This window comes from Arthrobacter sp. Y3221160 (genome assembly GCF_059092585.1).
The window spans coordinates 1,087,832-1,201,294 of sequence record NZ_JBNHHU010000001.1; the positions used below are offsets into that span (position 1 = coordinate 1,087,832).

The following is a 113,463-nucleotide window of genomic DNA, read 5'->3' on the forward strand; positions in this document are numbered from 1 at the left end:
GGTGCACGGCAGCCGTGACCGCCGTTGCCGGACCGCTGCGGATCGTGCCGGGCCTCGAATTCGGAAGCGGCCATGAGCGCCGCGGCCTCGTGGATCATCGCTGTGGCCCAGTCTTCGCCATCGGCCAGGCTCTCCTGCTGCTGGACTTTGACCGATTTCAGGTCCTGTCCCAGTTGGACCAGGGAAGCGCCGCCCGGGGCTGACGCATGTTCGGGGAATCCTCCGGCCTGGACCGCCGCCTGGTAGCTGCCCAGCTGCGGGTGCCGCTCCAGTTCTGCCTTGGTCGGGGCAGCGCGTCCCGTTTTCAGGTCCACGATGTGGAGCCGCCCGTCGGCGTCCAGTTCCAACCGGTCCACCTGTCCACGCAGCCTGGCCACGCGTTCCGGACCCGGCAGGTCAACCGAGAAGTCCTGTTCCACGCCGACCAGGCTCCGGCCCTCCGCACGCATCTGGATCACATACTGGGCCAGTCTCCGGACCATTCCTTCGGCACGGTTGAAGTCAAGCCGTCCCTCCCAGTTCTCCTTCATCCCCAACTGCGGCCAGCGTCGGACCAGTTCGGCCACGTATTCCGTTCCCGTGCCCGCGGGGATGTCTTGCGCAATTCCGTGGACCAGGGTGCCCAGGCTGCGGGCGAAGTCGGTGGCCGCTTCGCCCCCTGCCGCTTGGATGAACCAGTCGAGCGGGGATTTCTGGACGGCTTCCACCTTTGAGGGGGAAACCGGGACGGGTTCCCCCTCCGGAACGACCGGTGCCGTGCTGCTCAGCGGCAGCAGTCCCCACCAGTCGCGCGGGTGAGCGCCGGGCACCGGCACCGGGCTGGCCGCCAGCAGGGCGAGCACGGCGGCCGCATCCGCCGCCTCTCCCGGACGGGTCGAGGCTTGCTGGGCGGCCTGCCGGAGTTCCGCTGCCAAGGCACGCACGGTTCGCGGGCGGAGGACTTCGGTCGCCGGACGGGGGGTTTCCGGATCCAGCCATGGCTCAACCAGATCGAGGAACTGGGACGGCTGGGCGTCTTCGGACTGCACCGCCGTGCAGATCAGCCGGCGTTCGGCGCGCGAAATGGCCGTGGAGAAACTGCGCAATTCGTCGTACCGGATTTCCCGCAGCCGGGTCACCGCGTCGATCCGCCGGGCCTCCTCGACGCCGCGCTCCAAAACCTCCACGAACTCCGTGCTGCCCAGCAGTTCGCCACGCAGCCTGGTGTTCGGCCACACCCCCTCCTGGACGCCCGCCACGATGACCAGCGGCCAGCCCCGGCCCGCCGCCGAGGCGGGCGTGAGCAGTTCCACGGCTTCCCGCACCTGGGCGCGCGGCGCGAGGTTGTCCATCGGCAGTTCCTGGTTCAACAGGTATTCCAGGAACTGCCGCGGGCTCGAGCCGGGGAGTTGGTCCACATACCGCTCGGCGGTCTGGAACAGCGCCATCATGGCGTCGAGGTCCCGGTCGGCCCGCACGCCGACCGGGCCGCCTTGCAGTGCCTGTGCCGCCCAGCGATCGGAGAGCCCGGTGGCGGACCACAGTGCCCACAGCACCGTCTCGGCGTTGGCCCCCGGCTCGGCCGCCGCGTCCCGACCGGCCTTGAGCATCCGCGCGATCCTCCTGGCGGATCCGCCTTCCCTTCCGAGCGTGCCGAGGAACACGGGGTCGCCGATCGCTTCCACGAGCAGGGAATCGCTGGACCGGCCCCCGCCGCCGAGCAGCTCTTCGCGCCTTAGTGCCTGGCGCAGGCGGCGCAGGTCGATCGCCGTCGCGCCGCCGATCCTGGAGGTCAGGAGGGCGACGGCAGCGTCGGGGGTGAGTAGTTCCGGCTCCAGGGCCACGGCCAACGCGTCCAGCAGCGGCCGGACCGCGGCCTCGTCGCGCACCGCGCTTTCGGCAACCGGGACCTTGACCGCGATGTCCTGGCCGGTGAGGTAGCGGGCGAGGGCCGAGAGCTGGCCGCCGGTGCGGACGATCACGGCCATCTCGCTGAGCCGGTAGCCCTCGAACAGCCTGGCTTCCAGGATCCGCTGCGCCACATAGCGGTGCTCGTGGACCGGCGACGCGACCACGTGCGAACTGGCGGCGGGCGCGTCGTTCCGGTCCGCGCCGCCGTGGGCGGTTCCGCTCCCGGTTTCTGCTTCCGCACCGGGATGGACGAGGTCGCGGGCGCGGTGCGCCCCGGCGACCTGCGAGATCCGGGCGGCAGCTGACTGCCAGGCGGTTGCGACTCCGGGAGCCATCCGGTGCGAACTGGTGAGGACCAGCGTGTGCAGCGGCCTGTCCGGTGTGCCAACCAGCCCGGGCAACTTGCCGAGGACATCCGGACGGGCGCCGCGGAACCCTTGGACGACGGTGTCCGGCGAGGCCGCGAAGACGGCATCCTGTCCCTCCGCAAGCAAGGCCAGGAGCTCGAAGACCGCGGGGTTGGCTTCCTGGAGGTCGTCCGCCAGGATCAGCCGGAGGCGGCTGCGCTCCCGCTCCAGCAGGCCGGGATGCTCCAGCAGCAGCTGGCGTGCCGAAGTGATGATTCCGGCCGGGTCGAAGGCCTCGGGCATCCGGAGGTCGATCACGTCACGGTACTCGCGATACAGCCGGGCCGCCGCCATCCAGTCCGCCCGGCCATACTCTGCGCCCAACTGTTCCAGTTGCCCTGCGGTGCTGCCGTACTCGGTCAGCCGGTCGAAGAGCTGGCGGACCTCCTGCCGGAAGCCGCGGGTCGCCAGAGCCTGCTGCAGGTCTTCCGGCCAGCCGGCCCCCGGGCCGTAGCCGGCACGATGGCCGGCCAGCAGTTCGGCGATGATCTGGTCCTGCTCGGGTCCGGACAGCAGCCGGGGCGCGCGCTCCACCAGCGGCAGCAGTCCTTCCACCCGTGCCCGTCGGATCAGGTCGAAGGCATAGGCCGACCAGGTCCTGGTCGGGGTGGTGCCCAGGCTGCGGTTGAGGCGCCCGGTCAGCGCGTCGCGCAGGCGCGCGGCCGCCAGCCGGTTCGGGGCCAGGAACAGCAGGTTCGCCGGGTCAAGTCCGGTTTCCTCCACGCGGTGCACCGCGAGTTCCACCAGAGCGGTCGATTTTCCCGTACCCGGGCCGCCGAGGACCAGCACCGGACCGCAGCCGGCGGGCAGGTCGATGACCTGCGCCTGGTCCGGACTCGGAAGCGGGGCACCGGCGGATCCGGTTTCGGGCCGGACCAGTTGCAGCCCGGCCGACGGCTTGGTCTCGATCATGGCCCCATCCCATCAGCCGGTTCGGACACTTTGCGCCGGAGCTCCTCGATCGCTGCGTATGCTTCAGGCCCGGGCACCCAACGGGCTTCCGCCATGCGCACCCTGGCCGGCCACGCCGCCGGCTCCGTCAGGGGCGTGCCTTCCCGGCGGTAGTGCGCCACAGCCTGTTCCATCAGCTCACCGGGCAGGGAACCGTTGGCACGAATAACGCGCCACCACGGAACCGCCGCGCCGTGCAGGGACAGGATCCTGCCGACCAGCCGGGCGCCTCCGGCGTCGAGCAGCTCGGCGACATCGCCATAGGAGAGCACCCGGCCCCGCGGAATGATCGCGGCAAGGTCGAGGACCGCCTCTACTATCGCCTCGCGCATTACACCAGTGTAATTTAGCGGCCCCGCGAGGCCTGCACCGGCGGGCTGCGGGAGCCGCTTCCACACACCGCGCGGCGCCTCCCCGGGATTGTCCGATCCGCCGGATAGCGTTGCGGACATGAACAGCTGGCATACCGGTCCCCGCGCCGCCTTCGATCTCGAAACCACGGGCCGTGATCCCCACACCGCGCGGATCGTGACGGCGTCCATCGTCCTGGTCGACGCGGCGGGACAGCCGCTGCAGGAGCGGGAGTGGCTGGTGGACCCCGGAGTGGAGATCCCTGTGGAAGCCGCCGCAATCCACGGGGTCAGCACCGAACGGGCCCGCAGCGAGGGCCTGCCCGCGGCAATTGCCACCGCCGGTATCGCCGAGGCACTGACCGGCTACTTCGACGCGGGCATCCCGGTCATGGCCTTCAACGCCGCCTACGATTTCACCGTGCTGGCACTCGAATGCTCGCGGTACGGCCTGCCGGCCCCGGCGGCGGCTCCGGTGATCGATCCGTATGTCCTGGACAAGCAGGTGGACCGCTACCGGCGGGGGAAGCGCACCTTGGGGGCGCTGTGCGAACTTTACGGCGTCCGTCTCGACGCGGCGCACACGTCGGCGGCGGACGCCCTGGCCACCATCGGCGTCGCGGATGCCCTCGCCCGCCGCTACGCCGGATTGTGCATCGGCGCGGCCGAGCTGCATGCCCTGCAGGTCGACTGGTGCGCACAGCAGGCGGCAAATTTCGAGGCCTGGCTGCGGCGCAAGGATCCGGAAGCCGTCGTGGACGGGGTCTGGCCGGTGCGCCTGACGCCCGCCGCTGTCTGACCCTGCCCCGGCCGGCACGAGCGCACGCGCCCGGCCCCTGAGTCAGCGCGGCGCTGTCAACTTCGGGTCGCCGTATGACGCAACGTCCCGTCGAATTCTGGCGTGTTGTCGCGGCTGTCATAATTAATCCTTGATGGCGGCACATGCTATGGCGGCTGTCGCCGCTTCAGACATCGATTCCCCGAGGTTCCATGATCACCGTTACCGACCTGCGCAAGGTCTACCGCCAAGGCGGCCGCGAAGTGGTGGCCCTGGACGGCGTCAGCCTGTCCGTCCCCAGGGGCACCGTCCACGGCATCGTCGGCCATTCCGGTGCCGGCAAATCCACGTTGGTGCGTTGCCTGACCCTCCTGGACAGCCCGACGTCCGGATCGGTATCGATCAACGGGGCCGAGCTCAGTGCCGCCCGCGACGCCGACCTGAGGTCGGCCCGGCGCCGCATCGGGATGATCTTCCAGCACGCCAACCTGATGGACTCCCGCACCACCGCCCAGAATGTGGCGCATCCCCTGGAGATCGTCAAGACGCCCAAGGCGTCCATCCGCGCCAAGGTTTCGGAGCTGATCAGGCTCGTCGGCCTGGAGGGGTTTGAGGACGCCTACCCGTCCCAGCTCTCCGGCGGCCAGCGGCAGCGGGTCGGCATCGCCCGCGCCTTGGCTTCGGACCCGGACGTGCTGCTCTGCGACGAGCCCACGTCGGCCCTGGACCCGAAGACCACCGACGAAATCCTGACCCTGATCCGTGACCTGACCGAGCGGCTCCAACTGACCGTGCTGGTGATCACGCACGAGATGCAGGTCATCAAGCGCATCTGTGATTCGGTGTCGCTGCTGGAGGCCGGCCGGATCGTCGAACACGGCCCGTTGCGCGAGGTCGCCGCCGACCTGGGCGGCCGCCTCTCGAGCACGCTGCTGCCGCTGCCTTCGGCCGAGGCGACCGGCGGGGGCACGATGCTGGAAATCCTCTATTCCGGCGAACGCGCGTCGGAGCCTGTGCTGACCGGGGCTGCCCGGGCCTTCGGCCTGGACCTGAACGTCCTGGCCGGCAGCGTGGAGTCGCTGGCCGGCACCCAGTTCGGCCACCTGCGCATCGAACTGCCGGCCGGGGCGGACACGGCTGCCCTCACCGAGCACCTGGTCGGCCAGGGCGTTGCCGTCCGCGTCCTGCAGGAGGAAGCGGCATGAACTTCATCGACGAACTGACAACCAACCCGGGCATCACCAATGCCCTGCCGGAAGCGATCGGCGAAACGTTGCTGATGGTCGGGGTCTCGGGGGCTTTCACCCTGCTGATCGGCCTGCCGCTGGGCATCTTCCTCTACACCAGTGCGCCCGCCGGGCTGCGGCCCATGCCGGTGACGAACCGGATCGTGTCGGACATCATCGTGAACATCACCCGGTCCATTCCGTTCGCCATCCTGATGATCTCGCTGATCCCGCTGGCCCGGGTCATCACCGGCACCTCGATCGGTGCCTTGGCCGCCTGCGTCTCGCTGACCATCGGCACGGTGCCGTTCTTCGCCCGCCTGGTGGAAACCGCGCTGCGGGATGTGAGCTCCGGCAAAATCGACGCGGCCCTCGTCATGGGTTCCACCCGCCTGCAGGTCGTGGCCAAGGTCCTCGTTCCCGAGGCTTTGCCCGGGCTGGTCGCCGCCTTGACGACGACGTTGGTCACGCTCGTGGGATACTCCGCCATGGCGGGCCTCACCGGCGGCGGCGGCCTCGGCCAGCTCGCCTACAACTATGGCTTCCAGCGGTTCGACACCACCGTCATGGTGGTCACCATCGTGATCATGGTGGTCCTTGTCCAGCTGATTCAATGGATCGGCGACGCCGTGGCCCGGCGGGTGGACCACCGCAGCGCTTCCACCGCAGGCTCGAAGCGCCGGCGGCATGAGCCGGTAACCGCTGTCTGAGCGCAACGTCCGCGACCGTGTCGGGACACCGCCGTCCCGCCCCCACGCTTCCCGCCCGCCTCAAGGGCAGCGGAAGAATGCAGCCAGTAGCCGCTAGCTGCACCACATCCGGGACGAGCCGACTTCGGCCGGCCCGGTCATTCGAAAGGAACGCACGCAGATGCGTAAAGCACTAACGCTCATTGGTACCGGCCTGGCTGCGGCCTTGGCGCTGACGGCTTGCGGTGGATCCGAATCCACCCCCAGCGCCGAGACCACGCTGGATCCGGCCAATCCCGTCACCGTCACGGTCGGTGCCACTCCCGTGCCGCAGGGCCGGATCCTGGAATTCGTGGATGAGAACCTGGCCCAGGAAGCCGGGATCGATCTGGAGATCAAGGAATTCACCGATTACCAGACCCCGAACATCGCCCTGAGCGACGGCTCGCTGGATGCCAACTACTTCCAACATCTGGCCTTCTTTGAGCAGCAGGTGGCTGACAAGGGCTACGACTTCGAACATGGCGAAGGCATCCACATCGAGCCGTACGCCGGGTTCTCGTCGAAGCACCAGAGCGTCGACGACCTTGGCGAGGGCGCAACCATTGCGATCACCAACGACCCGGGGAACCAGCCGCGCGCACTCAAGATGCTCGAAACGGCCGGGCTGCTGACCGGGATCGAGGACGATTCGGCGGCGCTGACGCTGACCGCGGAGCAGAACCCCAAGGGCCTGAAATTCGAGGAGAACCAGCCGGAAATCCTGGTCCAGTTGATCGAGGATCCGAAGATCGACCTGGCCATCATCAATGGCAACTTCATCCTGGATGCGGGGCTGAACACCGACGATGCAGTGGTCGTCGAGTCCTCGGAGAACAACCCGTATGCCAACTTCCTGGTCTGGAACGCCGGTGACGATAATCCTGCCGTGGCGAAGCTCGAAGAGCTGCTCCACTCGCCGGACGTGAAGAAGTTCATCGAGGAAACGTGGCCCAACGGCGACGTCTTCCCCGCTTTCTAGTCAGTCCCGAACCGCTGGCGTGAGCGGCAACGGCCGACGCCAGGAAGGTCCCCGGAAGCTTGGGCTTCCGGGGACCTTCTGTGTCCGGCCGATATCTGGCCGGCGGCGTGCCTGGTCAGCGGCCTCGCCGGACCGGCGCGGGTTCCTCCGCGGAGGTCCTTCCCGACATCACCTGGATCACCACCCAGCCCACGGCGGTGACCGGAACGGCCAGGACGGCGCCGATGATGCCGCCCAAGATGGTTCCCGCGGTCAGGGCCAACAGGATCACCAGCGAGTGCAGGCTCACCGAGCGGCCCATCACCACCGGCTGCAGGAAGTTGCCCTCCAGCTGCTGCACGATGATCACGACGGCGACCACTACCAGCGCGGCCACCGGCCCGTTGGCCACCAGCGCCACCAGGGTCGCCAGCACGCCGGCGATGGTGGCTCCGACGATCGGGATGAAGCCGCCGATGAAAATCAGCACCGAGAGCGGCAGCGCCAGCGGTACCTGCAGGATGAACAGGGCGAGTCCGATGAAGAAGGCGTCGACGGCCGCGACGGTGGCGGTGCCCCGCACGTAGCTGCCCAGCACGTCCATGGCGCGCGACCCGGCCAGCTCAAGCTGCGGCCGCTTGGCCGCCGGGAACCAGCTGAGCAGGAAACGCCAGATGCGCGGCCCGTCCTTGAGGAAGAAGAAGAGGATCACGGCCATCAGGACGGCCCCGGTGACGACTTCGGCCGCGGTCGACAATCCGCTCAGCGCGCTGCGTCCCACCGTGGCGCTGGTCAGGAAGTCGACCACCCCGGCGAGCGCCTCGTCGATCTGCTGCTGGCTGACCGGCAGCGGGAAGGTGGCCAGGAACTCCTGCAGCTGCATCCAGCCCTCGCGGGCGGAGCTGACCAGCTCGTCCGCTTCGCTGCGGACCGCGAAGACGATCCCGGTGATCACGCCGCCGAGCACCACGAGGATCCCGAGGAACGCCGTCGCCGTGGCCAGCGCCGCGGACCAGCCCCAGCCGCGCAGCAGCCGCACCACCGGGCCCACGGCCGCCGCCAGGATCAGGGCGATCAGGACGGGAATGACGAGGAGCCGCAGCTGCAACAGCCCGTAGATCACCACGCCGGCCAGCAGCAGCGTGAGCAGCAGCTGTGCGGAACGGGTGGCCGTTCGTCCGAGTCCGTCGGACCAGATCGCGCGGGGCGGCATGGGCGCCGGGGCCGGATCCAGCCGTGACTGCACCGGGGCGGGGGCCGGCTCGGTCCCGGACCGCACCGGCGGCGGCACGGCCTCCGCCAGGGGCGTCGCGGCGTCCGCCAGGGGCGGGGCGGCGTCGTCCGCGGCCTCCGGGCGGAGCGTCTCGGCGTCGTAGTCTTCCGGTGTTTGCCTGCGCCTGGAGAACAGGCCCATCTGCACGCTCCTGGGTTCGCGCGGCGGTTCCGTGTACCGCCGTCAGCATCAGTCTGCCATGCCGCTGTCCCCGGGACCGGGCGGCAGGCGGACGGCACCCTTCGCCCCCGGCACCGGAGTTGCGGTCAGGCCGGCGGCGTGGCTGCCGCGGCAGCCCGCGCGGCCGCCGGCAATGCGGCGAAGATTTTCTCCATCGCGGCGTCGTCGTGCGCCGCCGAAAGGAACCACGCTTCGAACACCGACGGCGGCAGGTAGACGCCGGCGTCGAGCATGGCATGGAAGAAGGGGGCGTAGCGGAAGACTTCCTGGCCCTGGGCGTCGGCGTAGTTGTGGACGCCGTTGGCCGAGGTGCCGAAGGCCACGCTGAACAGGTTCCCCGCGGTCTGGATGCTGTGGTCCACGCCGGCCTTGGACAGGGCGGCGGTCAGCGCGGCCTGCAGTTCGAGCGAGCGGGCGTCGATCGCCGCGTAGACCGCGGGCGTCGCGGCGGTCAGGGTCGCGACGCCGGCCGCCATGGCGATCGGGTTGCCGGAGAGCGTGCCGGCCTGGTAGACGGGACCGGACGGCGCCAGGTAATCCATCACGTCGGCGCGGCCGCCCAGGGCCGCCACCGGCATGCCGCCGCCGATGACCTTGCCGAAGGTCAACAGGTCGGGCACGAACGGATCGGCTGCCCCGTCGGCTCCCCCGGTCAGGCCCCAGTAGCCGGCGTAGCCGGTGCGGAAGCCGGTCAGCACCTCGTCCAGGATCAGCAGCGCCCCGTGCTCCCGGGTGATGCGGGACAGGGCCGCGTTGAAGCCGTCGGCGGGGGTGACCACGCCCATGTTCGCGGGGGCCGCTTCGGTGATGACGGCGGCGATCTGGCTGCCGCGGGCGGCGAACACTTCCTCGACGGCGGCGATGTCGTTGTACGGCAGCACCAGGGTCTCCGCGGCCGTCGCCTCGGTGACGCCCGCAGAACCCGGCAGGGCCAGGGTGGCCACGCCCGAGCCCGCGGCGGCCAGCAGCCCGTCCAGGTGCCCGTGGTAGCAGCCGGCGAACTTCACGACCAGGTTGCGGCCGGTGTAGCCGCGGGCCAGGCGCACGGCGGTCATCGTGGCCTCGGTGCCGGTGGAGACCATGCGGAGGCGCTCGACGGCGGAGACCCTGCCGACGACCAGGGCCGCCAGTTCGGATTCGGCGGGCGTGGAGGCGCCGAAGGACAGTCCCCGGTCCACGGCCGTGTGCACGGCCTCGAGGACGGCCGGATGGGCGTGGCCCAGCAGGGCCGGGCCCCAGGAGCACACGAGGTCTACGTACTCGCACCCGTCGGCGTCGGTGAGGTAGGCCCCCTTGGCACCGACCATCATGCGCGGCGTCCCGCCGACGGAGCCGAAGGCCCGGACCGGTGAGTTCACCCCGCCGGGCATCAGCTGGCGGGCGCGTTCGAAGAGTTCCTCGGAGCGGATGGCTTCAATCATGGTCTTGGGTCCTTTCGGGACAGCGGAATCCGCTGCGGACGGGTCGTGGGGCGCGGCAACCGGCGGCCGACGGTGAACGGTTACTTCAGCCAGCGGGCGATTTCCGGGGCCCAGTAGGTCAGCACCATGTCGGCGCCGGCGCGGCGGATGCCCAGGACAGATTCCAGGATGGCCGCCTTCCGGTCGATCCAGCCATTGGCGGCGGCTGCCTCGATCATCGCGTACTCGCCGGAGATCTGGTACGCGGCCACCGGCACCGGAGACATCTCCGCCACGTCGGAGAGGATGTCCAGGTAGCTCATCGCGGGTTTGACCATGACCATGTCCGCGCCTTCGGCCAGGTCCAGTTCCACTTCCCGGATGGCTTCGCGCCGGTTGGCGGCGTCCATCTGGTAGGTCCGCCGGTCCCCGGTCAGCTGCGAGTCGACCGCTTCGCGGAACGGCCCGTAGAAGGCCGAGGCATACTTTGCGGCGTACGCCAGGATGGAGACGTCCTGGTAGCCGGCCTCGTCGAGTGCCTGCCGGATCACCGCCACCTGTCCGTCCATCATGCCGGAGGGACCGAGCACGTCCGCGCCGGCAGCCGCCTGGGCGACGGCCATTTCCGCGTAGATCGACAGCGTGGCGTCGTTGTCGACGGTGCCGTCGGGGGCCAGCACGCCGCAGTGGCCGTGGTCGGTGAACTCGTCCAGGCAGACGTCGCCCATCACCACCAGGTCGTTCCCGACCTCCGCTTTCACGTCGGCGATGGCGCGGTTCAGCACGCCGTCGGGATCCACTCCGGCGCTGCCCGTGGCGTCGCGCACCTGGGGAACTCCGAAGAGCATGATGCCGCCGAGGCCCAGCTCCACGGCCTCGGCAGCCGCGCGCTTGAGCGTGTCGGTGGTGTGCTGGACCACGCCCGGCATGGACTGCAGCGGCACCGGTTCGCTGAGGCCTTCGCGGATGAAGGCGGGCAGGATCAGCTGGTTCGGGTGGGTCCGGACCTCCGCCGTCATCCGGCGGATCGCCTCGGTGGCCCGCAGCCGGCGCGGCCGGTGGGAGGGGAAGCTCATGGCGTTCCTTCTGGTTCGGTGGGATGGTTTTCAAGCGACCGCGCCAGGGCGTCGGCGATTCCGGGCGGCGTCGGTTCGGCAGCGGTGGCGGCGATCTCCAAGCCCAGTTCGGCGGCCTGCCGAGCGGAACTGGTGCCGATCGCGATCAGCCGCATTCCGGCCGGCCACGGGTCAAGGAGTCCCGCCAGCCGCCTGGTGACGCTGGGCGAGGTCAGGACGACGGCGTCGATGGCGCCGTTGCCGGCGCGGCTGCGGAAATCCGCGGCCGTGATGAGTTCCAGGTCGTCGGCGGGCTCGCGGGCGGCGATCTCCAATTCCGCGGTCAGGCGGAGCTCGGGACGGGCGGGGTAGTCCACCGTGCGGTAGGCGGTCACGGGCAGCACCTGCCAGCCCTTCGCCATCAGGCCTTCGAACACCGTGGGCGCCGCGATGTCGGCCTGCGGCAGCAGGACCAGCATCCGCTCGGCCGGGCCGCCGGCGGTTTCCGGCGGCAGCGGCCACGCATCGACCAAGCCGACGGCGTCCATGCTGCCGGGTGGCACCAGGTCGACGGTGAGGCCCTCGGCCTCCAGCGCCCTGGCGCTCGGGCTTCCGACGGCCGCAATCTTCGTGTCCCCTGCCAGCGCGGCGAGGCTGGTGCCACGCTCCAGGGCGCACGCCTTCAGCGCCCGCACCGTCGTGATGCTGGTAATGACCAGCCAGACGGCCTTGTTCTGCGCCAGCAGGGTCAGGGCCTGGTCCAGTTCGTCCGGCTTGTCCGTCCGTTCGAAGTCGATCAGCGGCAGGACGCTGGGGGACGCGCCGCGGCGGACCAGTTCGGCGGCCATGCCAGCCGCCCGGTCAGGGCTGCGCGGCAGCACCACCCGCAGGCCCTGTAGCTGGTTGTCCGGCGCGCCGCGCTGCCACAGCAACGCCATCGTCAGCGCCCGGCCAGGCTCATTAGGTCGCCGGCACCCTGCCCGAGCAGCTCTTCAGCCAGTCGTGCGCCCAGGGCCACGGCATCCTCGGAACCGGCCGCCTGCACCGTCCGCTCGCCGTGCAGCAGCCGGCTGCCGTCGGGGCTGCAGACCACGGCCCGCAGAACCAGGGAGCCGGCGTCGACCGATGCCAGCGCCCCGACCGGGGCGCTGCAGCCGGCTTCCAGCCGCGCCAGCAGCGACCGTTCGGCCGTCACCGCCAGGCGGGTGTCCGCGTCGTCGTAGTCGGCCAGCGCGCCGGCCAGCGCCGTCCCGGAAGCTGCGTCGGCAACCCGGCATTCAACGGCCAGCGCGCCCTGGCCGGGGGCCGGCAGCATGACCGACGGATCCAGCAGCTCCGTGACGTGCTCGGTGCGTCCCAGCCGTGCCAGCCCGGCCGCGGCGAGCACCACGGCGTCGAGATCTGCGTGCTTTCCCTCTTGCCTTTCTTCGCCCGTGAGCCCCTTGACCCGTCCCAGGCGGGTGTCCACGTTGCCGCGGATATCCACCACGTCCAGGTCGGGGCGGGCGGCACGCAGCTGGGCTGCCCGGCGCGGGGAGCCGGTGCCGACCTTGGCGCCAGCCGGCAGCCCGGCCAGGGTCAGCCCGTCCCGGGCGCAGAGGGCGTCGCGGACGTCGACGCGGGCGGGAATGGCGGCGATCTGCAGCCCGTCGGCCACGCCGGTGGGCAGGTCCTTCAGCGAATGCACGGCCACGTCGCAGCGGTCATCCAGCAGGGCCTCGCGCAGCGCGGCGGTGAAGACTCCGGTTCCGCCGATCTGGGCCAGCGGCCCCCGCAGCACGTCGCCCTCGGTCTTGATCCGGACCAGTTCATACTCCAAGGCCCCGCCGGCGGCCAGCGCCTCGGCCACGGTGGTGGTCTGGGTGACCGCCAGGGCGCTGCCGCGGGTGCCGATGCGGACTGTGACGGTCATGGCTGCGGCACCCCCACGGTCGAATCCATGCCGGCCACCGTCGGTTTCTCGCCGCGGCGGTTGGCGCAGCAGCCGGGCATGCACACGTCCATCCAGGGTCCCAGGCCGGTCAGCGCCGGGCGGTCCGCGCGGTGCTGTTCCACCGTCCGCTCACAGACCAGGTCCACGAGGCCCTCGACGAACTTCCGGTGCACGCCCGGGGTGGGCACGCGGGCGGCGGCCAGCCCGAGGCCGCGGCAGGTCTCCAGTGCCTCCGTGTCCAGGTCCCACATCACCTCCATGTGGTCGCTGACAAAGCCCAGCGGCACGATGACCACGCCCTTCACCCCCTGCGCGGGCAGCTCTTCGAGCGCGTCGTTGATGTCCGGCTCCAGCCACGGCACATGCGGCGCGCCGGAGCGGGACTGGTAGACGAGGGACCATTCGACGCCGGCTGCTCCCGGCACGCGGTCCAGGACGGCCCGGGCGGTGGCCAGGTGCTGCGCCACGTAGGCGCTGCCGCCCTCGTAGTCCACCCCGCGGGGCCCGGCGTTTTCGGCGTCCCCGAGGGGAATGGAGTGGGTCGCGAACATCACGTGGACCGGCGCGTCCGCGGCGCCCTGCGCGGACAAGTCGGCGCGTACCCGGTCCAGGCCCTCGGCCAGGCCCTCGGCGAACGGTTCCACGAAGCCCGGGTGGTCGAAGTACTGGCGCACCTTGTCCACTTCCAGCTTGCCGGCGAGCCCGGTCTCGACCAGGGCCATGCCGAAGTCCTCGCGGTACTGGCGGCAGCTTGAGTAGCCGGCGTAGGCGCTGGTGGTCACGGCCAACACGCGGCGGTGGCCGGCGTCGTACGCTTCCTTGAAAACATCGGTGATGTAAGGATCCCAGTTTCGGTTTCCCCAGAGCACCGGCAGCTCGATCCCGCGGCGGGCCAGCTCGGCCTCGAGCGCCGCCTTCAGTGCCCGGTTCTGCGCGTTGATGGGGCTGACGCCGCCGTTGGCGCGGTAGTGCGTGGCGACTTCTTCCAGCCGTTCATCGGGGATCCCGCGGCCGCTGGTGACGTTGCGGAGGAAGGGGATGACATCGTCCTGGCCCTCGGGGCCGCCGAAGGAGGCCAGCAGCAGGGCGTCGTACTTCTTCGGCTGCATGGTCCCGTCGGCGGCGACGCCGGCACGCGGGTCAAAGGACGGTTCGGCGGACTGGTTCACCGCAGCACCTCGGCGATTTCGGCGGTGCTGATGCGCTTGCCGGTGTAGAACGGGATCTCTTCGCGCACGTGGTTGCGCGCGTCGGTGTAGCGCAGGTGGCGCATCAGGTCCACCAGGTCGATCAGTTCGGGGGCTTCCAGGGCCAGGATCCATTCCCAGTCCCCCAGCGCGAACGAGGCGACCGTGTTGGACAGCACCTGCGGGAAGTCGCGGCCGAGCAGTCCGTGGTCGCGCAGCATCTTGCCGCGCTCCTCGGCCGGCAGCAGGTACCACTCGTAGGAGCGCACGAAGGGGTAGACGCAGAGCCAGGCCTCCGGGTCCTTGCCCAGGGAGAAGGCCGGGGCGTGGTTCTTGCTGAATTCGGCATCGCGGTGGACGCCCATCGCGGACCAGACCATTTCGGCGGGGGCGAACAGCGGGGTCCTGCGGATGTCGCGGACCGCCGCCTGGAGTTCGTCCGGCTGCGGTCCGTGCAGCCAGATCATCACGTCGGCATCCTCGCGCATGGCGGAAACGTCGTACGCGCCGCGCAGGGTGACGTTGCGGCCGGCGAGTTCGGCAACCGTCTCATCGAACGCCGTGGCGGCGGACGAATCCACCGGTGCGCCGGTGCGCTTAAAGACCGTCCAGAGGGTGTAGAACAGTTCCTCGTCGGTGCCGCCGGCGGCGGGGATTGCTGACTCTGACCTTGCCGATTCGCTCATGCTTACCAGTCTGCCTTCTGCATCGTAATTAATCGAAAACCACTTCTACATATTGTAGAAGATCAGTGCGCCGCCGGCTGCAGCCGTGCGGCGAGATCGCGTGCGCGGCGCCGCGCGTCCCCCACCACGGCTACCAGCCCGGTCCCTGCCAGCCATGCCCCGGTGCTGCCCAGCCCGGGATGCGCAACCAGTTCGCGGCGCACCGCTGCCACCCGCTCGCGGTGCCCCACGGTGGCGGACGGAAGCGCGTTGGTCCAGCGCACCACCTTCGAGCCCACCACGTCGTCGTCGCCCACGGCCACCCCCAGCAGGAAGCTGGCATCGGCCAGCGCCTGGCGGTAGAGCCTGTCGTCGGCCCAGCCGGTGAAGTCCTCGGCGCCCCGCTGCCCCACCGCGCGCCCGTAGGACAGCCGCAGCACGTGGCTTCCCGGGCCGGCTTCATCCGCCAGCCACGGCCATTTGGCGGTGGCATGGGTGAGTGCCTTGGCCTTGACGTTGCGCACCGACGGCGCCACCAGCATGCCGGTGCCCCGCGGCATGGCGTCGAGGTCGGGCAGGTCCACCACCAGGGTCACCAGCGAGACGGCGGGTCCGGTTTCGGGTTCCAGTCCGGCCAGCCCGGGGACGGCGCCGGAGAGCAGCCGGACGGCGGCAGCGCCATCGGCCGCCAGCATCACGGCGTCCGCGCGGAACGTCCCGGCCGCCGACTCGACCTGCCACCCGCCGCCGTGCCGGGTGACGGCTGTGGCTTCCGCCCCGGTGTGCAGGGCCACGTGACGGGCTTTCAGGTCGGCCAGCAGGGCCTCGGTCAGCCGCCCCATGCCGCCGGCGATGCCGGCCACGTTGGAACCGGCCGGGGCGGCCTTCCGGATGGCGCCCACCGCGGCGGCCAGGGACCCGTGGGCGGCCACCGAGGCGCGCAGGCCCGGCATCACCGAGTCCACGTCCAGCACATCCGGATCCGCCGAGTACACCCCGCCTGCCACCGGCGCGACCAGTTTCTGCAGCACGGCATCACCCATCCGGGCGCGCACCAGCTGGCCCAGGCTGAGCTGCTCGCGGCGCAGCAGCGAACCCAGCGGCATGACCTTGTCGCCCGAGGCGCGCAACGCCGCCCGGCGGCCGATGGCGCGCACCACGTCCGGGTCGGAAGGGTCTGCCGGGATGCCGAGCACGCCCGTCTTCGGGAGCCGTTGCGCACCGTCCGGCAGCTGGATCCAGGCGCCGGCCGGGTTCGGCTGGACAATGTCGTTGCCCAGGCCCAATTCGCCGATCAGGTCCGGGACCACACTGGAGCGCGTCGCGAAAGATTCGGCGCCGGCGTCGAGCATCAGCCCGCCCACCTCGTGCCGGACCACGCAGCCGCCGAACAAGGGACCGCGCTCCAGGACCGTCACCTCGACGCCGGCCAGCGCCAGCTCGCGCGCAGCGACCAGGCCGCCGATCCCGCCGCCGACGACGACGGCGGTGCCCGGCTTGGGCTTGCGCCCGCCCTGCCGTTCAGGACGGCGGGCGGGCTGCGGATGCGGGTGCTGCATGGCTACGGGGCCACGGAATGAATCAGCTTGACCACCCGGGTCAGGACCTCCGGGTCCGTCTCCGGCGGCACGCCGTGGCCCAGGTTGACCACGTGGCCCGGGGCGCTGCTGCCAGCGGCCAGCACGTCGCGCACATGGGCCTCCAGCACCTCCCACGGCGCCGACAACAGCGCCGGATCGATGTTGCCCTGCAGCGGCGTGCGTCCGCCCAGCCGGCGGTTCGCCTCGTCCAGCGGCAGCCGGTAGTCGACGCCGATCACGTCCGCCCCGACGTCGCGCATGGCCACGAGCAGTTCGGACGTGCCGGTGCCGAAGTGGACCAGCGGCGCGCCCAGGTGGCGGACGTGGTCCAGGGCGCGCGACGACGCCGGTGCCACGCGGCGGCGGTAGTCAGCCAGGGACAGCGAACCCGCCCAGGAATCGAACAGCTGTCCCGCACTGGCGCCCGCTTCCAGCTGCGCCCGCAGGAACTTGCCCGAAGCGTCCGCGGCCCAGCCGGCCAAGGCATCCCAGGTCTCCGGGTCGGCATGCATCATGGTGCGCGGCCCCAGGTGGTCGCGCGACGGCCGGCCCTCCACCATGTACGCGGCGAGCGTGAACGGGGCGCCGGCGAAGCCGATCAGCGGCTTGGCACCGAGCTCGGCCACCGTCAGCCGGACCGCCTCGCGGATGGGCTCCAGCGATTCGTCGGTGAGTTCCGGCAGGGCGGCGACGTCGGCGGCGGTGCGGACGGGTGCGCCCAGGACCGGGCCGACGCCGGGGACGATGTCAACATCGACCCCGGCCAGCTTCAACGGGATAACGATGTCGGAGAAGAAGATGCCGGCGTCCACATCGTGGCGGCGCACCGGCTGCAGGGTGATTTCCGCCGCCAGTTCCGGTTTCAGGCAGGCATCCAGCATCGCGATGCCCTGCCGCGCTTCCTTGTATTCGGGCAATGAGCGCCCGGCCTGCCGCATGAACCAGACAGGACGGCGGCCCGGCTTCCCTCCGCGGTAGGCGGTGATCAGGTCCGAGTCGGCGGTACGCCCATCCACCAGGGGATGGGAAGCATTGAGTGTCATGACATAGATTCTGGTCCAGCGGCCCTGCTTCTGGCCAACCGCGGGCGGCGCCGGGAGCGCGGGATGGCGGCGGCCACCGGCCCGAGTGGCCAATATCACCGGCGCCGGCGGCGCCCGGAACCAGGTTAACGCCGGGTTAATGGGCCAAGCTTGGAGGAGCCGACGCTGGCTTCCCGCTAAGATAGAGGCGCTGTGGTCTTACTTTCACTTGTTGCAACCCATTCCAAGGTCGATCTGGAAACGGTGGCCCGCCTGAGTGCCGGCACCTCCCGGATCGATACCGACGTGCTCGCAGACGGGTCCCCGGTCACCGGCGCCGTGGTCCTGGCTACCTGCAACCGGGTGGAAGTTTACTGCGAGACCGAGAGCGAGTCCGACCTGGAGGCCGCCCGCGCCGCGCTCATTGAACAGATCAGCCGCTGCTCGGGGCTGGACGACGCGCTGGTCGCCCGCTCCTTCGACGTGAACACCGGCGAGGACGTTGCGCGGCACCTGTTCGCGGTCGGGGCCGGCCTGGATTCGGCCGTGGTCGGCGAACGCGAGGTGGCCGGCCAGGTGCGTCGGGCCCTGATCGAGGCGCAGGAAAAAGGCACCGCGAGCGGGGGGCTGGTCCGGCTCTTCCAGACCGCTTCCCGGACGGCCAAGGACGTCGGGACGCAGACGGCACTCGGCGGCCGCGGGCTTTCGATCGTGTCGGTCGCGCTCGACCTCGCCACGGATCTGGCCGTCGAGAAGGACTGGTCGGGCAAGCAGGTTGTACTCTTCGGGACCGGCGCCTACGCCGGGGCCACCATGGCGCTGCTGCGCGAACGCGGCTGCACCCATATCAGCGTCTACTCGGCTTCCGGCCGCGCCGCGGCGTTCACCGAAACCCGCGGCGGCGTCCCGCTGACCCACGCGGCGCTGGACAGCGCGATGGCTTCCGCCGACGTCGTCATTGGCTGCAGCGGCAGCGACAACCAGGTCAGTGCCGAGCGCGTGGCCGGGGTGCGCACCGGCGTCGACAAGCCGCTGACGATCATCGACCTCGCGCTGAGCCACGACTTTGATCCCGCCGTGGGGGCGCTCGAGGGCGTGGAGCTGATCACGCTGGAGTCCGTGCGGATGGCAGCGCCCGAGGAGCAGGCCGAATCCGTGCAGCAGGCGGCCGAGATCGTCGCCAACGCGGCGCGCAGCTTCGAGGCCAGCCGGCAGGCGCGCAGCGTGGACTCCGCCATCGTGGCGCTTCGCAAGCACACCATGCAGGTACTGGAGAACGAGCTCGAGAAAGTGCGCTCGCAGCACGGCTGCACCGGCCCAGCCCAGGAAGTCGAGTTCGCCATGCGCCGCATGGTCAAGCAGTTGCTGCACCTGCCCACCGTGCGGGCGCGGGAACTGGCCGCCAACGGCGAGCAGGAGCGTTACATTGCCGCCCTGGAAGCGCTGTACGGCATCACGGTCGAAGACCCCGCCCTGCCCCGGGCCGCGGATGCGGCGTCCTGCCCGGTCGCGCACGGCGACGAGGCCGCCACTGCCTGAGGCGGCCGCGGCGCCTGCAGCCGGTCGCGGCCGGCGCCAGGGTGACCCTTAGTACACCGGCTTTGAGGGCTCCACGTCCCTGACCCACGCCAGGATTCCGCCGTCGAGGTGGGATACCCGGGTGTAGCCCCGCGCCAGCAGGCTCTGCAGGACTTCGGCCGAGCGCGCGCCCGATTTGCAGTGGAAAACCAGGTCCGTGTCCCGGGGCAGGTCCTCCAGGGCCTCGCCGGACAGGATGCGTCCCTTCGGAACCAGGACGGCGCCGGGAATGTTCACCACTTCGTATTCGCCCGGTTCGCGGACGTCGATCAGCTCGAAGTCGCCCCTGCCGGCATCGCGGTCGGCCAGCATCCGGGACAGGGTGCGGGCGTCCACCGCGTGGTCGGCGTCGACCCGGCGCGGCGGCGCGACCCCGCAGAACGACTCGTAGTCGGCCAGCCCGGTGATTGGCTCGGCGTCGGGATCCTTGCGTACCTTCAGCTCCCGCCAGCTCATCTGGAGGGCATTGAAGACCAGGACGCGGCCCAACAGCGTCTGCCCGATGCCGGTGATCAGCTTGATCGCCTCGTTGACCATCACGGAGCCGATCTGTGCGCACAGGACGCCGAGCACGCCGCCCTCGGCGCAGGACGGCACCGAACCGGGCGGCGGCGCCTCCGGATAGAGGTCGCGGTAGTTCGGCCCGTGGGCGTCCCAAAAGACACTGACCTGCCCGTCGAACCGCAGGATGGATCCCCACACGTAGGGTTTGCCCAGCAGCGCGGCGGCGTCGTTGACCAGATACCGGGTGGCGAAGTTGTCGGTGCCGTCCAGGATGACGTCGTAGCCGGCGAAAATTTCCAGGACGTTGCCGGTGTCCAGCCGGACCTCGTGCAGCACCACATCCACGCCGGGGTTCAGCGCCAGGATGCTGTCCCGTGCCGAGGCCGCCTTGCTGCGCCCCAGGTCCGCCACGCCATGGATGACCTGGCGCTGCAGGTTGCTCGCTTCCACCGCGTCGTCGTCCACGATCCCGATCCGGCCCACCCCCGCAGCGGCCAGGTACAGCATGGCCGGCGATCCGAGGCCGCCGGCGCCGATCACCAGCACCCTGGCGTTCTTCAGCCTCAGCTGGCCGGCCATGCCGACTTCGGGGATGATCAGGTGCCGCGAATACCGCTCGGTCTCGGCCTTGCTGAGGGACACTGCCGGTTCCACGAGCGGCGGCAGCTGCCGGGTCTCCAAGGTGCTCATTCTTCCAATCTACGCCCCAGCCGGTTGCTGGTGCGTAGACTGGTCGGGACTGACACTTACTGCACCGTGGCGCTGTAAGTTTTCCTGACCGCAGCGCCGGAAGAGGCCGTGTACTACCGTGACGACAGAACCCCGCTCAGCCGCCAAGCCCACCCGACTGCCGCGGGAGGAACGACGGCGCCAGCTGCTGCAGGCGGCACACGAGGTCTTCGTGGTCAATGGCTACCATGCGGCGGCGATGGACGAGATCGCCGACGCAGCGAACGTGAGCAAGCCGGTGCTCTACCAGCACTTCCCCGGCAAGCGGGAGCTCTATCTGGCCCTGCTGGACCACCACCTGGAATCGCTGAACGCGATGCTGATGGCTGCGCTGAACTCGACGACGGACAACAAACTTCGCGTGCACGCCACCATCCGGGCCTACTACCAGTTCATCGCCCAGGACAGCCAGGCGCACCGGCTGGTCTTCGAATCCGACCTGAACAACGACCCCGACGTGAGCGGCCGCTTGGAGGACTTCAACGCGCGGCTGGCCAGCGCCATCGCCGGTGTCATCGCCGAGGACACCAAGCTGTCGGCGGTCGAGGCCACACTGCTGGGCCGGGCCCTGGCCGGCATGGCGCAGATCAGTGCCCGGCACTGGCTGCGCTCGGGCGGGGAACTGGACCAGGACGCCGCGAGCGAACTGATCTACCGTTTAGCTTGGCGCGGAATTTCACGCTTCCCGAAGGAACCCTAGGATAGATTCGCCAGTAGGGAACCCACCCGGCTTACAGCATTACCAGGAGGCATCAGCGTGGAAGTGAAGATCGGCATGCAGAACGTCGGCCGTGAAATCGTGCTCGATTCGTCGCAGTCGCCGGACGAGGTGGCCGAGATCGCGAGCCGTGCCATGAACGGCGGCGCCGAGCTGCGCCTGACCGACGCCAAGGGACGCCTGGTCATCATCCCGTCCAATGTCCTGGCCTACGTCGAGATCGGCGCCGAGGGGCCGCGCCCCGTCGGATTCGGCGCTCTCTAACCACCCATGGTCGCACTGGTCCTGCTGGTGCTCGTCGCCGCCGCCGTCGGCTTCACCGCCTGGGCGGTGGACCGGCGGCGCCACGCCTACGGGGTGCTGCTGCTGCCCGGGATCGCGGTGGCGGCGGCGGTGCTGCTCTGGTTCGTCCTCATGGCCGCCGGCCTCGGCTCCGAACCGGGCGTGCACTTCCTGTCCTGGCTGCTGCCGATGGCCGTTTCCGTTCCGGCCGCGTGGGCCGGTGCCTGGTGGATCGGACGCCGCCGCGTGCAGCGGGATACCGAACGGCTGACCGCCCTGCTGGGCTGAACGAAGCCGGCCGGGCAGGAAAGCTAGCCGGGATAGCCGTCCGGGTCCGCGTCCGCGCCAAGCTTCCGCGCCAGCACGCTCACCGCTGCCGCCGCGGACACGTCACGGGTAGTGACTGCCGAATCGGCGTCATGCGACGTGAAGCGCAACAAGACCTTGTTGTACCGCCAGTCCAGGTCCGGGTGGTGCCGCTGCTCCTCGGCCAGGTCGCCCACGGCGGCAATGAAATTCAGGGCCTCGCGCCCATTGTCCAGCTTGAACGCGCTGACCAGCGCTCCGTCCGCGTAGCGCCACTGCGGCAACCCGCGCAGCTGCCGGTCTATTTCCTCACTGTCGAGTACGTCTTTCGCACGTCCCACGATGCCCTCCCGGTTGCGCGGCGGTCTGCCGCGCGGCCCGGCTGCCGCGGCTTGCGGCCGCCTGTGCCGCCAGCCTACCGGTGAAGCCAACCCCGTTGAAGGCCTGCGCTCACGCCGTCAGGCCCAGGTCATTCATTCGGCGCGAATGGTTTTGGGTCAGCCGGGCAAACAACTCTCCGGTGGCCTGTGCCTGCCGGTCGGGATCCTGCCCCCGCATCAGCTCGCTGAGCACGGCGCGCTCAATCCCGATCCGCTGTGCCTGGGTCAAGGCCTCCCCCACCAGCCTGCGCCCCCACAGCGCCAGCCGCGAGGCCAGCCGTGGATCGTCGGCCAGCACCTGCTGCAGCCGGGCCGCGATCATGGAGATCTGCTCGGTGTTTTCCTTGATCCGGGCGACCAGCTTCTGCGTCTCGCTGTCGAGGGCTCCGGCGATGTGCAGGTAGAAGTCCCCCAGCACGCCGTCGGTGACGTAGGCCTTCATCAGGGACTCGTACCAGTCGGCCGGGCGCGTCCGGTCGTGGAAGGCATCGATGGAGGGCTGGAAAGGGGCCATGGCCGTTTCCACGTCCACGCCGAGTTGCTCCAGCTGCGCGGCCACGGCCTCGAAATGTTCAAACTCGGTCACCGCGAGCCGGCCGACTGCGGCCCGGTCATGCAGGGTGGGCGAAAAGCGTGCGTCGGAGGAAAACCGCTCGAAGGCGGACAGCTCGCCGTAGGCCATCACGCCGTACAGATCGATCAGGAATTGCCGGCGGCGGCCGGAATCCTCGCCGGGCGCTGCGGGAACGGTGCTCACGGTGCTCATGAATCCAAGGGTAGCGTCCCATTTCGACGCGGCTGCCGTTAGGCTAACCGTGTGCCGTACCCGCATTTGGACCCGAAGGTCAACGAGTCCCAGCATCTGCTGGCACGGGTGCTGAAAGACCTGCGGACAGAGTTCGACCTGCCGCAGGAGTTCGACGCGGGCGCACTCGCGGAGGCCCGGGCCGCCGTGGCCGCCCATCGGCTGCCGGAGACCGATCTGACCGCACTGGAATTCGTGACCATCGATCCGCCCGCGTCCACCGACTTGGACCAGGCCCTGTACATCGAGTCCACCGACGGCGGTTACACGGTCTGGTACGCGATCGCCGACGTCCCCTCCTTTGTGGAGGCCGGCGGCGAACTGGATGCCGAAACCCGGCGGCGGGGCCAGACCATCTACGCCCCGGACGGACGGATCCCGCTGCATCCCGACGTCATCGGCGAACAGGCCGGGTCGCTGCTGGCGGACCAGCTGCGGTCAGCCTATGTGTGGCGATTCGAGCTCGACGCCGCCGCGCGGGTCACCGCGGCCACCCTGGAACGCGCCAAGGTGCGGAGCCGGGCCAAGCTGAACTACGAGCAGGTGCAGCAGGACATCGATTCGGGCGATGCGGCGCCCACCCTGCTGCTGCTGAAGGAAGTGGGCAGCAAGCGGGTGGAGCTCGAACGCGAGCGCGGCGGGGCGAGCCTGAATGTCCCCGACCAGGAGATTGCCCATGACGGCCGGCACTACTTCATTGTCACCAGGCCGCCGTTGCCGGTGGAGGATTGGAACGCCCAGATATCGCTGATGACCGGGATGGCCGCGGCCGAGATCATGCTGGCAGGCCGGATCGGGATACTGCGCACCATGCCGGGACCGGACGCTGACGCCGAGGCCCAGTACCGCCGGCAGACCGAGGCGTTGGGGTTCCCGTGGCCGCACGAGATGGCCTACGGCGACTATCTGCGCAGCCTGGACACCACCGATCCCAAGCAACTGGCCCTGATGCACGGGGCCACCGCCCTCTTCCGCGGTGCCGGCTACACGCCGTTCGTCGGCGAGCTCCCGCCCGAACGGCAGCAGGCCGCCATTGCCGCACCCTATGCGCACGCCACGGCTCCCCTGCGGCGGCTGGTGGACCGTTTCGTGCTGGTGATCTGCCATGCCCTGTGCGCCGGCGAACCCGTCCCGCAGTGGGCCCAGGACGCGCTGGAGGAATTGCCCAAGCTGATGGCGGCTTCCGACCAGTTGGCGGGGCGGGTGGACCGCGCCGCCCTGGACGCCGTTGAAACGGCGCTGCTGAGCCACCGCGTCGGGGAAGAATTCGACGCCGTCGTGATCACCGGCACCCGGTACCCGGGCAACGGAAACGGAAACGGCGCCGGCGGCCGCAACGGGAGCGGGAACGGGAAGGTCCTGGTGGCCGGCAGGGGCAAAGGCAACGGCGGCCAGGAGCCGTACGGCGTGGTTCAGCTCAGCGACCCGCCGGTCACCGCACGGTGCTCGGGAATCCTGGCGGCAGGGGCCACGGTGCGCGTTCGCTTGACCATGGCGGACATCGGGGAACGGCGCCTGCACTTTGAACTGGCCGACGGTTAAGTGCCCGCACGGTGCGGCGCGGGGGCCGGTTTGCCAACGACCGGTAGACTTAACCGTGTAGTACTGGATGCCCGGTCGTTGATTGAGTGAAGTGAATCCATCAACAGATCCGTCCCTACGCGATCTTTAACCTCCTTGGCTGCCTCGTTGGCCGGCCGGGAAAGCAGTTGTTAGCCCGCGATCGGCTTCCACTGGTTGCGCCACGCTTCCGCCTTGTTCCGCTCCCGCAGCATCTGCGGGACCGTTGAGCACCGCCGGCGTCGGCGCCTGAATGAACGGTATGTAATTGAACACTGAAAATATCCAGGTGGCTGGCGAACAGCTCATCCACGCTGACAACAGCGCCGAAGAACTGGTCGTCGAGGCCGTGCTGGCCTCCGACGAACGCCCCCACGAACTGCCCAAGCAGACCTTCGCCGACTTCAACGTCCGCGCGGACATCGTGCGGTCGCTTTTCGACGCCGGCATTACCCACCCCTTCCCGATCCAGTCCATGACCCTGCCGGTGGCCCTCGGCGGCCACGACATCATCGGCCAGGCCAAGACCGGTACGGGCAAGACCCTGGGCTTCGGCATCCCCGCGCTGCAGCGGGTGGTGGGACCGGACGACGACGGCTTCGACAAGCTTCCGGTGCCCGGTGCGCCGCAGGCCCTGATCGTTGTGCCGACGCGCGAACTGGCCGTGCAGGTCGGCAACGACCTGATGACCGCCTCCAAGCAGCGCAACGCCCGCGTCGCCGTCATCTACGGCGGCCGCGCCTACGAGCCCCAGATCGAGCTGCTGCAGAAGGGCGTCGAGGTCGTGGTCGGCACCCCCGGCCGTCTGATCGACCTGCACCGCCAGAAGCACCTGAGCCTGAAGAACGTCCGCATCGTGGTCCTGGACGAAGCCGACGAGATGCTGGACCTGGGCTTCCTGCCGGACGTCGAGACGCTGCTGGCCGCGACCCCGGCCGTACGCCAGACCATGCTCTTTTCCGCAACCATGCCCGGACCGGTCATCGCCATGGCCCGGCGGTACATGACGCAGCCGACGCACATCCGCGCCGCAGACCCGGACGACGAAGGCATCACCAAGAAGGACATCCGCCAGGTTGTCTACCGCGCACACAACCTGGACAAGGACGAGGTGGTGGCCCGCATCCTGCAGGCCGAGGGCCGCGGCCGGACCATCATCTTCACCAAGACCAAGCGCACGGCCGCCAAGCTGTCCGAGGAGCTGATCGACCGCGGGTTCGCCGCCGGCGCCATCCACGGCGACCTCGGCCAGGGCGCCCGCGAACAGGCGCTGCGCGCGTTCCGCAACAACAAGGTGGACGTGCTGGTCGCGACCGACGTCGCAGCCCGTGGCATCGACGTGGAAGACGTCACCCACGTGATCAACTTCCAGTGCCCCGAAGACGAGAAGGCCTACCTGCACCGGGTGGGCCGGACCGGCCGCGCCGGTAACAAGGGCACCGCCGTCACCTTCGTGGACTGGGACGACGTCCCGCGCTGGGGCCTGATCAACAAGGCCCTCGGCCTGGACGTGCCGGAACCCCAGGAGACCTACTCCTCCTCCCCGCACCTGTTCACCGACCTGAACATTCCCGAAGGCACCAAGGGCAGGCTTCCGCGCAGCCAGCGCAAGCTCGCCGGCATCGACGCCGAGAAGCTCGAAGACCTGGGCGAGACCGGAAAGCACCCTGCCCGCTCCGGCGGCCAGCGACAGGACGGCGGCCGCGGCGGTGCGCGCCGCGGCGGCGCACGCCAGGGCGGCCCGCAGGGCCGGTCCGACTCGGGCAACCCGCGGCAGCGCCGCGGCACCGAGGAGGCAGCCACCGAGAACACGACCGTCGCCTCGGCCGACAAGCCGCGCCGGAAGCGTTCACGCACCCGCCGCCGCAACGGCGAGGTCGTCAACGGGACCGCCCAGCAGGTCACCGACGGCGCCAGCGGGGAATAGTGGCCGGTATCCGGTGGACGCCCGACGGCAGCTCGCTGGTAGTCCGGGCGGACAACGCCGACTTCCTGCCCACGCTGCCCGACGGCGCTTTCACCATGATCTACCTGGACCCGCCGTTCAACACCGGCCGGGCCCAGGTCCGGCAGCAGACCTCCATGGTGCGCAGCGCCGATGGCGAAGGCGACCGCATCGGGTTCAAGGGCAAGTCGTACCAGACGGTCAAGGGCACGCTCGCCAGCTATGACGACGCGTTCGACGACTACTGGTCCTTCCTGGAGCCCCGCCTCTCCGAGGCGTGGCGGCTGCTGGCCGACGACGGCACGCTGTACCTGCACCTGGATTACCGCGAGGTGCACTATGCCAAGGTGCTGCTGGATATGCTCTTCGGCCGCGAGAGCTTCCTGAACGAGATCATCTGGGCCTACGATTACGGCGCCCGTGCGCGCAACCGCTGGCCCGCCAAGCACGACAACATCCTGGTCTACGTGAAGAACCCGAAGGCGTACCACTTCGACAACGCGGAAGTGGACCGCGAGCCGTACATGGCTCCGGGCCTGGTGACCGCGGAGAAGGCCGCCCGCGGCAAGCTCCCGACCGATGTCTGGTGGCACACCATCGTCTCCCCCACCGGCCGGGAGAAGACCGGCTACCCTACCCAGAAGCCCGAAGGGCTGCTGCGCCGGATGGTTGCCGCGAGCAGCCGGCCCGGCGACTGGGTGCTCGACTTCTTTGCCGGCTCCGGGACCCTCGGCGCCGTGGCCGCCGGCATGGACCGGCGGTTCGTCTGCGTGGACCAGAACCCGCAGGCCATCGACGTCATGCGCAAACGGCTGGGCCGCCACGCGGCAGTGGTTGAGGCCGCCGGAGCAGAGGCCGCCGTGGGCGCCGAGGCCACGGTCGGCGCCGGCGAAAGCTAACCGGCGGAAAAGAACGGCGGGGCGCGGACCGGTTCCAGGAACCGGCCCGCGCCCCGCCGTCGTTGTGGTGTCCCGGGGCGGCGGCTAGATGATGCCGCGGCCCTCCCGGCCCGCCTGAGCCCACTTCTTGAAGAAGCCGCGGGCAATGACGTACAGGGTTGCGGCCACAATGACCGGCCAGACGAGGACGTAAAGCGTCACCGGGCGATGCGGCCGGGAAGGTGCGCCGCAGCGCCCGTCCCGGCGGCGAGGATGCGGTCCAGCATGGCCGGGTCGGTGGTGTTTTCGCCCAGCCGGTTCGGCTTGCCCGCGCCGTGGTAATCGCTGGAACCCGTGACTATCAGATCGTGCTTGGCGGCCAGCCGGCGCAGCTGTTCCCTGCCCTCTTCCGGGTTGTCCCGGTGATCGATTTCCACCCCGGCCAGCCCCGCGTCGAGCATCTCGCGGACGACGGCATCGCCGACCACCCGGCCCCTGCTGCTGGCCACAGGATGGGCAAAGACCGGCACTCCCCCCGCCTCGCGCACCAGGGCGACGGCGGTGGCCGGGTCGGGCGCGTAGTGCGACACGTAGTAGCGCGAGTGGGCGGTCAGGATCCGGGCGAAGGCCTCGCTGCGGTCAGACACGACCCCCGCCGCCACCAATGCGTCGGCGATGTGCGGCCGGCCGATGGTCGCCCCGTGCCCGGCCCGGGCCGTGACCTCTGCCCAAGAGATGGGGAAGTCCTCGGCGAGCAGTTCCACCATCCGTTCGGCCCGGGTCCTCCGCGCGTCGCGGGCCTTGTTGATTTCGGCCAGCAGGCCGGGGTGGGCTGGATCGTGGAGATAGGAGAGCACATGAACGCTGATGCCCTCCACGGTCCGGCACGTGACCTCCATGCCGGGCACAAACCCGAGGCCTGCCTCGACGGCGGCGGTTCGTGCCGCTTCCCAGCCGGCAGTGGAGTCATGGTCGGTCAGCGCCACGACGTCAAGACCGGCGGCTGCGGCGGCACGCACCACCTCGGCGGGCGGTTCGGTGCCGTCGGAAACCGTGGAATGCGCGTGCAGGTCGATCATCACAGAACTAATTTACGCCAGGAGCCCCTGCCGGGCGCCGATGTTGGCAGCGCCTTGGGCCGGTGAGACGATGGACCGGTGAGTACTTACCAGAATGAGGACGCCTCACAGCAGCCTGCCGGGGAGCAGCCGCTGGAAGACCGCGTCAACAACCGTTCCCAGCGCCCGGAATCGGATGCCTTCAAGGAGTTCATGGGCAGCCATTGGGCTCCGGCCGGCTCGTCCGCACCGGAGCAGGAAGCCGTCGCACCCTACGCCGCGCGCCGCCGTAGGGCTCTCTCGGAGCACTTCCACGGCGAACGCCTGGTCATTCCGGCCGGCCCGCTGAAGGTCCGCTCCAATGACACCGACTACCGCTTCCGCCCGCATTCGGGCTTCGCCCACCTCACGGGCCTGGGCCTGGACCATGAGCCGGACGCCGTGCTGGTCATGGAACCCACCGAGGCGGGATCTGGAGACGACGGCGGCCACCACCGGGCCACGCTGTACTTCCGCCCCATGTCCGGCCGGGATTCCGCCGAGTTCTACGCCAACGCGCGGTACGGCGAGTTCTGGATCGGTCCCCGGCCCACGCTGGAGGAGCTGAGCCGCCGATTGGGCCTGCCCACCGCCGACCTGGGCGAACTCGAGGTCGCCATCACCAAGGATGCCGGCGTCGTCCATGTGGGCGGCATGCGCATCCGGCTGCTGCGTGAGGTCGACCTGAACGTGGACGCCCTCGTGGACACCTCCCGGATCAACACCGGCGTGGACCTGGAGGAATCAGACCGGCTCGACGGCAAGCTCTCCGAAGCGCTGTCCGAACTGCGCCTGCTCAAGGACGAGTGGGAAGTCCAGGAGATGAAGAAGGCCGTGGAGGCCACGGTGAACGGCTTTCACGAGGTGGTCAAGGTGCTGCCTCGCGCGCTGACGCACGAGCGGGGCGAACGCGTGGTGGAGGGCGCGTTTTTTGCCCGGGCACGCGAAGAAGGCAACGACCTGGGCTACGACACCATCGCCGCCAGCGGCAACAACGCAACCATCCTGCACTGGATCCGCAACAACGGGCAGGTGAAGGCCGGAGACCTGCTGCTGCTGGACGCAGGCGTGGAAGCCGACTCCCTGTACACCGCGGACGTAACCCGCACGCTGCCGGTCAACGGCACGTTCACCGAGGTCCAGCGCAGGATCTACCAGGCGGTACTCGATGCCGCCGACGCCGGTTTTGCCGCCGCGCAGCCGGGCGTGAAGTTCCGTGACGTGCACACCGCCGCCGTGACCGTGCTCGCCGAGCGGCTGGACGAGTGGGGCCTGTTGCCGGTTCCCCTGGCCGAGGCGCTCTCCCCCGAGGGCCAGCACCACCGGCGCTGGATGCCGCACGGCACCAGCCATCACCTTGGCCTGGACGTCCATGACTGTGCGCAGGCGAAGCGCGAGCTGTACCTGGACGGCGTGCTCACCCCGGGCATGGTGTTCACGATCGAGCCCGGACTCTATTTCAAGGACGAAGACCTGTCCGTTCCGGCCGAATACCGCGGCATCGGGGTGCGGATCGAGGACGACATCCTGATGACCGCCGACGGCCCCGTGAACCTGTCGGCGGCCCTGCCGCGCAAGCCCGAGGACGTGGAGTCCTGGATGGCCGGCATCTACGGCACGTCAGGGGAATAGCGCCCCCGGCAGCCGTGGCCGGAGCAACGCCAGGGAAGGGATCCGCCGTCTGCGACGGCGGATCCCTTCCCGTTTATGGTGCGTGCATGGTGCGGGGCCTCGCACGGTGCCCGTTCGTCGTGCGGGCGGTTCATCCTGCGGGGCGCCGGTGGCGTGCGGCTAGGTGCCGGGCCGGTCGTTGTCGTTGAAGGAGTCCGGGTTCCCCTCGCCGGCCCGAGGGCCGGCCGGCTGGCTCCCGCCGGTCGGCGTGCCGCCGTCGGGCTCGGAGACGCCGGCCTGCGGGCCGGCGCCGTTCTGGGGCCCGTCGGCCTGCTGGCTGGAGCCGTTCTGGGGCTCGCCGGCCTGCTGGGGCTGGGCGGGCTCCGGAGTAACGCGGATTCCGTACTGCGGGCGGCCGTCGGGCAGGTCCGGAAAGCGCCCGCGCACGGGCTGGCCCGGCACCCCGGGCTGGACCGCGTCGGGCGGGCCGGGCTGGGGCTGCTGTCCTTGGACGCCGCCCTGGCGGTACGGGTCCTCGCCCCACTGGGCCGGTCGCTCCGGGGCCTGCGGCTGCTGGCCCGCAGGAGGCTGCGGGCCATAGCCGGCAGGCGGCTGCGGCCCGACGGGCGACTGCCCGTGGTTTGCCGGGCGGCCGGGAACCGCGGTCCCGGCCATCGGCAGCTGCGCGGCCAACCGCCGGGCCTCGTGTGCCACCTCGGTGGAGACCACCACGTCATAGCTGGTGGCGATCACCTGGTTGGTGGAGGTGAAGTCCCGCTTGCCGCGCTGCAGTGCGTAGGAAATGATGCCGAAGAGCATCCAGAAGGCCGCGCCCATGGCCATCGACGAGATCAGCAGCACAAAGGTTTCGCCGCCACCGAAGAGCATCAGCAGCAAGCCGACGAACAGGCCGAACCAGGCGCCGGTGGCCGCGCCGGAGAGGGCAACCCGGGGATAGCTGAGCTTGCCGGTCACCCGCTCGACGGTCTTCAGGTCGTTGCCGACGATGGTCACGTGCTGGACGGGGAATTCCTCGTCCGCGAGGTAGTCCACCACTTTCTGGGCATCCAGATACGAGCGGTAGTTTCCGATCAACTCGCCCTGCGGAAGGGTACGGCTGGGGTCCCGGGAATCTGTACGGCCAAGCATCGACATACCCCCATTGTCGCTGATATACGCAACCGGTGGTTTGGGTATCGCTTCAGGTGAACGTGGGAACCGCCGCGCTGCCTTAGCCTCCGCCAGTGCGGCGGCCGGGAGCAAGGCAAAGCCGGCCCGCCAAATCCCGGATTTCCGGGCCCAGCACGTAGCCTAAAGGGGTGAGCACAAAAACCAACCGCGTCTTCGTAGCCCGGCTGCTCGGCCTGGACGTCTTCGACCCGCTCGGAGACCGCCTGGGCCGGCTGCGCGACGTCGTCGTCCTCGACTACGGCCCCGCCAAGCCGCCCCTGGTGGTCGGCCTGGTGGTCGAGGTCCCCGGCAAGAAACGCGTGTTCGTCCCCATGACCCGGATCACCTCGATCACCGCCGGGCAGGTCATCTGCACCGGGCTGGTCAACCTGCGCCGGTTCGAGCAGCGCGGCGCCGAGACCCTGGTGGTCGCCGAGATGTTCGACCGCCGCGTCACGCTCGCCGACGGCAGCGGCGACGCCACCATCCTGGACATCGGCATGGAACAGTCCCGCGACGGCGACTGGTATGTGTCCCAGCTCTTCGTCCGGCGCGGCCATTCGACGTCGCCGCTGCGCAGCCTGCGCCGCAACGAAACACTGATCGTGGACTGGCACGAGGCCTACCAGGGCGCCAGGCACGAACCGCAGGCGGCCACTACTTTCGTGGCCAGCCACGAGGACCTCAAGCCCGCCGACTTCGCCGAGGCACTGCACGAGATGACCCAGAAGCGCCGGCTGGAAGTCGCGAGCGAGCTGCAGGACGACCGTCTGGCGGATGTGCTCCAGGAGCTGCCGGACGACGACCAGGTGCAGATCCTCACGTCGCTGGATGCCGAACGCGCCGCCGTCGTGCTGGAGGAGATGGATCCCGACGACGCCGCCGACCTGCTGGCCGAGCTGCCCGAGGAGCAGAAGGAAGAACTGCTGCAGCTGATGGAGCCGGAAGAAGCAAAGGACGTCCGCCGCCTGCTGGAGTATGAGGAAAACACCGCCGGTTCCATGATGACCCCGGTGCCGGTGATCCTGCCCCCGGAAGCCACGGTCGCCGAGGCCCTGGCGCATGTGCGCCGCGAAGAGCTCACGCCGGCCTTGGCGTCGGCCATCTTCGTCTGCCGGCCGCCGCTGGAGACCCCCACCGGGAAATACCTGGGCGTGGTCCACATCCAGCAGCTGCTGCGCTACCCGCCGCCGGAGGCGCTGGGCAACATCGTGGATACCGATCTGGAGCCGGTGCTGGACCAGGCCGATGTCAGCGACGTGGCCCGCACCCTGGCAACCTACAATCTGAATGCCCTGGCAGTGGTCAACAGCTCCGGCCGGCTGGTCGGAGCCGTGACCGTTGACGACGTGCTGGACCATTTGCTGCCCGACGACTGGCGGGCGCAGGACGACTCCCCCGTAAGCGGAGGTGGACGCTTTGGCTGAAAAGGCAGACCGGAAAATCAAGGTCGCGGGACTGGACACCCCGCGGGAGACCCGTACGCGCCTGCTGGTCCGGTTGCGGCCGAACCCCGATTATTTCGGCAAGGCCACGGAGTCCTTCGCCCGTTTCATGGGCACCCCGCAGTTCCTGATGTGGATGTCGGTCTTCTGTGCGCTCTGGCTGGCCTGGAACACGTTCGGACCCGCACACCTGCGCTTCGACAGCGCCGCGCTGGGCTTCACCGCGTTGACCCTGATGCTCTCGCTGCAGGCCTCCTACGCCGCTCCGCTGCTGCTGTTGGCGCAGAACCGCCAGGACGACCGGGACAAGGTCTCGCTGCAGCAGGACCGCCAGCGGGCCGAACGCAATCTGGCGGACACCGAGTACCTGACCCGCGAACTGGCCGCGCTGCGGATCGCCATCCGCGAAGTGGCCACGCGTGACTTCGTCCGGAGCGAGCTGCGCTCGGTGCTGGAAGAACTGTTGGACGACGAGTCCGCGGACGAACGCCGCCGCGGCCGGCGCCGTTCCTCCGATGCCACCACCTCGCTGCCCAAGCTGCCGCCCGTCCAACACGGCGGCCAGGAGAACTGATGCATGACTGATCCACACCCGTCGCAACACCCGGACCCGGCCTCCGTACGGCGCGCACTGGGAACCGTGATCGATCCGGAGCTGCGCCGGCCCCTCGCGGAGCTGGGCATGCTCAAGGACGTCCGGATTGACGACGCCGGACGGGTCACCGTCGGCGTGCTGCTCACCATCTCGGGCTGCCCGCTGCGCGGCACCATCACCGCCGACATCGAGCACGCCCTGGCTGCCGTCCCGGGCGTTTCCGGGGTGGCGGTGGAGCTGGACGTGATGACGCCGCAGCAGCGCGACGCGCTCAAGGAGCAGCTGCGCGGTGCCGGCCGCGGCAATCCGTTCGCCGATCCGTCCTCGCTCACCCGCATCTATGCCGTGGCGAGCGGCAAGGGCGGGGTGGGCAAGTCGAGCGTCACCGTCAACCTCGCGTGCGCCATGGCCGCCCAGGGTTTGCGCGTGGGCATCATCGACGCCGATGTCTACGGTTTCTCGGTTCCCGGGCTGCTGGGCATCACGCAGGCTCCCACCCGGGTGGACGAGATGATCCTGCCGCCGGTGGCCTACGGCGTGAAGGTCATCTCGATCGGCATGTTCGTCTCAGGCAACCAGCCGGTGGCCTGGCGCGGTCCCATGCTGCACCGGGCCCTGGAGCAGTTCCTCACCGACGTCTATTTCGGCGACCTGGATGCACTGTTCCTGGACCTGCCTCCGGGCACCGGGGACGTGGCGATCTCGGTGGCGCAGCTGCTCCCGTCCTCGCAGATCCTGGTGGTGACCACCCCGCAGGGCGCCGCGGCGGAGGTGGCGGAACGCGCCGGCGCCATCGCCGCGCAGACCGGGCAGCAGGTGGCGGGAGTCATCGAGAACATGTCCTGGCTGGCGCTGCCGGACGGATCCAGGATGGAAGTCTTCGGCTCCGGCGGCGGAACTGCCGTCGCCGGGCGTCTCTCCGCCGTGCTGGAGAAGCCGGTACCGCTGCTGGGAAGCATCCCGCTGGAGCCACGGCTGCGCGCCGGCGGCGACGCCGGCCGACCGATCGTCCTGGACGAGGCGGACGCCTCCGTGGCCGGCAGCTCCGCGGCCGAACTGCGGCGGATTGCGGCCGACTTGGCGGCGCGTCCGCGTGGCCTGGCCGGACGCACGCTGGGCGTCACCCCCCGCTAGGGCCTCAGCCGGGAAACGCCCGTGCGCAACGGCGCGCCGGTGGCTAATGCGCCCCGGAGGTCAGGTCGCCTCGGTATCGAACGGCGCTGCCTCACCCGGGGCCAGCTGCGCGCGCGACGCGGCCGCCGCCCGCGCCGGCGCCCGCGAACCGGTTGACACGGCCGTGCCTGCCGCGGTCGCGGCTGCTGCCGCGACAGCCGGCGCCGCCGGCGCAGGACGCGGCGCCTCGTCGTCGTCCAACAGGGCTTCCTTGATGATGCGCCGAGGGTCGTATTGCCGCGGATCAAGCTTGCGCCAGTCCATGTCGACGATGTCGTCGCCGACTTCTTCGCGCAGCTGTTCCTTGGCACCGGCGGCCATGGTCTTCAGCTGTTTGACGAACCTGGCCAGCTGCGCGGCGTATTCGGGCAACCGCTCAGGTCCGAGGATCACCACGGCAAGAATTGCCAGGATGATCAGTTCTGAGCCGTTGATTCCAAACACGATTGAAGGTTACCCGTTCGCCGGGCCGGTCAGCCACTTGGCGGGCTGACCATCATGCCCAGTCCGCGGACGATCCGGCTGAACGGATCGTCGGCAGGGGACGGCATCGGCAGCTTCAGGCGGGAGTTCTCCGACAGCACCACGTGGCTGACCGTCTCCGGCATCTCGGCCAGCGGGAGGTCGGACCACAACGTGTACGTCACCTCGTCGGAGTGGAGCACCACGGTCCAGTCCTCGCCGCCGCGCACCCACACCGCGCGGTCCAGCCCGGCCACTTCCCGGAAGCCGTCCTTGGTCACGGGATGGCCCGTGGCCGCATTCACCGGCGGCGCGGGGTCCGCCACCCGGGCCGTTCCGCCGGCGCTGCCGTCTCCGCGCCGTTGCTCGGTGACCGTCACCCGGTGGCTGCCGTCGCCGAGCTCGAGCCTGACGGCAGGCTGCCCGTCCACGACGGTCTGTTCCGCGCTCTGCAGGCGGTAGCCGAGCCCGGGCAGCAGCGGGCAGGTCCAGCCGCCGCGCCGCAGCTCCTCGAGTGCCGCGCCGTCCAGGGCGATCGGACGGGCGGTGCCTGCATCGGCGGCCACCGGCACCCAGGCCGTCCCGGTGGCAAGGCCGCGGCCGGCGTCCGCCGGCCCGGTCTCGCCGCCCAGGACGAAGGCCGCGGACAGCGTCAGCACGGCGCAGCCGGCCAGGACCCCGCCGGCAACCGCCAGCGCGCGCCTGGCCGGCCTGCGCGCGGGCAACGCCTCCGCCGCGGCACCGGCGGCGGCGTCAGGAAGGGCGGCGGCGGGAGGGAGGGCGGCGGGCGGGAGGCCGCCGGCGGCACCGGCGGGCGCGGGGGTGCGCCCGCCCGCGGGTACGCCGGGGTTCCGGTCTTCCGCGGTGCCGGAAGTTTCGAGGCCGAGCGGGGGCCCGGCCGGTCCGGCGGCCCCGGGCCGGCTGCAGCGCAGCAACCGCGCGGTCAGGTTGTCGTCAGGGGGCGGCACGTCCAGCGAGCGCAGGCGGTCCTGGATCTGGCGGAATTCGTCGACGCTCTTGCGGCACCGCCGGCAGCGTTGAAGATGGCGTTCAAGGGCCGGGCGGCGATCATCGGAGAGTTCGCCGTCCAGGTACTCCGCCAGCTCTCTTTCCGGGTGGAGCATTGCAGCGATCAGTGGGCTCCGGCGATGCGCGGCAGTTTCAGGCGCGGGCGTTCGGCAGGATCCCGGTGCGCCAGCTTTTCCCGAAGCATGGTCCGGCCACGGTGGATCCGCGAGCGGACGGTGCCAAGCTTGACGCCAAGGGCCGCGGAGACCTCGTCATAGGACAGCCCCTCCAGGTCGCAGAGCACCACCGCGGCGCGGAAGTCCGGCGGCAGCTCTTCCAGCGCGGCCTGGACATCGATGTCCAGGTTGTTGAATTCGAAGCTGCGCTCGGGGCCGGGATCCTTGCCGGGCAGCCGGGCTTCGGCTTCGTCGCTCAGTCCATCGAACCGAATCCGGCTCTTGCGCCGGGCCTGGTCCAGGAAGAGGTTGGTGGTGATCCGGTGGAGCCAGCCGTCCAGCGTGCCGGGCTTGAAGTTGTCCAGTGACCGGAAGACGCGGACAAAGACTTCCTGGGTGAGGTCTTCGGCGTCGTACCGGTTTCCCGTGAGCCTGAAGGCCAAGCGGTAGACCTTGGCGGAGTGGTTGCTCACCACTTCTTCCCACGTCGGAGCGACCCACTGATCGTTGCCGGCCGCGGCGTTCGACGCGGCGTCCTGTAGCTTCGTCATTATCGTGCCCCTTCGTCGGACCGCCCGCGGCCGCCCACCTCCTGGGGGTCCGGGAATGCGGCTGCGTGCTGCCGGTCTGGCTTTCGGCGTCCCGGGTATCCATCTTGGCCCAAAAGACTGGGAGAATTCTGTAAACCGGCTGCACAAAGACCGCTAAGCCCGGTCCCCGTCTGACCCGGCCGGCGGCAGCGTGTCCCGGCCCCGGGGCACGCGCCTGAACCCGCCACCTGTGGCAGTAGGCTTGGCACTGCGGCCCTGTGCCGTTTTCCCGCAAAAGCTGAAGAGAAAGCGATGTTTCATGAGTGCCGACAAGCAGACGAGTTGGTCCTACACGGAGGGGCTCCCTGCCGAGGATGACGTCTTGCTTCGGGCCCGTGAGCGTTCCCACGAACTGGGCGTTGCCGCCGTCGGCAGGGGGGTCGGCGCGGCCCTGACCGTCCTCGCCGCGGGCACCAAGGCGCAGACGGTGGTGGAAATCGGTTCCGGCGCCGGTGTCTCCGGGGTCTGCCTCCTGCGCGGACTGCCGCCGGCCGCGGTGCTGACCACCATCGATGCGGACGTCGATCATCTGCGTGCGGCACGCCAGTCCTTCGTCGATGCCGGCATTCCGGGCAACCGCACCCGCACCATCTCCGGCCGCGCGGCCGACGTGCTGCCCCGGCTGACCGACAACGCCTACGACCTCGTCTTCGTCGATGCGGACAAGCCCTCATATCCGCTGTACGTGGAGCAAGCGGTCCGGCTGCTCAAGCGCGGCGGCATGCTGATTGTCAACGACGCTCTGGACCACGACCGGGTCTCGGATCCGGCCATCCGCGAAGAATCCACCACCACGCTGCGCAAGGTCGGCAAGGCCATCCGGGAAAACGACCAACTGCTGTCCACCATCCTGCCGACCGGCGAGGGACTGCTGCTGGCCGTCAAACGCTGACCGACCCGCGGCGCCCTGCCCGCGGGCCGCCGGGCCACCCGCCGGCCCGGTGCTAGCCGCGGTAGGAGCGCAGGAAGGACAGCAGCAGCCGGGCACCGTACCCGGTGGCGCCCTTCGTGACCTCGGCCCGGTCGGAGTCTGCCCGGGCGGGGCCGGCGATGTCCAGATGGATCCACGGAAGGGCGCCGGTGAATTCGCGCAGGAACAGCGCTGCAGTGATCGATCCCCCGCCGACCTTCGACCGCTGGGACGCGATATGCGAGATGTCGGCGATGCCGGATTCCAACGCGAAGCCGTATTCGGCCGCCACCTCGTCCAGCGGCATGTGCCAGACCCGCTCCCCGGTTGCCTCCCCCGCGGCTTCGAACGCGCGCACCAGGGACCGCCGGGTGCCGTACAGTGCCGCATGCTGCCTGCCCAGCCCCAGGGACGCCGCGCCGGTGAGGGTAGCGATATCCACCAGGACGTCAGGCTGCAGCCGGGCGGCGGCGTAGGAGAGGCCGTCGGCCAGCACCATGCGCCCCTCCGCATCCGTGTTGCCGATCTCTACGGTTGTGCCGTCGTGGACGGTCACCACGTCGCCGGGCCGGTAGGCGTCGGCGCCGATGGCGTTCTCGGCCAGGGCGAGCAGGCCCGTGACACGGTGCGGAACGCGCAGCTCCGCCGCAGCGGCCAGCACCGCCAGCACGACGCCGGCGCCCGCCATGTCGGTCTTCATCGGCAGCATCGGCTCCCGCGGCTTGAGCGACAGCCCGCCGGTGTCGAAGGTGACGCCCTTGCCGACGATGACAACGTGCCTGGTGTTCTCGCCGGCCTGTGCGGGCGTGTAGTCCAGCTGGACCAGCCTGGGCGGAGTCGGGGAGGCCGAGCCCACCGCCAGCAGACCGCCGAACCCTCCGGCAGCCAGCTGATGCTCGTCCCACGTGCGGATGCCCAGGCCGCGGGCCGCGGCGAGGCGCGCGGCCTGGCCGGCCATCCACTCCGGGCTCTTCACGTTGGACGGCATGTTTGCCAGGTCCCGTGCCAGCCACGTGGCCCGGGCGCCGGCGGCGGCCGTTGCGGCCGTCCCCGCCGCGGTTCCGGTCAGTTCCAGCACCGCGGCCATCGGCTTGGGCGCGGCGGACGTCCCGGCGCGCGGCGGCCGGTAGCCGCCCAGCAGGAACCCCTCGATGAAGGCCTGTTGCAGCCCTTCGGGCAGTCCGTCGACGGCGCTGCTGCGCACCCGGTCGGTGCCCATCGTCGCCCTGGCCAGGGCGGCTCCGGCCTTGCGCAGCTCCGCCGCGCTGCCACTGCCCAGCCCAATCAAGATCAAACGCTCCGGCAGCCGGGCGGAGCCTGGCGGCGCCGGCACCGCCAGCACTTCGCCGGCCTTACCGGCAATCCCGTGGACCTCTGCCAAGGCCGCCACGTCGGCGCCAAAGTCGGCTGCCGCCTCGGCGGCACCCTGGCGCGGCTGCGGCGTGGCCCGCTCAACGTTGGCCTCGCCTTCAGCAATGGGGACCGCCAGCACCGTGACATCCCCGGCGCCCTCGGCCGGAGACCGTCCGCGGCCGAGGGCCGGAAGGGCTTGGACGCGCGCCATCTGCGGTTCAACCAGGGCCTGCTCCAGATGACGGGCGGTTTGTTCCTCTGCGGTGGAGGGAACGTGGCTCACAGCAAACGGTTCCTAGCCTGCCACGTCGCTGGTGACGCCGAGCAGGCAGTCCTTGAGGTTGCCGGCTTCTTCGGCGTTCAGTTCGAGCACCAGACGCCCGCCGCCGTCGATGGGCACCCGCAGGATGAGGCTTCGCCCCTCCTTGGTCACTTCCATCGGACCGTCACCGGTACGCGGTTTCATCGCAGCCATCTGGGAATTCCCTTCCGCCATGGGGCAGCCCGATCGGTGATCGCCCTGCCCGCCAACCTCACATCGGCGGCCCTTCAGTTGCCCGGCCGCCATGTCCAACCACTACCCATTATCGCGTACATCACAACCGGGTGCTAATTTGCGCGACACGGGGCGCACCGGCGCCGGCCGCCGCTAGGGCGGATAGTCCCCGCCGCCGGGCAGTTCGGCCCAGGACCAGAGCCAGGTCACCCAGACAATCTGCCCGGCCAGGAACATCACTGCCAGGCACGCGCGGTACGCCCGGCTGCGTGATACCAAGGCCGCCGCCAGGGCCAGCGGGAAGAGCGGAAGCAACAGCCGGAAGGTGCTGGTCTGCGGATGCAGAAAGGCAAGCAGGTAGCCCAGGTAGCAGGCGCACCACAGCCTCAGGTCCGCCCCCATCTTCCGGGCAGGCGGGGAGCACAGGACCCCGGCCGCCGCGGCCACCAGCAGCAGCGGGGCGGCCATTCCGCCCAGCAGCCCGAAAAGGTTCACGCCCATGTCGAACCACGGCTTGAACAGGATCAGGGCCTCGCCCCGCCAGGCTGTCTCGGTATCGGTGTACGCGGTCATCTCGCCCGTGACCGACCACGCCAGCACCGGCCAGGCGAGGGCCGCGGCACAGCTGACCAGCGCCAGCGCTGCCGCGCGGAGGAATTCCGGGGTCTGCAGCGGATCGGTGCGGCGCTGCCTGATCCGCCACAGCAGGTGAAGGCCGGCGAGCGCCGCGAACGGCACGCCGACCGGCCGGGAGAGGCACATCAGCACGACGACGGGAATCGCCAGCAGGTACTTCCGCCGCACCAGCAGCAGCAGCGCCGCCGCCAGCAGCGCCAAGTTCAGCGATTCGGCGTAGGGCACCTGGAGGATCGGCGAGACCGGAAAGACCGCCACGAAGACCACGGCCCACAGCGCGGTGCCGTGGGGGGCGTAGCGACGGAAAAGTTTGTAGATGAGCAGCACGGCGGCAAAACCGGCGAGGGTCGCAACCAGCGGTGCCAGCAACTGCCACCCCAACCCGGTGGCCGCCGCCAGGATGCGGACGATGCCGGGGAAAAGCGCGTAGAACGCCCACTGGTTCTCGTCGACCCGCCCGTCCTGGCCGCGGGGAATATCGGCGGGATACCCCTCCCGGTAGACCTGCTCGTACCAGGCGCTATCCCAAATTCCGATGAAGGACAGATAGTCGGGGTGCGGTCCGGTCCACGGATTCGGCCCCTGCTGGCGTGCCACCGCGAGGAAGACCAGCAGCGAATACACCCGGGAAAGGGCGTAAAGCACGCAGACCTGGACCCACCACGGCCACCCGGAGATCCGTCGGCGCCAGAAGGAAAGCTCCGCGTGCACGGCCTCCCGAAGCACGCGCGTGCGCGGAAGGCGGTCCTGCACCCCCGTCATCCTTCCCGCGCCGGGTGGGCACCGCCGTCGGGCTGCGGCTGTTCGTGGCTCAGTTGCCGGATCAGGCGCTCCTTGGCTCCCAGCTCGGCCCGCAGGACGTCCAGCACTTCGTCCACCTGGTCCATCCGGTAGCCCCGCAGGGCGGTGGAAAACCGGACGCTGTCCAGGTCTTCGGCACGGGGGTGTTCAGGCAGCAAAACCGCCGGCAGCCGCGCCTCATGCTCGCTCAGGCCCTGGAGCGCGGCCACGTGCCCGCGCTCCCATCCGGTGCCGTCACTCTCGCCGCCCGCGCCGGCGGCGGCAGCCTTCCTCCGGCCACGCCAGCCCGACGCGGCGACAGCGGCCGCACCTGCAACGGCGATGGCAAGGAAAACCAGGAATGCGCTCACAGCACCATCGTGCCAGAGAGGACGTCGCGCCGGGTCAAAATCCGGAGCGGGCGGACAGCCCGGAGATGACCTGCTCGACTGCTTCCTCGGCCGTGTCCACCACGCTGACCAGGTCCAGATCGGCCTCCGCGATCATCGCTTCGGCCAGGAGCGTGTTGCGGATCCAGTCGATCAGCGGCGACCAGAATGCCGTGCCCACCAGGACGATCGGGAAGGACGTCACCTTCTTCGTCTGGACCAGCACCATGGCTTCGAACAGCTCGTCGAGCGTGCCAAGCCCGCCGGGGAGCACGATGAACCCCTGCGCGTACTTGACGAACATCGTCTTGCGGGCGAAGAAATACCGGAAGTTGATGCCCAGGTCCACCCAGTTGTTGAGCCCCTGCTCGAACGGCAGTTCGATGCCCAGCCCGACCGAGACGCCGCCGGCCTCGCTGGCGCCCTTATTGGCCGCCTCCATGGAACCGGGGCCGCCGCCGGTGATGACCGCGAAATTATGCCGGACCAGCAGCTGCCCGATCTCCTCGGCGATGGCGTAGTGCTTGCTTCCCTGCCGGGTGCGGGCCGAACCGAACACGCTGATCGCCGGGCCGAGGTCGGCCAGGGTGCCGAACCCTTCGACGAATTCGCTCTGGATCCGCAGCACGCGCCAAGGATCCGTGTGCGTAAATTCCGCCCGGTCCTTGGTGTCCAGCAGGTACTGGTCGGCCTGCGGGATGTCCGCCTGGCTGCGCCGCAGCTCCACCGGCCCCTTGAAACGGGTTTTCGGTGCGCCCGGAAGTTGCGACGGGAGCGGGATGTCTTGCTGGTTTGTCATTTCCCAAGGCTACAGATCCGCCGGCCATCCGTGGCGGTTTCCGCCGTTTCGGTGGCAATTCGGCCCCCACGCGGTCCGGGGCGCAGGTTGCTCTTAAATCACGATTCCGGCGGTTCGGTCGCGAATGCATTGCTTGAAGGGAATCTTTCGCTAGATTCGTTCCATGACCAGTGACGCATCGCACAGTAAAACGCCGCCTGCTGCTCCTGCGGCGGCAACCCGAGCCACATCCGCCGCGCCGGCGGGTCAGCCGCTGGTGTCCCTGAAGAACGTCAACAAGCACTTCGGATCCCTCCATGTGCTGCAGGACATCAACCTGGAGGTCACCAAGGGCGAAGTGGTGGTCGTGATCGGGCCGTCGGGTTCCGGCAAGTCCACCCTCTGCCGGGCGATCAACCGCCTGGAGACCATCGACGACGGCGAAATCCTGATCGACGGCGAGAAGATGCCGGCCGAGGGCAAGGCCCTGGCCAAGCTGCGGGCCGACGTCGGCATGGTGTTCCAGTCCTTCAACCTCTTTGCCCACAAATCGATCCTGGAGAACGTCACCCTGGGACCGATCAAGGTCAAGGGGATGAAGCAGTCCGAGGCCAAGGAGCTGGCCATGAGCCTGCTCGAGCGCGTCGGCGTGGCCAACCAGTCGCAAAAGCTGCCGGCCCAGCTCTCCGGCGGCCAGCAGCAGCGCGTGGCGATTGCCCGGGCACTGGCGATGAAGCCGAAGGTGATGCTCTTCGACGAGCCCACCTCGGCACTGGATCCGGAAATGATCAACGAAGTGCTCGACACCATGGTGCAATTGGCCAGCGAAGGCATGACCATGATCGTGGTCACGCACGAGATGGGCTTTGCCCGCAAGGCGGCGGACCGGGTGCTCTTCATGGCCGACGGCCAGATCGTGGAGCAGGCCACCCCGGAAGAATTCTTCACCAACCCGAAGAGCACCCGCGCCAAGGACTTCCTGGGCAAGATCCTCGAACACTGACCCCCACACCTGGCCCTTCACTGACGGAGGGCCGACAACGCAAGGAGAAAACATGCGAAAGACCCGTTATGGAATGGCTGCCATGGCAGCCGGAGCCGCGCTCGTGCTGTCCGCCTGCGGCGGCGGCGGCGGCACAGGCGGCGGAGGCGGCGGCGAGACTGCCGGCGGCGGCGAAGGCGGCGGCGAAGGCATCCGTATCGGCATCAAGTACGACCAGCCGGGCCTGGGCTTTTCCTCCGGCGGCAAGTTCAGCGGCTTCGACGTGGATGTCGCCAAGTACGTGGCCAACGAGCTGGGCTACTCGGAGAACCAGATCGAATTCGTCGAGTCGCCCTCGGCGAACCGCGAAAACATGCTCGCCAACAACCAGGTGGACATGATCTTCGCGACGTACTCCATCACCGACGAGCGCAAGCAGACCGTCGACTTCGCCGGACCGTACTTCGTGGCCGGCCAGGACCTGCTGGTCCGGACCGACGACACCGAAATCACCGGCCCGGATGCGCTTAACGGCAAGAACCTCTGCTCGGTGACTGGCTCCACCTCCGCCCAGCGCATCAAGGACGAGCACGCCGCCGAAGTGAACCTGGTCGAGCGGCCCAGCTACGCAGAGTGCGTGACCGCCATGCAGGGCGGCCAGATCGACGCGGTGACCACCGACGACATCATCCTGGCCGGACTCGCGGCGCAGCCGAACAACGCCGGCAAGTACAAGGTGGTCGGCAACCCGTTCTCGGAGGAGAACTACGGCGTCGGCCTGCCGAAGGGCTCGGAACTCTGCGCGGACATCAACGCAGCCATCAACAAGATGGTCGAGGAAGGTGCCTGGGAAGAAGCCCTCAAGAAGAACACCGAGGGTGTGGATTACTCCTACAACAAGGACCTGAACCCGCCGAAGCCGGGCGAAGCCTGCGCCTAGCACCATCCGTTGTGGGGCGGGGCACTCCCGCCCCACAACATGATCTGCCTCTTCCCACCGAAAGGGGATGGACAGTTTGTCCGAGTATTTCCAGAGCTACCTGACGGCGCTGGAGACCTACGACGTCGTCGGAGCCTTGTGGGTCAATATCCAGCTCGCTTTCTGGGCCGCCCTGGGTTCGTTGGTGCTGGGTACCGTCCTGGCCCTGATGCGCATCTCACCGGTGCCCAGCTTCCGCTGGGCCGGCGCGGCGTACGTCAACGTCTTCCGCAACACGCCGCTGACCATCATCATGGTGTTCTGCATCCTGGTGGCGGTCTTCCAGCTCCAGATGAACCTCTCCGGCGATTTCGACTTCAACTTCTTCCTCTGGGCCATCGTCGGGCTGTCCGTCTACCACGCGGCCTTCGTCTGCGAATCCATTCGCAGCGGAGTCAACACCGTGCCCCTGGGACAGGCCGAGGCCGCCCGCGCCATCGGGCTGAGCTTCCTGCCGGCGGCGCGGATGGTCATCCTGCCCCAGGCCTTCCGGGGTGCCGTGGCGCCGCTGGGCAACACCCTGATCGCCCTGACCAAGAACACCACGGTGGCAACGGCGGCGTCGGTCGCCGAATCCGCCGGGCTGATGAAAACCATGATCGAGTTCCGGCCGGATGTCATCATGGCCATTTTCGCGACCTTCGCCATCGGCTTCGTGATCATCGTGCTGCCGATCGGTCTGGTGACCACTTGGCTCTCCAAGAAACTGGCGGTGTCACGATGAACATCAAGCAGAACGTCCTCTTTGATGCGCCCGGCCCGAAGGCCCGTGCGCGGATCATGGTCACCAACATCATCGGCATCCTGCTCTTCCTCGGCGCGGCGATCTTCGTCATCGTCGGACTGAACGACAAGGGCCAGCTGTCATCCGAGCTGTGGACGCCGTTCCTGACCGGCGAGGTCTGGCAGTTCACCATCCTGCCGGGCCTGATCAACACCTTTAAGGCCGCCGCAGTCTCGATCCTCACGTCCGTGGTCTTCGGGCTGCTCTTCGGCGTGGGCAGGCTCGCCTCGAACGGCCCCCTGCGGTGGCTCTGCGGAGTGATCGTCGAACTCTTGCGGGCTGTCCCGGTGTTGCTGATGATGATTTTCTTCTGGCTCCTGTTCGGGCAGCTGAGAATCGGCACCCCGGCGGACATCCCGTTTTACGCCGTCGTGACGGCCCTGACGCTGTACAACGGATCGGTGATCGCAGAACTGGTCCGCTCCGGCGTGTTCGGCCTGCCCAAGGGCCAGCGTGAAGCCGGGATGGCGATCGGCATGACCCGTGCCCAGTCGTTGCGCAGCATCGAACTGCCGCAGGCCCTGGTGGCCATGCTGCCGGCCCTGGTCAGCCAATTCGTGGTGATCCTGAAGGACTCTGCCCTCGGCTACATCATCACGTACTCCGAGTTGCTGCGGTCGATGCAGATTTACGGCTCCGCCGGTCCGATCCTGCAGTCGCTGACGATTGCGGCCGTCCTCTTCATCGTCGTCAACTTCGCCTTGTCCTGGGTAGCCAACTGGCTCTCCAAGTTCCTGAGCAGCAGGACCGCGGGCGAGACCGCGCCGCTGACCACGCAGCCGATGGCCGTCAAGGTGTGACCGGCTGCCGCTGACCGCCGACAGGGAAGGGGAGGATGCCTGCGCGTCCTCCCCTTCCCTGTTGCCCGGCGGCATCCTCCGGCGCCCCCGGACGGTCAGGCCAGCAGCCAGCGGCGCAGCGCCGCCCGGCACTCGCGGACGGCCTCCGCCGGAACGTGTTCGTTGTCGGTGTGGGCCAGCAACGCGTCGCCGGGGCCGAAGTTGACGGCCGGAATGCCCAGCTCGCTGAACCGAGCCACGTCGGTCCAGCCGTACTTCGGCTTTGGCTCCGCCCCCACGGCGGCGACGAATTCGGCGGCTGCCGGGTGGTCGAGGCCGGGCCGGGCGCCGGCCGCGGCATCCGTGCAGACCACCGTGAAGCCCTCCAGCAGGTTCCGCACGTACAGTTCGGCGTCTGCGGGCGTCTTATCCGGAGCGAACCGGTAATTGATTTCCACCGTGGTGCTGTCGGGGATGATGTTGCCCGCCGTGCCGCCCTTGATCTTCACCGCGTTCAGGCTCTCGCGGTACTCCAGGCCGTCGACCGTGACAGTGGCCGGTTCATGGTCCCGGAGCCGGACCAGGATATCGGCCGCGGCGTGGATAGCGTTGACGCCCCGCCAAGCGCGCGCGGAATGCGCCGCCTGGCCCACCGTGCTCGCTTCGAACCGGGCCGTGCCGTTGCAGCCGCCTTCCACGGTTCCGTCGGTCGGTTCGAGCAGGATGGCGAAGTCGCCCTGCAGCAACTGGGGGTGGTTGCGCACCAGCCGGCCCAGCCCGCTCATCGAAGCATCCACTTCCTCGTGGTCGTAGAAGACGTAGGTGACATCGCGGTTGGGTGCCGCCAGCTCGGCGGCCAGCGCCAGCTGCACCGCTACCCCGCCCTTCATATCGGTGGCGCCGCGCCCGTACAGCACGTCCCCGTCCCACACCGACGGCACGGTTCCGAGGGAGCCGGGCACGGCGGGCAACGGCACGGTGTCGAGGTGGCCGGCCAGGATGACCCGCTCCGGCCGCCCCAGCTGCGTGCGCGCGACGATGGCGTCGCCGTCGCGCAGCACCTTCAGGTGCGGCAGGGCCCGCAGGGCGGCCTCCACGGCGTCGGCCAGGGCGGTCTCGTTGCCGGACACGCTGTCAACGTCGATCAGCGCCGCGGTCAGCTCGGCGACGTCGGCGGTCAAGTCCAGGGCAATGGTGGAAGTCACTCCCCCAGCTTAGCCAGACGCGCCTGCGGCATCCCGGCGTCACCGGCCCCGACGCGCTCGGTAGACTTGCATCCATGACCGCGAGCACCACCGCCACCGCCACTCCCCGCACCGCCCACGGCACCGGGCTGGCCACCGTCACCGACAGCGGCACCGTCCTCGACGTCTGGTATCCGGCGCCGGCGCTGGGCCCTGCCGGCGCCGCCCGGGACGCGGAGACCGGCCTCGAGGCCGACGCCGCGGACAGCGCCGACGCGGACCGCGGCACCCGTCTTGAGGTCCTCACCCGCAGCATCGACCTGGACGCCGCGCCGGCCGACACCGCCGACGCCTACCTCCGGCTGCATCTGCTCTCCCACCGCCTCGTCACCCCCAATTCGCTGAACATGGACGGCATTTTCGGGCAGCTGCCCAACGTGGTCTGGACCAACTTCGGCCCGTGCGCCGTGGACGGTTTCGAAGCGGTCCGCCGCCGGCTGCGCCGCCGCGGCCAGGTGACCGTCTTCGGCGTGGACAAGTTTCCGCGCATGGTGGACTACGTGGTTCCCACCGGCGTGCGGATTGCCGAGGCCGACCGGGTCCGCCTCGGCGCGCACCTGGCCGCCGGCACCACGGTGATGCACGAAGGCTTCGTCAACTTCAACGCCGGCACGCTGGGCACTTCCATGGTGGAGGGCCGCATTTCCGCCGGCGTCATTGTGGCGGACGGGTCCGACGTCGGCGGCGGCGCCTCGATCATGGGCACGCTCTCCGGCGGGGGGAAGGAACGGATCAGCATCGGCGAGCGCGTGCTGCTGGGCGCCAACTCGGGCGTCGGCATCAGCATCGGCGACGACTGCGTGGTCGAGGCCGGCCTCTATGTGACCGCCGGAACCCGGGTCAGCCTGATCGACGTTGCCACCGGGGACCACCGCCAGGTCAAGGCCGTGGAACTCTCCGGCCTGCCCAACCTCCTCTTCCGCCGCAACTCCACCAGCGGCGCAGTGGAAGTCCTGCCGCGCAAGGGCCAGAGCGTGGAGCTCAACGCGGTCCTGCACGCCAACTAGCAGTCCCGGACGGCACCGCCATGTCCCGGCAAGCCCGTGCACGCAGGACACGCAGCCTGCTCAGCCTGATCGTCCTGCTGGCCCTGGTCGGCGGTGCCGCCTACTTCGCCGCCACCTTCATTGACCGTTCCCAAACCCTGGTCCGCGAGCGGTGCACCGCCGTCGTCGGTTCGGACACCTACGAACTGGCACCGGACCAGGCCGCGAACGCCGCGCTCATCTCGGGGATTGCCGTCGGGCGCGGGCTGCCCGCACGCGCCGCGTCGATCGCCCTGGCGACGGCCATCCAGGAGTCGAAGCTGCGCAACATCGATTACGGCGACACGGCCGGTCCCGACTCCCGGGGGCTGTTCCAGCAGCGGCCGTCCCAGGGCTGGGGCACCGAGGAACAAGTGCAGGACCCGGTGTATGCGGCCAACAAGTTCTACGAGGTGCTCGAACAGGTCCCGGGCTACGAGTCCATGCCGGTGACAGACGCGGCCCAGACCGTCCAGCGCAGCGCCTATCCGCTGGCGTACGCGGACCATGAGGCCGAGGCCAAGGCCTTCGCCTCGGCGCTGACCGGGCACTCGCCCGCCGCCCTGAACTGCGTGCTCAAGGATGCCGAGGCAGCCGGCGACCCCGCTGTCGTCCTGGCGCAGCTGGAGGCCGTGCATCCCGGCCTGGACATGGCCGTCGCCGGCCGCGAGGTCCGGGTGGCGGCAGCCGACGAGCGGGGCTGGGCGGTGGCGCAGTGGGCGGTCGCTTCTGCCAAAGGGCTCGACCTTGAGTCGGTGGCCCACGCGGGCCTGAGCTGGCAGCGTGACGACGGCGGCTGGGTCGGCGCCGATACCGACACCGGCTACGTCGTGATCACGGTGGCGCGGGGCCCGGTCGCCTGAACCCCCCGTCGCGGCTAGACGATGAGTTCGACGATCGGCTGAAGGTAACTGCGGAAGGCGCTTTCGTCGTCCAACAGTGTCTGGCACAGCAGCACCCGGTCCGGCTCCACGAACCAGGCACGCGGCTCGCACAGCGGCAGCTCGATGAGCTTCAGCTCGAAGGTGCGCGCGGCGCGGCCGAGCTCCATTTCCCGGTCCTGGACCAGCTCGCGGATCAACCCGTTCGTGCCCTTGGCCTCGCGCTCCTGCGCCAACTTCCCGTACTCGGCCATCCGGGCACGCGCCCAGCTCATCCCGGCGCCGAAGTGGGCCTGCAGCAGCAGCCGCAGCGCGGGGCTGCCGGCGAAGGCGGGAAAGGACGGCGGGGCCAGTTTGGCGGCGTTGCCCGGGCGGTCACGGACCAGGTCCTCCCACCACTTCTCCCATTCGTCCCGCAGCGCCGCCGGGCCGCCGACATGCGCGGTCAGCTGGGTGGGATCGGCGGTGCGGACCGTCGGCAACACCGGCGACACCGCGGGCCGGCCGGCTCCGGCCAGGCCGGCGGCGTCGCGAAGGTAGAGGGCCAGCAGCATATGTCCCGAGGTGTCTGCGGTGATCCGCCACCCCGGCCCGCCCGTCTCGTGCATGCTGTCCGCGTCCTTTCGCTCGGACCGACGACGCAGCTCATCTGCAGTTGCCCCCGCACGCGGGTGCCGCCGGCGGGCATCCCCACTGCCGCCTGTAGCTCAACTCTAGACCTTGCTGTCCAGCCCTTGTACCTGCCCCGCTGCGGGCCGTGGCGGGGTGATCCGGGGTGAGCTACTAAGCTGGTGGGCATGAGAATTCTGGTCACCGGAGGAACCGGCTTCATCGGCTCGCACACCACGCTCGCCCTGCTGGAGGCGGGGCACGACGTGGTGGTGCTCGACAACCTGGCCAATTCCAGCGAGGAGTCGCTGCGCCGCGTCCAGGAGCTGGCCGGCCGGCAGGCACGGTTCCACCAGGCCGACCTGCTGGACGAGGCCGCGCTTAACCGGGTGCTGGAGACAGAGTCCGTGGACGCCGTGATCCACTTTGCCGGCCTGAAGGCCGTCGGCGAGTCCGTTGAAAAACCCCTGCACTACTACCACAACAACGTGGGCGGCACGCTGAACCTGCTCCGCGCGATGGATGCCCACAACGTCCGCACGATCGTGTTCAGTTCCTCGGCCACCGTGTACGGCGCCACCGAGGAGGTGCCGCTGACCGAGAAGCTTCCGCTGGACGCGATTAATCCCTACGGCCGGACCAAGGAACAGATCGAGGACATCCTGTCCGACCTGGGCGACTCCGACCCGCGCTGGCACGTGGCCCTGTTGCGCTACTTCAACCCCGTGGGCGCGCACGAAAGCGGGCGGATCGGCGAAGACCCGACGGGTGTGCCCAACAACCTGCTGCCGTTCGTGGCGCAGGTGGCCGTGGGCCGCCGGGACAAGGTCCGGGTCTTCGGCAGCGACTACCCGACGCCGGACGGTACCGGCGTGCGCGACTACATCCATGTCATGGACCTGGCCGCCGGACACCTGGCGGCCCTGGACTTCATCGCCGGCCGGCCCGGAGTGCGCCGGTGGAACCTGGGCACCGGCAAGGGCTCCTCCGTGCTGGAGGTGCTCGCCGCGTTCGGCAAGGCCGCGGGATTCGACATCCCCTACGAGCTGACCGACCGGCGCCCCGGAGACGCCGCCATCAGCTATGCCGACCCTTCCGCCGCGCTGGCCGAGCTCGGCTGGTCGGCGGTCAAGAACCTCGAGCAGATGTGCGAAGACCACTGGCGCTGGCAGAAGAACAACCCGAACGGCTACGCCGGCTGAAGCAAAACGAACGGCCCCCGGATCGCTCCGGGGGCCGTCGGCGTTATGGCGTGCTCCGCCGTCGTACTAGCGGGCCGGGTACTCGCGCTCCTGCGCGCCCGTGTACAGCTGCCGCGGGCGGCCGATCTTGGTCTGCGGGTCCTTGATCATTTCCCGCCACTGGGCGATCCAGCCGGGCAGGCGCCCGATGGCGAACAGCACCGTGAACATCTTCTCCGGGAAGCCCATGGCCTTGTAGATCAGGCCGGTGTAGAAGTCCACGTTCGGGTACAGCTTGCGCTCGATGAAGTAGTCGTCCGCCAGCGCCTTCTCTTCCAGGCGCATGGCGATATCCAGCAGCTCGTCGTTGCCGCCGAGCTTGCCCAGGATCTCGTGCGCGGTGGCCTTGACCAGGCGGGCGCGCGGATCGTAGTTCTTGTAGACGCGGTGCCCGAAGCCCATCAGGCGCACGCCTTCTTCCTTGTTCTTGACCTTCTCCATGAACTGCTCCGGCTCCTGGCCGCTGGCCTGGATCTGGCGGAGCATGTTCAGCACCGCCTCGTTGGCGCCGCCGTGGAGCGGGCCGAACAGCGCGTTGATGCCGGCCGAGACGGACGCGAACATGTTGGCGTTGGAGCTGCCCACCAGGCGCACGGTGGACGTGGAGCAGTTCTGCTCGTGGTCAGCGTGCAGGATGAGCAGCAGGTCCAGGGCCTTGACCACCGTCGGGTCCAGTTCGTAGGGCTCGGCGGGCAGGCCGAAGCTCAGGCGCAGGAAGTTCTCCACCAGGTTCATGGAGTTGTCCGGGTAGAGCAGTGCCTGGCCGATCGACTTCTTGTGCGCGTAGGCGGCGATCACCGGCAGCTTCGCCATCAGGCGGATGGTGGAGAGCTCCACCTGCTTGTCATCGAACGGGTCCAGCGAGTCCTGGTAGAAGGTGGACAGCGCGCTGACCGCCGAGGAGAGCACCGGCATCGGGTGCGCGTCGCGCGGGAACCCGCCGAAGAAGCCCTTGAGTTCTTCGTGCAGCAGGGTGTGGCGGCGGATCTTGTGGTCGAACTCCTCCAGTTCGGTGGGGGTGGGCAGTTCGCCGTAGATCAGCAGGTAGGACACTTCGAGGAAACTCGAGTGCTCGGCCAACTGCTCGATCGGATAGCCGCGGTAGCGGAGCACACCGGCGTCGCCGTCGATGTAGGTGATGGCCGAGGTGGTCGCCGCCGTGTTCATGAACCCCGGGTCGAAGGTGACCGCGCCGGTCTGCTTCAGCAGTTTGGATACGTCGTAACCGTCGTTGCCTTCGGCGGCCTTGAGCCGTGGGAGTTCGAGTTCGCCGCCATCGAAGTGCAGCTTGGCACCGGTCTGCTCAGTCATTGAGTCCCCTTCAGGAGGTTTAGAAGCTTACGGCACGCCGGGCGCTTGTGGCACTGAGCATGCACATACTCGGGTAAAACGCTACCCGTAGAGTCACGGATATATCTAATCCGCGACATATATTTTTGTTCATATCCACAGTCAGGCGCTGCCGGGCCGGGTCAGGAAAGCCGCTCGACGGCGGCGTCGATCCGTTCGTCGCTGCCGGTCAGCGCCACCCGGATGTGGCCGTTGCCGGCCTCGCCATAGAACACGCCGGGTCCGGTGACGATGCCCAGCTCGGCCAGACGGCCCACGGTGGTCCATGTATCTTCCCCCGCGCTCCCCCACAGGTACAGCCCGGCCTCGGAATGGCGGATCTGCACGCCGAAATTCTCCAGCGCCGGCAACAGCCGCTCGCGCCGGCTCCGGTACAGGTCCTTCTGCTCCTGGACGTGGGCGTCATCGCGCAGGGCGGCGAGCATCGCGGCCTGGACCGGGAACGGCACGATCATGCCGGCATGCTTGCGGCTGTTGATGATGTTCGGCATCAGCGCCGGGTCGCCGGCCAGGAACGCGGCACGGTACCCGGCAAGGTTTGACTGCTTGCTGAGCGAGTATGCGCACAGCAGGCCCTCGTGCGAGCCCTGCGCGACGTACGGGTCCAGCACGCTCGGCACGGCCTGCCCGCCGCGGGCGGTGTCCCAGGCGCCCCAGCCCAGCTCCGCGTAGCATTCGTCGGAAGCGACCACGGCGCCCAGGCCGCGGGCGTCCTCCACCAGGGTGCGCAGCTCTGCCCGGTCCCGGACAATGCCCGTCGGGTTGCCCGGCGAGTTGACCCACACCAGTTTCACCCGGCTCCTGGTCTGCGCATCCAGGTCCGCCAGGTTGTCCGCCGCCACCGGGGTTGCGCCGGCGAGGATGGCGCCGATGTCGTAGGTCGGATACGCCACGACGGGGCGCACCACCACGTCGCCCGCCCCGAGTCCCAGCAAGGTGGGCAGCCAGGCGACCAGCTCCTTGGAACCGACGGTGGGCATGACCGCTTCCGGATCCAGGCCGGGAACGTTGCGACGGCGGCCGAACCAATCCGTGATCGCTTCCCGAAGTTCGGCGGTGCCGTGGGTCGTGGGGTAGCCCGGGGCATCGGCGGCCGCGGCCAGGGCCTCCCGGACGACGGCCGGAGTGGAGTCAACCGGCGTGCCGATGGACAGGTTCACCGCGCCGCCGGGGTGCCCGGCCGCTTTTTGCGCGTAGGGCGCCATGGCGTCCCACGGGTATTCCGGCAGCTGCAGGCCGAAAGGACTCATCGAGTTCAGTCTTGGTTCTGCGGCGGCAGCGCGGCGATCAGCGGGTGGTCCTTGTGGGTGTTGCCCAGCTTGGCGGCACCGCCCGGGGAACCCAGATCGTCGAAGAACTCCACGTTGGCCTTGTAGTAGTCCGCCCACTCCTCGGGGGTGTCATCCTCGTAGTAGATGGCTTCGACCGGGCAGACCGGTTCGCAGGCGCCGCAATCGACACACTCATCCGGGTGGATGTACAGGGACCGTTCGCCTTCGTAGATACAGTCCACCGGGCATTCTTCGATACATGCCTTGTCTTTTACATCCACGCACGGCTGTGCGATTACGTACGTCACGTCCGTCAGCACCTTTCTGAACAGTTCCCACTAGCGTATCCGTTGGGACCATTATCTCCCCAGCCGGGCGCGGCCCGCCTAAGATGGTCACGTGATACCCGCTACCCCCGCCGCGTTCCTGGCCGCAGCAGCACCGGGAACGCGCGTGGTGGTTCGGTACCGGATCGAGGGCGGCTTCACCGACGTGCTCGGCGAACTGCGGGCCGTCGACGCCGACAGCTGCACGGTAGGCACCAGGCGCGGAGACGTCGTCGTCCCGTTGCCGGCCGTGGCCGCGGCCAAGCAGGTGCCGCCCGCCCCGCCGCGACGCCGCCCGCGGGCCGGCGGTCAGCCCTCGTAGCTGTCCGGCAGTTTCCGCAGGGCCCACAGGGGCGAGAACAGCACCGGCGCCGCGGCAAGCGCGGACCCGGCCGCACCGATCCACAGGGTAGGCACCAACCCGATGGTTCCGCCGAGCAGGCCCGCCAGCAGCCCGGAGAGCGGCAACACACCGTACACCGCGAAGCGGATCGACGCGTTCATCCTCCCGAGCAGCCGCGGCGGGCAGACCCGCTGGCGCATCGTCACCTGCATCACGTTGTAGACCAGGGAGCAGAAGGAGACGCCGGCCTCGCCGACGATCAGCAGGAACAGTGCCGAGGCGGAGTCCGGCATCAGCACCGACAACGGCATCGCCGCCAGGAAGACCGCCGAGGCAACGCTGGCCAGCGGAATCAGGGCCCCCTCGCCGGTCAGCTTCGCCAGCCGGGGCGCCGCCACCGCTCCCAGCAGCCCGCCGGCCGCGGCGACCGAGTAGACCAGCCCCAGCGCGGCCGGGCCCAGACCCAGTTCGCGCAGCACCAGGATGGGAAACAGCGTGAAGGCCAGTCCGGCGAAGAAATTTGTCAGGCCCGTGCACGCGGCTATCCGGCTGATCAGCGGGTGCCGGACCACGAAGCCGAGCCCTTCCCGGATTTCCACCGCGAGCGGCCTCCGGCCGTGCCGCGGAGCAGGCATTTCCCGGTCCGAGGTGCGGACCAGGAACAGGGCCGAGAACAGGTAGCCGAGCGTATCCGCCAGGAACAGCAGCGGAGCCGCCATCACCTGCAGCAGGCCGCCGCCCGCGGCGGGTCCGCCCATCCTCGCCAGCTGCGCGGTGCTCTCCAGCTTGGAGTTCGCCGACGACACCTGGTCGCCGCGCACCAGGACCGGGATGTAGCTCTGGTAGGCCACGTCGAAGAACACCGTTGCGCAGCCGATCACGGCCGCCACCGCGTACAGGTGCCACATCTGCAGCACGCCCGCCCACCACAGCAGCGGCACGGACAGCATCGCGGCCGCACGGACCAGGTCGGCCGTGATCATGACCCGCCGTTTGAGCCAGCGGTCCACCCAGGCCCCCGCCGGCAACCCGATCAGCAGAAAGGCGGCGGTGGCGCTGGCATTGAGGACACCCACCTGGAATTCGCTGGCCCCGAGCACGGCCACGGCGAGCACCGGGACGGCCAGCTGGCCGATCTGGGCCCCGACCTGGCTGAGCGCCTGGGCCGACCAGAAGGTGCGGAAGTTCCGGTCCCGCCATAACGACGGCGATGCCCCGCCCGGGTGGGCGGCGCCGGCCGCCGGGGCGGTTCCGGAGGCCCCGGGCGCGGGTAGCTGGGTCACAGGTCACAGTCTCGGGTAGCGATTGGGGAAAGTCAATCGTTAGGTGCCCGGTGTCGTATGCTGGAGACATGCCTACGGATCAGGACCTGCAAGCCGCCGGGCGGGCGCTCAGCTCCCCGGTAAGGCTGCGCATTCTCCGGCTCTGCCTCCACCGGTCCCGGACCAATAAAGAGATCGCGGAGCTGCTCGGCCTGAATCCGGCCACCTCGCTGCACCACGTGCGCACACTGCTCAACACCGGCTTCCTGGAGGCCGAGGAACCGCGGAAGGGCAACCGGGGGGCCAAGGAAGTCCCCTACCGCGCCACCCGGATGTCCTGGGGCGCGAAGATGCCGGACGCGGCACCGGTGCTGGTGGAGACCTTCCTGCAGGAAATCGACGGCCTGGCCCCGGACGAGATCGAAACCACGCGGATGGGCATTAAGCTCAACGACGCGCACCGCGAGGAGATGCTGGCGAAGATCCGTGCAATCTTCGAGGAATACGCGATGTTGCCCGCCGACGAGGACGGGACCGCTACCTCAATCTTCATGGCGCACCATCTGGACCAGACGGCGAATTGACGCCCGGCGCGCGGGCGAGGCCCGTCAGGCGCCGGCCCGCCGCGGCTTGAGCGCCCAGGCGCAGGCCAGCAGCGCCGCGATGGTGGCGAAAACCAGCCCGATCATCCAGATCCGGCCCGCCACGGCGATCGGCAGTTCCACCGCCGCCGTGGTTCCCGTGACGATCAGCGGCTCGCCGCCGGGAGCCATCGCCATCAGCCCGACGAGGACGTAGGAGAGGACGCCCGTGAGGCCGGCCATCAGGACGTTGTGCGTCTTGAGTCCGGCCCAGACCATCACCGCCAGGGCGAACAGCAGGGCTGCCGCGGCGCCCCACGGATACCCGGACTCCCCGGCATAGAGAATCTGCGAGTGCAGGGCCGTGCCCGCGACCGCCGTCGCCACCGCGCCGAAGACGGCCGTGCCCCACCCGTGGAAGGCGGGACGCCGCCGTCGTGCCGCGCGCCGTTCGGGGCCCTGCCCGGAAACAGCGGAAGGCAACCCGCCGCGGTCTCCGGCGGGTTGCCTCTGCTCTGTCATAGGGTCCAGTTTATGCCCGGGCGCGCGCACGGGCGGCCTTGAGCCGCTCGTTGGCGTCCAGGACCACCTTGCGGATGCGGATCGCCTCCGGGGTGACCTCAACGCACTCGTCCTCGCGGGCGAATTCGAGGGACTCCTCCAGGGTCAGGTTCCGCGGCGGGGTGAGGTTCTCGAAGCTGTCGGAGGAAGCGGCACGCATGTTGGTGAGCTTCTTCTCCTTGGTGATGTTCACGTCCATGTCGTCAGCGCGCGAGTTCTCGCCCACGATCATGCCTTCGTAGACCTCCGAGGTGGGTTGGACGAAGAAGGAGCCGCGTTCCTGCAGGTTGATCATCGCGAAGGGCGTGACCACGCCGGCCCGGTCGGCCACCATCGAACCGTTGGTGCGGTACTCGATCGGTCCGGCCCACGGCTCGTAGCCCTCGGAGATGGACGCGGCGATGCCGGCGCCCCGCGTTTCGGTCATGAACCGGGTGCGGAAACCGATCAGTCCGCGGGCCGGAACAATGAACTCCATCCGGACCCAGCCGGTGCCGTGGTTGGCCATGTTGACCATCCGGCCCTTGCGGGCGGCCAGCAGCTGCGTGACGGCGCCGAGGTACTCCTCGGGCACGTCGATGGTCATGTGCTCCATCGGCTCGTGCACCTTGCCGTCGATGGTCTTGGTGACCACCTGGGGCTTGCCCACGGTCAGCTCGAAGCCCTCGCGGCGCATCTGCTCCACCAGGATGGCCAGTGCCAGCTCGCCGCGGCCCTGGACCTCCCAGGCATCCGGGCGTTCGGTCGGCAGCACCTTCAGCGAGACGTTGCCCACCAGTTCCTTGTCCAGCCGGTCCTTGACCTGGCGGGCGGTGACCTTGGCGCCCTTGACCTTGCCGGCCAGCGGCGAGGTGTTGATGCCGATGGTCATCGAGATGGCCGGGTCGTCCACCTTGATCAGCGGCAGCGGCTGCGGGTTCTCGGCGTCGGTCAGGGTCTCGCCGATGGTGATGTCCTCGATGCCGGCGACGGCGACAATCTCGCCCGGGCCGGCGGATTCGGCCGGCACGCGCGTCAGTCCCTTGGTGGCCAGCAGTTCGGAGATCCGGACGTTCTTCAGCTGGCCGTCCTGGCGGGCCCAGGCCACGGTCTGCCCCTTCTGCAGGGTGCCGTTGTAGATGCGCAGCAGCGCCAGGCGGCCCAGGAACGGGGAGGCGTCAAGGTTGGTCACGTGGGCCTGCAGCACGCCCTCGGGGTCATAGGACGGGGCCGGCACGTGCTCCATGATGGTGGCGAACAGCGGCTCCAGGTCCTCGTCTTCCGGCAGGGTACCGTCGGCGGGCTGGGTCAGCGAGGCCCGGCCGGCCTTGCCGGAGGCGTAGACAACGGGAACGTTGAGGACGGCGTCCAGGTCCAGATCGGGGACTTCGTCGGCAAGGTCCGAGGCCAGGCCCAGCAGCAGGTCCATCGCCTCGGCAACGACGGCGTCGATGCGGGCGTCCGGGCGGTCGGTCTTGTTGACCACCAGGATGACGGGGAGCTTGGCGGCCAGCGCCTTGCGCAGCACAAAACGGGTCTGCGGCAGCGGGCCCTCGGAAGCGTCAACCAGCAGAACCACGCCGTCCACCATGGACAGGCCGCGCTCCACCTCGCCGCCGAAGTCGGCGTGGCCGGGAGTGTCGATCACGCTGATGGTGATGGTCTCGCCCTGGGCGGCCGGACCGGAGTAGAACACGGTGGTGTTCTTGGCCAGGATGGTGATGCCCTTTTCACGTTCCAGTTCCCCGGAGTCCATGACGCGCTCTTCGGTTTCGCCGTGGCTGGAGAAGGCACCGGTGTGCTTCAGCATGGCATCCACGAGGGTGGTCTTCCCGTGGTCGACGTGGGCTACGATCGCGACGTTGCGAAGGTCGCTGCGGACGGCGCTCTGCGTCGATGCGGTGGTTTCAGACATGCGGGATTACTCTTCCGTGGATTACATGGAACCTGGGCCTAATATCGGACAGCCAGCGCCGTGCCCGGATGCGGGTAGGCACTCCATTGTAATCCGCAACGCCACTCATGGCCTAACGGGGCCCGGACCGCGGGCCGGCGACGGGGCCGGAATCCCGTGTCAGGCCACCTCCGGCGGCAACTCCAGGCTCGCGCCGGGAATGGCGGCCAGCAGCTCCTGCGTGTACCGCTGCTGCGGAGAATCGAAGACGCCGTCCGTGGTGCCGGCCTCCACCACCCTGCCCTTTTCCATCACGGTGACGTGGTCGGCGATCTGCCTGACCACGGCCAGGTCGTGCGTGATGAACAGGTAGCTCAGCCCCAGGTCCTGCTGCAGGCCCGCCAGCAAGTCCAGGATCTGGGCCTGGACCAGCACGTCCAGCGCGGAGACGGCCTCGTCGCAGATCACGACCTCGGGATCCAGGGCCAGCGCACGGGCGATGGCGACCCGTTGGCGCTGGCCCCCGGAGAGCTCGTTCGGGAACCGGCGCATGGCGGAGGCCGGAAGCGCCACCTGGTCCAGCAGCTGCCGGACCTTGGCTTCGCGGCTCTTGCGGTCGCCGATGTTGTGCACGCGCAGCGGCTCCTCGATGGTGCGGAAGATGTTGTACATGGGGTCCAGCGATCCGTAGGGATCCTGGAAGATCGGCTGGACCCGCCGACGGAAGGCCAGCAGGGCCTTGGCGTTGAGCCCGGTCATGTCCACGCCGTCGAAGACAATGCGGCCGCTGGTCGGCGACTCGAGGTTCAGGACCATCTTTGCCACCGTGGACTTGCCGGATCCCGACTCCCCCACCACCGCCATCGTGGTTCCGCGCTTGATATTGAAGGACACGTTGTCCACGGCGGTGAAGTCGGTGGACTTCCCAAACCCGCTGCGCAGTTTGAAGACCTTGGTCAGGTCCTTGACCTCGATGACATTGTCCGTGGCTTGGGCCTCCTGGCCGACCGGGGCCAGCAGTTCCGTGGTTTCGATGCCGGCGGCCTTCGCCGACTGGATCCGCCGCGAGGCCAGGGACGGCGCGGACTCGACCAGCCGCCGGGTGTAGGGGTGGCGCGGGTTCTGCAGTATCTGCAGGGCAGGACCCGACTCCACCACCCGGCCCTTGTACATCACCACCACCTTGCGGGCACGTTCGGCGGCCAGGCCCAGGTCATGCGTGATCAGCAGGACGGCGGTGCCGAGGTCCCGGGTCATCGATTCCAAGTGGTCCAGGATCTGGCGCTGCACCGTCACGTCGAGGGCCGAGGTGGGTTCGTCGGCAATCAGCAGCCGCGGCCGGCACGACAGGCCGATGGCGATCAGGGCGCGCTGGCGCATGCCGCCGGAAAACTCGTGCGGGAACTGCCGGGAACGGCTGGCGGCATCGGGCAACCCCGCCTCGGCCAGCACTTTGGCCACCGCGGCGTTATCGGACCGGAGCCCGTTGGCGCGCAGCGTTTCCCTGACCTGGAAGCCGATCTTCCACACCGGGTTGAGGTTGGACATGGGGTCCTGGGGCACCATGCCGATCGAATTGCCGCGCAGTTCCACGATCCGCTGGCTGCTGGCGCCGGCCAGGTCTTCCCCGGCGAAGACGATCTGCCCGCCGGAGACCCGGCCGTTCTCCGGGAGCAGGCCGATGGCCGCCAGCGCGGTGGTCGACTTGCCCGAGCCTGATTCGCCCACTATCGCCGCGGTCTCCCCCGGCATGACGGTCAGGTGGGCGTCTTTGACCGCTTCCACGTCGCCGGTGGACGTTCGAAACGTAATCGCCAGGTCTTTGATCTGCAGCAGGGGCGCGGCGCCCTCGACTTCGCGGATGTGCGTCATCGCTTCCTCGCCTTCGGGTCAAGTGCGTCGCGGAGGGCGTCGCCGAGCATGATGAAGCTCAGCACGGTGACCGACAGCGCCAGTGCCGGCCAGAGCAGGCTGGCCGGGTTGGAGCGCAGCGACACCTGGGCCGTGGAGATGTCATTGCCCCAGGACATCACGTCGGGCGGCAGCCCAATGCCCAAAAAGGACAGGGTGGCCTCGGCGACGATGAAGATGCCCAGGTTCACGGTCACCACCACGATGACGGGCGCCAGCGAGTTGGGAATGACGTGCTTGACCAGGGCGGCGAGCCTGGAGACGCCCAGCGACCGGGCCGCCGTGACGAAGTCGGCGTTCCGCACGGAAATGACAGCGCCCCGGGTGATGCGGGCCACCTGCGGCCAGCCGAAGACCACCAGCGTGATGACCACCGTCCAGACGTTGCGGTTGGCCCGGAACAACGGCAACTGCATGATGATGATGGCGCCCAGGATCAGCGGCAGCGCGAAGAAGACGTCGCCGATCCGGGCGATCACCGAGTCCAGCCAGCCGCCGTAGAACCCGGCGATGGCGCCGAGCGTCCCGCCGATCAGCAGGGCGCCGAGCGTGGCGAAGATACCCACCGTCAGCGACGCCTGGGTCCCGTAGATGATGCGCGAATAGACGTCGCAGCCCTGCTTGGTGAACCCCAGCGGGTGCCCGGGCGCCGGTCCGCCGTCGGAATTGGCCAGCAGGCAGTTTTGCGCCGGCGGCGTCTGGGTGAAGATCCACGGGAAGAGCGCCACGACGATGACCAGCACCAGCAGCAGCGCCGAGATGATGAAGAGCGGTTGTCTCCGCAGGTTCCGCCAGGCTTCGGCCCACAGGCTCAGCGGCTGGACATCCTCGTCGACCTTGTCGGTCGCCAGCAGCGGCGTTTCGTCCAGGGGCGCCACGAAATGCTCGATGGCCTGGTTGTCGCGTTCCAGCGGTTCTCTAGGCATAACGGATCCTCGGGTCGAGCCAGGCATAGAGCACGTCCACCAGCAGGTTGGCCAGAATGTACACGAGCACGAGCACGCTGACGATGGACACGATGGTGGGGCCCTCGCCCCGCAGCACCGACTGGTACAGGCGCTGGCCGACGCCGGGGACGTTGAAGATGCCCTCGGTCACGATGGCCCCGCCCATCAGGGCTCCGAGATCGGCGCCCAGGAACGTCACGACCGGGATCATCGAGTTCCGCAGGATATGCACGACGACGACCCGCGGCCGGGACAATCCCTTGGCCATCGCGGTGCGCACGTAGTCGGCGTTCATGTTCTCGATGATGGAGGTTCGGGTCAGGCGCAGCACGTAGGCCAGCGACACCAGGCCCAGCACGACGGCGGGGAGTATCAGGTCGGACCAGCCAGCCTGGGCGCCGACCGTGGGTCTGGCCCAGCCGAGCTTGACGCCGACGAGGAACTGCAGGACGAAACCGAGGACGAAAATCGGGATGGCGATGACGATCAGCGAGGCGACCAGCACGGTGCCGTCGAACATCCGGCCCTTCCGCAGCCCGGCGATCAATCCGAAGAGGATGCCGAAGACGGCTTCGAAGATCAGCGCGAGGATGGCGAGCCTGACCGTGACCGGGAAGATCTGGGCGAGCACCTCGGCGACGGGCCTGCCGGAGAAGTCGTTGCCGAGATTGAAGGTGACGAGGTTTTTCAGGTAGAGGACGTACTGGATGAGGAACGGCTGGTCCAGGTTGTACTGCGCCCGGAGCTGGGCGGCCACCGCGGGGTTGACGGCCCGGTCGCCGAACAGGGCCTGGATGGGATCACCCGGCAGCGAAAAAACGAGGAAATAGACCAGGAACGTGGCGCCGAAGAACACCGGGATCATCTGCAGGAAGCGGCGGAAGATGTACCAGAGCACTAGCTTCCTCCTTGCGCCCGGCGTGCCGCCAAGTGATGGATCATCAATCCTGCCTCTCGGTGGGATCGGGAGCTGGGGCGCGTTGCGGGGGCCCGGCCGTGGCCAGGCCCCGCAACGCCCGGGGTCACTTGCCGGTGATCCGGTGGTAGATCGGCACCCCGTTCCAGGCGGTGTCCACGTTGTCGACGACGGAACTCCAGCCGACCTGCCGGACCTGGTACCACAGCGGGATGGCGGGCAGGTCCCGCATCAGGATCTCCTGCGCCTCGTTGAAGATCTGGTTGCCCTCTTCCGGCGTGGCCGCCCCCAGCCCGTCACGCAGCTTCTGGTCGAATTCCTTGTTGGAGTAGTCGCCGTCGTTGGAACCCGCTCCGGTGCCGTACAGCGGGCCGAGGAAGTTGTACAGCGACGGGTAGTCGGCCTGCCAGCCGGCACGCGCGGCGCCGGTCATTTCCTTCGCCGTCACCTTGGTCCTCAGCTCGGGGAAGGTGGCGTACGACTCGAACTGGGCGTCGATGCCGAGCACGTTCTTCAGGCCGTTAACGACTGCTTCGATCCATTCCTTGTGGCCGCCGTCGGCGTTGGAAGCGATGGTGAATGTCTTGTCGCCCCACGGCTCGATCTTGTCGGCTTCCGCCCACAGCCGCTTGGCCTCCTCCTCGTTGTACTGCAGCACTTCGTTGCCCGGGATGCTGTCGCTGTAGCCGGTGAGCACGGGGGCGGTGAACTCGGTGGCCGGCTGCCGGCCGCCCTGGAAGATCACCTGGGTGATCTCGTCACGGTTGATCGCCATGGAGATGGCCTGGCGCCGCAGCTGCCCGGCCTCGCCGGTCCATTCGTCCAGGTACTGGGGAATGACGATGGTCTGGTTGCCGGCATACGGCTTTTCCAGCCAGCGGCCCTCGCCGAGGTCGGTCTTGAAGTTTGCCAGCGCGCTCGGCGGGATGGTGTCGAGCACGTCCAGGTTGTCCGAGAGCAGGTCCTGGTAGGCCGCCTCAAAGGACGAATAGAACTTAAAGGTGATCCCGCCGTTCTGCGGGGTCCGGGTGCCCTGGTAGTCCGGGTTCGGCACCAGCTCAATCTGCACGTCGTGCTGCCACGCGCCGTCGCCGCCCAGCATGTAGGGACCGTTCCCGACCGGGTTCTCCCCGAAGGCCTCCATGTCCTCGAAGGCCACGGGCGGCAGCGGCACGAAGGCCGTGTAGCCCAGGCGCAACGGCCAGTCGGATTCGGGCTGGCTCAAGGCCACGGTGAAGGTCGTGTCATCGACGACCTTGAGCCCGGACATCTCCTTCGTGGTCGCGCCCTCGGAGCTGACCTCGTCGTATCCTTCGATGCTTTCGAAGAAATAGGCACTCAGCTGGGCGTTCTCGACGGCGGCACCGTAGTTCCAGGCGTCCACGAAGGAGCTGGAGGTGACAGGGTCGCCGTTGGTGAACGTCTGGTCCGGCTTCAGGGTGATCGTGTAATTTTGCGAGTCCTCGGTCTCGATGGATTCCGCCACCCCGTTGACCGGTTTGCCCTCGGGATCGTAGCTGATCAGCCCCTCGAAGATGAGGTCAACCACGCGGCCGCCGCCGACCTCGTTGGTGTTGGTGGGGACCAGCGGGTTCTGCGGCTCGGTGCTGTTGGCCGTGATCACCGCCTCGGCATTGCCGCCGCCGGCCTCCGTGCCGCCGCCGCCGCCGCCACCGCCGCCCCCACAGGCCGTGACCGCGAGCGCTGCCGCGGCGGCCAGTCCAACCAGTCGGGATGTTCGAGCGAAACGCATGCCGCCTCCTCAGGTACCGTGCTCCATCCGGCGGCTTGTGACGCCGGACCTTTCCGCGCCGGCATGGATCTCAGCCGCGCGGGCTCAGGTGGCACCAGCATAGGCGCCAACTGTGACGCTGATAACAGGCCTTGCTTCCAATTGGGTTGCGATTTGGTGAAAAGAGGTGCTAACGCGGCCGCTGCCCAGGTTTCCGGGCCGGTGTGCCGGGACCGACACGGCCACGAACCCTACCGGGGCGACGGCAACGGACCGGTCTCGGTCCGCTCAGGACAGCTCGGCGAGCTTCGCTTTCCAGTAGGCACGCCAGTGGTCGAGCTGCTCGGTCGACTCGAGCCGTTCATGCTGCACTCCCACCGAGGACTTGCCCGAAGGCTTCTCATAAATATGCACGCTGACCCGGGAGCCGTCGGCCAAGCCGCAGCGCCAGTACCGCCACTTGGCGGTGTCGCTCAACTCGGGTCCGCGGGTGACCGCGATGCCCGAGAATTCCTCCGCCGCACCCACCACGGCCACCCACTTGTTCCGCGCCTCATCCATGCTTCCGGTGACGGTCTTGCTCACCGAGGTTTGGAACTCCCCGTCGCAGTCCTGGCCGGGCTGGCGCCGGCCGATCTGCTGTTCGTAGGCGACGGTGGCCGTCTGCGCCCACCAGCCGTTCGCGAGCCCCGACTCGTGCAAGGCAGCGGCGATCTCCTTGTGGCTGAGTTCCTTGGCGCCGATTCCGGCCAGGTACTCCTCCACCTCGGCCCAGCTGACGCCGATGCCCTTTTCGATCGCCTCGATATTCATGCTGCGTACCACTAAACCTCCTGGATTGCGCGATGGCCGGCGGCACCGTCGCGGCAGCGCACCGGCCAGGGGCGGCCAAGCCCCTGCCGCCATTTCATCATGGGCGGGGGCCCGGGCCCGTGGATGGCGGGCTTGCCGGTCTGTCAGTCGCCGGCGGCCAGCAGCTGGGCGCGCAGCTCGCGGCGCTCGCGCTGCTTTTCCGGATCGGGCAACGGCACTGCCGCCAGCAGCCGCTGGGTGTACAGTTCCTGCGGGTTGCGCAGGATCTCGTCCCGGGTGCCCTGCTCAACGATCCGGCCGTGGCGCATCACGCAAATGCGGTCCGCGAGCACGTCGATGACAGCCAGGTCGTGGGTGACGAACAGGCAGGCGAAGCCCAGTTCCTGTTGCAGGTTCTGGAACAGGTCCAGCACGGTGGCCTGGACCGACACGTCCAGCGCGGAGGTGGGTTCGTCCGCCACCATCAGCTTCGGCTCCAGCGACAGTGCCCGGGCGATGCCCACGCGCTGCTTCTGGCCACCGGAGAGTTCGTGCGGATAGCGGTTGCGGTACGCGCGCGGCAGCTCCACCTGGTCCAGCAGCGCCTCGATCTTCCGCTGCAGGGCGGCACCCTTGGCGACACCGGCGAGGTACATCGGTTCGCCGATGCTCTCTCCGATCGGCAGCCGGGGGTTCAGCGAGGACGACGGGTCCTGGAACACCATGCCCACGTGGCGGCGCAGCGCGTGCAGTTGCTTGGGCCGGGCGCCGGCGATCTCGTGGCCCACCACCCGCAGGGAGCCCTCCGCGACGGGCAGCAGTCCCACGGCGGCGCGGCCGATCGTGGTCTTGCCCGATCCGGATTCTCCGACCAGCCCGACCACCTGTCCCGGATAGATGGACAGGTTGGCCCCCTCCACGGCGCGGAAGGCGGGCACCCGGCCCTGTTTGGGATATTCGATGGCCACATTGGTCAGCTGGAGCACGGGGTCGCCCTTGGCCGATTCATGGCGTGAGTGCGCCAGGGCTTCGGCGTTTTCGCGTTCGCGCCGCTGCAGCTCGGTCTCGTCGATGCTCAGCGAGACCCCGGTGGCGGCGGCCAGCGCCGCCGTGAGGTCGACTTCCGTTCCGTCCTCGGGGCGCCCGCCCAGGTGCGGCACGGCGGCCAGCAAGGCCTGCGTGTATTCGTGCCGGGGGTTGTTGAAGATTTCCAACGCGGTGCCGGCCTCCACGATGCGGCCGCGGCGCATCACGGCGATCTTGTCGGCCAGGTCGGCGACCACGCCCATGTCGTGGGTGATCAGCACGATGGCGCTGTCCAGTTTGTTGCGCAGGTTGCGCATCAGGTCCAGGATTTCGGCCTGGACGGTAACGTCCAGGGCGGTGGTGGGCTCATCGGCGATCAGCAGTTTGGGGTCGCAGGAGAGCGACTGCGCGATCATGGCGCGCTGGCGCTGGCCGCCGGACAGCTGGTGCGGGTAGGACCGGAAGGCCTTTTCCGGGTCGGGCAGCTCGACGAGCTCCAGCAGCCGCAGTGCCCGCTTCTTCGCCTCGCTGGGCGAGATGGCATAGTGCAGCCGCAGCGTTTCCACGATCTGGAACCCGATGGTGTACACCGGGTTCATCGCCGTCATGGGTTCCTGGAAGATCACGGCGACGTCCTTGCCGCGCACCTGCCGGAGCTTGGCGCTGCTGAGGCCCAGGATCTCCCGGCCGTTGAGCTTGACGCTTCCGGTGGCACGGCTGTTGGCCGGGAGCAGGCCCAGCAACGCCATCGAGCTGGCGCTCTTGCCGGAACCGGATTCGCCCACGATCGCCAGGACCTCGCCGGCCTTGACATCGTAGGTGAGGCCAATCGCGGCCGGCACCCACTCCTTGTCCACGCCAAAATCCACGCTGAGGTTGGTGACCTCCAGGACGGGTGGTGTTCCGCCGGCCGTCTCCAGTTTTCCTGCCGGCAGCGTCGGATCGATGATTTCAGTCATAGCTGGTCTTTCCCTTCCAACCTGTCGCAGTTGGTTGTGGCTACTGGAGAACCGGTACCCGGTCCTGAAACTATGGGGGCATGACAACGTCTGCTGCCGCCGGCACCACGGTCTTCCGTCCGCGCTCCGCGACCTGGTTCACGGGAAGCGTCTGGGCGATCGTGGCGGTCAGCCTGGCGTCCTCGGTGCTGACGCACGGCCCGGGCAGCCTGCTCGACTCCTGGCCGCTGCTCGCTATTGCCTATCTGACCTGGTGGCTGGCCTGGTATCCCGCCGTCGTTATCGGCGACGACGGCGTGGTGTTGCGCAACCCCGTGCGGACCGTCTCCGTGCCCTGGGGAGCCCTGGCGACGGTGGACACCAAGTATGCGCTGACGTTGGTTACCCCGCGCCGCAAGTACACCTCGTGGGCGGCACCGGCTCCCGGCATGTTCGGCGTCCACCGCGCCCGCGCCGATCACGTCCAGGGGCTTCCGGAGACCACCTACGGGCCGGCGCAGTCGGTCCGCCCCGGCGATCTCGCGAACACCGATTCCGGGGCAGCCGCGTACTACGTCCGCAAGCGCTGGGCGGAGCTGCTGGCTGCTGGCAGCATCAGCATCGGAGATGCCGACAACGTCCCGGTGGGACGGACACCGAACTGGGCGGTCCTCGCCGTCGGGACGGCGCTCGCGGTACTCAGCGTCGTAACGCTGGCCCGCTGAGCCGGGCCTCACGGGGCCGGGCAGGCGACGGGTGCCCATCCTAGACACCCGTCGTCGCGGTGGTTCCGGTCTCGGGGTGCGCGGAAACCGCTGCCGCCTTCGCCCGCTTGGCATTGAACTTCTTCTGCCGCGGGTCGAACGCGTCGCGCAGTCCGTCGCCGATGAAGTTGATGCACAGGCAGATGGCCACGATGAACATGCCCGGCCACCAGAACAGCCACGGGCGGGTCTGGAACGCTTCCTGGTTCTGGCTGATCAGCAGGCCCAGCGAGACGTCCGGTGCCTTCACGCCCAGGCCCAGGTAGGACAGGCTGGTCTCCAGCAGGATCGCCGCCGACATGCTCAGGGTCACCGAGACGATGATGACGCCCACGGCATTCGGCAGGATGTGCTTGAAGATGATCCGGGCGCTGGAGGCGCCGGCGATCCGTGCGGCGTCGACGAATTCGCGCTCGCGCAGGGACAGGAATTCCGCCCGGACCAGTCGGGCCAGGCCGGTCCAGATCACGCAGCCGACGAACAGGCCCAGGAAATACGGCTGGATGCCGGGCCCGACGGCCCGCCCGGCGACCTGGCCGAGCACCGCCGCGATGATGATCAGCGGGATGACGATGACGACGTCGGTCAGCCGCATCAGCACCGCTTCGACCCAGCCGCGGAAGTAGCCGGCGAGTGCGCCGATGACCACCCCGATGGCGCCGCCGACCAGGCCGATGATGAACATTACCGCCACGGAGATCTGTATGCCGCGCATGGTCTGGGCGAAAGTATCGCGGCCCAGCCGGTCCTGTCCGAACGGATGTTCGCCCAGGCTGAAGGGGAAAAGCTGCAGGGTGGGCGCTCCCGAGTTCACCATGTCGTTGACGCCGTTGTGCGTGTACTTCCACCAGCCGGGCAGGCCGAACATCCCGCTGGATGAATAGGCGATCAGCAGGATCAGGCCAAAGACCACCAGGCTGACGACGGCAGCCGTGTTGCCGATGAAGCGCCTGCGGACGATCTGGCCCTGGCTGAGGCCGGCCTTGTTCTCGTTGGTGGCTGCGACGGGTTTCGTTGCTGTGGCGCTCATGCCTTTACCCTCACTCGCGGATCAAGCGCGGAGTAGACCAGGTCCGCGACAAGGTTGAAGACCAGTGCCAGGATGCCGGTGATGAGGAAGACACCCATCACCGGATTCGGGTCGACCCTTTGCAGCGCCTGGATAAACAGCTGCCCCATGCCGGCGAACGCGAACACCTGCTCGGTGATCACCGCGCCGCCGATCAGCCCGCCGATGTCGAAGGCGACGATCGTGGCGATCGGAATCAGCGCGTTGCGGAACGCGTGGCGCATGACCACGGTGCGCTCGCCCAGGCCCTTGGCCCGGGCGGTGCGGATGTAGTCCATGTTCATGATCTCCAACATCGACGACCGCGAGTAGCGGCTGTACGACGCCAGGGAAATCAGCAGCAGCGCGACGGTGGGCAGCAGCAGGTGGGTGAACGTGTCGAGGCCGTGGACCCAGTAGTCGCCCTTCAGGTTCGGCGTTTCCGAGCCGATGGTGGCGATGGGCCGCTGGTTGACACGCCCGTTGGTGAAGTAGGTGGGCCATGCCTGCATGAAGCGGTCGAGCGCGATGAGGCATCCGACCAGGAAGGAGGTTATCGCCGCGGCATTCATGCTCTGGCGGCGGTCATAGCCGCCCATCAACCAGCCGACCGCGAGCCCGACCAGGACGGCGGCAAGGGCCAGCAGGAAGATCATCAGCCCGGTGGCCTGGGCCAGGAGCGGCTGGATCGGGAAGTAGATGATCACGCCGATGCCGACGCTGATGAGCGCAGAGTAGAGCGCCTTGCGGTTCTTCAGGCCCGCGGCCAGCAGGGTGATGCCGAAGGCGATGCCGACGCCGCTGATGGCGATAACCGCCAGGCCGAGCCCGGGAGTCTTGAACCACTGGGTGACCGACAGACCCCAGAACACTGCGGCAGCCAGCAGGAAACCGATTCCGGCGGCGCCCAGTTTCCGTTTGTAGCTGCCGTTGGCGCAGACGAACCACACGGCCGCGCTGACCAACCCGATGATGAGGATGGATTGCAGCGGTATGTCGGGATTTTTCAGGAAGTTATTGAATCCAATGGCACCGAATTCTTTCAGCAGGACGGCTACCCAGAAAACGGGAAGTGAAAAGAATAGGAACGCCATGAAGGTGATGCCGTAATCCAGGGCGCTGTACTGGCGCAGTGCCGAAACAATGCCCAGGGAAACACCAATGATGATGGCGAGGACTGTTGCCGCCGTGACCAGCAGGATGGTCATGCCCATGGCCCGGCCCAGTTCGACGGTGACCGGCTGGCCGTTGACGGCATAGCCCAGGTCGCACTGCGCCACGAACGGGACGACGCACTTGGCGGCGCCCGCCAGCCAGCCGAAGTACCGGATGGGTGCCGGTGTGCCCAGGTCGAGCAGCGCGATGCGCTGCTGCATGAGCTGCTCCTTGTTCGCGGCATTGCTTTCCCGGAGGTCGTGCAGGGGATCACCCGACAGCGCCGTCAACTGATAGACCAGGAAAGAGGCACCTAGGAGAATGAGCACGGCGGTGAATAACCGCCGCACAATGTAGGTCACCATAGCGTTTTTAACCTCGTTGGTATGTGTCTGCGGATCTTGTGGATCCGGCATTTTCACAGTGAGTGTAATGCAGGTTACACACGAGCGGAATTTGGGAAATCCCAATCACTTATGCGGGCAAAATCCGGTGGTAAATGGCGCAAGGCGCCGGGACCGTGGTACTCAAGGTCCCGACGCCTTGCATGCTATCTGCCGAGGAACAGGCGGGGCGGTTACTTAACCTTCCACTCCCAGAAGTTCCACCAGACGCCGGTCTGGTTCGGCATGTACTTCACACCGTCGATCCGGTCGCTGTTGTAGGCATCGATGCCGACCGGCTGGAACAGCGGCAGGCCGTAGAACGAATCCCAGACGATCTTGTCGATCTGCTTGATGAGTTCGTCCTGCTTCTCCGGCTCCGTGGTGACGATCAGCTCGTCCATCAGGGCGTCGGCTTCCTTGCTCGAGAAACCGTTGTAGTTGGAGTCGGCCTTGGTGCGGAAGATCTGCGGCACGCCGCTGACGCCCACGCCCGGGGAGATCCAGCCGAAGATGGTGGCATCGTAGGTGCCGCCGCCCAGGGCCGAGCCCCAGTCGGAGCCGCCCAGGCCGCCGTCGACGATCTTGAAGCCGGCCTTGGAGGCGGATTCCTCGATCAGCGTGAAGGCGTCAACGCGGTTGGGGTTGTCCTTGTTGTACATGATCCGGACCTCGGGCGTGGCGCCGGCCAGCAGCTCCTTGGCACCCTCGATGTCGGCTTCCTGGTAGTTCTCGGAGCCGTTGTTGGCGGCGGAGTCCTCGTACCCGGCCTGCGCCGGCACGAAGAACTGGGAATCCAGCGGCTTGGCCTCCGGATCCAGCGGAGCCATCAGGCGGTCGACGATGGCCTTGCGCGGCACGGCCTTCATGAACGCTTCGCGGACGTTGGCTTCCTTGAAGACGCCCGAGAAGTTCAGGTCGATGTGGTCGTAGGAGAGCTGCTCGCCGCGGTTGACGGTCACGCCCTCCAGCCCTTCGAGCAGTTCCACGGTGTCGGCGGACGCCTGCGGGGCGATGATGTCCACTTCGCCGTTCTTCAGCGCCTGGACCTGATCCGGAGCGGCGCCGATGTAGCGGATGGTGATTTCCTCCACGTTCGGCATCGGTCCGAATTCGTAGGCCTCGTTGCGGACCAGGGTCATGGACTGATCAGGAGTGATGCTGTCCACGATGAACGGGCCGGTGGAGAGGTAGAGGCTGGCGTCCGACGGGAGGGTCTTGCTGTCGAAACCGGTGTTCCAGAAATCGGCGACGGCCTTGAGCTCTTTGTTCTCGGCCGGCTTGTCCGGGTTGCCCTTGGGGCTCTCGCTGATCAGGTCGACCAGTGCCTGCTCGTCTGCCAGTCCGGCCTTCTCGGCCACCACGTGGGCCGGGCTGTCCAGGACCCCGTAGGAGATCTCCCAGTCGGCGAACGGCTTGGAGTACTTCAGCGTAATGGAGCGGCCGTCGTCGCTGATCTCGGGCTTGTCGGTCAGGCCCAGGCCGGAGGTGTCGCCGGCGTAGGAGAAGTAGGCAGTGCCCTTGTCGACTTCACCCTCGTCGTTGTAGGTGGCATCGTCGAAATGGCCGGAGTAGACGGCCCAGGCGAGCAGCAGGTCGCCGGCGTCGACCGGGTTGCCGTCCGACCAGGCGACGCCCTCGTTGACCGTGTACTTGATGGTCAGCGGGTCTTCGCTGACCTTCTCGTAGGTGCCGAATTCTTCGTTCTTGACCACGTTGAGTTCGTTGTCGATGTAGTTGAAGTCCGCATGGGTCAGGTACGAGATCTTCGAGTTGATATCGACGTTGCCGACGGCCGTGTCCGAGTTGAAGGAGCTGAAGGCGTTCACTTCAGCGACGCTGATGGAACCACCGGCTCCAGCCGCGGTGGAATCGCCTGTGCCCTCGGGGGAATTTCCGCCACCCGAAGTCGCGCAGGCGCTCAGGGCCAGGGCTGCAACAGCCGCGACCCCGATAGCTTTGGAAGTACGTCCGAAACGCATTCCGCCTCCTTGTTTCTGTCTTTGGAAGGTCCCCTGCAGTGCTGCAGGGGACGGACATAGACCGCGTCGCCTGAAGTTCAACGAGCTTCCCGCCGAACGTGGCATGTCTCACACGCAATAGAGCGTAAACCGGAACCCCTCGGCTTGGGTATAAAAACTTCGCTTCATATCCGGTTGTTACCGAGATGCAACCTTAAAGCCACGGGCGGCCACGGGGCGAAAACTTCGACCCCGGGCGGGAGTCGGGGCCGGATGCCCGGAAACACGGCGATCCCGGCCTGTTGGAGGGCTGGGGGCACCGCCGGAAACGGTTGCCTCAGACAGGTTTCAGTTATCGGCGGCTAACCGATTCGTGTCCGGGTCGCCGACCGCCGCGGCCCCTTAGCCCGTCGATTGGGCCCGACGCACGAGGGTCCGCCGGCCGGAGTCGAGCCGTCGTGTCCAACCGCGTGCGTCGAGGTGTTCGAGCAGCGGGATGGCCACCCGCCTGGTGGTGCCCAGAGCCCGGCGTGCCTCGCTGGCCGTGAAGGGCTCGGGCAGGCGGGCCAGTTCCCGCATCGCCAGGGCGGGCGCCTGCGGAAGCAGCACAACCCCGCCGGCAAACCGGAGCAGGCGCCCGCTGCGTTCGGCGGCGGCGAGTTCACGGTTGCCGAGACCCAGGGCCCTCAGCTCGTGGGCTTCGGGGGCGGCGAAGGGTTCGGATCTAAGGCGGCGCTCCAGCGTGCTGACCGCGTCCTCGGCGGCGCCGAGGCCGCCGTGCCGGCCCGGCAGCCGGACGTATCCGCCGACCTGTTCCAGCCCGGCCTCCCGGACGGCCGCGTCGAGAACCGCGTTTCCTGCCGGTCCGAGCAGGTCAACGGCGGCTCCGCGGGAGAGGCCGGCCGCCAGCGGGTCCCGCTCCCCCAGTTCCAGCACTGCGGCCCGAAGCCGCCGCCGCCAGTCGTCGAAGACGGTTGCGTGCACCCACCACTCGCCGAACGCCCGGACGTCGTCGGGGACCTTGTTGGGCGCCGAGACGCCCATCCGGCGGAGGTGTTCACTGCGGACGGCACCACGGCGGGCCACCTCGATGAGCGCGTCGCCGGCGGGAGGCATCGCCGTCAGGCTTTCGGCGCGCCTGGCGCTGTCCCCGCGGCGGTCGAGCGCGGGCGGGTCGACGTCGAGGACTTGGACTCCGGCCAGCACCGACCGGCTGCCGTCGGCCCGCAGCACCAGGCGGTCCCCGACCGCGAGCGGGAGCCGCCAGTCGAGGGTCAGCCGGGCGTGGTCCTCGTTGAACGGGCGCACCCGGCACGGCACGGCTGCGGTGCCGATGTGGGCGAGCAGGTGCCGCGGCCCGTCGGGGAACGCCGCGCCCATCGTGCGGCGGACGTCGATGCTGTCCACGAGGAGCCAGGCGTCTTCGGACAGGAGGACGTCGCCGCGACGGATGCCGCCGGCGGCCATGCCGCGCACATTGACGCCGACCCGGTTGCTCGGACCAATGGTCGGAAAGGCTTCGTTGCGGCTGTGCAGGCCCCGGACCGACACCGGCCGGAGGCTGCCGTGGCCCGCGAGCTGCAAGCGGTCGCCCACGGCCAGGCAGCCGGCTGTCAGCGTTCCGGTCACCACCGTTCCCGCGCCGCTGATCGTGAAGGATCGGTCGATCCACAACCGCACGCGGCCCGAGGGGTCGGTTGCGGGGAGGGAGGACAGGGTCGTATCCAGTACCTTGCGCAGCTCGTCGAGGCCGGCTCCCGTGACCGCGGACACGGCGACTGCCGGCGCGTCGCGCAGCCCGGTGCCCGCCAGCTCCGCCCGCACCCGCGCGAGGACCTCGTCGGCCCGGCCCGGGGCGCGGTCGCTGCGGGTCAGCACCACCAGCCCGTGGTTGATGCCCAGCGCCGCGACGGCGTCCCGGTGGTCGCTGGATTGGGCCTGCCAGCCTTCGTCCGCGGCGACGACGAAACACACGGCGGGAACGGGGCCGAGCCCGGCCAGCATATTGCCCAAAAACTTCTCGTGCCCGGGCACGTCCACGAGCGCCACGTCCCTGCCCGACGGGAGCACGGTCCAGGCAAAACCCAGGTCGATGGTCAGGCCGCGGCGCCGTTCCTCGGCCCAGCGGTCGGGCTCCATTCCGGTGAGCGCGCGCACGAGGGTGCTTTTGCCGTGATCGACGTGTCCCGCGGTGGCCACCACGAACATGTCAGGAGCCCGTGGTTCGCTGCTGGTCGTCGATATGCGCCAGCGCCGAGCGCACGGCGGCGGCGAGCCGCTCGTCGTCGGCCTCGGGCACGCAGCGCAGGTCCACCAGGCACGCACCGCGGTGGACCCGGGGCAACACCACGGGGTCGCCCGTCCGCAGCCGTCGGGCGGCCCCTTCGGGCAGCCGGACGGCCCACCCGGGCAGCGGCACCCCGGGCGCTCCCCCGCCGCCGACCCTGCCGTCGTGCTCCACCACACGGCCGCCGGCGCTGGCCGCCAGGCGCTCCGTGCGCTGCCGCAGCCGGCCGGGATCGGCGTGCAGGGCCGCCGCCACCGGCGTCTGTTCTCCGGTGAGCGTCGCCTCCACCGCGGCCAGCGTCAGTTTGTCTGCCCGCATCGCCCGCGCGAGCGGATGGCGGGCCAGCCGGGTGATGACCGCGGCCCGGCCCAAAAGCAGTCCCGCCTGGGGGCCGCCGAAAAGCTTGTCACCGCTGGCGATGACGACGTCGGCGCCGGCGGCGAGCGCACCGGAGATGTCCGGTTCCCGGGGCAGCACCGGGTCTGGTTGGAGCAGGCCGCTGCCCAGATCCACGACCAGCGGGATCCGGTGTTCCTCGGCCAGGGACCGGAGCCGGCCGATGCCGACGTCCGCGGTGAACCCGCTGACCCGGAAATTGCTCGGGTGCACCTTGAGCAGGCAGCCGGTCTGCGCGCCGATCGCCGAGGCGTAGTCCTCCAGGTGCGTCCGGTTGGTGGTGCCCACCTCGCGCAGCCGGGCACCGGTCGATTCAATCAGCTCGGGAAGCCTGAAGCCGGCCCCGATCTCGACGAGCTCGCCGCGGCTGATGACCACTTCGCGGGACCCGGCTAGGGCGGTAGTGGCCAGCACCAGGGCCGCGGCGCCGTTGTTGACCACCAGCGCTTCCTCGGCGGCCGGGCAGGCGTCCAGCAAAGCCTGCCGCGCACCGGCCCCGCGCCGGGACCGTCCGCCGGTGGGCAGATCCATCTCGACGTCGACATAACCGGCCGCCGACAGCACCGCCTGGCGTGCGGACCCGGAGAGCGGAGCGCGTCCCAGATTCGTGTGGACGATGACGCCGGTGGCGTTCAGCACCGGCCGCAACGAGCTGGCCGCGCGGGAAGCCACCGCGGTCAGGACCGTCGCCTCGACGTCTTCCGGGGCAAGGTCGCCGCGACGCGCCTGGTCCTGCACCTCCCTGACGGTGGAACGGATGGCGTCGTCGCCGAGGCGCACGCGTGCGTGGAGAAGTTCCGGGTGGGCGAGCAGCTGGTCGGTGCGCGGAATGTGCCGGCGCGGGTCGTTCTGGCCCACGGCCCTCCTTCCGGGTCACCTTCAGCTGTGCAGCTGGCGGAAGCGGACGGGAATCGAACCCGCCAGGCCGAGGTACTCGGCCTCACCGGTTTTGAAGACCGGGGGGCCCACCAGGACCCGGACGCCTCCACGAGCATGGTAACACCGGCCCGCCGCTCCTATGCTGTGACCATGAACGGGATCACCGGCGTCGCAGAAGAGTCCGCAGCAGCAGTCCGGCTCACGGGATACGCACACGGCGGAGGGTGCGCCTGCAAGATTCCGCCCGGCGAGCTCGAGGACGTGGTCCGCGGCCTGACCGGCCAAACCAACCCCGACGTCCTGGTTGGGCTCGACGACGGCGACGACGCCTCCGCCGTCCGGGTCGGCGGGGACCTCGCGGTGCTCTCGACGGCAGACTTCTTCCCTCCCGTGGTCGACGACGCGTATGACTGGGGCCGGATCGCGGCGGCGAACGCCCTCTCGGACATCTATGCCATGGGCGGCCGCCCGGTCAGCGCGATCAACCTGGTCGGCTGGCCCCGGGACGTCCTGCCGATGGAACTGCTGACCGAAGTGCTGCGGGGCGGGCTCGCCGTGGCGTCCGAGGCGGGCTGTCCGGTGACGGGCGGGCACTCGGTGGACGACCCGGAACCGAAGTACGGGATGGCGGTGACCGGCATCGCCGACCCCGGCAAGCTGATGCGCAATGACGCGGCCCGGCCCGGGCTGCCCCTCACGCTCACCAAGCCGATCGGCCTCGGCCTGCTCAACAACCGGCACAAGAGGACCGGGGAGGTCTTCGATGAGGCGGTCGCGGTGATGACGCAGCTGAACCGGGAGGCCGCGGACGCGGCGGTGCGCGGCGGCGTCCGCGCGGCGACCGACGTCACCGGGTTCGGCCTCCTCGGGCACCTTTACAAGATGTGCCGCGCCTCCGGCGTGGGTGCGGTCATCGACCGCAAGGCCGTGCCGCTCGTCGCCGGCGCGCGGGAGGCGCTGCGGGACGGCTACATCTCCGGCGGCACCCGGCGCAACCTCGAATGGGTCCGCCCGCACCTGCGGCCGGGGGCAGGCATCACGGAGGATGACCTGCTGCTGCTGGCCGACGCGCAGACTTCCGGCGGATTGCTCGTGGTCGGGGAACTGCCCGGGCACCCGGTGGTGGGGCAGACCGTTCCGGGACCCGGGATCGAGGTGCGCTAGACCCGCGGCCGGCCGGCTTAGCCGGCGGTCGTGATCGAATCGTGGACGGCGCCCGCGCGGCGCCGGGCCGCGAGCCGGTTCTTCTGCGGCTCGATCGTGTAGCGGGGATCCTCCGCCGAGCGGATGCCGGCACGCAGAATGCCGAACCGCGTCAGCGCCGAGGCGGCCAGCAGCGCCGTGCCGCAGGCCGCGGCCGCCGGCCTGTGCCTGCCGACGGCGAGCACCCCCACGCCGGCGGCGACGGCCAGCCGCTCGCTCCACTTGAGCATTTGCCCGGGGGCACCCTCGTGGAGGGGTTCTGCGGCCACCGGGTCCATGCCGCGTTCCAGGGCCCGGGTGGCGATGATCTCACCGGCGACGCCCAGGACCGCGAGCGCCCGGGCGGGCCCGGCTTCGCGGACCGGGGTCGTGATCATGGCAAGACCGGCCGCGGCGAGGCTGGCAGAACTGACGAAAACGAAGGGCAGGTTGTCACGCCCGGCATTCCAGGTCGGGTTCGCCGTGTCCGACAAGAGAACCGCGGTGTAGGCGGAGAGCGGTGCTGCGAACACCGCGGCCCCTACGCCCGCCGGGCCCTCGAGCAGGCGCAGCACCGGGCGCAGCGGCCCCAGCGGCAGCCGGGAGCCGGTCAGGCGGTCGATTTCGGACGCCGCGGAAATCCCGGCACCGGCGCTGAAGGCGGCGAGGATCCAGGAGCCCAGGCTCATGGGCGAGGTGGGCTTGATGGTGCGCAGCATGTTGAGGAACCGCTCGGGCCGGCCCAGGTCTTCGATCAGCGCCACGGCACCGAACCCGACTGCCGTGAGGGCGGACAGGCGGCTGTTGCGGCACAGCGCACGCCGGCCCGTCAATTGCCCGCCGAGTCCGAGCAGCGCCGAGCCGCCGGCCACGCCGCCCAGGAAGAGGTAGAGGGCTATCGGGTCTCCCCACGGCGGCGGCTTGACCACCGGCCGGCCGTAGTAGGAGGCGAACCGTGCCTCCGGCACCACCGGCATTTCGCCCGAGCCGTCTCCGGTCGCGGCGCGGCGCCGCTTGCTGCCGCGCCGGGAGCGGCGCGGCGGCTCGGGCGGGCGGTAGCTGTCGAAGTCCGAGACGGTCACCCGCGGCCTCCCGTCAGGAAGGCGGCCGTGGCCGCGGCCAACATGCCGGCCGCGGCGATGCCGGCCCGTTTGAACATGCGCGGCAGGTCCGCCGTGGGCACCCGCGGGTCCGGCGGCAGCCCGTACACCTCCGGTTCGTCGAGCAACAGGAACACGGAACCGGTGCCGCCAACGCCGTCGGCATCGTTGGCCCCGTAGAGGCGTGCCTCGGTCAGCCCCTGCGAGTGGAGTTCTGCTACCCGCTGCTTCGCGGTGGCCACCATTTCCTCGCGCTCGCCGTACTTGATCGACGTCGTGGGACACGCCTGGGCGCAGGCCGGCGTCTGGCCGTCGGTGATCCGGTCGTAGCACAGCGTGCACTTCTGGGCGACACCGACGTTGCGGGTCGGGGCCTGTTCCCCCGGGGTGAAGTCGCGCTGTGTCTTCGGTCCTGCCGTGCCGTCGCTGCGCCGTTCGATCACGCCGAACGGGCATCCCGCGACGCAGGTGCCGCAACCGTTGCAGACGTCGTCCTGCACCACCACGGTGCCGTGCTCGGTGCGGAACAGCGCACCGGTGGGGCACACGTCCAAGCACCCGGCGTTGGTGCAGTGCTTGCACACATCCGAGGACATCAGCCAGCGGAAATCGGGCGTATCGGGGGGCGTGGTATCCAGGCCCGGAGGCTTCCCTGCTGCAGCCGCGCTTCCCGGCGGGCCGATGCCGGGCATGCCGAGGCTGACGAGTGCGCGCCCGGAGTCGCGCGCCTTTTCGATCCGCCCGCGGTCCTGCTCGACGAAGGCGACGTGGCGCCACGTGTCGGCTCCCAGCGAGCCGGTGTTGTCGTAGGAGGACTGCAGCAGCTCGTGCTGCGGGTCGGCGGGATTGCGGTTCCATTCCTTGCAGGCCACCTCGCACGCCTTGCAGCCAATGCAGATCGAGGTGTCCGTGAAGAAGCCCTTGCGCGGGTGTCCGGTGTGCGGGATGTCCCCGGGCGCTTCGGTCAGCCGGTTCATAAGCCTTCCCTCGTGGTGTCATCGCCCGGCACGGGGCCGGGGTGGGTGATCTTGTCGCTGCCGGTCTCGGGCGTCACCCCGGCGCGGGCCTGGTATTCGGCGACCAGGGCGAGCAGTTCCGGGCCCCGGGGACGGCGGCCCGGGAGGATGTCGCACGATCCGGCCTTGGATTCCTGGATCTGTACGTTGGGGTCGAGGGTCACGCCCAGCAGATCGTTGGCTGCGTCCCCGCTGATGACCGCTTCCTGTCCGACGCCCCAGTGGTAGGGCACCCCGATCTGGTGCACCGTGCGCCCGCTGACGACCAGCGGCTTCATCCGTTCGGTCACGAGCACCTTGGCCTCGATGGCTGCCCGCGGCGAGACGATCGTCGCCCAGCCGTACGGTTCCAGGCCGCGTTCCGCCGCCAATTCCGGCGACACTTCGCAGAACATCTCCGGCTGCAGCTCCGAGAGGTACGGCAGCCACCGGCTCATCCCGCCGGCCGTGTGGTGTTCGGTCAAGCGGTACGTGGTGAACACAAAGGGGTAGATGTCCGCACCGGGCACGTTGGCACTCGGCGCGCTGAGATTGTCTGCGCGCGGGAAGGTGAGGCGGGCGGGATTCTGCTGCTGCCCGTAGAGCGGGTTGGCGACCGGAGATTCCTGCGGCTCGTAGTGGGTCGGCAGCGGCCCGTCCACCATGCCCTTGGGCGCGAACAGCCATCCCTTGCCGTCGGCCTGCATGATGAAGGGGTCGTCTCCGGCCAGCGCGGCGGCGCCGCCGGCCGTCGGATCCGGCCTGCTCCCGGGAGCGCGGTCCAGCGGGAAATCGGGGACGTCCTCCCCGGTCCACCGGTTCTGCTCCGGGTCCCACCAGACGTACTTCTTGCGTTCGCTCCAGGGCTTGCCGTCGGGGTCCGCCGACGCGCGGTTGTAGAGGATCCGCCGGTTCGCCGGCCAGGCCCAGCCCCACTCGGAGGCGACCGGCCCTTGTTCCTGGCCGGGCTTGCGGTCGGCGGCGTGGTTAATGCCGTCGGCATACACGCCCGTATAGATCCAGCATCCTCCCGAGGTCGAGCCGTCGGGGCGCATCTCGGTGTACGACGAGAGGGGCATGCCGGCGCGGGGACCGGTGAGATGCCGGCCGTTGATTTCCGCAAGCACCGCCTCGCCGTCGGGGTCGCCGTGTTCGTCGGTGGGATAGTCCCACGTGAGGTCCAGCAGCGGCCGGTCCCGTTCATCGGTCGAATCCGCCAGCTTTGCCCGGAGGCGTTGGCCCAGCTCGTAGAAGAACTGCAGTTCGCTGCGGCAGTCCCCCGGCGGCTGGATGGCCTGGTGCCGCCATTGCAGGAGCCGCTGGGTCTGCGTGAAGGTTCCGGCCTTTTCCACGTGCGTCGCCGCCGGCAGGAAAAATACTTCGGTGCCGATGTCCTCGGTCCGCAGCTCGCCCGTGGCGATCTCGGGGCCGTCCTTCCACCACGTCGCCGACTCGATGAGGTTCAGGTCGCGCACCACCAGCCATTTCAGATGGGACATGCCAAGGCGCTGCATGCGCCCGTTGGCGGATCCGACCGCGGGGTTCTGGCCGAACAGGAAGTAGCCCTCGACCTCATCGGCAAGCATGCCCATGACTGTCTGGTAGGTCCCGTGCGGGCCGTTGATGCGCGGAAGGTAGCCGTAGCCCCAGTCCGAGTCCTCACGGGCCGCGTCGCCCCACCAGGCCTTGAGCAGGCTGATGGTGTAGGCATCGGCGTCGGCCCAGTAGCCCTTTTGGTCCGGCGACGCGATGCCGCCGAGGTAGTCCTGCAACGTCTCCATCTCGGCCTTCGGCATGGGGAGGTAGCCGGGCAACAGGTTGAACAGGGTCGGGATGTCGGTGGAGCCCTGGATGCTGGCATGGCCGCGCAGCGCCATGATTCCCCCGCCCGGCCGGCCCATGTTGCCCAGCAGGAGCTGCAGGATCGCCGCGGTCCGGATGTACTGCGCGCCCACGGTGTGCTGGGTCCAGCCGACGGAATACGCAAAGCAGGTGGTCCGGTCGCGTCCGGAGTTCTCCGTGACCGCCCGCGCCAGGTAGTCGAAATCCGCCAGGGAAATGCCGCAGGCGTCCCGGACCATCTCCGGGGTGTACCGGGCATAGTGCCGTTTCAGGATCTGGAACACCGTCCGCGGGTGCTCCAGCGTGGGATCCTGCTCGAAATCGGGGTGTGCCAGGGTCGGCCCGCCGCTGCCGTACTGGTGCCCGGCCGCCCGGTCCGCGGTGTCGGCGCCGTGTTCGTGGCCGCCGGCTTCTCCTGCCTCCGGCTTCCGTTCATAGGCCCAGGACGCGAGGTCGTACTGGCCCGTTTCCGGGTCGAATCCGGAGAACAGCCCGTCCAGGTCCTCGGTGTCACGGAACTCTTGGTTCACCAGGGTCGCCGCGTTGGTATAGGCCCGCACGTAATCCTTGAACCACAGATCGTTGCTGATCACGTAATTGATCAGGGCGCCCAGCAGCACGATGTCCGAACCGGCCCGGATGGGCACGTGCCTGTCTGCCACCGCGCTGGTGCGGGTAAACCGCGGATCCACATGGATGACCTTCGCGCCGCGGGCCCTGGCTTCCGTCACCCACTGGTAGCCCACGGGATGGCACTCGGCCATGTTGGAGCCCTGGATGACGATGCAGTCGGCGTTGGCCATGTCCTGCAGCGATTGCGTCGCGCCGCCGCGTCCAAACGAGGTTCCCAAACTGGGAACCGTTGCGGAGTGTCAAATGCGGGCTTGGTTCTCAAGTTGGATGGCGCCCGCGGCGGTGAAGAGCTTCTTGATCAGATAGTTCTCTTCGTTGTCGAGGGTCGCCCCGCCCAGCCCGGCGATGCCCATGGTCCGCCGGAGCGGCCGGCCGTGCTCATCGCTTTGCTGCCATGTGTTCCGGCGGGCTTCGAGGAACCTGTCGGCAATCATGTCGACGGCGGTGTCCAGGTCAAGGTGCTGCCAGTCCTTGGCGTGGGGCGCCCGGTAGAGCACCCTCGTCTGCCGGCCGGGCGCGTTGACCAGCTGCTCGCTGGCGGATCCCTTGGGGCAGAGCCGGCCGCGGGAGATCGGCGAATCCGGGTCGCCCTCGATCTGGACAACCTTTTCGTCCTTGACGAAGACACGCTGGCCGCAGCCCACCGCGCAGTATGGACACACGCTCTGCACCACGCGGTCCGCGGTGGACGTCCGGGGAGCGATTTCACGGGTCCGCCGCGAGGTCACGGCCTCGCCCCGCCCGAGTGAATCACTCGTGCGGAACTGCCGTACCACCGGCCACTCCAAGAAGCTGAACCGCGACATGGGCCCACCCTAACCCATCCAATTTCTCTACAACAGGGGAAAACGACGACGGCGGAGGAGCAGCTCCGGGGCACAGGCTGCTCCCCCAGCAGCGAGCGGGCGCCTGCGGGGAACGCCGCCAGGTACTCGTCCACGGTCTTCGGCTTGTCCCTGTCTCGAAGCTACCCGCCGCGGGCCAGACCGGGGCCGGTGTTTGCCGGATTTGCACGTGAGGACCGGCAAGGTATTCCCTGCGGGCAGCGCGCGGTCCATACTCGGACACGTACGGGGCATCGGCAGGGCGGAGCCGCCCCTTGCGTCGGCTCCGGCCGCAGATGCAGGCGCGAACATCGGAGTCTGGCATGGCTACTTGGAGCGGTTCCCAGTCCCTCCTCCGGCGCAAGCCGATCACGGAGCTGGCGGAGGAGAGCGGGGAAAGCCATCTGTCCAAAAGCCTGGGCGTGTGGCAGCTGACCGCGATCGGCGTCGGCGGGATCATCGGCATCGGCATTTTCACGTTGGCCGGGCTGGTGGCCAACGGCGGCCCCGAGGCGGCTCCGGTCGGTCCGGCGGTGCTCATTTCCTTCCTCATTGCGGGCCTGGCCAGCGCGGCGGCGGCCCTGTCGTACGCGGAATTCGCGGGCATGATCCCGTTTGCCGGCTCGGCCTACACCTATGGCTATGTGGCCCTGGGGGAGGTCATCGGCTGGTTCATCGGCTGGGACCTGCTGCTGGAATACACGGCCATCGTCGCCGTCGTTGCCATTGGCATCTCGGGCTATTTCAGCGCCTTTATGGAGGGCATCGGCGTCCAGGTCCCGGCGTGGATGGAGGGCACCGCGGACACGGTCGAGGGCGGCGTGGTCAACCTGCCGGCCATCGTGGTCTGCCTGCTGATTACCTGGATCCTCAGCCGCGGGACCCGCACCTTCGGCCGGTTCGAACTGATAGCGGTGGGGCTGAAGATCCTGCTGATCCTCTTCATCATCGGGCTGGGGTTCTTCTTCGTGAACCCGGGCAACTACAACCCGTTCATGCCCTCCGGATTCGGTCCGGTGCTGGCCGGAGCCGCCACCGTGTTCTTCGCGGTGTTCGGCTATGACGCGATGAGCACGGCGGCGGAGGAATCCGTCGACGGCAAGAAGCACATGCCAAAGGCGATCCTGCTGTCGCTGGCCATCGCGATGACGCTATATGTGCTGGCCACCCTGGTGCTGACCGGCATGCAAAACTACAGGGACATCAGCCCCACCGCGGGGTTCGCGTCCGCCTTCGAGTCGGTCGGGCTGCCGGTCGTGGCCACGATCATTGCCGCCTTCGCCGTTGTTTCGATCCTGACCGTGATGCTCACCTTCCTGCTGGGCGTGACCCGGGTGTGGTTCTCCATGAGCCGCGACGGGCTGCTGCCGTCCTGGTTTGCGGCGACGGACCGGCACGGCACCCCGCAGCGGGTGACCTGGATCGCCGGCATCGCGTCGGCGCTGCTGGCCGGAGTGTTCCCCATCCGGGCCGTGGCGGACCTCACGAACATCGGCATCCTGGCCGCCTTCGTGGTGGTTTGTGTGGCCGTAATCGTGCTGAGGCGCACCCGTCCCGAGGTGCCGCGGACTTTCCGGCTGCCGTGGATGCCTGTGGTCCCGGCCTTCGGCGTCTTGGCCTCCGGCTTCCTGATGCTCCAACTGCACTGGGAAACCTGGCTGCGCTTCGTGGTTTGGCTGATCATCGGCCTGGCCATCTACCTGTTCTACAGCCGCAAGCACTCGCTCATGAACCCGGACAGCCCGCGCCACCGGGCCGTACCCGGGTCATCCGACGCTTGAAGGCAGCCGCTTAGCCGTTGACCTCGCTAGTCGTTGAGCTCGGCGGTGGCGACTTCATACTCTTCGACTTCGAGGATCTCCAACGATAGGGAGTTGCTTGCCTCAGAGCGGAGACTCTTCGCCCTTTCCTTACTTCCAGCCAGGTTTTCTTCCGTGTCGTACAGCGCGATGGATAAAGATTTGCCGTTCCCCTTCCCGTTCAGGAAATAGAAGCCCCGGCAACCGGGGAGTTCCAGCACCCGGGTGACGAGATCCTCCGGGGGCCCGCTGGAAGTGTCCTGGCTGCCTCGGTAAGTGCTGACTCGTGCGAACATGGCTACCTCCAATGGTTTATCAGCCGGAGCCCCGCCTGCCGCTGCATATTAGGGGCGCAATTTCGAGGCCGTGCACAACCCCTCGGCAAGCCATACCGCTGGTGCGGGCTCCTCCCACCAGTAGGCACCTCTCAGCGCCTGCGGACAATACCGGGACTCGACAATAATGCTTGCCCTTCGTCAGCGGCAGGTCCACTTGCAGTCGCGGGCTGCCACGCGGCGCAGTACAACGGATGGTGTTCGGGCCCTAAAGCGCGTCGCCGTCGTCCTTCGCGACGGCCTAGGGGAGCCGCCGGTCCTCGGGATGCTGCAGGCGCAACCACTTGTAGCCGAACCCCTCGAGGGGCAGGGTGCAGGTGCCGTCCTCGGCACCTTTTCACGTCCGCGCCACCCAGCAGGTCCAGCATCCTTATCGTGCCTTGGCGGGTTGTCGAGGCACGTATCTCAGGTACGCGATGCCGTTGTCGAAGATTCTGTGTTCGGTAAGGCGCAGGTCGAGGTGCACGTCGTCGGGCAGGGCACGCAGGCCTCCGCCCACCATCTTTGGCACCACGAAGAACCGGAAGTCGTCAATCAGGCCCGCACGGATTGCGTCTGCCGCGACCGTGGGCCCGAAGATCTCGACTACACCCTTCGCACCCTCCACGACCCGCTGCAGCTCGACCAGGCTCAGGCGCGGCACGATGCGTGCCCGGTCCGAGGTGAGCTCTTCGACCGTCATGGTCGACGACACCACGACCTTGTCCAGGCCCCGCCAGCGCCGGGCGAACTCCCGCTCAGCCACAGGACGGTCCTCGCCGTCAGGATAGGTGTCCCAGTACCCCATCAACGCATAGGTTCTCCGCCCGAGCACCTCGGTGGACACCTCCGCCATGCGCTCGAGGTGCACGGCGAACACGGCATCGCTCGGGCCCGTCCACTGGAAGTCGCCGTCGGCATCGGCGACGTAGCCGTCGATGGACGTTGTTGCCACGAAGGCGAGGGTTCCCATGATCGTTCCGCCCCTTCACGCTGGGTGTGCCGGGTTCCCACGGCGACACCGGCACCGGTCAGTTCTTCTTCAGTTCCTCGGCGAGCATCACGATGATGCCGCTGGGACCGCGGACGTACGTGAGCCTATAGGCGTCCTCGTAGGTCGCCACCCCGCGAAGCGGCCGGCAGCCGTGTTTCGCGGCTATTTCGAGGGCCTTGTCCAAATCGTCGACCGAGAAAGCGACCCGGTGCATGCCGATCTCGTTCGGGCGGGTGGGCGTCGACTCGATCGCTTCGGGGTGGAGGTACTCGAAAAGCTCGAGCCGGCCGTGGCCGTCCGGGGTCTGGAGCATCGCGATGTTGGCGTGGTTGCCATCGAGCCCGACGGCGGTGTCGGTCCAGTCACCGCTGACCGTGTCGCGGCCGAGGACCGTCAGGCCGAGGTCGGTGAAGAAGGCGATCGCTGCTTCGAGGTCGCGAACGGCGATGCCGACGTTCTCCAGTTTGATGGCCATGCGCGACATGCTAGCGAGCCGGGAGGACAAAAAAGAAGCCCTCCGCCAGCTGCGCCGCGTCGGAGTTGCGGCACAATAAATCGTGTGGATGACCTGCTTGTGCCCCCGGGACCCGGCGCGCCCCGCGGCCTCCGGGTGCCGGCGGGAGAGCTGGTCGAGCAGTTCTCCCGAGCCTCGGGCCCTGGCGGCCAGAGCGTCAACACCGCCGACTCACGCGTGCAGCTCAGTCTCGATCTGGGCACCACGACGGCGCTCAGCGAGATCCAACGCGAACGAGCCGTCGCCAGGCTCTCCGAGAGGGTCTCGGGCACGGTGCTCACCATCAGCGCCTCCGAACACCGCTCCCAGCGGCAAAACAGGGCTGCGGCGCGGCAACGCCTCGTCGCACTCCTGCGGGACGCGGTGACTCCGCCGGTCGTCCGGCGGGCAACCCGGCCCACGGCTGGCTCGCGGCGCCGCCGGCTCGAATCGAAACGGTTGCGCTCGGAGACCAAGCGCAACCGCAGGCGCCCAAACTCCGAATAAGCTGACCATTTTGCGCTCTTGGAATGGGGTGAGCATGGATAACGGTGTTTCGAGAGCCGAACCGGCGCCATCTCCCCGCGGAGGCCGTGCGGGACGCCTGATCGCCCGGCATCCGGTAACTGCCTTTGTGGTCATTGCGATCGGGCTGACGTGGGCGGCGCAGGCGATATCGATCGCTCTGCTGGGCAACGTTGTGCCCGGGCTCCTGGCAGAGCTGCTGATCCTGCTGGGTACTGCGGTCCTCGTGACCGCAGCCTCAGGCGGCGGGAAGGCCGTCCGGGGCCTTTTTCGGCAGGCTGTCCGCTGGCGGGTAGGCGTCGGCTGGTACATCGCCGCCCTGCTCGCCATACCCGTGCTGACCCTGCTGATCGCCGCGGCGACCGGGTCTTTTCGGCAACCCGAAGCCGGCTGGGCCGCTGAAACCGGCAACTATTTCCTCAATGCCATCCTCGTCGGGGCTGTGCTGGCGAATATCTGGGAGGAACTGGCCTGGACCGCCGTGGTACAGCACCGGCTGATGGAGCGGTGGGGCCTGATCGCCGGCTCGCTGCTGACAGCCTTGCCCTTTGCCCTCATCCACCTCCCCCTCGCCTTCGCGGACAAAGGCTTCACGGGGACGCCCGTCCGGGAGGTGCTTTTCTACTGGGCGGTCCTGTTCCTCTTCGCCCCGATTTTCAGGCTCCTGGCAGGCATGGTGTATCTGGGCACGGGCGGAAGCATCCTCATCGTCGGCCTCCTTCACGGGTCCTTCAACGCCTCCGGCTCGGAAAAGCTCAAGGCGTTCGAGGGAGAGTGGCAGCAGATCGCCGCCGCAGCCATGCTCGCCGTCGTCCTGGCGCTCTACCAACAAAGCGGGGCACGCGTTAAGGGGCGCCGAACAGGATCCCGACCGGATCGCTACTCAGCATTCCCGGACGACACCTGAACTGGACTCGGTGCAGCGGCGGCGTCGTGTTGGAACAAGCATTGAGGGAGCCCGGAATTCAAGTGGACACGATACGAGTATCCTCAGGTGGCATCACGTCCTAGAGCAGGGGCATTCCAAGCGGGCGGGTCGAGTCCCTTAGGCGCGGGCAGAGTCCTTGGGCAGGCGGGCCGCCAGCTTCCACGCGGCCGGCATGGCCGCTGCCGCGATCAGCGACTTCACGATGCCGCCGATGATGAACGGGTACAGGCCCCACTCGAGCGTCTGCTGCAGGTCGGCGCCCAGGGAAATGGCCAGCCAGGCCATGCCGAAGACGAAGGTGATCACGGTGCCCGCCAAGAATGAAACGGTGGCGCCCAGGAACTTTTTGTCCCAGTTGCGCTTGGCCAGCCAGCCGGTCAGCCCCGCGGCGGCGATGAAGCCCACCAGGTAGCCGCCGGTCGGGCCAACGGCGGCGGCCAGGCCGGAGGAGGCGTCGCTGAACACCGGCATGCCGGCCACGCCGGCCACCCAGTACAGGGCCATCGACAGCATGCCGCGGACCGGGCCCAGCGTGCTGCCGACCAGCAGGACGGCCAGGGTCTGGCCGGTGATCGGGACCGGCCACAGCGGCACGGCCAGCTGCGCCATGACGGCGGTCAGGCCTGCCCCTCCGACAACCAGCGCGGTGTTGGCCAAGGCGGTGCTGGGGACCAGGGCGTCGGCCAGGACACCCTGTCGCGCAACGGCGGCTGATGCTGTGCTCATGGTTGCTCCTAGTGTTTTGCGGAAAATCCTCAAGAACCGCGGGCACCCCGGCGGATTTGAGCGGTGCCTCCGCTCAAATCCGCGGTATCCCACCTCTGACACTAACTTGATCGACGATTGTTGACAATAAAATAATGCGACGCGCATCATGGGACGCATGGCCTCCCTTAGCCCTCTGTTGAAGCAGGCGACCCCACTGACAGTCGACCACGCCCTGGGCAGTTGGATCTACGCGACCGATGGAAAAACGTACCTTGATTTCACTACCGGCATTGGGGTGACGAGCACGGGTCATTGCCACCCGCGGGTAGTGGAGGCGGCCCGCGGTCAGGTGGGAAAGATCATTCACGCCCAGTACACCACGGTGATGCACAAGCCGTTGCTGGCGTTGACCGAGAAGCTTGGCGAGGTGCTGCCGGCAGGCCTGGACTCGGTGTTTTATGCCAATTCCGGATCGGAGGCGGTGGAGGCTGCGATCCGTTTGGCCAGAATGGCCACGGGCCGGCCAAACCTCGTAGTGTTCCAGGGCGGTTTCCATGGTCGGACGGTTGCGGCGGCTTCACTGACCACCGCCGGAACGAAGTTCTCCGCAGGGTTCTCCCCGCTGATGTCGGGGGTGCACATGTCCGCCTTCCCCTACGCCTACCGGTACGGCTGGGATGAGGCGGCCGCCGTGGAATTCGCATTGAAGGAACTGGACTACCTGCTGCAAACCCGCACCGCGCCCAACGACACCGCAGCATTCCTGATCGAACCGGCCTTGGGCGAGGGTGGGTACCTGCCCACCCCGGCGGCGTTCCTGGAGGGACTGCGCGAACGTGCCGACCGGCACGGCATCCGGCTGATCTTCGACGAAGTCCAGACAGGCGTGGGCCGCATGGGCAAGTTCTGGGGGCACCAGTACTCCGCCGCCACCCCCGACATCCTCATCACTGCGAAGGGCATCGCCTCCGGATTTCCAATCTCGGCAATCGCCGCTTCCACCGAACTGATGTCCAGGGGCTGGCCCGGGTCCCAGGGCGGGACCTATGGCGGGAATGCGGTCTCTGCCGCCGCCGGCGTCGCCACCCTCGATGTCATTCGTGACGAAGGGTTGGTTGAAAACTCACGGATCCGCGGCGAGCAACTCCAGGCCGGACTAAAGGAAATCCAGGCCCGTTTCCCCGCCATCGGCGACGTCCGCGGCAAGGGTCTGATGCAAGGCATAGAATTCACCACCGAAGCCGGCGGCCCCGACGCCGCCACCGCGGCAGCAGTCCAACAGGCCACGACCCGCCACGGCCTGCTCACCCTCACGTGCGGGCCCGCAGGCAATGTCGTCCGCCTGATCCCCGCCCTTATCGTCACCGCCGAAGAAATCGCCACCGGCCTCGAACGCTTCGAAAACGCCGTCGCCACCGTCACCGCGGCCGTTTCCTCGAAATATTGAGCCCACCCATGACGGATGCTGTTCGCTCCCCCGCAGGCCCGGCAACGGGCAACCGCCAAACAGGCGCACCGGATGCAGGTCTCCCCGCGGTACTTGCACGCCTGGCATCCGCGGGCGTGGCTGCCGACAGCTCGCCACGCCGCGTAGCGGAATACTCCTATGACGCTTCCAACTACCGGGTAACCCCGCTTGCCGTGGTGTTCCCCCGGACGGTTGAGGACGTGCTCGCGGCCGTTGCTGCATGCCGGGAAACGGCAACCCCGCTGATCGGGCGCGGCGGCGGGACGTCCATGGCGGGCAACGCCATGGGCCCAGGCGTGATACTTGACTTTTCCCGCCACATGAACGCGATCCACGAGATCGACGAGGTGGAGGGCATCGTGAGCGTCGAGCCCGGCGTCGTGCTCGCCGTCCTCTCCCACGAGGTGGAGAAGGCCACCGGTCACCGGTTCACCTTCGCTCCGGACCCGTCCTCCAAGAACCGTGCCACCGTGGGCGGCTCGCTGGGCAATGATGCGTGCGGCAACCACTCCGTTCGCTACGGCCGGATCTCCGACCACGTCGTGGAGATTGACGTCGTCACTTCGGACGGCGCGCGCCTGACGGCCACGGCCGGCGGGCTGCGTGCCACAGATCCTGGCGACAACGACTCCGCAGCGCGCGCGGGTGCACTGACCGCCTCCTTCAAAGACTTGGCCCGCAGTCACCTGTCCGAGTTCCGCCTGGAACTCGAACGGATCCGGCGTCAAGTCTCCGGCTACCATCTGGCCCACCTTCTTCCAGAAAACGGGTTCAATGTCGCCCGAGCCCTCGCGGGGTCCGAGGGGACCTGCGCCATCATTGTCGGCGCCCGGATGAAGCTTGTGCCTAAGCCGGCCAGCGCCCTGCTGGTGTGCCTGGGTTATGCGGACATAGTCGACGCGGCTCGGGACGTCATGACCATCCTGGAGTTCTCCCCGGCTGCCGTCGAAGGTATCGATGAGGCGATCGTGGACACCATGCGCTTTCGCCGCGGCAAGGGCTCGGTGACGGGTTTGCCCACAGGCAAAGCCTGGCTGTACGTGGACCTCGACGGCGGGAATCCGCACCAGGTCCGGGCGGAAGCTGACCGGCTGCTCGCCCGACTCAGGGAAAACGGCCGCTTGGTGGATGGGCACGCCGTGCCGGACCTGCAGGAGCGAGCCGCTCTTTGGCGTGTCCGCGAAGACGGCGCCGGGCTCTCAGCGCGGCTCTCCACGGGTGGAGAATCCTGGCCAGGATGGGAAGACTCTGCAGTCGCCCCGGAGAACCTTGCGGATTACCTCTCAGACTTCCGCGACCTTCTGGGCCGCTACGACCTGACGGGCGTAATGTACGGACACTTCGGTGCCGGCTGCATGCACATCCGGATCACCTATGACCTGCGCACCCCAGCCGGCCGCCGCGTTTTCCGCGACTTCACACAGGAAGCTGCCCGGCTGGTCGTCCGCCACGGCGGTTCGCTCTCCGGCGAACACGGCGACGGCAGGGCACGATCGGAACTGCTGCCCCTGATGTACTCTCCGCGCCTGCTGGCGGCCTTCGCCGCGTACCGGCGCACCTGGGACCCGGCAAGAATCCTCAATCCCGGATCCCTCACCGATCCTGACCCCCTGGACGTCAATCTGGCGCTGCAAGGCATTCCCGAGCGGCACTGGCGCACGAGCTTCGACCTGCGCCCGGTCAGCGCCGGTGGCGGAGCGACCGCCGAAACCGACACCCCCGAGACCTCCACCGGCAGCGGTACGGATCCGTGGGTCCACGCGCTTCAAAGCTGCATAGGCGTGGGGCGATGCCGCACGGACGCGGGCGGCGTAATGTGCCCCAGCTACCGCGCCACGAAGGACGAGAAGGACTCCACCCGGGGCCGGTCCCGGGTGCTCCAGGACATGGTCCGCGGCGCCCGCACCGTGGAGGAAGGCTGGAAGTCCGAGGAGGTCCGCGAGGCGCTTGATCTCTGTCTGTCCTGCAAGGCCTGCTCCACCGACTGCCCCACGGGCGTCGACATGGCCACCTACAAATCCGAATTCTTCTCGCACTACTACAAGGGCAGACTCCGCCCAATGTCCCACTTCTCCCTGGGCTGGCTGCCCCGCTGGCTCAAGCTCACGGGCCGCTCCGCGCCTCTGGTCAACGCCTTGATGTCCACCCCGCTGGCGAAGGTCGCCGCCGCCCTCGGCGGGCTGACCACCCGGCGTGCGATGCCGCGTTTCGCCGGAGCCGGCGAGTGGCGTCGCGAAGTAGCGGCCGCCGGCATTGGTCCGGCAATCGACCACAGCGGCGGCCTTGCTCCGGATGTCCACGGCGTGGTGCTTTTCGTGGACAGTTTCACCCGCGGCTTCCGGCCGGAGGTGGCCGGTTCCGCTGCCCGAGTTCTGGCCGGCTCGGGCTCCGTGGAATGCTCAGCCGAGTCCTGCTGCGGCCTGACCTGGATTTCCACCGGCCAGCTGGATACCGCGAAAAAGCACATGGCCGCGGCAGCGAAGGTTCTGGATGACGGGACCGATCGGCCCATCGTGGTGGTGGAACCCAGTTGCGCGGCGGCGCTGCGCAAGGACCTGCCCGAGCTGGTCCACACGGAACGGGCCCGCCGGGTTGCCGCCCGGGTGCGAAGCTTTGCGACGTACGTCGACGAGCTGTCCACCGCCGGCTGGAAACCAGCGCCGGCCCGCCCCCTTCCAGAACAAGTGGTGCTGCAGACGCACTGCCACGAATACTCAGTCTTCGGAGCCGGTGTCCAGCGCTCGGCACTCAGGGCCGCGGGCGTCAAGAGTGTGGTGGATGCGCCCGGTTGCTGCGGCGTGGCCGGAAACTTCGGCTTCGAGAAGAATCACTACGGCATCAGCATGCTGGTTGCCGAGCAAGCGCTGGCCCCGGCCCTGCGTCAGACCGGTTCCTCTTCGGTGATCCTTACTGACGGATTCTCCTGCGCCATGCAGGTGAAACAGATCGATGGCTCCAGGCCGGGTCGTCACCTGGCCCAACTATTGGACCCCGGCGAATGAGCAGCATTGATTTCCCAACGCAACGCCGGCCACAACACCTCCAACCAAGAAAAGGATCGCTCATGAGCATTCAGTCAGCCGGCTCCCGAACGTCACAAAAGGCGCTCAACGCCGTCGCAAAGGTCAGCACGAACCTCTACATTGACGGGGAGTGGACCGAAGCATCGTCCGGTGCCCGGTTCGATGTCGTCAATCCTGCCACCGAGGAAGTCATCGCCAGCGTCGCCGACGGGGGCCCCGAAGACGCGCGCCGGGCGATCGAAACCGCCGGCCGGGTCCAGAAACAGTGGGCCAAGACCCCGCCCCGGGAGCGCAGCGAAATCCTGCGCCGCGCGTTCGACCTGATCATGGCCCGCCAAGACGAACTGGCATTGATTATGACCACGGAAATGGGAAAACCCTTGGCCGAGTCAAGAGGCGAGGTGGCGTACGCCGCCGAGTTCTTCCGTTGGTTCTCGGAGGAAGCCGTCCGCATTAGCGGAGATTTGACCACCAGCGGCGACGGCAAGAACCGCATCCTCGTCTCGAAGGAACCCGTTGGACCCTGCGTCTTGGTCACGCCCTGGAACTTTCCACTGGCGATGGGCACCCGGAAGATCGGCCCTGCCATTGCGGCCGGCTGCACCATGGTCTTCAAGCCTGCCAACCTCACTCCACTGTCTTCGCTGGCACTGGCAGACGTCCTGGCAGAGGCTGGTCTGCCCAAGGGTGTGCTGAACCTGGTCACGACCTCCAAAGCCTCCGAGGTGGTCACCCCATGGATGGAAAGCGGCATTGCCCGAAAGGTTAGCTTCACCGGGTCCACCGGCGTGGGCATCCGCTTATTGGAGCAGGCTGCCAAAAACGTCATGCGTTCTTCCATGGAACTGGGCGGGAACGCCCCTCTCATTGTGTTTGATGACGCGGACTTGGACCGCGCCGTTGAGGGAGCCTTCGCCGCAAAGATGCGCAACATGGGTGAAGCCTGCACCGCCGCCAACCGGATTTTCGTGCAGCGCTCCGTGGCCGCTGACTTCTCCGTCCGCCTCGCCCAGCGGCTGAGCGCCTTAAAGGTCGGTGACGGCGCAGTGAGCGGCACGGACGTCGGCCCGCTCGTGGAGGAAAAGGCTCTCAATAAGGTCCAAGAACTTGTGGACGACGCCGTTTCCAAGGGCGCCAAGGTGGTCTGCGGCGGCTCCCGCCCGGAGGGCAGCGGCTACTTCTACTCCCCAACAGTGCTCGCGGACGTCGGCCCCGACGCCGCGCTGATGAACGAAGAAATTTTCGGCCCGGTGGCGCCCGTCATCCCCTTCGACACCGAAGACGAGGTGGTGCGGTGGGCGAACGACACCCCTTGGGGCCTTGCCAGCTTTGTGTTCACCCAGGACCTGGACCGCGCCTTCCGCGTCGGCGAGGGTCTGGAGTCGGGCATGGTCGGCCTTAACACGGGCATCGTTTCGAACCCGGCGGCGCCGTTCGGCGGCATCAAGGCCTCCGGTCTGGGCCGCGAGGGCGGGCGCGTGGGCTTGGATGAATTTTTGGAGATCAAGTACATGGCCATCCCGCGGGTCTAGGGATTGGCAACCTCGTCCAACGTCGCCGCCTCGCGAATCGCTCCCCCACTCACCGGCGGGAAATGTGGAAGTGAGGGAGCACTGGCGCAACCCGAGGGGACGGCTAGGGAATCAGCCGCATCAGTGCGTCCTCCATGTGTTCGGCCATCAGCTTCTCGGCGAGGTCTGAATCTCCCTTGGAGATGGCTTCCGCGATGCGTTTGTGCTCGGCGATGCGCTTGTCGGCGGTAGCGTACGTGCTTTTCAGGGCATTGAGGCACATCCGTGTTTCCGTCAGGAGAGTGTCGTGCATCTTCTTCAGGCGAGGGCTGCCGGCGAGCTCAACCAGGAGGGCATGGAAGCTCATGTCCGCTTCGGTCATGGCTTCGCCGCGGGGGCTTTCCGCCGCATCCTCCATGGCATGCACGGCTTTCATTAGCCGGGCCGCGCTGTCCTCCGGGTTGGTGCTGACCAGGCGGCGGATGGCGGCTGCTTCCACCGCGGTTCGGGCCAGGTAGATGTCCCGAAAATCGTCCTCGTCCATGCTGACGACGAAGAGGCCCCTGTTCCGGTAACTGACGAGCAGCCCTTCCTGGGTGAGCCGCTGCATGGCCTCCCGCAGGGGCCCCCGGCTGACCCCCAGTTCTTTGGCAAGCTCGGCTTCACCGAGTTGGAGGCCTGGAGCGAAATCACCTCGGGCGATTGCATCGCGGATACGGCGGGCAATAATGGCCGGCGTAGACTCCTGCACTATCGGGTCGAGCACTCCCCTTTTCATCCTGATTTCCATCCTCGCTGCCATTGAGCCCCACCAACTCGTTCTGGTCGAACCCGGAACCATCGCTGTCCATGTCAGATGTCTTTAGTCGACAATTGCATAGTTTACTCCGTAGCCCGGAGTTGGCCCGGGAAAGCCTGCCGGTCGGCGCGAACAAAGCGCGATTGGCAGGGGTCCGCCCGGCCGGCCCGGCGAGACCTGAAGCGCGCGCGATAGGTGCGGCAGGTCCAGGCCGTACTTCAGCACTGAACTTCAAGCGATGCGAGAAACAGCGCGAAAAGTGTTGATGTGATCCCCGTCACGGACTATGCTGGCAACACCCGCTGCAGATTGTGTACAAAAGGCAATCGACTTAATCGGCCTCTGCCGGGCGGGCCTTCGGCTATCGGCGCTGGGAGAAACACATGAAGCTGAATAGGAAAGCCAACACCATCGGCGCGCTTGCACTGGCCGCCACCTTGGCGGCAACCGGGTGCGGGGCAATGGGAGGCTCCGGAGACGGGCAGACCGGGGAAGCCACGGGCACCGGTTCCGCGGAGAACTGGACTACGCCCGCCCTCAATACGGCTCTGAACGGCAAGACGACGGAAACCACCTATGAGCCCATTGCAAACGACAAAATTACCAAGCAGTGGAAGATCTGCGTCCTGTTCCCTCACATGAAGGATTCCTACTGGGCCGCCACGAACTACGGGACGCTGATCGAGGCACAGAGGGACAAGGTTGAGTACAGCATGTTCGAGGCTGGAGGCTATACCAACCTCGACAAGCAGCTAAGCCAGATGCAGGACTGCATCAACGGCGGCTACGACGCGATCGTTCTGGGCGCCATCAACGCAACGGGCGTATGCCCCCAGGTGGCCGCCGCGCTGGAAAAGAAAATACCGGTGGTGGACTTCATCAACGGTACGGACTGCCCCGAGTCCAAGGACAATCCCCTCTTCTCCCACGCGCTCGTGAGCTTCCATGATCTGGCAGTGACGACGGCCGAGTACATCATCGATGACACCAAGGGGTCACCCGCCCTGGTGGGTTTCTTCCCCGGGCCGGAAGGCGCCGGATGGTCCGATGCGGCAGTCAAGGGTTTCCAGGACACCATCAAAGGAACCAACGTCAAGATGGCGGAGATGCGGCGCGCCGATCCGGGCCTGGAGATCCAGCAGAACCTCATTGAGGACACCCTCAAGGTCCATCCCGACATCACCCACATCGTGGGAGTTGATATTGCTGCCGAAGCCGGTGTGAATGCGGTGCGGAACGCCAACATGACGGGAAAAGTTGACGTCTACGCCTTCGACATCATCCCGCCCGTGTACGACGCGATCGTGGCCGGCGACGCCGTAGGTTCGCCAACGGACTTCACCACCATCCAGGGACGTATGGCCGTTGACCAAGCCGTCCGCATGCTGGAAGGCGAGAAGCTGGAGGCGCCCACATCCGGACCGGTGCCCAAGATGATCACCCAGGAGAACGCCGCCGACGTGCCCTACAACGAGATGTTCGCGCCGCGGGACTTCAAGACGGTGACGAGCTGGACACCGAAGAGCTGATCCATCCACGCGGGGCCGGGCCCCGCGTGTGTTCCCGGTTCGTGGGCACTCGCATCTGAAGGGAGTGAAGCTGGCATTGGAACAGCATCCGATCGTTGCACTTGGCAATATCGTCAAGACCTTCGGGCCCGTGAGGGCACTCAAAGGGATGTCCCTCGACCTTTACCCCGGCGAAGTACACATCCTGCTGGGCGAGAACGGCGCGGGAAAATCCACGCTTGTGAACATCCTCCTCGGTAACTACCAGCCGGACAGCGGCACCATTACCGTCCGCGGCTCGGACGTCGCCCACCACTCACCGGCGAATGCCCGGAAACTGGGCATCAACGTCGTCCTGCAGGATTTCAGTTTGGCTCCAACGCTGTCCGTCACCGAGAATCTGTTCCTCGGCCGTGAGGTGAAAACCTTTGGGTTCGTGAACCGCACCAAGATGCGGGCCATTGCCCGGGAGAAGGTCGGCCAGCTTGGGGCAGCCATCGACCCGGACGCTGAGGTTGGGACGCTGCCAAGGGCCGAACAGCAGCTCGTGGAGATCACGAAAGGGCTGCTCGGGACACCGGGCATCCTCCTTCTCGATGAGCCCACGGCCGCCATCAGCGAACGGGAAGCGGACCGGCTTTTCCGGATCATAGACCGGCTCCGGGACGAGGGCTGGGCGCTTCTCTACATCACCCACCGGATGGAGGAGGTCCGACGCCTGGGCGACCGGGTCACCGTGATGCGGGACGGCACCTTCATTTCGACCCATACCCTCGACGAGGTTTCCGAAGAGCAGTTGATCACCGACATGGTCGGCCGGGAGCTCGCGGCCGTCTATCCGCAAAAGGCCGAAACCAAGGGCGAACCCCTGCTGGAGATCGAGGATGCATCCACGGCCGACGGCAAGGTCGCCCATGCATCCCTGCGGGTGTGTCGGGGTGAGATTGTCGCCGTGGCCGGGCTCGTGGGTTCGGGCAAAAGTGAACTCGCAAAGGCCGTCCTCGGTCTCATCCCCCTGTCCAGCGGTTCCGTCTCGGTCAACGGCAGGAAATTCAGTCGCCCCAACCCCCGCCAGATGATCCAGGCGGGTATCGGCTTCATGCCGGAGGACCGCAGGCGGGAAGCCCTTGCGCTTGACCTCAGCGTTCAGGAGAACATTGCTCTTGAAGTCAACCGGATTAAGAAGTACAGCACGCTGGGGCTGATCCACGGAGCACGGATCCGTTCCCTCGCGCAGGCACTGGCCGAGCGGCTCGATATCCGGCCGCGGTCCGTAACTGCCGAGGCCCGGGCCCTGTCGGGCGGCAATCAACAGAAGGTCGTTCTGGCCCGCGCCCTGACACGGGAACGGAAGGTTTTCGTGGTGGCCGAGCCTACTTCCGGGGTGGATGTCGGGGCCCGCCAGGAGATATATGCCAATCTCCGCAAACTGTGCAGTGACGGTGCCGGCGTCCTCATGGTCTCCTCCGACCTCGAGGAGGTCGTCGGACTTGCCGACCGGGTCTATGTGATGAACGGCGGGCGCGTTCAGGCCGAGCTCGTTGGCAACCAAATCACAAACGAAGCCGTTGTCGCTGGTGCCTTTGGGCATGCAGTAGGCGCATCAGCATAAGGACTGCCATGTCAACAACCGAAGTCAAGGGCCCGGCGACCGCCGTCCGAGGTACCAAGAAACCAAACCGCCAGTTCTGGCTCAGGTTTTTCAGCAGCGTCGGACCGCTGCCGCCGCTGCTGATCGTCATGGTGGTCGTCTTTGCCGTGGCAAACGACCGCTTCCTGCAGCCCGACAACCTGCTATCCGTCTCCCAGCAATCCGTCACGCTCCTGCTGATTTCCCTGGGACAGATGCTGGTACTGGTAACGGGCGGATTTGATCTGTCCGTAGGGGCAACCGTCGCGCTGTCTTCCATCGTGTCTGCCACGATGATGCAGAAAGTCTATGGCGGCATACCGGAATTCTCAGGCCAGTCCATGATCATGGGTTTCGTCGTCTGCATCGCAGTCGGACTGGTCGTCGGGATGGCCAACGGCCTCGGCGTGGCTTTCCTGAAGGTCAACCCGTTCATCGTGACACTTGCCACTGCCACTATCGTCACGGGCATCACGCTGGTCTACAGCGGGGGCGCCACCGTGTCCGGCCTGCCGAGGGACTACATAGTCGGCCTCGGGTCAGGCTTCACCCTGGGCATACCCAACCTGGTTCTCGTAGCACTGCCGATCCTGGCGATTGTTTTCGTCGCACTGAAATGGACAACGTTCGGCCGCCACCTGTATGCCATCGGCGGAAATGCCCTGGCAGCAAAAACCGCGGGCATCCAGGTGCGGCGGAACCTGATTGCCACCTACATCATCTGCGCCGTTCTGTCCTCTATCGCGGCCTACCTCCTGACTGCCCGCAGCGGCTCAGGGCAACCGACCTTTGGGGGAGCTTTCGCGCTTCAATCCATCACCGCGGCCGTCATCGGCGGCGCCTCGCTCCAGGGCGGCCGCGGCGGCGTCGGCGGCACTGTCCTGGGCGTCATCTTCATCATGCTGCTGGGCAACGGAATGAACTTCATGCGGCTCGATACGAACATGCAGAGCATCGCCCTGGGGTTGGCGCTCGTTCTCGCGGTCCTTGCAGACCGCTTCCGTGCCTCGGCCAAGGCGCGCCTCATCGCCAAAGGAGTCGTCAAGTCATGACCACGCCGTTGTTTGAATCCCTCTTGGTCACCAACCGCGGCGAGATCGCCCGGCGCATCATCCGCACAGCGAACGCCCTGGGCATCCGGACCATCGCCGTCTGCTCGGATGTGGACACAGAGCTGCCCTTCGTAAAGGAAGCCTCGGAATTTTTCTCCCTGGGTCCGGCCAATCCTGCCGAATCCTACCTGAACGTCGACAAACTGATGGAAGCAGCCCGTACCGTCCGGGCTTCGGCCATCCACCCTGGCTACGGTTTCCTCGCCGAAAATTCCGGCTTCGCCCGGCGGGTTATCGAAAGCGGCATCACGTGGGTGGGACCTTCACCGGACTCCATGGACATGGTGGCGGACAAGATCAACGCCCGTAACCTGATGCAGGCCGCAGGCGTGCCGGTGGCGACAGGATCGGCCGAACCGGTAAGCGACGCCGCTGAGGCAGTAGAGATCGCCAATTCTGTCGGCTACCCGGTCATCGTTAAACCATCCGGAGGCGGCGGCGGCATCGGAATGATAGTCGCCGACAATGACGAAGACCTGCGGGCAGCCTTCGACACTGCACGGTCGCGTGCAGAGCGCTTTTTCGGGGACTCGCGGATCCTCATTGAACAGTTCATTCAACACGCCCGCCACGTCGAGGTCCAGATCCTAGGACTCGCGAGCGGCAAGGTGATAGCGCTCGGAGAGCGGGACTGCTCGGTCCAGCGCCGTCACCAGAAGGTCGCCGAGGAGTCGCCGTCGCCGGGCATCACACCGGAACTAAGATCCCGGATGCTGGACGGCGCGGTAAGAGCGGGGACTGCTGTCGGTTACCGCAATGCCGGTACGGTCGAATGCCTGGTCGATCCAGTGCGGCAGTCTTTTGTTTTCCTGGAGATGAACACCCGGCTGCAAGTGGAGCATCCTGTCACCGAAGCCGTGTTCTCCATCGACCTTGTCGAGGAACAACTCCGCGTAGCCGCCGGCCAGGACGTCAGCTTCGACGCCGGCAACCTCCAACCGACAGGACATGCCATCGAGATGCGGATCTATGCCGAAGATCCGCAACGCTTTCTGCCGTCGCCCGGGCTCATCAGTGAGTGGACGGAACCCGCAGGAGAAGGTGTCCGCGTCGACAGCGGCTATGCAGCCGGCAATACCGTGACCACGGCCTACGATCCGCTCCTGGCAAAACTCATCGTTTGGGGGCAGGACCGGGAAGAAGCACTCGCACGTGCCGGATCCGCCGTCGAAGCCTTCCAGGTGGCCGGGCTAAAAACCAACCTTCCATTTTTCCGGATGCTTCTCAACGATCCGGCCTTCAAGTCGGGCCGCTACAGCACCGGCATCGTGACCGAAGTCCAGCACCGGGCCGCCGAATCAAAAGCACGGGGCGAAACAGGTCAGGAGGAGCACGCACGATGAAGCCGCACGAGGTTTCCAAACAGTACATCTCGGAACGCTGGGCAGGAGTCCCGTCCGCACTTTACGAGCGCCGGGCGGCCACCGATGGCAAACCCGCGCTCACGTACCGCCTCGCCGGCGACAGTTACCTCCTCGCCGAGTTCGGTGACATGCATTTTGACCTGAACCTGAACTTCTTTGTCCACAACATCAACACCGAGGTGAACCGGTCCCGCCCACCTGGACTGGTCGAAACATCCCCCGGTTTCCGTTCCATACTGCTCTCCTACAACCCGGCGGAAACAAACGTGGCGAACCTCGTTTCGGCATTGGACGAGGCCTATGACAACGCAGCCGGTACGGAAAACCTGGTCCTTCCCAGCCGACGAGTGAATCTTCCTGCCGCGTTTCACGATTCGACCTCCAAGGAAGCCGTTGCCCGCTATGTGCGCAGCATCCGCTCCGACGCCCCCAACTGCATGAACGATAACAACGTCGATTACACGATCGCCTACAACGGGCTTCGGGACGTCGACGAGCTGGTCGAAGTCGTCACCGGGACCGACCTCTGGGTCGGATTCATCGGGTTCTTCCCCGGGCTGCCCTTCACGTTTCCTTTGGATCCGCGGAAGGTTCTCTTCGCGCCCAAATACAACCCGACCCGTACCTGGACAGCGGAAGGAGCTATCGGCCTGGGCGGACCGTGCTACTCGATCTACCCCGTGGAATCGCCTGGCGGATACCAACTGCTCGGCAGAACCCTGCCCGTGTACGACATCCAACAGCGCAACCCTGCTTTCGCCCAGTCGCCTCTGCTGCTGCGCCCCTGCGACCGGGTCAGATTCCATGCCGTTTCCGAGCAGGAACTGACCGATTCCTTCGAAGCCGTGCACCGGGGCGAATACGTCTACGACATACAGGACGAAGACTTTGACGTCGCCGGCTATAACGCCTGGTGCGCTTCGCTCGTGGCCGAGGCCGCAGACTTCACCGCCAAGCGGGACACCGCTGCCGCCGCAACCGCCGTCCCGTGAGGAGCCACATATGTCCATTGAAGTTGCGCAACCCGGCATCCAGACAACCGTCCAGGACTGGCCTGGACGAATCGGAATGCTGTCACGCGGTTATTTCCCCGCCGGTCCGATGGATGATTTCGCGTTCCGGCTCGGCAATGTCGCCGTCGGCAACAGCCCCGACGCTGCCGGCCTGGAAATCACACTGGGCAAGACTAAATTCCGGTTCCGGTCCCCCGCCACGGTGGCCGTAACCGGCGCCGCAGGTGAAGTGACCGTCGACGGAAGCCCGGTGCCACAATGGGCTGCCGTTGACGTTCCCGCGGGTGCGGAACTGAAAATTGGTTTGGCGTCATCCGGGTTCAGGTTTTATCTGGCGGTAAGAGGAGGAATCGATGTCCCCCAAATCCTCGGTTCCCGGTCCACCTACACCATGGGTTCACTCGGAGGGGTGGAAGGACGGGCGCTCGTCAAGGGAGACGTCCTGGACATCGGAAGCTCGGATACCTCATCCGTAGCGGAACTGCCGCAGGAACGGATCCCCGAGTATCGGCACGACTGGGAACTGGAAGTAGTGCCAGGGCCATTTGCCTCACCCGAGTTCTTTACGGAAACGGACGTACAAAACTTCTTTGCTCGCTCTTGGACGGTTGACCAGAATTCAAACCGTACCGGTATCAGGCTGGACCCGGTGAGGTTGCAGTGGGCCCGGCCCGACGGCGGGATTGCCGGCGGACATCCATCCAACATCCTCGACACCGGCTACCCTGTCGGCGGAATCAACCTCAATGGTGACACTCCCGTGATCCTCGGACCTGACGGGCCCACTTCCGGCGGCTTCGTCGTCTTCGGAGTCGTGCCGAAGGCGAGCCTATGGAAAACCGGCCAGATGCGGCCGGGGACCGACACGATCCGGTTCAAGCCCATTTCCATCGACGACGCCTATGCATTGGACGAGGAACGTTCCATGCTCATGTCTGCAGCAGGAGGAACCGGATAATGAACACAGCCATCGAAATCAACTGCGACATGGGAGAAGGTTACGGCCGCTGGCGCTTCGCGCCGGACGAGGAGTTCATGCCCTATATCAGCGCCGCCAACATCGCCTGCGGCTTCCATGCCGGGGACCCAAGAACCATGCGCCGCACCGTCCGGGCGGCGGTCGACCAAGGCCTCCAGATCGGAGCGCACGTCGCGCTGCCGGACCTTCTGGGCTTCGGACGACGACGAATAGCGGTCTCGGCAGAAGAGCTTCAGGACTACACGCTCTATCAGATTGGCGCCCTGAAGGGCTTCGTTGAGGCTGAAGGGGCGAAACTATCGCATGTGAAACCGCACGGGGTCATGTACCTGATGTCGCTGGAGGACGAAGAGCTGGCCGAAGCTGTCATCGCGGCGGTCGCCGAAATAGACAGCTCCCTGCCTCTCTACTGCTTCGACAAGCGCCACACGGAGCTCGCCGCCCGCTACGGCGTCCGGTTGGTCCAGGAAGGATTTGTCGACCTCGGCTATGACGACGCCGGCAACCTCCTTATCGAGCGGGAAAAGCTCGCTTGGGACCCGGCACTCGTCTCCTCACGTGCGATCAGGTTCGTGCGGGAAGGGAAAGTAGCCACCGTCTCCGGGCGGGATCTTGAAATCTCCCCGGAAAGCATTTGCCTGCACGGGGACGCGCCGAACTCAGTGGAGGTGATCCGCACGGTCTGGCAGTCCTTGCAGGATGCCGGCATATCTGTGCGTCCGTTGACGGAAGCCGAAAACGCGGCGCCGGCACCGGACTGATCCCGGTGTGCATCGAGCTGACCGCCGGATAGGTAGGAGCAACGAGTTGAGTGAGCCTGTACTGGAGCCGATCCTCATCGACGGGACGGTGGACACCATTGTCAACCGGCTGCGGGGCGCGATCGAAAAGGGCGCCTACAGGCCCGGCCAACAGCTGCGCGAAACCAGTCTTGCCCGGCAGCTGAACGTCAGCCGTTCGCCGGTGCGCGAAGCAATGCAGCGGCTCATACAGGAAGGTCTTCTGCACCGGGTACGCAACCGCGGGGTTTTTGTCCTGGAACTGTCCGAGGCGGATATGGATGACATATCCGTCGCCCGCCATTCCGTTGAAAAGGCAGCAGCCGAGGAGCTGGCGAAGAATCCAAGGAAACAGATTTTCGATGAACTTCGCAGCATCGTCGTCGACATGAAGGAAGCCTCGGAAAGAGGTCATCCGTGGTCGGATCTGGTCGACTTGGACCTGGCGTTCCACACGGTCTTGGTCGGGAGTCTCGGTAACAAACGCCTCACGGTTTTCTATCAGACCCTCCTCACTGAAACGCGCCTGTCGCTCATGATGCTGGAGAACCTGTATCCCCATCCGGAAGAGATAGCGGCCGAACACCAGGAGCTCCTGGCAAACGTGGAAGGAGGAAACATTGAGGACCTGGACGAGCAGATTAAGAAACACATGGACCACACGGGCCAGCGCCGCCGGTCCACGACGAACACAACACCTTAAAGGCCGGGCTATTCGAGGAGGAACAAGAATTGAGCGAAGTACGGTCGGATCTGGCTGCCAACGTTTGGAAAATCCTCGTGGCGCCGGGAGCGTCTGTTGAGGAAGACGAAACCATCATGATCCTCGAATCCATGAAAATGGAGATTCCGGTTGAAGCGCCCGAATCGGGTGTTGTTGCGGACATCTCCGTGTCAGAGGGAGACGCGGTCACGGAAGGGCAGCTACTCGCCGTCCTCGATTAACCGGCGCCAGCACATGCCGCAACCGGATGTTCCTGTGCAATTTCACCTGAACGAAAGCTGGCTCCGCGCCTGACTCCCGCAACCGATGCAAAACCGGGGGCTGCCCACGAGGCACAGGGCAGTCCGGCGGTGTCTTCTACCTGGAATCGACCCCTATTGGCCTGCCTAGGAGAAAAACAATGGCTACCGACGCAACCGTTCTTGATCCGGCAAACCCTACCAAGCTCGTAGGCGAGTCACTGTGGAGCGCCCAGGCGCACATGCCCTCGGTTCTGCAACGCCGCATCGTCATTACCGAAGGCCACGGCGCATACCTGACAACCTCGGACGGCCAGCACCTGCTGGATGCCACCGCCGGACTGTGGCACGCAAACATCGGCCACGGCAGGGAATCAGTGGCGAAAGCGGCCTATGACCAGATGTGCAAACTGGAGACTTACCACGTTTTTGGCCGGTTCTCGAACGATGTGGCACTCTCCCTCGCCGACCGGCTCGTGGCCATGGGTCCGATCCCGGACGCCAAGATAATTTTCAACAGCGGCGGGTCTGACTCCGTCGACCTGGCCTGCAAGATTGCGCGGCGCCATTGGCAGCTTGAGGGCATGCCGGACAAGAAAACCATCCTCAGCCGTACATACTCGTACCACGGGCTCCACGCCTTTGGCACCAGTATCGCCGGGCTTGATTTCAATAGGGACGGCTACGGGACGGATTCCCTCGTCCCCGAGACGGCCCTCGTTCCGACCAACGATCTTGAAGGCGTACAGGCAGTCGTCGACGACATCGGGCCGGAGAATATTGCCGCCATCTTCACCGAGCCAATCATAGGGACCGGTGGGGTGATTCCGCCTGCCCCCGGTTATCTTGAAGGCCTGCAGCAAATCGCCCGGAAGAACGACATTCTTCTGATCGTCGATGAAGTCATCACCGGATTCGGCCGGGCAGGCTTGATGTTCGCCTCCGAAAGGTTCCATCTCGAGCCCGACATGATTCTGCTGGCCAAAGGAATAACATCCGGCTACGCCCCGCTGGGCGGGGTCCTCATCTCCAACCGGATCTGGGGACGGTTCTATCAGGGACAGGACGCCCCCGTTTCGAGGCACGGCATGACGTACTCGGGGCACGCCACAGCTTGCGCAGTTGCACACGCCAACCTCGACATCCTCGAGAACGAAAATCTCGTTGCGCGGGCCTTGGAACTGGAATCCGTCCTCGATAAGGCCCTTGCACCTCTTGCCTCGCATCCTCTCGTGCAGGAAATCCGCAGCGGCGTTGGATTTCTCGCCGGCGTCCAGCTCGCAGACCAGGCGGACGCCGAGGCTGTGGCCAACTCATGCATCGACAACGGCGTCGTCGTGCGGCCCCTGCGCGGCAACACTCTCCAAATCAGCCCGCCATTCGTCGTGAGCGACGACGATGTTCACTTGATCGCGAAGACCATCGGGCAGGTTCTGGACGCACGCACCAGTACCCGGCCGGCATCACCAGAGCTGTCGGGAACATGATGTTAAACCCGTAGTCCTTCGCCAATTCCTGTTCGTCCCGTCCCTGCTGGGCAAAAGCCACGCGACCTCACAAAGGCTGGGCACTTATCACTCGAACCTCTTCCACTGTCCTTCGGAAACCACCTCGACGGAGCCGTCGACGACCTTGATCGCTGTTTGTTCGTCGATGGCGTAGGCAGGGGCGCCTATGTCGGCGGCCCACCGCTCTGCGCGGGCCAGGGTGTTGCTCGGGAAAGCGTTCAGGTGCGGAAAGATTGAAAATTCCACCACCCCCAGAGTTCGGTCATCCGGAGCGGACGGCCACTCGACGAAGACTTCCCCGATCCGGGGCGTCATCACCATGCTTCCGGCACTCACTCCCACCCACACCATGTCGGGAAGTGACGGGAGCAGTTCGGCCAGCCCGGACTCCCGCACCCAGTGGGACAGGTACGTCGCGTCGCCGCCGTCGACCAAGAGCACGTCGGCCTCCCGAAGCCACGGGACCCACCGATCCGCGCCAATGGTGGGCAGCGCGGTAAGCTCGAGAACCCCGAGCGACGCCCAGCCCAGGCCGGATAAATGACGGAAGTCATTCTCGGCGGCCAGGAGGTTCCGCACCGATGCCGGTCCGCACAGCGGGTGACCCCACTGCGCTGTCGGGACGATCAGGGCGCGGCACTGCGACACCGGCTTGTCGAGAAGCTGCACGAGCGCAGAGTGAATGCTCGGGTTCGTCACGCCGCCAGAAGTCAGCAAGAGCTTCAACGTGCCTCCAGAGTCCCCGCGTGGATGGTGAATGAGCCCGGAGCCGTGGGAACCGGCTGGAACTCACCGACAGATCCGGTAAGAACGCCCGTCTGCTGCCCGGACCTTCAATAGGTACACACCCAGTCAAACTTTGTCCACAGTTCGACGTGGACGCAGACCTCAGGTTGGTCTGTCCCTTCATGAAAGCGTGATTGGTCTGTTCGACGCGCGACCCTCTGCGGTTCACACCGTAGTTGAACGGGTGGTTAGGCTGAGTGGATGGCGACAGTCATCCTCGTGCGGCACGGCCGCACCACAGCCAATGCCACCGGACTGCTGGCCGGTCGTGCCGACGGCGTCTGCCTCGACCAGGTCGGGCGCGATCAGGCGGCGCTGACCGGAGACCGGCTCGCAGCGGTGCCCGTAGTCGGGGTGGTGTCGAGCCCTCTGGAGCGTTGTCGGCAGACCGCGCAGTTCATCCTCGATCGCCAGGCTGGGTCGCCGCACGCGCCGGTCGACCTCGATCTCACCGAATGCGATTACGGCGAGTGGCAGGGCCGCACGATCAGTGATCTTGAGACCGAGGAATTGTGGCCGGTCGTGCAGTCGCAGCCGTCCGCCGTCGTCTTTCCCGGCGGTGAATCCCTGGCCTCGATGCAGGCTCGGTCGGTGGCAGCGATTCGACGCCACGATGCAGCCTTCGAGACGGAGTACGGGCCAGGGGCCGTGTGGGTGGCGGTGAGTCACGGTGACATTATCAAGTCGATCCTCGCCGACGCGCTTGGCATGCACCTTGACCTGTTCCAGCGAATCACCGTGGGCCCGGGGTCCGTATCAATCGTGCGTTACAGCGTCAGTAGACCAAGCGTCTACGCGACCAACACCGACGCCGGTGATCTGTCGTGGCTGTCGAACGGCATCCGCTCTGCCGATGCGCCGGTGGGCGGCGGTGCAGGGCAGCAGGAGCCATGAACCTCATGTGCCTAAAATACTGACATGCCTGCACGTGTTCACGAGTTCGCCTGGCCCGATCGGGTCGTCGTTGGCACCATAGGCCTTCCGGGGGCGCGTACGTTCTATCTGCAGGTGCGTGCGGGGACGCAGATCGTGAGTATTACCCTGGAGAAACAGCAGTCGGCCCTGCTCGCAGAGAAGATCGACGAAATTCTCGACCAGCTCATGGCCCTCGAAGGCAACCCCTTCAGCGTTCCCGCGAGTACTCCCACTGAGCTCGTTGACAATGATCAGCTTGAGGCAGGTCAGGAGCAGTTTCGCACCGGCTCCATGAGCTTAGGTTGGGACCCGACGACCGCGCAGGTCGTGATAGAGGCCTACGCCATCACCGACGTCGATACCGACGACGACGAATCGCTTGATGAGGGCGGGGCTCAGGCGGCCGAAATGCTGCTGGTGCGCATGCCTGTCGGCACCGCCCGCGCATTCACCAAGCGCACCCGTGAGATCGTGGGCGCCGGACGTCCGACGTGCCCGCTCTGCGGCTACCCCATAGACGCCGACGGGCACACCTGTACCCTTCCCGAGGCCTGATGCCGGCGCCGGACCTGGTGACCGCCGAGCTGACGCTCACCGGACGCATCACGACGGCTTCAAACGCTACATTTCTGGGCAGCATCGGCGACGTGGCCGTGGTCTATAAGCCGATAGCGGGGGAAAGTCCGCTGTGGGATTTTCCCCACGGCACCCTGGCTCACCGGGAGGTGGCCGCCTACTTGGTCTCGCAGGCCTTCGGCTGGGACATCGTGCCGCACACCTGGCTGCGCGATGGTCCGTTGGGCGAAGGAATGGTACAGCTTTGGCAGGAGCAAGACCCCGCCCAAAGCGCCGTGGACCTGGTCGCGGCGGACCAGGTGCCGGAGACGGGCTGGAGACACGTTCTCAAGGGCCGGGATGAGAACGGACGGATGGTCGCCCTCGTTCACGAAGACTCGCCGGCGCTGAGACGCATGGCGGTGTTCGACATCATCGTCAACAACGCCGACCGCAAAGGCGACCACATTCTTGCCATGACGGACGGACACCGGCACGGCGTGGACCATGGGCTGACCTTTCATCGTGACCACAAGTTGCGCACGGTGTTGTGGGGATGGTTGGGAGACGCTCTAACCGCCGAGGAACGCTACGGCATAGACCGTGTCAGCGAAGGACTGCACGGCGGGCTGGGCCGAAACCTGGCGGACCTGCTCAGCGCCGAAGAAATCGCATCGCTCGCCGCGCGCTGCGCCAAGTTGCGCTTGGCAGGGCGGTTTCCGGCTCCGAGCGGTGAGATGTCCGCGGTGCCCTGGCCGCTGTTCTAATTCGTTAATCAGCGAAGCACAAGTGCTGCGTCCACTCGCCGCCAGCCTGGTTGAGACAACGCTGCCTTCGGGGCAAAAGGTTTTAGGGATTCCGCCTAATCTGTCTACTCGCTCACATTAGTTGACACATCAACCTTTACGGGCCCATGGTAGATGCATACGCATATAAGTTGCGTCTCGGACACTGACGAGGTCACTACCCCACCCGCCTTTGTCCCCGCCTGGTAAATCACCACAAGGAGAAGACAATGTCGCAGCGCGTTCTGGTCACTGCCGGAGCAAACGGAATCGGCTTGGCCATCGCCAAGGCCTTCGCCGCCACAGGTGCACACGTGCACATCGCGGACATCAACGCCGACGCCGTGGCCGCGGTCACCGCGGAGTACGCCAACATCAGCGGTTCGGTGGTCGATGTAAGCGCCCCTGAGGCCGGGGAGGTGCTCGCTCAAGACGCCAACACGAGGCTCGGCGGTTTGGACGTGCTGGTGAACAACGCCGGGATTGCCGGCCCCACCGCCCCTGTCGACAAGTACGATGCGAACGCCTTCGCCGCCGTCGTGGGTGTGAACCTGCAGGGCACGTTCAATGTCACGCAGGCGGTCATTCCGCTGCTCAAGCGGTCGGAGGCCGCCTCCATCATCATGATGTCGTCGCTGGCCGGCCGCTTTGGCTACCCGAACCGAGTTGCCTATTCCACCACCAAGTGGGGCCTGGTCGGCTTCGCCAAGACCCTGGCCATGGAGCTCGGCCAATTCGGCATCACCTCCAACACCATCCACCCGGGCGCCGTCGACGGCCCGCGCATCATGAGTGTCTTCGAAGGCCGCGCTGCAGTCTCCGGCCGCACCGTGCAGGAGGAGATCGACAGCGCGATGGCCAACCAATCGGTCAAGCAGTTCATCAACCCCGACGACATCGCCCAACTGGTCCTCTTCCTCGCCGGACCGCACGCCCGCACCATCTCGGGCCAGATGTTTCCCATTGATGGCGACTCCAAGGCGGCCGTCTGATGAGCACCACTTCCCAATCCCAGTCCACACAGGCAGCCCCGGTCCGGAAACCCTGGCGGGGACGGATTCTCTACTTCCTCGGTCTGATCCTCATGGCGTTTTCCCTGCGCCACGCGGTGACCGGCATCTCGCCGATCCTGGGCCGGATCCAGGACGACGTTGCCCTCGGCACCACCGGCGCCACGATCCTCGGCATGCTGCCCACGATCGCCTTCGGCGTCGCCGGCTTCGTGGCCCCGGTCTTCATCCGCCGCCTCGGCCCGGCGAAGATGGCCGTGGTGGCCATGGCCCTCGGCGTCCTCGGCACCGTCCTGCGCGTGATCGGGGATTCAGCCATCGGGTTCCTGGCCTTCGGAGCGATCGCCCTGTTCGGCATGGGCATCGGCAACGTGGTCGGCCCGCCGCTGGTCAAGCGGTACTTCCCGGACCGGCAGGGTACCGCCATGACCGTGCTGACCCTCATGACCCAGGCCGGAGCCACCGTCCCCGCCATGCTCGCGGTACCGATGTCCAACACCGCCGGCTGGCGGGCCTCGGTCGCCTCCTATGCCATCCTCATGGTGCTCGCCGCACTCCCGTGGATCCTGGCCGCCGTCCGCTCCGGACGCCGGGACACCGCGGCCCAAGGCACCGGAACGGGCCCCGCAGCGCAGAAGGTCGGCATCGCCAAGCTGTTCACCAACCCGATCTCTCTGGGCGGGGCTATCTTCTACGGCATGGCCGCGTTGAACACCTACGCCATGCTCGCCTGGCTGCCCACCATCTTCCAGGCCCAGGGCCTTAGTGAGGCCGGTGCGGCCGGAATGTACTCCATCTACACGTTCCTGACCCTGCCGATGGCCCTGATCACCCCGATCATCGCCACCCGCATGAAAAACCCGTTCTGGCTGGGCATCCTCTTCCCCGTCGCTTCCATCATCGGCTACACCGGCATCATGGTCGCTCCCGGCGCGGCCGGGCTATGGGCCGTCATCGCCGGCATCTCCGGCGGCGCGTTCCCGTTCGCGATGGTCATGTTCAACCAGCGCACCCGGACCCCCGAGGGTTCTTCCACCGTCACCGGATTCAGCTTGGGCATCGGCTACGCCTTCGGCACCGTCGGCCCCTTCCTCGGCGGAGTGCTCTCGTCCCTATCCGGAGGGTGGACGATCCCGCTCCTGGTCTTCATCGCGGCCGCAGTGGTCATGATCGTCGCTGCCAAGATGCTCACGAGCAAGCGGATCTTCGAGGACATCCGGTAGCACCCGGACAAGCAGCCTCACAAACAAGCAGTACCTGAAAGGACAATCACCATGAGCATCACAAGCAACTCCAACCGGACGATCGCCGTCGTTGGAACCGGCGTCATCGGCGCCAGCTGGGCCGCGTACTACCTGGCTCAAGGATTCACGGTCGTCGCCTCTGACCCCGCAGACGGGGCCGAGGACCGACTGCGCCGCTGGGTCGAGGACTTCTGGCCAGCCTTGGAGACCATCGGCCTGGCCGAGGGTGCCACCAAAGACAATCTTCGGTTCACCGCCTCGATCACCGAGGCCGTGAGCGGCGCCGAGTTCATCCAGGAGAATGGACCGGAGCGCCTGGAGGTCAAGCACGCCATGCTGGCCCAGATCGAAGCCGGCGCCAGCGAGGAGGCCATCATCGCGACCTCCTCGTCCGGGCTGCTGATCACAGACGTCCAGCAGGGCATGCAGCACCCCGAGCGCATGGTCCTCGGGCACCCGTTCAACCCGCCGCACCTGATCCCGCTGGTCGAAGTGCTCGGCGGTCGGCAGACCTCGCCCGAGACCGTGGACCGGGCCTTAACCTTCTACACCGAGATCGGCAAGAAGCCCATCCGCATCAACAAGGAAGTGCCCGGCCACGTAGCCAACCGCCTCCAGGTGGCCCTGTGGACCGAGATGTTCCACCTGGTCTCCACCGGGGTGACCAGCGTCGAGGACATCGACACCGCCATCTCCTATGGCCCGGGCCTACGGTGGGCGCTGCTGGGCCCCTTCCTCAACCTGCACGCCTCCGGCGGCGACGGCGGCATCACCCACGTCCTCGAGCACATCGGCCCGGCCCAGCGCGAGTGGGCCAGGACCCTGGGCACCTACCCGGAGACCGACGACTACATCCCCGTCATGGCCGACGGCGTCGCGCAGGAGCTCGACGGTTACGACTGGTCACAGACCCTGAACCAGCGCGACCAGCTCCTCATCGACCTCATCGTCGCCAAAAACGCCAAGCCCCAGATCCCCTGACCAAGGGCGGTCCCGGACAGCCAACGCGTTGGCTCCCACCGGCAGCTGCAGATCAAACGGCGATTCAAATTCCGTCTGCTGATCCGGCCCGCACATTGCTGCGGAACGGAAGCCCCTGAGCTTCCGTCCCGCAGCAATCTGCTCCCCCAGCTCCCCATCGACCACGAAGCCGGAGGGCACCGCATCAGTGGCGGCCGCCCACACCAGGCAAGTAGCAGGTCAGGTCCTTGCCTTGGCGGGAGAAGAACGCCGTGCGTTCCCTGGACCGACGTTAGGCTGCAGAAACCGGGCGTCGGAGATATTCGAGGTGGTGGAGCTGATTGTCCGCCGCCTGCTGCCGCTGGCCGCCGACGGACTGGCCGATCTTCGTGTGGGCCATTTGATCGACAGGTACATGGAGATCCTGCGCGCCCGCGCCTAGACGGAACAGAACGGCGCCAGCTGGCAGATCAAGACCCTGCGACTGTTTGTAGGAGGCGGGCTGGACCGTCCGGCAGCGCAGGCCGAGATGACGCGGCAGAATTCGCACAACATGCATACCAACGAGGCGGCACACCTGGCCGCTGGAGGGTGCGGCGGGTTAGGTCTGCGGTTAGCCCTGCGCGCCTGCCACGGTTGCCTCGGCTTCCGGCCGGCTGCTGTTAGAACCGTCTACCTCTGCTTCCCCTTCCGGTTGGACGGGGAAGACCACGTCCCGCAGATAACGCAGCACCACAATTCCCACCGCTGTTGTTGGTACCGATAGGAAAGCTCCGACGATGCCGAACAGGGTGCCGCCGACTGTTACCGAGGCCAGCACCACGGCCGGGTGGATCTTCAGCTTAGTTCCCACCAGGAACGGCTGCAGCAGGTTGCTCTCCAGTTGCTGGACCACAATCACCACGCCGAGCACGATCAGGGCCGTGACCCAGCCGTGGGAGATCAGGGCGATCAGGGCGGCGAGCAAACCTGTTGCCACCGCACCGACGACCGGGATGAAGGCCGCGATAAAGATCAGGATGGTCAGCGGCAAGGCGAGCGGAATGCCGAGAATGAAAAGGGCGGCGCCGATGAAGACAGCATCGACCAGGGCGACGGCGGCCTGCGCCGCGATGTAGCCCGACAGAGTCTGCCAGGCCCGGGAGGTCACGGCGGCGGCGTGTACGTAGACCTTGGCGTCCGTCCATCGGCTGGTCCAGGCGAGGAAGCGGTCGCCGTCTTTGAGGCAGAAGAACGTGAAGACCAGGACCAGCACAAAGATGATGGTGCCCGAAGTGATGGCCCCCAGTCCGGTGGTGATTCCGGAGGCGATGTCTCCGGCGTGCTCGCGGATCTGGGATACCGCGCTGTCCACCAGGGAATTCAGGTCCGCGTTTTCAAGATTGAACGGTGGCCCGGCCAGGAACTGGGTGATCTGCCCGAGGTTTTCGCGTGCCTTCCCGGCCAGCCCCGCGGTTCCCGAGGCCAGCGACGGAATTACCAGTATCAGCACTCCGACGACGGCAGCCAGCGCAGCGAGCACGGTGACAAAGGCCGCCAGCGCCTTGGGCATGAGGCGGCGGGCCAGGCGGTTCACCGGCCACAGGATGCTGGCCAGCAGCAGGGCCAGGATCGTCGGGAAAACCACCGACCACAGCGAACGGACCAGCCACCAGGCCAGCACTAAACCGATAGCGATGACAACGGCCCGTCCAGTCCACAGAGCCGTGCGGTCAACGCCGGCGGCGAAAATCCCACGCGGTTCCTGCGGCTTCACTCCGGGTCCGGTGGCGGATTCCACCGCCTCGGGATCAGCCTTGAGAGTGCTCGACACCGAGCGAGCGGTCGATGCCTGACGCTTCGGAATAAATCGCATGCTTCCTATCCTGCCCCACTTGGGCAACTGATCCCGCGCCCAGGCCATGCCGCAGATTCAACTTGGCAGGCATCGTGCGTGGACCGATCCGATGTGCAGGTCTGGGTTACTGGACGGATGGCGCCTAGGCGGGCCCGTGGTCTGGCGTCCGCTGGCGTCCAGATAATCGTCGAAACGGCAGGTGACGCACTTG

The 113,463-nt window shown here is 67.7% G+C and carries 103 protein-coding genes and 1 tRNA gene (1 of these 104 running past the window's edge); 49 read left to right on the plus strand and 55 right to left on the minus strand.

Going from position 1 to position 113,463, the window contains the following annotated elements:
• Positions 1–3,209, minus strand: the 5' portion of a protein-coding gene (locus AC5RWG_RS04915; protein WP_494110056.1) for an ATP-dependent helicase. 46 nt of this gene lie to the left of the window's left edge; the window shows 3,209 of its 3,255 coding nt (coding positions 1–3,209); the start codon lies at positions 3,207–3,209; its stop codon lies beyond the left edge, outside the window.
• Positions 3,206–3,580, minus strand: a complete 375-nt coding sequence (locus AC5RWG_RS04920; protein WP_494110057.1) for an MGMT family protein — start codon at positions 3,578–3,580, stop codon at positions 3,206–3,208. The genes AC5RWG_RS04915 and AC5RWG_RS04920 overlap by 4 nt, the downstream gene beginning before the upstream one ends.
• A gap of 118 nt (positions 3,581–3,698) precedes the next feature.
• Between AC5RWG_RS04920 and AC5RWG_RS04925 the strand changes: the two genes are divergently transcribed.
• The 4 genes from AC5RWG_RS04925 to AC5RWG_RS04940 all read left to right on the plus strand — a co-directional run bounded on the left by AC5RWG_RS04925 (position 3,699) and on the right by AC5RWG_RS04940 (position 7,312).
• On the plus strand, positions 3,699–4,397 hold the full coding sequence (locus tag AC5RWG_RS04925) for a 3'-5' exonuclease (protein WP_494110058.1): 699 nt from the start codon (positions 3,699–3,701) through the stop codon (positions 4,395–4,397).
• Between the two features lie 191 nt (positions 4,398–4,588).
• Positions 4,589–5,581, plus strand: coding sequence for a methionine ABC transporter ATP-binding protein (locus AC5RWG_RS04930; protein ID WP_494110059.1), 993 nt, complete (start codon positions 4,589–4,591; stop codon positions 5,579–5,581).
• Positions 5,578–6,312: a methionine ABC transporter permease gene (locus tag AC5RWG_RS04935; protein WP_494012550.1), complete on the plus strand. Its 735-nt coding sequence runs from the start codon at positions 5,578–5,580 to the stop codon at positions 6,310–6,312. The genes AC5RWG_RS04930 and AC5RWG_RS04935 overlap by 4 nt, the downstream gene beginning before the upstream one ends.
• 160 nt (positions 6,313–6,472) lie before the next feature.
• On the plus strand, positions 6,473–7,312 hold the full coding sequence (locus AC5RWG_RS04940; protein ID WP_494000263.1) for a MetQ/NlpA family ABC transporter substrate-binding protein: 840 nt from the start codon (positions 6,473–6,475) through the stop codon (positions 7,310–7,312).
• A gap of 115 nt (positions 7,313–7,427) precedes the next feature.
• Here the strand turns inward: AC5RWG_RS04940 and AC5RWG_RS04945 are convergent, their stop codons facing one another.
• The 9 genes from AC5RWG_RS04945 to hemE all read right to left on the minus strand — a co-directional run bounded on the left by AC5RWG_RS04945 (position 7,428) and on the right by hemE (position 17,607).
• Positions 7,428–8,705: an AI-2E family transporter gene (locus tag AC5RWG_RS04945; protein WP_494110060.1), complete on the minus strand. Its 1,278-nt coding sequence runs from the start codon at positions 8,703–8,705 to the stop codon at positions 7,428–7,430.
• 125 nt (positions 8,706–8,830) lie between these two features.
• The gene (gene hemL, locus AC5RWG_RS04950) at positions 8,831–10,165 is read right to left on the minus strand and encodes a glutamate-1-semialdehyde 2,1-aminomutase (RefSeq protein WP_494110061.1); all 1,335 of its coding nucleotides are present in this window, start codon (positions 10,163–10,165) and stop codon (positions 8,831–8,833) included.
• Between the two features lie 80 nt (positions 10,166–10,245).
• Positions 10,246–11,220 (minus strand): porphobilinogen synthase, encoded by a 975-nt coding sequence (hemB, locus tag AC5RWG_RS04955; RefSeq protein ID WP_494000266.1) that lies wholly within the window; start codon positions 11,218–11,220, stop codon positions 10,246–10,248.
• Entirely contained in the window at positions 11,217–12,137 is a 921-nt protein-coding gene (locus AC5RWG_RS04960; protein ID WP_494110062.1) for a uroporphyrinogen-III synthase, read from the minus strand. The genes hemB and AC5RWG_RS04960 overlap by 4 nt, the downstream gene beginning before the upstream one ends.
• A gap of 2 nt (positions 12,138–12,139) precedes the next feature.
• A complete protein-coding gene (gene hemC, locus AC5RWG_RS04965; RefSeq protein ID WP_494110063.1) occupies positions 12,140–13,111 on the minus strand; it encodes a hydroxymethylbilane synthase in 972 nt (323 codons plus the stop codon).
• Positions 13,108–14,241, minus strand: coding sequence for a ferrochelatase (locus AC5RWG_RS04970; protein WP_494001281.1), 1,134 nt, complete (start codon positions 14,239–14,241; stop codon positions 13,108–13,110). The genes hemC and AC5RWG_RS04970 overlap by 4 nt, the downstream gene beginning before the upstream one ends.
• A gap of 56 nt (positions 14,242–14,297) precedes the next feature.
• Positions 14,298–15,005, minus strand: coding sequence for a hydrogen peroxide-dependent heme synthase (gene hemQ, locus AC5RWG_RS04975; RefSeq protein WP_494110064.1), 708 nt, complete (start codon positions 15,003–15,005; stop codon positions 14,298–14,300).
• A 62-nt stretch (positions 15,006–15,067) separates the two neighbouring features.
• The gene (gene hemG / locus AC5RWG_RS04980; protein ID WP_494075543.1) at positions 15,068–16,543 is read right to left on the minus strand and encodes a protoporphyrinogen oxidase; all 1,476 of its coding nucleotides are present in this window, start codon (positions 16,541–16,543) and stop codon (positions 15,068–15,070) included.
• A gap of 2 nt (positions 16,544–16,545) precedes the next feature.
• Positions 16,546–17,607, minus strand: a complete 1,062-nt coding sequence (gene hemE / locus AC5RWG_RS04985) for a uroporphyrinogen decarboxylase (RefSeq protein ID WP_494110065.1) — start codon at positions 17,605–17,607, stop codon at positions 16,546–16,548.
• 192 nt (positions 17,608–17,799) lie between these two features.
• Here hemE and AC5RWG_RS04990 point away from each other — a divergent pair, with 192 nt between their 5' ends.
• On the plus strand, positions 17,800–19,125 hold the full coding sequence (locus tag AC5RWG_RS04990) for a glutamyl-tRNA reductase (protein ID WP_494000272.1): 1,326 nt from the start codon (positions 17,800–17,802) through the stop codon (positions 19,123–19,125).
• Positions 19,126–19,173: 48 nt separating this feature from the next.
• Here the strand turns inward: AC5RWG_RS04990 and moeB are convergent, their stop codons facing one another.
• The gene (moeB, locus tag AC5RWG_RS04995) at positions 19,174–20,358 is read right to left on the minus strand and encodes a molybdopterin-synthase adenylyltransferase MoeB (protein WP_494110066.1); all 1,185 of its coding nucleotides are present in this window, start codon (positions 20,356–20,358) and stop codon (positions 19,174–19,176) included.
• Between the two features lie 118 nt (positions 20,359–20,476).
• On the opposite strand from moeB, the gene AC5RWG_RS05000 reads away from it, so the two are divergent.
• The 3 genes from AC5RWG_RS05000 to AC5RWG_RS05010 are packed head-to-tail and all read left to right on the plus strand — an operon-like array spanning position 20,477 to position 21,685.
• Positions 20,477–21,097 carry a TetR/AcrR family transcriptional regulator gene (locus AC5RWG_RS05000; RefSeq protein ID WP_494000274.1) on the plus strand — a complete coding sequence of 207 codons (621 nt, stop codon included), beginning with the start codon at positions 20,477–20,479 and terminating at the stop codon, positions 21,095–21,097.
• 57 nt (positions 21,098–21,154) lie between these two features.
• Complete coding sequence (locus tag AC5RWG_RS05005; RefSeq protein ID WP_136784705.1) at positions 21,155–21,379, plus strand: DUF3107 domain-containing protein; 225 nt, start codon at positions 21,155–21,157, stop codon at positions 21,377–21,379.
• Positions 21,380–21,385: 6 nt separating this feature from the next.
• Positions 21,386–21,685: a hypothetical protein gene (locus AC5RWG_RS05010; protein WP_494000275.1), complete on the plus strand. Its 300-nt coding sequence runs from the start codon at positions 21,386–21,388 to the stop codon at positions 21,683–21,685.
• 23 nt (positions 21,686–21,708) lie between these two features.
• Here AC5RWG_RS05010 and AC5RWG_RS05015 read toward each other — a convergent pair whose 3' ends face one another.
• Together AC5RWG_RS05015 and AC5RWG_RS05020 are read right to left on the minus strand one after the other, a co-directional pair.
• Positions 21,709–22,044, minus strand: a complete 336-nt coding sequence (locus tag AC5RWG_RS05015; RefSeq protein WP_494000276.1) for a 4a-hydroxytetrahydrobiopterin dehydratase — start codon at positions 22,042–22,044, stop codon at positions 21,709–21,711.
• 109 nt (positions 22,045–22,153) lie between these two features.
• The gene (locus tag AC5RWG_RS05020; RefSeq protein ID WP_494012558.1) at positions 22,154–22,849 is read right to left on the minus strand and encodes a ferritin-like fold-containing protein; all 696 of its coding nucleotides are present in this window, start codon (positions 22,847–22,849) and stop codon (positions 22,154–22,156) included.
• A gap of 51 nt (positions 22,850–22,900) precedes the next feature.
• Here AC5RWG_RS05020 and AC5RWG_RS05025 point away from each other — a divergent pair, with 51 nt between their 5' ends.
• The 3 genes from AC5RWG_RS05025 to AC5RWG_RS05035 all read left to right on the plus strand — a co-directional run bounded on the left by AC5RWG_RS05025 (position 22,901) and on the right by AC5RWG_RS05035 (position 27,292).
• Positions 22,901–24,430, plus strand: a complete 1,530-nt coding sequence (locus AC5RWG_RS05025) for an RNB domain-containing ribonuclease (RefSeq protein ID WP_494110067.1) — start codon at positions 22,901–22,903, stop codon at positions 24,428–24,430.
• Positions 24,431–24,755: 325 nt separating this feature from the next.
• Entirely contained in the window at positions 24,756–26,375 is a 1,620-nt protein-coding gene (locus tag AC5RWG_RS05030) for a DEAD/DEAH box helicase (RefSeq protein WP_494001282.1), read from the plus strand.
• Positions 26,375–27,292, plus strand: coding sequence for a DNA-methyltransferase (locus AC5RWG_RS05035; protein ID WP_494110068.1), 918 nt, complete (start codon positions 26,375–26,377; stop codon positions 27,290–27,292). Before AC5RWG_RS05030 ends, AC5RWG_RS05035 begins: the two co-directional genes overlap by 1 nt.
• Positions 27,293–27,376: 84 nt before the next feature.
• Here the strand turns inward: AC5RWG_RS05035 and AC5RWG_RS05040 are convergent, their stop codons facing one another.
• Both AC5RWG_RS05040 and AC5RWG_RS05045 read right to left on the minus strand, forming a co-directional pair.
• Positions 27,377–27,493 (minus strand): putative transporter small subunit, encoded by a 117-nt coding sequence (locus tag AC5RWG_RS05040; protein ID WP_494110069.1) that lies wholly within the window; start codon positions 27,491–27,493, stop codon positions 27,377–27,379.
• Positions 27,490–28,353, minus strand: a complete 864-nt coding sequence (locus tag AC5RWG_RS05045) for a PHP domain-containing protein (protein ID WP_494110070.1) — start codon at positions 28,351–28,353, stop codon at positions 27,490–27,492. Before AC5RWG_RS05045 ends, AC5RWG_RS05040 begins: the two co-directional genes overlap by 4 nt.
• Positions 28,354–28,428: 75 nt before the next feature.
• Between AC5RWG_RS05045 and AC5RWG_RS05050 the strand changes: the two genes are divergently transcribed.
• On the plus strand, positions 28,429–30,000 hold the full coding sequence (locus tag AC5RWG_RS05050; RefSeq protein ID WP_494139358.1) for an aminopeptidase P family protein: 1,572 nt from the start codon (positions 28,429–28,431) through the stop codon (positions 29,998–30,000).
• 159 nt (positions 30,001–30,159) lie between these two features.
• On the opposite strand, the gene AC5RWG_RS05055 is transcribed toward AC5RWG_RS05050, so the two are convergent.
• A complete protein-coding gene (locus AC5RWG_RS05055; protein WP_494139357.1) occupies positions 30,160–31,134 on the minus strand; it encodes a YflT domain-containing protein in 975 nt (324 codons plus the stop codon).
• A 164-nt stretch (positions 31,135–31,298) separates the two neighbouring features.
• Between AC5RWG_RS05055 and AC5RWG_RS05060 the strand changes: the two genes are divergently transcribed.
• From AC5RWG_RS05060 to AC5RWG_RS05070, 3 genes are read left to right on the plus strand one after another with little or no spacing between them, the layout of a single operon-like run.
• Positions 31,299–32,576, plus strand: coding sequence for a magnesium transporter MgtE N-terminal domain-containing protein (locus tag AC5RWG_RS05060; RefSeq protein ID WP_494000284.1), 1,278 nt, complete (start codon positions 31,299–31,301; stop codon positions 32,574–32,576).
• Complete coding sequence (locus AC5RWG_RS05065) at positions 32,569–33,168, plus strand: DUF1003 domain-containing protein (RefSeq protein ID WP_494000285.1); 600 nt, start codon at positions 32,569–32,571, stop codon at positions 33,166–33,168. Before AC5RWG_RS05060 ends, AC5RWG_RS05065 begins: the two co-directional genes overlap by 8 nt.
• Positions 33,169–33,171: 3 nt before the next feature.
• Positions 33,172–34,323 carry an Mrp/NBP35 family ATP-binding protein gene (locus AC5RWG_RS05070; RefSeq protein WP_494074161.1) on the plus strand — a complete coding sequence of 384 codons (1,152 nt, stop codon included), beginning with the start codon at positions 33,172–33,174 and terminating at the stop codon, positions 34,321–34,323.
• Between the two features lie 60 nt (positions 34,324–34,383).
• Here AC5RWG_RS05070 and AC5RWG_RS05075 read toward each other — a convergent pair whose 3' ends face one another.
• Genes AC5RWG_RS05075 through sigE form a run of 3 tightly spaced genes read right to left on the minus strand, consistent with a single transcriptional unit; the run spans position 34,384 to position 36,559 of the window.
• Positions 34,384–34,806, minus strand: coding sequence for a twin-arginine translocase TatA/TatE family subunit (locus tag AC5RWG_RS05075; RefSeq protein WP_494049660.1), 423 nt, complete (start codon positions 34,804–34,806; stop codon positions 34,384–34,386).
• 29 nt (positions 34,807–34,835) lie between these two features.
• A complete protein-coding gene (locus AC5RWG_RS05080; protein WP_494139356.1) occupies positions 34,836–35,948 on the minus strand; it encodes an anti-sigma factor family protein in 1,113 nt (370 codons plus the stop codon).
• An 8-nt stretch (positions 35,949–35,956) separates the two neighbouring features.
• Positions 35,957–36,559 carry an RNA polymerase sigma factor SigE gene (gene sigE, locus AC5RWG_RS05085; protein ID WP_494000289.1) on the minus strand — a complete coding sequence of 201 codons (603 nt, stop codon included), beginning with the start codon at positions 36,557–36,559 and terminating at the stop codon, positions 35,957–35,959.
• 298 nt (positions 36,560–36,857) lie between these two features.
• On the opposite strand from sigE, the gene AC5RWG_RS05090 reads away from it, so the two are divergent.
• Positions 36,858–37,490: an O-methyltransferase gene (locus AC5RWG_RS05090; RefSeq protein WP_494000290.1), complete on the plus strand. Its 633-nt coding sequence runs from the start codon at positions 36,858–36,860 to the stop codon at positions 37,488–37,490.
• Between the two features lie 52 nt (positions 37,491–37,542).
• On the opposite strand, the gene AC5RWG_RS05095 is transcribed toward AC5RWG_RS05090, so the two are convergent.
• The 5 genes from AC5RWG_RS05095 to AC5RWG_RS05115 form a co-directional block, all read right to left on the minus strand.
• Positions 37,543–39,144, minus strand: coding sequence for a leucyl aminopeptidase family protein (locus tag AC5RWG_RS05095; protein WP_494139354.1), 1,602 nt, complete (start codon positions 39,142–39,144; stop codon positions 37,543–37,545).
• A gap of 12 nt (positions 39,145–39,156) precedes the next feature.
• Positions 39,157–39,336, minus strand: a complete 180-nt coding sequence (locus AC5RWG_RS05100) for a DUF3117 domain-containing protein (protein WP_493979326.1) — start codon at positions 39,334–39,336, stop codon at positions 39,157–39,159.
• Positions 39,337–39,510: 174 nt separating this feature from the next.
• Positions 39,511–40,755, minus strand: coding sequence for a hypothetical protein (locus AC5RWG_RS05105; protein WP_494012569.1), 1,245 nt, complete (start codon positions 40,753–40,755; stop codon positions 39,511–39,513).
• Entirely contained in the window at positions 40,752–41,144 is a 393-nt protein-coding gene (locus tag AC5RWG_RS05110) for a DivIVA domain-containing protein (protein ID WP_494012570.1), read from the minus strand. Before AC5RWG_RS05110 ends, AC5RWG_RS05105 begins: the two co-directional genes overlap by 4 nt.
• Before the next feature lie 34 nt (positions 41,145–41,178).
• Complete coding sequence (locus tag AC5RWG_RS05115) at positions 41,179–41,961, minus strand: LOG family protein (RefSeq protein WP_494000294.1); 783 nt, start codon at positions 41,959–41,961, stop codon at positions 41,179–41,181.
• Positions 41,962–42,124: 163 nt separating this feature from the next.
• Here AC5RWG_RS05115 and AC5RWG_RS05120 point away from each other — a divergent pair, with 163 nt between their 5' ends.
• The 4 genes from AC5RWG_RS05120 to AC5RWG_RS05135 all read left to right on the plus strand — a co-directional run bounded on the left by AC5RWG_RS05120 (position 42,125) and on the right by AC5RWG_RS05135 (position 45,485).
• On the plus strand, positions 42,125–42,943 hold the full coding sequence (locus AC5RWG_RS05120; protein ID WP_494012571.1) for an amino acid ABC transporter ATP-binding protein: 819 nt from the start codon (positions 42,125–42,127) through the stop codon (positions 42,941–42,943).
• Between the two features lie 52 nt (positions 42,944–42,995).
• Positions 42,996–43,862, plus strand: a complete 867-nt coding sequence (locus tag AC5RWG_RS05125; protein ID WP_494166511.1) for a glutamate ABC transporter substrate-binding protein — start codon at positions 42,996–42,998, stop codon at positions 43,860–43,862.
• Positions 43,863–43,929: 67 nt separating this feature from the next.
• Positions 43,930–44,625, plus strand: a complete 696-nt coding sequence (locus AC5RWG_RS05130; protein WP_494000297.1) for an amino acid ABC transporter permease — start codon at positions 43,930–43,932, stop codon at positions 44,623–44,625.
• Positions 44,622–45,485 carry an amino acid ABC transporter permease gene (locus tag AC5RWG_RS05135; RefSeq protein ID WP_494049653.1) on the plus strand — a complete coding sequence of 288 codons (864 nt, stop codon included), beginning with the start codon at positions 44,622–44,624 and terminating at the stop codon, positions 45,483–45,485. The genes AC5RWG_RS05130 and AC5RWG_RS05135 overlap by 4 nt, the downstream gene beginning before the upstream one ends.
• A gap of 95 nt (positions 45,486–45,580) precedes the next feature.
• Here AC5RWG_RS05135 and dapE read toward each other — a convergent pair whose 3' ends face one another.
• Positions 45,581–46,669 (minus strand): succinyl-diaminopimelate desuccinylase, encoded by a 1,089-nt coding sequence (gene dapE, locus AC5RWG_RS05140; protein WP_494139352.1) that lies wholly within the window; start codon positions 46,667–46,669, stop codon positions 45,581–45,583.
• Positions 46,670–46,743: 74 nt separating this feature from the next.
• On the opposite strand from dapE, the gene dapD reads away from it, so the two are divergent.
• Together dapD and AC5RWG_RS05150 are read left to right on the plus strand one after the other, a co-directional pair.
• Positions 46,744–47,715, plus strand: a complete 972-nt coding sequence (dapD, locus tag AC5RWG_RS05145) for a 2,3,4,5-tetrahydropyridine-2,6-dicarboxylate N-succinyltransferase (RefSeq protein ID WP_494075554.1) — start codon at positions 46,744–46,746, stop codon at positions 47,713–47,715.
• Between the two features lie 20 nt (positions 47,716–47,735).
• Positions 47,736–48,596 carry a hypothetical protein gene (locus AC5RWG_RS05150; RefSeq protein WP_494139351.1) on the plus strand — a complete coding sequence of 287 codons (861 nt, stop codon included), beginning with the start codon at positions 47,736–47,738 and terminating at the stop codon, positions 48,594–48,596.
• Between the two features lie 14 nt (positions 48,597–48,610).
• Here AC5RWG_RS05150 and AC5RWG_RS05155 read toward each other — a convergent pair whose 3' ends face one another.
• Complete coding sequence (locus tag AC5RWG_RS05155; RefSeq protein ID WP_494012577.1) at positions 48,611–49,222, minus strand: hypothetical protein; 612 nt, start codon at positions 49,220–49,222, stop codon at positions 48,611–48,613.
• A gap of 189 nt (positions 49,223–49,411) precedes the next feature.
• Here AC5RWG_RS05155 and galE point away from each other — a divergent pair, with 189 nt between their 5' ends.
• Positions 49,412–50,425, plus strand: coding sequence for a UDP-glucose 4-epimerase GalE (galE, locus tag AC5RWG_RS05160; RefSeq protein WP_494012578.1), 1,014 nt, complete (start codon positions 49,412–49,414; stop codon positions 50,423–50,425).
• A 66-nt stretch (positions 50,426–50,491) separates the two neighbouring features.
• Here galE and AC5RWG_RS05165 read toward each other — a convergent pair whose 3' ends face one another.
• The 3 genes from AC5RWG_RS05165 to fdxA all read right to left on the minus strand — a co-directional run bounded on the left by AC5RWG_RS05165 (position 50,492) and on the right by fdxA (position 53,393).
• Positions 50,492–51,775, minus strand: coding sequence for a citrate synthase (locus AC5RWG_RS05165; RefSeq protein WP_494000304.1), 1,284 nt, complete (start codon positions 51,773–51,775; stop codon positions 50,492–50,494).
• Positions 51,776–51,936: 161 nt separating this feature from the next.
• On the minus strand, positions 51,937–53,064 hold the full coding sequence (gene dapC, locus AC5RWG_RS05170) for a succinyldiaminopimelate transaminase (RefSeq protein ID WP_494012579.1): 1,128 nt from the start codon (positions 53,062–53,064) through the stop codon (positions 51,937–51,939).
• Between the two features lie 5 nt (positions 53,065–53,069).
• Positions 53,070–53,393 carry a ferredoxin gene (gene fdxA, locus AC5RWG_RS05175; RefSeq protein ID WP_127511272.1) on the minus strand — a complete coding sequence of 108 codons (324 nt, stop codon included), beginning with the start codon at positions 53,391–53,393 and terminating at the stop codon, positions 53,070–53,072.
• Between the two features lie 91 nt (positions 53,394–53,484).
• On the opposite strand from fdxA, the gene AC5RWG_RS05180 reads away from it, so the two are divergent.
• The gene (locus AC5RWG_RS05180; RefSeq protein WP_494012580.1) at positions 53,485–53,733 is read left to right on the plus strand and encodes a putative acetyltransferase; all 249 of its coding nucleotides are present in this window, start codon (positions 53,485–53,487) and stop codon (positions 53,731–53,733) included.
• On the opposite strand, the gene AC5RWG_RS05185 is transcribed toward AC5RWG_RS05180, so the two are convergent.
• On the minus strand, positions 53,721–55,037 hold the full coding sequence (locus tag AC5RWG_RS05185; protein ID WP_494012581.1) for an MFS transporter: 1,317 nt from the start codon (positions 55,035–55,037) through the stop codon (positions 53,721–53,723). The two genes, AC5RWG_RS05180 and AC5RWG_RS05185, sit on opposite strands and share 13 nt — an antisense overlap.
• Positions 55,038–55,105: 68 nt before the next feature.
• On the opposite strand from AC5RWG_RS05185, the gene AC5RWG_RS05190 reads away from it, so the two are divergent.
• On the plus strand, positions 55,106–55,600 hold the full coding sequence (locus tag AC5RWG_RS05190; protein ID WP_494012582.1) for an ArsR/SmtB family transcription factor: 495 nt from the start codon (positions 55,106–55,108) through the stop codon (positions 55,598–55,600).
• A gap of 24 nt (positions 55,601–55,624) precedes the next feature.
• On the opposite strand, the gene AC5RWG_RS05195 is transcribed toward AC5RWG_RS05190, so the two are convergent.
• The 8 genes from AC5RWG_RS05195 to AC5RWG_RS05230 all read right to left on the minus strand — a co-directional run bounded on the left by AC5RWG_RS05195 (position 55,625) and on the right by AC5RWG_RS05230 (position 66,314).
• Positions 55,625–56,119, minus strand: coding sequence for a hypothetical protein (locus AC5RWG_RS05195; protein ID WP_494025514.1), 495 nt, complete (start codon positions 56,117–56,119; stop codon positions 55,625–55,627).
• A gap of 10 nt (positions 56,120–56,129) precedes the next feature.
• On the minus strand, positions 56,130–58,052 hold the full coding sequence (gene typA, locus AC5RWG_RS05200; protein WP_494012584.1) for a translational GTPase TypA: 1,923 nt from the start codon (positions 58,050–58,052) through the stop codon (positions 56,130–56,132).
• A 159-nt stretch (positions 58,053–58,211) separates the two neighbouring features.
• Positions 58,212–59,903: a dipeptide ABC transporter ATP-binding protein gene (locus tag AC5RWG_RS05205; protein WP_494012585.1), complete on the minus strand. Its 1,692-nt coding sequence runs from the start codon at positions 59,901–59,903 to the stop codon at positions 58,212–58,214.
• Positions 59,900–60,868: an ABC transporter permease gene (locus AC5RWG_RS05210; RefSeq protein ID WP_494000312.1), complete on the minus strand. Its 969-nt coding sequence runs from the start codon at positions 60,866–60,868 to the stop codon at positions 59,900–59,902. Before AC5RWG_RS05210 ends, AC5RWG_RS05205 begins: the two co-directional genes overlap by 4 nt.
• The gene (locus AC5RWG_RS05215; RefSeq protein ID WP_494000313.1) at positions 60,861–61,787 is read right to left on the minus strand and encodes an ABC transporter permease; all 927 of its coding nucleotides are present in this window, start codon (positions 61,785–61,787) and stop codon (positions 60,861–60,863) included. The genes AC5RWG_RS05210 and AC5RWG_RS05215 overlap by 8 nt, the downstream gene beginning before the upstream one ends.
• Positions 61,788–61,911: 124 nt before the next feature.
• Positions 61,912–63,558, minus strand: a complete 1,647-nt coding sequence (locus AC5RWG_RS05220) for a peptide ABC transporter substrate-binding protein (protein WP_494138762.1) — start codon at positions 63,556–63,558, stop codon at positions 61,912–61,914.
• A 267-nt stretch (positions 63,559–63,825) separates the two neighbouring features.
• The gene (locus AC5RWG_RS05225) at positions 63,826–64,362 is read right to left on the minus strand and encodes a hypothetical protein (protein WP_494012587.1); all 537 of its coding nucleotides are present in this window, start codon (positions 64,360–64,362) and stop codon (positions 63,826–63,828) included.
• A 131-nt stretch (positions 64,363–64,493) separates the two neighbouring features.
• Positions 64,494–66,314 carry an ABC transporter ATP-binding protein gene (locus AC5RWG_RS05230; protein ID WP_494000316.1) on the minus strand — a complete coding sequence of 607 codons (1,821 nt, stop codon included), beginning with the start codon at positions 66,312–66,314 and terminating at the stop codon, positions 64,494–64,496.
• Positions 66,315–66,394: 80 nt separating this feature from the next.
• On the opposite strand from AC5RWG_RS05230, the gene AC5RWG_RS05235 reads away from it, so the two are divergent.
• Positions 66,395–67,018, plus strand: a complete 624-nt coding sequence (locus tag AC5RWG_RS05235) for a PH domain-containing protein (RefSeq protein ID WP_494012589.1) — start codon at positions 66,395–66,397, stop codon at positions 67,016–67,018.
• Between the two features lie 40 nt (positions 67,019–67,058).
• Here the strand turns inward: AC5RWG_RS05235 and AC5RWG_RS05240 are convergent, their stop codons facing one another.
• The 6 genes from AC5RWG_RS05240 to AC5RWG_RS05265 form a co-directional block, all read right to left on the minus strand.
• Positions 67,059–68,087, minus strand: coding sequence for an ABC transporter permease (locus tag AC5RWG_RS05240; protein WP_494000318.1), 1,029 nt, complete (start codon positions 68,085–68,087; stop codon positions 67,059–67,061).
• A complete protein-coding gene (locus AC5RWG_RS05245) occupies positions 68,084–69,625 on the minus strand; it encodes an ABC transporter permease (RefSeq protein WP_494049643.1) in 1,542 nt (513 codons plus the stop codon). The genes AC5RWG_RS05240 and AC5RWG_RS05245 overlap by 4 nt, the downstream gene beginning before the upstream one ends.
• Positions 69,626–69,837: 212 nt before the next feature.
• The gene (locus AC5RWG_RS05250; protein ID WP_494000320.1) at positions 69,838–71,625 is read right to left on the minus strand and encodes an ABC transporter family substrate-binding protein; all 1,788 of its coding nucleotides are present in this window, start codon (positions 71,623–71,625) and stop codon (positions 69,838–69,840) included.
• 381 nt (positions 71,626–72,006) lie between these two features.
• Positions 72,007–73,812 carry a selenocysteine-specific translation elongation factor gene (gene selB / locus AC5RWG_RS05255; protein ID WP_494049642.1) on the minus strand — a complete coding sequence of 602 codons (1,806 nt, stop codon included), beginning with the start codon at positions 73,810–73,812 and terminating at the stop codon, positions 72,007–72,009.
• A 1-nt stretch (position 73,813) separates the two neighbouring features.
• On the minus strand, positions 73,814–75,145 hold the full coding sequence (selA, locus tag AC5RWG_RS05260) for an L-seryl-tRNA(Sec) selenium transferase (protein WP_494049641.1): 1,332 nt from the start codon (positions 75,143–75,145) through the stop codon (positions 73,814–73,816).
• Between the two features lie 34 nt (positions 75,146–75,179).
• Positions 75,180–75,274, minus strand: a tRNA-Sec gene (locus AC5RWG_RS05265).
• A 42-nt stretch (positions 75,275–75,316) separates the two neighbouring features.
• On the opposite strand from AC5RWG_RS05265, the gene selD reads away from it, so the two are divergent.
• Positions 75,317–76,330, plus strand: a complete 1,014-nt coding sequence (selD, locus tag AC5RWG_RS05270; RefSeq protein WP_494049640.1) for a selenide, water dikinase SelD — start codon at positions 75,317–75,319, stop codon at positions 76,328–76,330.
• Positions 76,331–76,347: 17 nt separating this feature from the next.
• Here the strand turns inward: selD and nrfD are convergent, their stop codons facing one another.
• The 3 genes from nrfD to fdh are packed head-to-tail and all read right to left on the minus strand — an operon-like array spanning position 76,348 to position 81,724.
• Positions 76,348–77,430: an NrfD/PsrC family molybdoenzyme membrane anchor subunit gene (nrfD, locus tag AC5RWG_RS05275; protein ID WP_494049639.1), complete on the minus strand. Its 1,083-nt coding sequence runs from the start codon at positions 77,428–77,430 to the stop codon at positions 76,348–76,350.
• Positions 77,427–78,425 (minus strand): 4Fe-4S dicluster domain-containing protein, encoded by a 999-nt coding sequence (locus AC5RWG_RS05280; protein ID WP_494012595.1) that lies wholly within the window; start codon positions 78,423–78,425, stop codon positions 77,427–77,429. Before AC5RWG_RS05280 ends, nrfD begins: the two co-directional genes overlap by 4 nt.
• Complete coding sequence (fdh, locus tag AC5RWG_RS05285) at positions 78,422–81,724, minus strand: formate dehydrogenase (RefSeq protein ID WP_494049638.1); 3,303 nt, start codon at positions 81,722–81,724, stop codon at positions 78,422–78,424. The genes AC5RWG_RS05280 and fdh overlap by 4 nt, the downstream gene beginning before the upstream one ends.
• Before the next feature lie 341 nt (positions 81,725–82,065).
• Here fdh and AC5RWG_RS05290 point away from each other — a divergent pair, with 341 nt between their 5' ends.
• Positions 82,066–83,523 carry an amino acid permease gene (locus AC5RWG_RS05290; RefSeq protein WP_494025507.1) on the plus strand — a complete coding sequence of 486 codons (1,458 nt, stop codon included), beginning with the start codon at positions 82,066–82,068 and terminating at the stop codon, positions 83,521–83,523.
• 26 nt (positions 83,524–83,549) lie between these two features.
• Here the strand turns inward: AC5RWG_RS05290 and AC5RWG_RS05295 are convergent, their stop codons facing one another.
• The 3 genes from AC5RWG_RS05295 to AC5RWG_RS05305 form a co-directional block, all read right to left on the minus strand.
• A complete protein-coding gene (locus AC5RWG_RS05295) occupies positions 83,550–83,837 on the minus strand; it encodes a hypothetical protein (protein ID WP_494049637.1) in 288 nt (95 codons plus the stop codon).
• A gap of 409 nt (positions 83,838–84,246) precedes the next feature.
• Positions 84,247–84,828: a dihydrofolate reductase family protein gene (locus tag AC5RWG_RS05300; protein WP_494049636.1), complete on the minus strand. Its 582-nt coding sequence runs from the start codon at positions 84,826–84,828 to the stop codon at positions 84,247–84,249.
• Between the two features lie 58 nt (positions 84,829–84,886).
• Positions 84,887–85,324 carry a VOC family protein gene (locus AC5RWG_RS05305; RefSeq protein WP_494012601.1) on the minus strand — a complete coding sequence of 146 codons (438 nt, stop codon included), beginning with the start codon at positions 85,322–85,324 and terminating at the stop codon, positions 84,887–84,889.
• Between the two features lie 84 nt (positions 85,325–85,408).
• On the opposite strand from AC5RWG_RS05305, the gene arfB reads away from it, so the two are divergent.
• Complete coding sequence (gene arfB / locus AC5RWG_RS05310; RefSeq protein WP_494166512.1) at positions 85,409–85,849, plus strand: alternative ribosome rescue aminoacyl-tRNA hydrolase ArfB; 441 nt, start codon at positions 85,409–85,411, stop codon at positions 85,847–85,849.
• 127 nt (positions 85,850–85,976) lie between these two features.
• Complete coding sequence (locus tag AC5RWG_RS05315; protein ID WP_494166513.1) at positions 85,977–86,774, plus strand: CPBP family intramembrane glutamic endopeptidase; 798 nt, start codon at positions 85,977–85,979, stop codon at positions 86,772–86,774.
• 138 nt (positions 86,775–86,912) lie between these two features.
• On the opposite strand, the gene AC5RWG_RS05320 is transcribed toward AC5RWG_RS05315, so the two are convergent.
• Positions 86,913–87,521 (minus strand): biotin transporter BioY, encoded by a 609-nt coding sequence (locus tag AC5RWG_RS05320; RefSeq protein ID WP_494075572.1) that lies wholly within the window; start codon positions 87,519–87,521, stop codon positions 86,913–86,915.
• 157 nt (positions 87,522–87,678) lie between these two features.
• Here AC5RWG_RS05320 and AC5RWG_RS05325 point away from each other — a divergent pair, with 157 nt between their 5' ends.
• The 3 genes from AC5RWG_RS05325 (at position 87,679) to AC5RWG_RS05335 (ending at position 93,526) form a co-directional block, all read left to right on the plus strand.
• Positions 87,679–88,950, plus strand: a complete 1,272-nt coding sequence (locus AC5RWG_RS05325) for an aspartate aminotransferase family protein (RefSeq protein ID WP_494166514.1) — start codon at positions 87,679–87,681, stop codon at positions 88,948–88,950.
• Positions 88,951–88,958: 8 nt separating this feature from the next.
• A complete protein-coding gene (locus AC5RWG_RS05330; protein ID WP_494166515.1) occupies positions 88,959–91,973 on the plus strand; it encodes an FAD-binding and (Fe-S)-binding domain-containing protein in 3,015 nt (1,004 codons plus the stop codon).
• Between the two features lie 62 nt (positions 91,974–92,035).
• Positions 92,036–93,526, plus strand: coding sequence for an NAD-dependent succinate-semialdehyde dehydrogenase (locus AC5RWG_RS05335; RefSeq protein WP_494012607.1), 1,491 nt, complete (start codon positions 92,036–92,038; stop codon positions 93,524–93,526).
• A 103-nt stretch (positions 93,527–93,629) separates the two neighbouring features.
• On the opposite strand, the gene AC5RWG_RS05340 is transcribed toward AC5RWG_RS05335, so the two are convergent.
• Positions 93,630–94,283: a GntR family transcriptional regulator gene (locus tag AC5RWG_RS05340; RefSeq protein WP_494167097.1), complete on the minus strand. Its 654-nt coding sequence runs from the start codon at positions 94,281–94,283 to the stop codon at positions 93,630–93,632.
• Between the two features lie 404 nt (positions 94,284–94,687).
• Here AC5RWG_RS05340 and torT point away from each other — a divergent pair, with 404 nt between their 5' ends.
• From torT to AC5RWG_RS05390, 10 genes are all read left to right on the plus strand, one after another.
• A complete protein-coding gene (gene torT / locus AC5RWG_RS05345; RefSeq protein WP_494000338.1) occupies positions 94,688–95,833 on the plus strand; it encodes a TMAO reductase system periplasmic protein TorT in 1,146 nt (381 codons plus the stop codon).
• A 64-nt stretch (positions 95,834–95,897) separates the two neighbouring features.
• Positions 95,898–97,424, plus strand: a complete 1,527-nt coding sequence (locus AC5RWG_RS05350; protein ID WP_494012608.1) for a sugar ABC transporter ATP-binding protein — start codon at positions 95,898–95,900, stop codon at positions 97,422–97,424.
• Between the two features lie 8 nt (positions 97,425–97,432).
• Positions 97,433–98,494, plus strand: coding sequence for an ABC transporter permease (locus AC5RWG_RS05355; RefSeq protein ID WP_494000340.1), 1,062 nt, complete (start codon positions 97,433–97,435; stop codon positions 98,492–98,494).
• On the plus strand, positions 98,491–99,897 hold the full coding sequence (locus AC5RWG_RS05360; protein WP_494012609.1) for an acetyl-CoA carboxylase biotin carboxylase subunit: 1,407 nt from the start codon (positions 98,491–98,493) through the stop codon (positions 99,895–99,897). The genes AC5RWG_RS05355 and AC5RWG_RS05360 overlap by 4 nt, the downstream gene beginning before the upstream one ends.
• On the plus strand, positions 99,894–100,910 hold the full coding sequence (locus AC5RWG_RS05365) for a carboxyltransferase domain-containing protein (protein WP_494000342.1): 1,017 nt from the start codon (positions 99,894–99,896) through the stop codon (positions 100,908–100,910). Before AC5RWG_RS05360 ends, AC5RWG_RS05365 begins: the two co-directional genes overlap by 4 nt.
• A gap of 10 nt (positions 100,911–100,920) precedes the next feature.
• Positions 100,921–101,889, plus strand: coding sequence for a 5-oxoprolinase/urea amidolyase family protein (locus AC5RWG_RS05370; RefSeq protein WP_494166516.1), 969 nt, complete (start codon positions 100,921–100,923; stop codon positions 101,887–101,889).
• Positions 101,889–102,671, plus strand: a complete 783-nt coding sequence (locus AC5RWG_RS05375; RefSeq protein WP_494074131.1) for a LamB/YcsF family protein — start codon at positions 101,889–101,891, stop codon at positions 102,669–102,671. Before AC5RWG_RS05370 ends, AC5RWG_RS05375 begins: the two co-directional genes overlap by 1 nt.
• Before the next feature lie 46 nt (positions 102,672–102,717).
• On the plus strand, positions 102,718–103,392 hold the full coding sequence (locus AC5RWG_RS05380; RefSeq protein WP_494022597.1) for a GntR family transcriptional regulator: 675 nt from the start codon (positions 102,718–102,720) through the stop codon (positions 103,390–103,392).
• 29 nt (positions 103,393–103,421) lie between these two features.
• Positions 103,422–103,634: a biotin/lipoyl-binding carrier protein gene (locus AC5RWG_RS05385; protein ID WP_494000346.1), complete on the plus strand. Its 213-nt coding sequence runs from the start codon at positions 103,422–103,424 to the stop codon at positions 103,632–103,634.
• 179 nt (positions 103,635–103,813) lie between these two features.
• Positions 103,814–105,139, plus strand: coding sequence for an aminotransferase family protein (locus AC5RWG_RS05390; RefSeq protein ID WP_494025496.1), 1,326 nt, complete (start codon positions 103,814–103,816; stop codon positions 105,137–105,139).
• An 87-nt stretch (positions 105,140–105,226) separates the two neighbouring features.
• On the opposite strand, the gene AC5RWG_RS05395 is transcribed toward AC5RWG_RS05390, so the two are convergent.
• Positions 105,227–105,886, minus strand: coding sequence for a Type 1 glutamine amidotransferase-like domain-containing protein (locus AC5RWG_RS05395; protein WP_494166517.1), 660 nt, complete (start codon positions 105,884–105,886; stop codon positions 105,227–105,229).
• Positions 105,887–106,147: 261 nt separating this feature from the next.
• Between AC5RWG_RS05395 and AC5RWG_RS05400 the strand changes: the two genes are divergently transcribed.
• From AC5RWG_RS05400 to AC5RWG_RS05425, 6 genes are all read left to right on the plus strand, one after another.
• Positions 106,148–106,840, plus strand: a complete 693-nt coding sequence (locus AC5RWG_RS05400; protein ID WP_494025494.1) for an MSMEG_4193 family putative phosphomutase — start codon at positions 106,148–106,150, stop codon at positions 106,838–106,840.
• A gap of 24 nt (positions 106,841–106,864) precedes the next feature.
• Entirely contained in the window at positions 106,865–107,416 is a 552-nt protein-coding gene (locus AC5RWG_RS05405) for a DUF3090 domain-containing protein (protein WP_494166518.1), read from the plus strand.
• A complete protein-coding gene (locus AC5RWG_RS05410) occupies positions 107,416–108,183 on the plus strand; it encodes an SCO1664 family protein (RefSeq protein WP_494000351.1) in 768 nt (255 codons plus the stop codon). Before AC5RWG_RS05405 ends, AC5RWG_RS05410 begins: the two co-directional genes overlap by 1 nt.
• Positions 108,184–108,431: 248 nt before the next feature.
• Positions 108,432–109,193, plus strand: coding sequence for a 3-oxoacyl-ACP reductase FabG (gene fabG, locus AC5RWG_RS05415; protein ID WP_494166519.1), 762 nt, complete (start codon positions 108,432–108,434; stop codon positions 109,191–109,193).
• On the plus strand, positions 109,193–110,434 hold the full coding sequence (locus AC5RWG_RS05420; protein WP_494166520.1) for an MFS transporter: 1,242 nt from the start codon (positions 109,193–109,195) through the stop codon (positions 110,432–110,434). The genes fabG and AC5RWG_RS05420 overlap by 1 nt, the downstream gene beginning before the upstream one ends.
• Before the next feature lie 51 nt (positions 110,435–110,485).
• On the plus strand, positions 110,486–111,436 hold the full coding sequence (locus AC5RWG_RS05425; protein ID WP_494166521.1) for a 3-hydroxyacyl-CoA dehydrogenase NAD-binding domain-containing protein: 951 nt from the start codon (positions 110,486–110,488) through the stop codon (positions 111,434–111,436).
• Positions 111,437–112,028: 592 nt separating this feature from the next.
• Here AC5RWG_RS05425 and AC5RWG_RS05430 read toward each other — a convergent pair.
• Positions 112,029–113,228 carry an AI-2E family transporter gene (locus tag AC5RWG_RS05430; RefSeq protein ID WP_494166522.1) on the minus strand — a complete coding sequence of 400 codons (1,200 nt, stop codon included), beginning with the start codon at positions 113,226–113,228 and terminating at the stop codon, positions 112,029–112,031.
• Between the last annotated feature and the right edge of the window lie 235 nt (positions 113,229–113,463).

Coding starts and splice junctions, on each gene's coding strand:
- AC5RWG_RS04920 (WP_494110057.1), bottom strand. CDS start 3,580: ATGCGCGAGGCGATAGTAGAGGCGGTCCTCGACCTTGCCGCGATCATT.
- AC5RWG_RS04925 (WP_494110058.1), top strand. CDS start 3,699: ATGAACAGCTGGCATACCGGTCCCCGCGCCGCCTTCGATCTCGAAACC.
- AC5RWG_RS04930 (WP_494110059.1), top strand. CDS start 4,589: ATGATCACCGTTACCGACCTGCGCAAGGTCTACCGCCAAGGCGGCCGC.
- AC5RWG_RS04935 (WP_494012550.1), top strand. CDS start 5,578: ATGAACTTCATCGACGAACTGACAACCAACCCGGGCATCACCAATGCC.
- AC5RWG_RS04940 (WP_494000263.1), top strand. CDS start 6,473: ATGCGTAAAGCACTAACGCTCATTGGTACCGGCCTGGCTGCGGCCTTG.
- AC5RWG_RS04945 (WP_494110060.1), bottom strand. CDS start 8,705: ATGGGCCTGTTCTCCAGGCGCAGGCAAACACCGGAAGACTACGACGCC.
- hemL (WP_494110061.1), bottom strand. CDS start 10,165: ATGATTGAAGCCATCCGCTCCGAGGAACTCTTCGAACGCGCCCGCCAG.
- hemB (WP_494000266.1), bottom strand. CDS start 11,220: ATGAGCTTCCCCTCCCACCGGCCGCGCCGGCTGCGGGCCACCGAGGCG.
- AC5RWG_RS04960 (WP_494110062.1), bottom strand. CDS start 12,137: ATGGCGTTGCTGTGGCAGCGCGGCGCGCCGGACAACCAGCTACAGGGC.
- hemC (WP_494110063.1), bottom strand. CDS start 13,111: ATGACCGTCACAGTCCGCATCGGCACCCGCGGCAGCGCCCTGGCGGTC.
- AC5RWG_RS04970 (WP_494001281.1), bottom strand. CDS start 14,241: ATGCAGCCGAAGAAGTACGACGCCCTGCTGCTGGCCTCCTTCGGCGGC.
- hemQ (WP_494110064.1), bottom strand. CDS start 15,005: ATGAGCGAATCGGCAAGGTCAGAGTCAGCAATCCCCGCCGCCGGCGGC.
- hemG (WP_494075543.1), bottom strand. CDS start 16,543: ATGCAGCACCCGCATCCGCAGCCCGCCCGCCGTCCTGAACGGCAGGGC.
- hemE (WP_494110065.1), bottom strand. CDS start 17,607: ATGACACTCAATGCTTCCCATCCCCTGGTGGATGGGCGTACCGCCGAC.
- moeB (WP_494110066.1), bottom strand. CDS start 20,358: ATGAGCACCTTGGAGACCCGGCAGCTGCCGCCGCTCGTGGAACCGGCA.
- AC5RWG_RS05010 (WP_494000275.1), top strand. CDS start 21,386: ATGGTCGCACTGGTCCTGCTGGTGCTCGTCGCCGCCGCCGTCGGCTTC.
- AC5RWG_RS05020 (WP_494012558.1), bottom strand. CDS start 22,849: ATGAGCACCGTGAGCACCGTTCCCGCAGCGCCCGGCGAGGATTCCGGC.
- AC5RWG_RS05055 (WP_494139357.1), bottom strand. CDS start 31,134: ATGTCGATGCTTGGCCGTACAGATTCCCGGGACCCCAGCCGTACCCTT.
- AC5RWG_RS05070 (WP_494074161.1), top strand. CDS start 33,172: ATGACTGATCCACACCCGTCGCAACACCCGGACCCGGCCTCCGTACGG.
- AC5RWG_RS05080 (WP_494139356.1), bottom strand. CDS start 35,948: ATGCTCCACCCGGAAAGAGAGCTGGCGGAGTACCTGGACGGCGAACTC.
- sigE (WP_494000289.1), bottom strand. CDS start 36,559: ATGACGAAGCTACAGGACGCCGCGTCGAACGCCGCGGCCGGCAACGAT.
- AC5RWG_RS05090 (WP_494000290.1), top strand. CDS start 36,858: ATGAGTGCCGACAAGCAGACGAGTTGGTCCTACACGGAGGGGCTCCCT.
- AC5RWG_RS05100 (WP_493979326.1), bottom strand. CDS start 39,336: ATGGCTGCGATGAAACCGCGTACCGGTGACGGTCCGATGGAAGTGACC.
- AC5RWG_RS05105 (WP_494012569.1), bottom strand. CDS start 40,755: ATGACGGGGGTGCAGGACCGCCTTCCGCGCACGCGCGTGCTTCGGGAG.
- AC5RWG_RS05115 (WP_494000294.1), bottom strand. CDS start 41,961: ATGACAAACCAGCAAGACATCCCGCTCCCGTCGCAACTTCCGGGCGCA.
- AC5RWG_RS05120 (WP_494012571.1), top strand. CDS start 42,125: ATGACCAGTGACGCATCGCACAGTAAAACGCCGCCTGCTGCTCCTGCG.
- AC5RWG_RS05125 (WP_494166511.1), top strand. CDS start 42,996: ATGCGAAAGACCCGTTATGGAATGGCTGCCATGGCAGCCGGAGCCGCG.
- AC5RWG_RS05130 (WP_494000297.1), top strand. CDS start 43,930: ATGGACAGTTTGTCCGAGTATTTCCAGAGCTACCTGACGGCGCTGGAG.
- AC5RWG_RS05135 (WP_494049653.1), top strand. CDS start 44,622: ATGAACATCAAGCAGAACGTCCTCTTTGATGCGCCCGGCCCGAAGGCC.
- dapD (WP_494075554.1), top strand. CDS start 46,744: ATGACCGCGAGCACCACCGCCACCGCCACTCCCCGCACCGCCCACGGC.
- AC5RWG_RS05150 (WP_494139351.1), top strand. CDS start 47,736: ATGTCCCGGCAAGCCCGTGCACGCAGGACACGCAGCCTGCTCAGCCTG.
- AC5RWG_RS05155 (WP_494012577.1), bottom strand. CDS start 49,222: ATGCACGAGACGGGCGGGCCGGGGTGGCGGATCACCGCAGACACCTCG.
- galE (WP_494012578.1), top strand. CDS start 49,412: ATGAGAATTCTGGTCACCGGAGGAACCGGCTTCATCGGCTCGCACACC.
- AC5RWG_RS05165 (WP_494000304.1), bottom strand. CDS start 51,775: ATGACTGAGCAGACCGGTGCCAAGCTGCACTTCGATGGCGGCGAACTC.
- dapC (WP_494012579.1), bottom strand. CDS start 53,064: ATGAGTCCTTTCGGCCTGCAGCTGCCGGAATACCCGTGGGACGCCATG.
- AC5RWG_RS05190 (WP_494012582.1), top strand. CDS start 55,106: ATGCCTACGGATCAGGACCTGCAAGCCGCCGGGCGGGCGCTCAGCTCC.
- AC5RWG_RS05195 (WP_494025514.1), bottom strand. CDS start 56,119: ATGACAGAGCAGAGGCAACCCGCCGGAGACCGCGGCGGGTTGCCTTCC.
- typA (WP_494012584.1), bottom strand. CDS start 58,052: ATGTCTGAAACCACCGCATCGACGCAGAGCGCCGTCCGCAGCGACCTT.
- AC5RWG_RS05205 (WP_494012585.1), bottom strand. CDS start 59,903: ATGACGCACATCCGCGAAGTCGAGGGCGCCGCGCCCCTGCTGCAGATC.
- AC5RWG_RS05210 (WP_494000312.1), bottom strand. CDS start 60,868: ATGCCTAGAGAACCGCTGGAACGCGACAACCAGGCCATCGAGCATTTC.
- AC5RWG_RS05220 (WP_494138762.1), bottom strand. CDS start 63,558: ATGCGTTTCGCTCGAACATCCCGACTGGTTGGACTGGCCGCCGCGGCA.
- AC5RWG_RS05230 (WP_494000316.1), bottom strand. CDS start 66,314: ATGACTGAAATCATCGATCCGACGCTGCCGGCAGGAAAACTGGAGACG.
- AC5RWG_RS05235 (WP_494012589.1), top strand. CDS start 66,395: ATGACAACGTCTGCTGCCGCCGGCACCACGGTCTTCCGTCCGCGCTCC.
- AC5RWG_RS05240 (WP_494000318.1), bottom strand. CDS start 68,087: ATGAGCGCCACAGCAACGAAACCCGTCGCAGCCACCAACGAGAACAAG.
- AC5RWG_RS05245 (WP_494049643.1), bottom strand. CDS start 69,625: ATGGTGACCTACATTGTGCGGCGGTTATTCACCGCCGTGCTCATTCTC.
- AC5RWG_RS05250 (WP_494000320.1), bottom strand. CDS start 71,625: ATGCGTTTCGGACGTACTTCCAAAGCTATCGGGGTCGCGGCTGTTGCA.
- selB (WP_494049642.1), bottom strand. CDS start 73,812: ATGTTCGTGGTGGCCACCGCGGGACACGTCGATCACGGCAAAAGCACC.
- selD (WP_494049640.1), top strand. CDS start 75,317: ATGAACGGGATCACCGGCGTCGCAGAAGAGTCCGCAGCAGCAGTCCGG.
- AC5RWG_RS05280 (WP_494012595.1), bottom strand. CDS start 78,425: ATGAACCGGCTGACCGAAGCGCCCGGGGACATCCCGCACACCGGACAC.
- AC5RWG_RS05290 (WP_494025507.1), top strand. CDS start 82,066: ATGGCTACTTGGAGCGGTTCCCAGTCCCTCCTCCGGCGCAAGCCGATC.
- AC5RWG_RS05295 (WP_494049637.1), bottom strand. CDS start 83,837: ATGTTCGCACGAGTCAGCACTTACCGAGGCAGCCAGGACACTTCCAGC.
- AC5RWG_RS05300 (WP_494049636.1), bottom strand. CDS start 84,828: ATGGGAACCCTCGCCTTCGTGGCAACAACGTCCATCGACGGCTACGTC.
- AC5RWG_RS05305 (WP_494012601.1), bottom strand. CDS start 85,324: ATGGCCATCAAACTGGAGAACGTCGGCATCGCCGTTCGCGACCTCGAA.
- AC5RWG_RS05320 (WP_494075572.1), bottom strand. CDS start 87,521: ATGAGCACAGCATCAGCCGCCGTTGCGCGACAGGGTGTCCTGGCCGAC.
- AC5RWG_RS05325 (WP_494166514.1), top strand. CDS start 87,679: ATGGCCTCCCTTAGCCCTCTGTTGAAGCAGGCGACCCCACTGACAGTC.
- AC5RWG_RS05330 (WP_494166515.1), top strand. CDS start 88,959: ATGACGGATGCTGTTCGCTCCCCCGCAGGCCCGGCAACGGGCAACCGC.
- AC5RWG_RS05335 (WP_494012607.1), top strand. CDS start 92,036: ATGAGCATTCAGTCAGCCGGCTCCCGAACGTCACAAAAGGCGCTCAAC.
- AC5RWG_RS05340 (WP_494167097.1), bottom strand. CDS start 94,283: ATGAAAAGGGGAGTGCTCGACCCGATAGTGCAGGAGTCTACGCCGGCC.
- torT (WP_494000338.1), top strand. CDS start 94,688: ATGAAGCTGAATAGGAAAGCCAACACCATCGGCGCGCTTGCACTGGCC.
- AC5RWG_RS05355 (WP_494000340.1), top strand. CDS start 97,433: ATGTCAACAACCGAAGTCAAGGGCCCGGCGACCGCCGTCCGAGGTACC.
- AC5RWG_RS05360 (WP_494012609.1), top strand. CDS start 98,491: ATGACCACGCCGTTGTTTGAATCCCTCTTGGTCACCAACCGCGGCGAG.
- AC5RWG_RS05365 (WP_494000342.1), top strand. CDS start 99,894: ATGAAGCCGCACGAGGTTTCCAAACAGTACATCTCGGAACGCTGGGCA.
- AC5RWG_RS05370 (WP_494166516.1), top strand. CDS start 100,921: ATGTCCATTGAAGTTGCGCAACCCGGCATCCAGACAACCGTCCAGGAC.
- AC5RWG_RS05375 (WP_494074131.1), top strand. CDS start 101,889: ATGAACACAGCCATCGAAATCAACTGCGACATGGGAGAAGGTTACGGC.
- AC5RWG_RS05390 (WP_494025496.1), top strand. CDS start 103,814: ATGGCTACCGACGCAACCGTTCTTGATCCGGCAAACCCTACCAAGCTC.
- AC5RWG_RS05400 (WP_494025494.1), top strand. CDS start 106,148: ATGGCGACAGTCATCCTCGTGCGGCACGGCCGCACCACAGCCAATGCC.
- AC5RWG_RS05405 (WP_494166518.1), top strand. CDS start 106,865: ATGCCTGCACGTGTTCACGAGTTCGCCTGGCCCGATCGGGTCGTCGTT.
- AC5RWG_RS05410 (WP_494000351.1), top strand. CDS start 107,416: ATGCCGGCGCCGGACCTGGTGACCGCCGAGCTGACGCTCACCGGACGC.
- fabG (WP_494166519.1), top strand. CDS start 108,432: ATGTCGCAGCGCGTTCTGGTCACTGCCGGAGCAAACGGAATCGGCTTG.
- AC5RWG_RS05420 (WP_494166520.1), top strand. CDS start 109,193: ATGAGCACCACTTCCCAATCCCAGTCCACACAGGCAGCCCCGGTCCGG.
- AC5RWG_RS05425 (WP_494166521.1), top strand. CDS start 110,486: ATGAGCATCACAAGCAACTCCAACCGGACGATCGCCGTCGTTGGAACC.